Origin of the sequence: Brachybacterium sp. AOP24-D1-21 (genome assembly GCF_052378665.1) — a bacterium.
Classification (GTDB): Bacteria; Actinomycetota; Actinomycetes; order Actinomycetales; family Dermabacteraceae; genus Brachybacterium.
In genome coordinates this window covers 2,204,624-2,319,966 of record NZ_JBQSXX010000001.1, presented here as the reverse complement: position 1 = coordinate 2,319,966, position 115,343 = coordinate 2,204,624, and the positions used below count along the sequence as shown (strand labels likewise).

Here is a 115,343-nt window from a genome sequence, read left to right as displayed (position 1 = left end):
GACTCCTCCTGGAAGTCACCGTGCTGGATGACGGTGTCGATCCCAGTGGCCTTCGCAGCGGCGATGAACTCGGCCAGGCGCTCCACACCGGTGGTGGTCTGGGAAGGGCCGGAGAGGAAGCCGAGGCGCTGCGCTCCCCCGACGGCGAGCTGGGCGACGGCATCACTGATGGCGGGGCCGGTATCGGACACGACGGCAGGCACGCCCATGCCGGGGATGGTGCGGTCCACGAACACCAGGGGCATCCCGGCGTCCTGCACGGCAAGCAGAGTGTCGCGGGCGGTGGAGAAGGGGGCGACGATGATGCCGTCCACCTGTTGGCGGCGCAGCACGAGCGTGTAGTCCCGCATCAGGGCGGGGTCTTCGTTGGCGCTGCACAGCACCACGCTGAGGCCCAGGGAGCGGGCTTCGCGCTCGACCACATGGGCGAGCTCGGCGAAGAAGGGGTTGCGCACATCGGGGATCAGCAGACCGATGGTCTCGCTGCGCTCCGAGCGCAGCGACCGGGCCAAGGCGTTGGGAATGTAGTTCAGGCGCTCCGCGGCGGCGAGCACACGCTCACGGGTCTCAGGGGCGACGGAGCCGTTGCCGGAGAGGGCGCGGGAGGCGGTGCCGAGCGCGACGCCTGCTTCGGCGGCGATGTCCTTGATGGTGGGTTTCGACATCCGCAGCTCCTCTCATCAACACTGATGGAAACGATTCCAATCGGGAGCGTAGCACTGTGGGGCGGGAGGGTAAAGGGAGCCGGGTCACGCCGGGCGTTTATCAGCGCGGCGCGCTGTCCTCTGTCCACGATCCCTAGGCGGCGTCCACAACGTCATGACCGACTACAGCTGGTCAGTCGCGCCAGCGCTCGGACGCCTGCAGTGAACTGATCAAACCTCAAGCGGACGTGCCCATTCTGAAGAGCTCTACCCTGGACGCCCAATTCATCCAACTTGAGTTCCCGGAGGTCATCGGGAACTAGCCGCGGTGCGGTCCTGTTTACCCAGGGCCACCGGTCGAGGTCGCCCGGGCGATCCACGGCGACGGCGACGGCGTAGTCCTCGGGCTGGAACTCGGGTTCCGATGTCACCTCGACGACTGCATAGCAGTCACGCGATTCCTTTGCGCAGATGAACACCAGGTCACCCGGTCGAAAGCCAGGTCGTCCCTTCTTCGGACTGGCGAAGAACGACGGTTCCCTCCAACCATCACGCTTGGGCGCGCCGTATTCGAGCTTCAGCCACAGGGTTCGACCGTCATCCCGCGCATCCGCCAGAAGTGTCTCCGCCAGCTGGAGAGCAGAACGGGCGTCGGGAGATGCTGCCTGCGACTGAGAGGACGTTTTGGTCAGGCCTTGTGCGTCCTTCTCGAGCTGGGCCAGGTCTTCCGAGCTGACTATTCGTGAGGGCCACGCAGTGATCGATTCCAGCGCCTCCTGGACCTGCTCCAAGTCAAGCTCCACCCCGAGCTCACGGTTCGGGCTGGCACTGCTGCCCAGTCCAGCGCCGGTGAGGTTGGCGGACCCGAGCATCGCCCGGGTTCCGACGACGAAGCACTTGGCATGGAGCCGGTCGACGTGAAGGATCTCGACCTCTGCCTGGAGGAGTGCCCGCATGCCCTGGACGCTGAGATATCCATTCGCGACAGCGCTGGGGTCCAGTGATGTCATCAGCCGCCAGGACCGGGGCGAACCTTCAGCGGCGGACGCCACCTGACGGCACACGTCGTATGACAGAAATGGACTCGTGAGAACGACGTCGCCGTCGACCTGTAAGAGCGCGTCCCGCAGCCAGTGGGCGGCCGACGTGAGGAGGGGCCTCTGAGGAAACATAGGTCAACGCTAGCGGCACACGCGGAGGCCTGATGAAACGACAGGGGGCCGAATCGGGGGACTGAACCGTGCGAAGCAGTCAGCTTCTGCCTCCGCCGGATCGTCATCGCCTCGAGACCAGATTTCTCCGTCATCTGTCTGAAGCAAATGGCAGGATCAAGCTGGCCAGGAGGAACATAGTAGAGGGAGGCGCCGTGCCCGGTTATGCCGTCATCGATCTCGAGACCACCGGATTCTCACCGGCAAAGCAGCATCGAATCCTCGAGATCGGGGTCGTGGAGGTCTCGGAAGCCGGGGAGATCGAGCGCGAGTGGGCCTCACTCGTGAATCCCGGGCGAGACATCGGGAATTCGCACGTCCACGGAATCACTGCGACCGACGTGGCCGGCGCTCCCCGCTTCTCTGACCTTGCTCCAGCGCTGATCGATAGCGTACAGGGCCGCACGATCGTGGCCCACAATGCTCCGTTCGACCTGCGCTTCCTCGAGGCGGAACTACTGCGGGCGCAGGTGGCGCCGGCACTGCTGCCGCTGACCGGGCTGTGCACGATGCAGTGGTCGAGCGTGTTCCTCGAGGCGCCGTCCCGCAAGCTCGAGGACTGCTGCTCAGCATGTGGCATCGACCTCGTGGACGCCCACTCCGCGATGGCAGACGCTCGTGCCACGGCCCTTCTGCTCAGGCACTACATCTCGTTGGTCGAGGGCTGCGGCGCGCTCCCTTGGCAGGAGGAGCACAAGCTCGGCTCAGCGCAGATCTGGCCCTCCCCCATCGCGTCAGCCTCAGCCCGTGTGCTCCCCCGCGACGCAGCCCGCTCCGCGCGGCCTGACGGCTGGTTGGACAGGATCCTCTCGCGGATGCCGCGCACGGCGGACTCTCGCGTCGACTCCTACCTCGAGACCCTTGAGCGCGCGCTGCTGGACGGCGTGCTCGCCGAACACGAGAAGGATGAGCTGGTGGACGTCGCCTTCGAACTGGGCCTGACGCGTGGCGGCGTGCTGGACCTCCATGCGCGCTATCTCGACGCGATGGCGGAGGTCGCGCTCGAGGACAACGTGGTCACCAACCAGGAGCGCGGCGACCTTGACCGGGTCGCCGCGATGCTTGGCTTGCGGGAGGTGGACGTGGACCGCGCACTCGAGGCCGCGACCAGCAGGCGGTCGCTCGACGCGTCCGGCAGGAGTGGACACGGCGGCGCTCCCGATGGGCACGCAGCGACCCTGCGGCTGGGCACTGCAGGGATCGACCTCTCTCCTGGCGACCGGATCGTCTTCACCGGTGCCATGGTCCGTGACCGCACCTCGTGGGAGGCTCTCGCGCGGGGGCTCGGCTACGTCCCCGGCACCATCGCCAAGAAGACCGCGCTGGTGGTGGCTGCGGATCCGAACTCACAGTCCGGCAAGGCAGCAAAAGCCCGAACCTACGGGATCCCGATCATCACCGAAGAGGCCTTCGCACGCATGGTCGGAGCCTGACGCGATGGTGGAACTGACGCGCGCAGCTCGAGCACAACTGGTTGCGGACGCCACTGTGCTGCAGGACCAGGCCAGCGCACTCCTGGCAGCCCAGCAGGCCGCTCGGCACGCTGGTCGTGAGGCGAGGCGCATCATCGAGAAGCGCACCGTGCCGCTGCTCATCCCAGAGGCCCATGACCTCGTCCCAGCCGACGAGGGCAACCCCACTTCCGACATCAACGGTGCCCGCGGGCGGATCCTCCCGCTCCTCTCGCGGGACGCGGACCTCCTCCATGCCGAACTCGCGTCGCAGCAGCTGGAGAAGGTGTCGCCATCGTTCGATCCCTGGCTCGAGCAGGTCGTCGGCGCCTTCCCTCAGGCGATCCCGCTCGCCACCCCTCAGGGCTTCTTCCGTCGGCTCTTCGGTCAAGGATCGGACGCCGCGGCGAGGGACCGTGCCACCTCGGATCTGCGGGAACACCTCGCCTTCGCTAACACCCCGCAGATCCAGAGCGACGTTGAGCACGCGTGGCCCAGCGGCGACGCCGGCTCCGTGCTCCACCCCGATCACCTTCGTCAGGCGACCGCCGCCGCGCTCGGCACAACGGCCGACGGGATCACGGTGCTGCGCACGCACGAGCTGGCCGATATCGCCCGGTCCCTGATCGCAGGAGCCGACGCTGCGCGCGCGGGCGCCGCCCTCGAGGGAGACGTGCGCACCGCAGCAGAGTCCGTGGTGGACGATTCCACCACGTCACTGCTGGCCAACATCGACATGGACCACTTCCGCACGAGGGTCTCCGTGGGCAGGTTCCCTTCGAAGGCGCTGGAGCGAGCGGGGATCCGCTCCGTCGCCGACCTCGCGAGCTGGAGCGCGGGCAGGCTCACCGCCATCGACGGCATCGGCCCCGACACCGCGCACACGGTGGTCATCGCAGCCAGGCAGATGCGCAGTCAGGCCCGCGGGCAGGCGAAGATCGACCTCACCGGGGAGTCGTCGAATGCCGTTCGCCTGCGGATCGCGCTCAAAGCGCTGATCGACCACCGGCTCCGTGAACGCGGCGCGACGGCCGATCACCAGCTGAGCGTGCGTATGGAGGCCTTCGCTCAGCGCGTCGCCGAAGTGACCCAGCAGATCACGCCGACCACTCCCTACACGTCGGGAGTCGGGCACGCCCCTGCTCTCCTCATCGGGGGGAACGGATCGCAGGGCCACGACCTTCTGGATTCCCTGCGCTCGTTCGTACATCGACAGGAGGGGCGGAGTGCCGGACGGCATCTGCACGCGAAGGAGCGCGCCCGACTTGCCGCCGGCGTGCGCGAGGACTTCACCGGGCACGGGAGCGACTACTTCGCCCTGCTGACAGAGCTCGGTTACGAGGATCGCCTCGCCCAGAACACCCACGGTGATCTTCCCGAGCAGCTAATCCGCCTGGTGGAGAGCACCGAGCTGGACACCGAACTGCTCACGCTGGAGAGCCTGCGCCAATACCAGCACTTCGCCGCCCGATTCATCGTCCGCCAGCGGAAGGTGATCATCGGCGACGAGATGGGGCTCGGGAAGACGATCGAGGCGTTGGCCGCGATCGCCCACCTCACACGAGCGGGACAGGGCCACACGCTGGTGGTCTGTCCGGCAGCAGTGGTCGCGAACTGGATCCGGGAGATCGAGTCGAAGTCCTCTATCGCCGCGCACCGTCTGCACGGCGCAGAGCGTGACTCGGCCGCCGCACAATGGCAGCGCAATGGCGGGATCGCCGTCACGACCTTCGAGACGCTGGGCCGTCTGCTGCACTCCGGTGAGTTCGAGCGGCTCGACACCGTCGTCGTCGATGAGGCGCACAAGATCAAGAACCCTGACGCGAGGCGAACCCGGAATAGCGTTGCACAGCTGAAGCGCGCCTCCCACGCCATCCTCATGACCGGCACTCCCATCGAGAACAGACTCGAGGAGTTCCGCACGCTGCTCAGCTACCTCGACCCCTCCCTCGCTCGCTCCTCCGAAGGGCTGCTGCCGATGGCATTCCGACAGCGCATCGCCCCGGCATACCTGCGGCGCAACCAGGAGGACGTGCTGAAGGAGCTTCCCGAGCTCAACGAGATCGAGGACTGGATCGAGTTCTCCAGCGAGGACGAGCGTGCTTACACGGCCCAGGTCGCCGCCGGGAACTTCATGGGCATGCGCCGGGCGGCGATGGAAGCGGGCGCTCGTTCCAACAAGGTCGAGCGCCTCCAGGAGATCGTCGAGGATGCGGAGGCGAACGGCCGCAAGGTCATCGTCTTCTCGTTCTTCCGCACCGTCATCGACTCGCTCCGCGAGCTTCTGCCGGGCATCGTGCACGGCCCCATCAGCGGGGCAGTGAGCGCGGGGCGGCGCCAGGAGATCATCGACGAATTCTCCAGCGCAGCGGGAGGAGGCGTGCTCATCTCCCAGATCCAGGCCGGCGGCGAGGGGCTCAACATTCAGGCGGCCTCCGTAGTGGTGATCTGCGAACCGCAGCTCAAGCCATCCCTGGAGGTCCAGGCCATCGCTCGCGCCTACCGCATGGGCCAGCAGCGATCCGTGCAGGTGCACCGGCTCCTCTCCGACGAGGGAGTCGATCCGCGAGTGGTCGAACTGCTCAGCGAGAAGACCAAGGTGTTCGACGAGTATGCCCGCGAATCCGCCACCAAGGACTCCGATCTGGACGCCGTGGAGACCGGGGACGTAGCGATCGCGAAGCGGCTGGTGGCGGAGGAGAAGGCGCGGGTGTTGGGTGCGGAAGGTTCGGAGGCTGGAGCGGCTGCCTCGTGAGTGAGGATTCCGTCCGCAGCGACGGCAGCGGACCGCTTCAGATCATTGATCAGCGCACCCGTCGCCGGCCCATCAGTTCTTTCCGAGCGACGGCAGCCCACCGCTCATCGGGCGTCCACTCAATCGGGCTCATCCCAATCGGGGGTGTAGAAGTTGGGGTCTGAAGCCGCCGGTCTCGAGCAGGCTTCGGGCGATGTAGTTGGTCAGGTTGCGGAACCCGAGTGCGGAGCCGCGCAGGTGTTCGAGCCGTCCGTTGAGCGCCTCGGTCGGCCCGTTGCTGGTGCCGGGTCGTTCGAAGTAGGCGAGCACGTCAGCGGCTCGCTTCTTCAGGGTCCGGCCCAGGGTGGTGAGCTCGGTGAGCACCTTGGGGACGCCGGCGCTGAGGTCGGTGATCAGCTTCTCCATGAGCTCGCGGCCACGTTGCCGGTCCTCGTGGCGATAGGCGGCGATCATGCGCTGGTAGACACCCCAGGTCACCTCGACCGGCAGGTGCCTCTCGTCGGCGAAGAGATCCTCCAGGCGCTGGGTCTGTCGCTCGGTCAGCAGACTTGCTCCGGTGTGCAGCGTGCGCCGGGACCGGTAGAGCGGGTCGCCCTTACGGCCTCGACGTGCCTTGGTGGCCCGCTGGACCCGCCGCCGGCACGAGTCGAGGGCCTCACCGCCCAGACGCACCACGTGGAAGGGATCCATGACCGCGGTCGCCTCCGGCAGTTCCTCCGTGGCAGCGGACTTGTAGCCGGTGAAGCCGTCCATCGCCACGACGTCGACCCGATCGCGCCAGTCCTTCGGCCGGTCGGCCAGCCACGTCTTGAAGGTCTTCTTCGAGCGGCCCTCGATCATGTCCAGCAGCCGTGCCGGGCCCCGAGCGTCGCGGCTCGGGGTCAGGTCGATGATGACGGTGACGTACTTGTCCCCGCGCCGGGTGTGCCGCCAGACGTGCTCATCGACACCGATCACTTCCACGCCGTCGAACCGATGCGGGTCGTCGATCAGGACGCGCTTGCCCTCAGCGAGGACGGCGTCGTTGGCGGTGTTCCACGCGACCCCCAGGCCTGCGGCGACGCGGGCGATGGACAGGGTGCTGGCACACGATCCCGGCCAGGGCCCACCGCAGCCCCCGCCGGGAGAGCTTCGCCCTCGGCTGCGCCGCAGCAGTGGTGTCTTGACGCCACACGTGGCCGCATCCGATGCACTGGTAGCGGCGGACCGTGACCGCCAGCGTCGTCGGTCGCCAGCCCAGCGGTTCGTGCGCCAGCTCACGAACGACGGTGTCGCGCGGGATGCCTTCGCAACCGCATCGGCGGCACCAGTCGTCGGGTTCGAGCACGCGGCAAGCCAGCACCGCCCGGTCGGGTTCCAGGCGCTGCCCAGTCACCTCCAACCCGAGCTCGTCCAGGCGGGCGAAGGTCGTCAGGTCAGGGGCAGTGAAGGTAGCGTCAGGCACGTCGAGGTCTTCCCGATGGCCAGTGTCAGAACTTCCATCTTCGGAAGGCCTCGACGCCTACCCGGGGAGCGACGCGCCGCCGACCGCTACACCCTCATCTGTGAAGAGCCTCTTTGCCCAGTCTCCGGCGGGGCCGGGTTGTTCGTGCAGGACGAAGTCGAGAGCGAACGTGCCCTCGTCTGGCCGGATGTCGACGAAGGTGTATCCGCGCTGGCTGAGGTGCCCCTCGCCTTTCGCAGGGTGCGGCACCCACAGGCGTAGCCAGAGCGTGGGGAACACCTCCAGCTGGTTGACGAGGTCTGGCGCAGTGAAGGTGATGCGCCGGTAGCACGGGGTGTAGTCGTGGATCGCGGTGACGGTGACCGCGTGGTTGGGAATGCGCATCAGGCGCATCACGCCGCGCTGCCAGTTGGCCATCAGTGTGATTCCTGTCCGTGTGGTGTGGCGGTGGGTTCGAGGCGCCATCCGGCAGCGCGGCTGTGTTCGGCCCAGAAGCCGGTATAGCGGGCCGCCGGCAGCCAGGTTGGTTCCGCGTTGAACGATGCGGCCGTGCTCGTGTGCGCCGGAGACTGCTCAACGGTCGTCATGGCGTTTCCTCCTGTCGGGGTGCGAGTTCCTGTGCGATGCCCGCGAGGACGACGCCCAGTTTCCGTTCGAACCACTCGACCGGTTCCACCCGGATCGCCCGCACCATCTCCGCCCGCACCTCGTGCTGCCCTTCCGGTCCCGGTGACACAGGGGCTGTGCGCCATCCGTGTTCCACTCCGCCTCGAGCGGCCGTCTCACCTGGCTCGCGAATGGTGTCGAGCGCCTCGACACCGCGACGGTTGTCCGCCGCGAGGTCGAAGACGAGGTCGACGGCGAGCACGGCATCCGCGGCGATGAACCCCCGCTCCACGAGCGCTCCGCCTATCCGGTCGGCGAGTCCCACTATCGATGGCGGGATCACTCCACGCGAGATCGCGAACACCGCACCGGGATGCTTTTCCCACGCCCGCCAGGACGCCACCGCCCATCGCCGCAACAATGAGTCCCACCGGCCTGTAAGATCCGGCCAGGCGAAACCAGACACCGCCTCTTCCAACCCGAGACGCACCAGCTCGTCACGATTGGCCGCGTGCCGATACACCGTCGCCTGCCCGACACCCAGCCGGTCCGCCACCGCAGCGAACGTCACCTCCCGGAAACCGACCGTCACGACCGCGCCGCCGATGGCCGCCGCATCGATCGTGGGTGGACGCCCCGGCCGACGCGCGCGACCTGCCGCACGGCCACCACTTTCTGAGGTAAGGCTCACCTCAACAGATTATGAGAGTAGACTACCGAAATCAAGGGACGGCGTCATCGACACCGAAGGACGGGGTCGACAGCTGGGCTACCCGGGTGCTTGCGGCACATGGCGCAGCGCCTGGTTCATTCGAGCAGGTGCTCGATGGTGGCGATTCGCATGGCGATGGTCTCGGCGAACATCTCATCGCTGGTGCGGGGGTCAAGGTCGGACGCTTCTCGTGACCGTGGTGCAACGACGTCGGGGAGGGAGTCCAGCCAGGCTTCGGGCACTGGTTGGCTCATCATCCGGCGCAGTTCGTCGTCGCCGCGGTCGTAGCGGTAGTCGATCAGCAGCGTGAAGGCGAACACGTCGAAGAGGAACCCGCTGCGTATCACGAGCGCCTGGGGCAGTGTCAACCCGAGGTCGACCAAGAACTGTAGGAGGCGTTCGGCAAGGATCACCCGGTGCGGGTCGACCGACGTGGCACTGACGGTCTCGTCCAGTGAGATCAGGGTGGCGCGCGGGTAGGCCCGGTAGGCCTGGCGGGCTTTGTCGTAGGCATCGCGGAGCGCGTCGCGCCAATCCGGGTGGTCGAAGGCCGGCATGGGCGTGTGCTGCAGCATGCGCGCGGCGGCGAGATCGATCACTTCCTGCCGGTCTGCGACATGGTTGTAGAGCGCTCTCGGGGTCACGTCGAGCTGGCGAGCGAGTCTGTGCATGGAGAGCGCGGCGAAGCCTTCTGCACCTGCGATCGCGAGCGCGGTCTCGACGATGAGGTCGCGACTCAGGACGATGTCACCCTGACGGGGGCGCCCTCTCCCCCGGTCGCTACGGCGCTCAGTGGACACACCACGATCCTAGCTTGGCGAGAACAGTAAATACATGGCTATTGATTTTCGCGCTTGCTGCTTCTAGCCTCACTTAGGTGACCCTTACTCGAGCTAATGCCCTGATGTCTGGAGCTGGCGAGGCAGGTGCCCGGCCCGGTGCGGAACCCACCACCCTCGGTGCGATCGTGGCCGGGCACCGGCTCGGGCTTGTGGCCTCTGCCGTGCTCGCCGTCGTCGGTACCGGGTGCTCGCTGGCGCCGTATCTCGCGGTGTATGCGGTGACGGTGACTTTGTTCGCCGGACCGTCGGCCGATATCGCAGCGGTCGGCTGGATCGCGTGGTGGACGGCGGTCGCGCTCGTCGTGCGCGCGATCGCGAACGGCCTGTCCACCCACGTCGGGCATGTCGCCGCGTACCGGATCCTCGGCGACCTGCGGCGTGCCATCGCTGCGAAGCTGCAGGTGCTGCCGCTCGGGCGGGTGCAGGCGAGGTCGACGGGTGAGCTGAAGAAGGTGCTGCACGACGACGTCGAGCAGCTCGAGGAGGCGCTCGCGCATGGCGTTCCCGACGGCGCCGCCGCTGCGGCGGTGCCTGTGGCGACGACAATCGCATTGTTCGTCGTCGACTGGAGGCTCGCGCTCGTGGCACTCGCCTCGCTCGTGCTGCTCGTCGTCGTCTCCGCGGTCGGTATGAGGCTCGCGCAGCGCAACAACGCCGCTCTCGCCGAGCACTCGACCACGCTCAGCCGGGCCGTCATGGGGTATCTGCAGGGCATCAAGGTCATCCGCGGGTACCTGCGGCCGGACACCGGCTACGACCAGGCACGCGCAGCCGTCATCGAGGCCGCGCGTCTGCAGACGGCGGCGACAGCCGGGCCGGTGAAGTGGCTGGTGGCGGCGATGACCGTGGCCACGGGGCTCACGGTCGCGCTGCTCATCCCCGTCGCGGGTCTGCGCTTCACCTCCGGTGAGCTGGATCTGGCGACGCTCGTGCTGTTCCTGCTGCTGGCGCTCGGGTATCTCACGCCCGTCATGGGCCTCGTCGGCACGCTGGCGACGATCCTCGTCAGGATCCAGCTGGCGGCGGGGACGATCACCGAGATCCTCGCCGAGGACCCGCTGCCCGCACCGGCCGAGCCCGTCGTCCCCGAGCGTTTCGACGTGGAGTTCGACGATGTGCGGTTCGCCTACCGCGAGGACGCGCCGGTGCTCGACGGCATCAGCCTGACCGCACGGGAAGGGGAGACACTCGCGCTCGTCGGCCGGACCGGCAGCGGTAAATCGACGCTCGCCAGGCTCGTGGCGCGATTCTCCGACGTCGATTCCGGTGCGGTACGCATCGGCGGGGTCGACGTGCGGCAGATCCCCTCAGAGTCGCTCGCGGGGCTCGTGGCGTTCATCCAGCAGGACGAGTATGTCTTCGCCGCGTCGCTGCTGGAGAACATCCGCATCGCCAGACCGGACGCGACCGATGCCGAGTCGATCGCCGCCGCGGAACGCGCCCAGCTCGGCGACGTCGCTGCCGCACTGTTCCAGGGGTGGGCGACCGAGCTGCCCGCCGGCGGCGGGGTGCTGTCCGGCGGTGAACGGCAGCGCATCGCCATCGCCCGGGCGATCCTCAAGGACGCGCGCATCCTCGTGCTCGACGAGATCACCGCATCGCTGGACGCCACCACCGAACGCAACACACTCGAGGCTCTCGATGAAGTCATAGCGGGACGTACCGTGATCGCGATCGCCCACCGGCTCTCCACCATCCAGCACAGCGCCCAGATCGCCTATCTCGACCAGGGTGTAGTCGCCGCGACCGGCGACCACGAGGGGTTGCTCGAGACGTGTACCCCGTATCGGGAGCTCTGGCACTCCTACCGGGACGCCGCGGGCTGGCGGCTCGAGGCATCGACCGCACCGGTACCCGCGCCGGCACCCGCTACGAATGTCGCCGAGAACCTCCCGGACAGCGCCGCGGACGAGTGGGGGCAGGCTGCGCGTTCCGTCGTGCGAGCGCACATCGGCGGGCTCGGCTTCGCCAGGCAGTGGCGGGCCCTGTACGGGCGGAGCTGGCAGACGCTGTGGCGCCGCGGGTTCGTGCGACTCATCGCGGAATCGCTCGTGCGCGGGGCGCCGCTCATCGCGGTCTTCGTGATCGTCATGGCCGCCATCGGCGAGGGATGGGCCGGCGGCCTCGACGCGTCACTGGTCTGGACCGTCACGGCGCTGCTCGCCGGCATGCTGGTATTGCGCCTGCTCGCCTCCGTCTGGTCCAACGCGCTGGTGTGGCGGTTGTCGGCCCGCTCCAAGGCCGATCTGCAGCTGTCGGTGCTCGAACGTCTCCGGCGGGTTCCGCTGGGGTTCTTCGGTCGCGTCGACAACGGCAGGATCGCCACGCTCGTCGGCAACGACACGGCGATGATCGACTTCCAGAACGTCCCGCAGCAGATCGTCGGCGGGCTCGTGCAACCCGTCTACGCGATGATCATCCTGCTCGTCATCGACTGGCGGCTCGCCCTCGCGGCGCTCATCGGCCTGCCGTTGTTCTGGCTGCTGACAGTGTGGAGCGATCGCATCCACCACCGGGCCTTCGCCGACCTCTACGCCGCGAGACAGGAGGCCACCGTCGCACTGCTCGACCAGGCCCGCGGCGCCGCTGTGCTGCGTGGGAACCCTGGGTCGGCGATGGCAGCCCGCTATGACACCGCGATCTCACGGCTCTCCGCCGCCAGCACGGCCATGTCGGTACGGGCCACGCCCGCGACGGCGCTCGGCTCGATCGCGGTGGAGTCCGGGCAAGTGGTGCTCATCGTCGTCGGGGCAGGTCTGTACGCCACTGGGGCGGTGCCTGCCGTCACCCTGCTGGCCTTCCTGTTCCTGTCGCTGACGATCTACCAGCCCATCCAAGAGCTCATGATGCTCGCCGGCTACCGGCGCAACCAGCAGCAGATCGCCGCCAAGATCGGCGAGATCTGGGACGCTCCCGTGCTCAGTGAGCCCGAACTTTCCGCGGAGCCCGCCGACGGGTCGGTCGAGTTCCGCGACGTCTCCTTCACATACGACGGCGCATCGCAACCGGCCCTCACGGGTGTATCGTTCCGAGCCGAGCCTGGGCAGATCACCGCACTCGTCGGACCGTCGGGCTCGGGCAAGTCGACCATCGCCCACCTGGCCGCACGACTGTGGGACGTCCCATCGGGGCACGTGCTGCTCGGCGGCGTACCGGTCACCGAACTCGGCAGCGACCGCGTCATGGCACAGGTGGCGGTCGTGCACCAGGACGTCTACCTCTTCGACGACACCGTGCGCCACAACCTCGCACTCGGACACCCGTACGCCACCGATGACGAGCTGTGGGCCGCGCTCGAGGCCGCGCAGTGCGACGACGTCGTCCGGGCGCTGCCCCACGGCCTCGACACCGTGCTGCACGACGGCGGCACCGACCTGTCCGGCGGACAACGCCAACGGCTCGCGATCGCCCGAGCCCTGCTGAAGGACGCGCCGGTGCTCATCCTCGATGAGGCCGTCGCCGCAGTCGACCCCGGCACCGAAGACCGCATCCAGCGAGCACTGTCCTCGCTCGTGGCCGGCCGCACCGTGCTCGTCATCGCGCACCGCCTGACCACCATCGCCGCCGCTGACCGCATCGTCGTGGTCGAACACGGCCGCATCGCCGGCATCGGCGCCCACACCAAACTGCTGGGCGACTGCCCGGCCTACGCGGATCTCGCCGCCCAGCAAGGAGCATCATGACCACCAGCCGCCCCCCGATTCCCGGTGGCCAGTCCCGTCGCGGGAGGCTCGCACTCGTCGCCGCGCTCTACTGCACCCAGAACCTGAGCCTGGGCTTCTTCACCTACGCGTTCCTGACCATCGCGCAGGCCCGTGGCGTGCCACTCGCGCTCATCGGGGCCGCAGCGGGCATCGCAACACTACTCACGCTCAAGTTCCTGTGGGCGCCGGTCGTCGACCGGTTCGGGTCACGACGGCTCGGACACTATCGCGGCTGGCTCCTCCTCACGCAGTCGCTGCTCGCCATAGGATGCGCCTCGCTCGCCCTGTTCGACCCGGCCACCCAGTTCACGACCCTGCTCGCGCTGTTCGCGGTGATCTTCGTCGTCGCCGCCACCCAAGACGTCGCCGCCGACGCCGCCGCGACAAGACTCCTTCGGCCAGACGAGCGCGGCCTGGGCAACGGCTTCCAATCGGCGGGATCGTCAGTGGCACAGGTCGTCGGCGGTGGCGTCGTACTCGTCGTCTACCAGGCGGCGGGATGGCAGATCGCCGCGCTCTGCCTCGCCGCATGCACGCTCGTCGCGTTGCCCTTCGTCCTCCGCTGGCGCGAGGAGGCCGATGAACGCGACGTGCCGGCACCCCGCGTCACGCTACGCACGATCGGCCAGTTCTTCGGCGATCGGCGCGTGCGATGGTGGAGTCTCGCACTCATCCCCGCGTACAGTGCGGGCTTCACCATCGCCTATAACCTCGTACGCCCCATGCTCGTCACCGACGGCTGGGACGAGGCCACGATCGGCCTGTACGTCGTGATCGGCGGCAGTCTCACCGGCGTCGCAGCCGGCATCCTCGCCGGCGTATACATCGCCCGGATCGGCAGACGACCCGCACTACTGTGGCTGGGCGGACTACAGGTGCTCGCCACCTTCGGCACCCTGCCGATCGCACTCGGTGCGACCTGGCCATGGCTCGTGCTGCTGGTCGTGGCACTGTCGAACGCCGCATTCGCAGCCGCCTTCGCGATCATCTACACGATCTCGATGGACCTCACCCGCCCCGAAAGCGCAGGCACCGACTTCACCCTCTTCACCACCATCACGTCACTCCTCATGGTCATCTCCGGCGGCTCCGGCCTCGCACTCGCGGGCACCTTCGGATTCGTCCCAGTCATACTCGGCGCCGGAGTGCTGTCCGCACTCGGACTCACGGTGGTCGTATGGAACATCGGCCGCGTACTCGACGACGACATCCAGAACACTCATCACGCCACACCGTCGACTGGCAGCCGAGAACCTCGTGGCACCCGTCAACGCTGACGCCGGTGGCGACGAGTACGACAGTTTCAGGACATCGGTACCAGTCACCGATCCTGTGGCGCTGACCTGCCGACGCTGCGCGGTGCGGAGTCCCAAAGGAAGCGGCATCAGACCGAGGGCGCTTCGGTCGATGCCATCGCCAAACAACACCACGGAACACTCACACTCTCAGCAAGGGGCCGGCGGACTCGACGTTATGCCTCCGTGGCGGACAGCTATGCCCCAAACCGCTGCTGGCGGTCCCCGGTAGGCACTCAACGGTCACGCTCGAGAAGACCTGTCCAGACGGGAGCGGACCAGAGGCACGTACGCTGCTTCCTTCTCTACCGCGACCACACAAAACCCCGCTCCAGCTGCGGCCTCCACCGTGGTGCCGGATCCGGCAAATGGCTCCAGCACCATGCCACGCGGTGGGGTGACGAGCGTGACCAGCCAGCGCATCAGCGCCAGTGGTTTTACCGTTGAGTGCGACACCCCGAATGCCCGAGGACGCTCAGCGGCGGAGGGCTTTCGGTCGAAGCGGAAGATCGGGAACTTCCTCGATAGCGACTCGCCTTGCCATGTCCCCGTCAACACATCCAACGCATCCGCTTGACTGGCATCGAATGCGACGTTCGTCGGCCACCCCCTGCGTGTCAGGGTGAGTTGAGGCCAGAGGTTCATAGCAAGTCCGCCTCCGCAGGGCGAGTTCAGGATCGATCACCATGAGCAGTTCCCCCGTTTCCGTTTTGTCGTCGAGCGTCGATGATGGAGCGATGAGTTCCCCGCAGCATCCTCGAGCCGATGGGCCCCGGCGCCGCTCGTTCACCCCCGAGCAGAAGCTTGCCCACCTCGCCGCATACGAGGAGGCCAGCGCGCAACGTCAAGGCGGTGCCTACCTGCGCCGGGAGGGTCTGTATTCCTCGTTGATCACCGAGTGGCGCCGGCAGCGCGATGCCGGCGTGCTTGAGGGCAAACAGCCTGGCCAGACGGTGGGTCGGCCCTCGAAGGAACAGGCCGAGATCGCTCGGCTGCGCCGCGAGCTGGACCAGACTCAGGAGCGCCTGGATCGCACCGAGACCGCGCTGGAGATCATGGGAAAAGCACGCGCGCTCTTGGAGGACGTCTCCAAGAGCGCGGATACCGAGACCAGGCGCAACAAGCGCTGATGGGCGCCCACGACGAGCTGATCGTCGCAGGGACTACCACCCGGGCCGCGTCGGCCTTGACTGGTATCGCCCGCTCCACAGCAGCTCGCCGCACGGCCCGCCCGCTCCCGCCTGCGCCGCGGGACGCCCCGCCGGCCAACCGGCTGGACTGTGCCGAACGAGCCAGCGTGCTGGCCGTGCTCAACAGTTCCGAGTTCGTCGACTCCACCCCGATACAGGTGTTCGCGACGTTGCTGGATCGTGGGATCTACCTGTGCTCGGTCTCCACGATGTATCGCATCCTGCGGGACAACGCCCAGGTCACAGAGCGCCGCCGGCAGGCTCGTCACCCGGCCCGGGTGGTGCCCGAGCTGGTGGCCACCGGCCCCGGGCAGGTCTACACCTGGGACATCACCAAGCTGCCCGGCCCGGCCAAGGGCGTCTACTACGACGCCTACGTGATGATCGATATCTACTCCCGCTACCTCGTCGGCGTCCACGTCCACGCCCGCGAGTCCGGGCCGCTGGCGAAGGAGATGATGCGTGAAGTGTTCGGCATCCACGGCATCCCGAAGGTCGTCCACGCCGACCGCGGCACCTCGATGACCTCAAAGTCCGTGGCCACACTGCTCTCCGACCTGGAAGTCACCCGGTCCCATTCACGGCCGAAGGTCTCCAACGACAACCCCTACTCCGAGGCGTGGTTCAAGACGTTGAAGTACGCGCCGGTCTTCCCAGACCGGTTCGGATCCCTGGCCGACGCGCGGGCGTTCATGGACGAGTTCAAGGACCGCTACAACCACGAGCACCACCACCAGGGCCTGGGCCTGCACACCCCTGCCGACGTCCACTACGGCCTGGCGACAGCGAAAGCCACCGGCCGCACCGACGTTCTCTCAGCGGCCCGCGCTGCCCACCCCGAGCGCTTCGGCACCAACAACACCCCGAAGATCCTCGCCCTGCCCGACGCGGCCTGGATCAACAAACCCACCGAGAACAAACAGACCGAAGACCAGGCGACCTACGAACCCGCCGCCTGACTCCCACTGGCCCCATTCACCTTGACAACTTCCGACCGGCCGTCAGCGAACCCGGCGCCGTCGATGTTGAGCCCGCCGACACCGTGACTGAGGACGTTTCGGACGACGCTTCCTTCGGGTGGTTTGCGGGCGATGATGATCGGCTCGAACGCAGGCCGCAATGCCGTGCCCCACCCTTCCCACCGTGTCGCGTCCTCGGTGACCGGTGTGCCTTTCGACAGTACAGTGCGCGTTGCGCCGAGCACCCCGTCGTGATCCGTGGCCTGCACGACCCGGTCGGCGCGCTGCATGCCGTGGTGCTTGTCGATCGTGTGCGAGAGGTCCAAGCTCTTGGGCATCCCGGTTGTGTGCAACCATGCGATCTGGTCGCGGATCTCGAACCCTGCATTCTCGATCCCGCGCACCATGCGATGCCAGGTGCGTGCACCACCGAATGCTGCAACATACGCGCCCGGCTTGAGTGCGTGCAATGCTCCTGCAGCCCAGGCCGTGCACCAGGTCTCGAATACCTCCGGCGCACTCATCCCAGTCATGTCGATGTGCGGGAGGGACTCGCGGAACCCGGAAGCGTCGTCCCAGGCTTGCCCGTTGAAGCTCAGCCCATACGGCGGGTCGGTCACCAGGGCGTCGATGCTGGCCTCGGGCAGGAGCGGGAGAAGCTCAACGGTGTCACCGAGGTAGAGCGTCGCCCGCTCATCGGCGAAGACGGGCGCGGGAATTTCGGCCAGGCGCGGGGCGGGCGACGGTATGGGGTCAGGCATGGCGGGGGCTCCTTGCTGTTCGGGGCCTGTCCGCCTTCGTGTGCGACGAACAGGGTCACCCAGCAGGTACGGGCCATACCGACGAAACCGAGCCCACACAGCCCCAGCGTCGACGCCAGGCGAGAGTCAGTCCCAGCGGGCCGAGTCCGAGCTCCCCCGAGGTGCCTGCGCTTCGCTGATTTCCAGTGCCAGCTTTCTCCCACACACGATCGGCTATCAACGCTAAAGGACCCCCTATAGACGGAAACGTGACAGCCCGCGCTGTGGCCGAGGGGCCCTTTCGCGGATAGCCGTCGCCGTCTTCCGTGTCGTTATTGACGGCGCGCCTTATCGGGCTCTTCGCGGTTCGTGGTGAATGACCCTGCTGTGGCGGGTATTCACGCTACGGTTCTCGCGGCGCTGGTCAGCAGGATACGGGTCCGGTAGTTCTCCGGGTTGCGGAATCCGCGGCCGGTGCGTTTGATGTTCTTGATGCCGGTGTTGCCCGCTTCGACCTTCGCGGTGGTTGCGCCGGTGACGATGAGGACCTCGATCGCGTCCCACCAGGCCACGACGGTGTCGTAGAGCTTCGTCGTCTCGGGCATGTTCGCGATCTGGGCGAAGTAGCCCATCCGCATCCGTTCGTCCCAGGCCTGGGCGAGAGTGTCGGTGGCCAGCAGGCGGCGGAGCTGCTCCTTGATGCCCCAGGCGGCCGAGAGCTCGTCAGTGGGGTCATCGGTGCGGAACACCGTCTCCAACCGCTCCCACGCCCTCGGGGTCAGGGTGTCGCCGCCGCGCAGCAGCAGCATCCGGTGGGCCCAGGCCGGGTCGTCCTTGCGACCCCGCCGCCCGCGATGGGTGCGGGCCAGGCGCTGCCGGACGGTGGTGACCATGTCGTTTCCGAGCTTGACCAGGTGGAACTTGTCGACCGAGACCGCGGCCCGAGGCAGGTAGGTCCGCAGCGCCTTGCGGAACGCGGCCGACGGATCGATCGCGACGATCTCGATCCGCTCCCGCCACAGCTCGGAACGCTGGGCCAGCCAGTCCCCGACGGCCCTGGAGTCCCTGCCGTCGACGATGCCGAGGACCTGCCCGGTGGCCAGGTCGACCAGTGTCGTCATCCACGGCTCGAACCGTCTCCAAGCGCCCTCGTCGGTGCGGAACCAGCGCACTGACCGGTAGCGGTGCTCATCGACCCCCAGACGCCTTACCCGCACGTCGTCGACGTCAGGCAGGACCACAGCGGCGGCGCTGAGGGCGGACTGGACCAGCCACCACGAGACGCCGTGGGCCCGGGCCACCTCGGAGGCTGCTCGGCCCGAGGTGATCACGGCCGAGACGACCTCTTCCCGCAGTCGGGTCGTCGAGCGTGCGTAACGAGGGATCTGCTCGGTGGCCTCAGCGAACGTGCCCCGAGCACAGGCCGGCTCCAGACAGAACCAGCGCCGCTTGGCCCACACCACCACCGCTGCGCCAGCGACGGGAACGTCCCGGACCTGCTGTGACCGGCGGGAATGGACCTTCGTCGCCAGCACGCCGCAGGACGGACAGCCCGGCGGGACGGTCGAGGCGATCACCACCCGCCGGCCACCATCGGGCAGGTCGACGGCATCGATGACGCGGTAATTGGGCAAGTTGAAGATCGTGCTCGCAGCATCCCGCTGCGAACCAGTATTCTCGTGCACAGGCTCGTGGTCCTCTGGAATGTGGATGTCTTGACAACACCCATCACAGCAGGACCACGAGCCGTTCTACGCCAACGACGCGACGCTCCCCATCACCACGAACCGGGAAGAGCCTCCAAATAGATCACCGGATAGAGCGCGTCCAACGGCCGCTGCTGCCAGGCAAGGACCTCATCAGCGACCTGATCGGTGATCTTCGAGATCGTCTCGTGAGAGAGATCCGTGCCGATCGTGGAGGCGAGATGGTGCTGGATATCGCGCAGCGTCATCCCTCCGGCATAGAGCGAGATGATCATGCCATCGAGCCCATCCAGCCGGCGTTGCCCCTTAGGGACCAGCATCGGCGTGAACGAGCCATTGCGATCGCGAGGGATCGCTAGCTCGAGATCCCCGACCTCGGTCCCGACCGTCTTCGCCGACGTGCCATTACGGGAATTGTCATGCAGCGACGCCTCCGCGTCGCCGCGGTCATAGCCGACATGCTCGGTCAGCTCCGCGTCCAGGCCGCGCTCGAGCGCGGCCTTCAACATCCCACCGATCAGCCCCTGCTCGCCCGTGAGCGCCTCACCGGCATCGATCTTCGCAAAGATCTCATCCAACGCGCCCGACGACTTCAACCGATCAGCGATCTCCTTCTGCTTCCGGCGACGCTCCTCACGCTCCGGATTCGCTTTTGTCATAGTCACAGTCTGTTCTCCTTCGAAACGGGACCACCCCGCTTACACAGACCATCTGACATGCTCGGGGGCAGTCTGGTGACCCGCATGTGACCGCCGCAATCCAACTGTTCGTCTGGTCGGTTGCCGATCCTGTCCACTACAACCAGCACGGCATGTCCGGGGACGACCACTACATCACCCGCGCCCCCGCAGCGAACCGGCTCCAGATCCTCGCGAACCTCGCTCAGATGCGAGCAGAAGCCAACGCGAACCATGCGGTGAACCCACAGGTTGCGCTGTCGATCACGATGACCGATCAGTACGCGGGAACTCTCACGGTGTCTGCTTCCCCGGCGAGCCTGTCGGGAACGGTCACGCTGACGAACGCCGTGTTTGCCGACGGGCAGAGCAGCCGGACGCTTGGTCCGGGCAGTTTCCCGATCACCGGCACCCCCGCCGACGGAGTCCCCGCCTACCGGATCGAGGCAGCAGCGAGCGTTCCCAGCAGTGGCCTGGGCGCACGTGTGAACCTGTACGACACGCCAGGTTCTCAGCGGCTGCTGGGCGGTGCGTCACCGATGGGACTCGACGCGCACGCGCAGTCCCCTGTGATAGAGCTCGACTTCCAGCCCACCATCACCACCCAGGTGTCCTCCCGGTTCGTCGCAGAAGGTGACACATTCCGCGACCAGGTCACGGTGGGCGTCTCCAAGGGAACCTGGATCCACCTGGACGGGAAGCGGATCGCAGTCGTAACGACTGGAACCTTGTATGGTCCGTTCGATGAGCAGCCCACTGAAGCCGACACCGCGCCGACCGGAGCACCCATCGCCGGCGTCGTGGAACTGGAGTTGACCGGCACCGGAAGCTATGCGGCGCCGGAGACGATCACCGCGACCGAGTCCGGGTTCTACACGTGGGTATGGCAGATCGACAAGCGCGCACAAGGGGACGTCGCGAAGTACCTCACGGACTCGTTCACCGACCGGTTCGGGCAAGTCGCCGAGACCAGCATCGTTCCCTTCCAGCCCATCGCGGTCTCCAAAGCGAACCAACGTCTCGTCGTACCCGGCGACGCGGTCACCGACACGATCACCGTATCCTCCAGCAACGGGGTCTGGTTGAAGATAGACGGCGAGTACGTGCCGGTCATGTTCGAAGGCACCGCCTATCAGGTGCCCGGCACGCTGCCGCCGATGCAGGCGCCCGCCATCGACCCTGCAGCCGTACCAGTGGGGACAGTGACGGTCACCGCAACCGGCCCCGGCACGTATACCTCTCCCGAGGTCGTGTTACCGAACGCCGGGTTCGTGACCTGGGTGTGGCAGATGCGTCTCGCCTCCCAGCCTGACGGTGTGCGCGACTACATCGCCTCCGACTGGGCCGACGAGTACGGCATCCCGGTCGAGTCGACCAGTGTCCGCCATCCGGTCGAGATCACCAGTCAGCTGCGCGAGTACAACGTCCACGACGGCGGCCGCGCGTTCGACACGATCGTCACCTCGGGGTTCCCCGCCAACCACCCCGACTTCACCGGCGACGGATACTGGGGCCCCGATGCGAAAGAGGTCACCCACACCGTATACGGGCCGTTCGCCACAGACACCGTCCTGACCGACGACCTCGACCTCACAGACCAGCCTGAGTTGACCAGCATCATCACCCCAGCCCGCAACGGCGTCTACCAGATCGGGTACACCGATGAGGACCGGATCACGCCGACGAAGCCGGGTTACTACGTGATCGTCAGCACGTTCGAAGGCGACGACCGCGTCCAGCCGTTCCAGTCCTCCCCCGCTGACGTTCGCGAACGCTTCTACGTCCCCGAGACCCCCGCAGCCGAACTTCCGGTGACGGTAATCACGCAGGCCACGCCTGCTGCGCTCGTCGGCGAACCCTTCCAAGACACCGCCCTCGTCCAAGGCACCGTCCCAGAAGGAGCGTCTCTCGTGTTCCGCGCCTACGGTCCCCAGCCCGAAGGCGAGACCCCGGTATGTGATGTGGAACCGTTCTTCACCAGCCAGCAGATTCCAGTTCCCCACGCCGGCGTCTACTACTCGGGCAACACTGCAGCGCAGTCGGCAGGAAACGTGTATTGGGTGGAGACTCTCTACGACGTCGACGGTGAGGTGCTGTCAGAAGGGAAATGTGGCGCGCCAGGTGAGGCTACTGTCGTGACCAATGGCGAGGAGCTGAAGGTGACTACCAAGGCAGTCCCGAACGTTGTACTCGGAAACCCGGCACACGACGTCGCTATCGTCACCGGCCCTATCCCCGAGGGCACCAGCCTGGTGTTCGAGGCATACCAGCAGGACGGTGACGAACCGGTCTGCGATGCCGAGAATCGCGTCTTCGACACCCTCGAGAACCCGATCGCCGTGACAAGGCCAGGCGAATACCGTTCAGCGGAGGTGGTGTTCGAAAAGATCGGCACCTACTACTGGATCGAGACACTCCTGAACGCGGAGGGTGAGAGCATCCACCGAGGCATCTGCGGTGCCCCCGGGGAGACCACCACGGTTTCCGAAGTCCAGATAACGCCGAACTATCCAGACACGGAAGCTCCGCCCAGCGAACTTACCCAGACCGGCGCGAACGGATGGCTGATCGGCCTTGGCGCGTACGGAGCGCTCGCCCTTCTGGCCAGTGGCGGAACGCTCCTGTTCGGCCGCCGCCTTGCCAAGCGAAGCGAGGCCGCCGGATTCGTGAGAGAGGAGGACGGTGAAGATGAGATCGTGACGCTCGAGGAACTGCTCGACCAGTAGCAGCTCGACCGAAGTTGGCGGGTGGGTGGCGAAAGCCGTCCGCCCGCCTTCGCATGTCCCCTGCGGAGAAGGTTGACAGGGCGCCAGCGATTAGCAGGGTCGGCGATCGCATGTGCTTGCATCCCCCGTACATCTTGTGTGAGTGATTGCACTCTTGACTGGATATTTTCGTGCCTGTCAGACGCGCACGACTGGCCTACTGCGGTCGCGGGAGGTAGGTGCCCGGGGTTTGACCGGTGGTCCGGTGGAACGCGGCAATGAACGCGCTGGGTTTGCGGTAGCCGACTGCTCGGGCGGCGGCGGCCACTGGTGTGCCGTCTGCGAGCATCGGGATGGCGGCGCGGATGCGGACCTGGGTACGCCATTGGGCGAAGCCGAGTCCGGTCTCGGCGCGGAACAGCCGGGACAGGGTTCGGACGCTGGCATGGACGTGGTCGGCCCAGGCGGTGAGCTCGCGCTGATCGTCTGGGTGGGCGATGAGCAGCTCGGCGATCGCGCGAGCTCGCGGGTCGGCGGGCATGGTGACGTGGATATGTTGCGCTGGCAGCGGGGTGAGCAGCTGGAACATGAGTGCCTCCGCGGGCGAACGGCTGGGATCGTCGGGAGCGATGCGATGCAGATGGGTGATGATCTCGCCCAGCAGCGAACCGACGGCGAAGCTGGTGGGCTCGGTCCAGGCGAGAGGGCTGCCGTCGGCAGCGAGGGTGATCGTCGTCATCTCGCCGGCGTGCAGCACCGCACCGGAGTGTTCGATGCCGCCGGGAACCCAGAGCCCATAGCCGGGCGGGATCAGCCAGTCACGCCCGGCGACACTGCCGATCAGCGTCGCGGTCGAGCTCCACGTCAGCATCGGCTCCGGGTGTGCGTGCAGATGCAGGAGCTCATGGTCCTGCGCGGTATCGCGGTCGATGCTCAGGACGGGCGAGAGCACCGGCTCCACCAGGTTGGCCGTTTCGGGGTACTGGTTGGCCTGTGCGCGCATGACGGCCATTCTAGTTTGGAAATGCCGAACTTGAACCGACGTGAGGAGCGCGCTGATGACCGATGGGATGACGGAGACCGCGAACGAGCGGTTCTCGCCGGCGCTGCGCCGCGCGATCGGCGTGGTGATGATCGGCTCCTCGCTGTCGTTCCTGGACACGACGATCGTCAACGTCGCCGTGCACAGCCTCGCAGGCGGCCTGCACGCGGGGCTGGACTCGGTGCAGTGGGTGATCACCGCCTACCTGCTCGCGCTCGCGGCCGTCATCCCGGTGACGGGCTGGGCGGCACGCCGGTTCGGGGCCGCGCGGTTGTATGTCACCGCGCTGGTCGTGTTCACCATCGGGTCGGTGTGGTGCGCGTTGTCGCAGAGCCTGGAGATGCTGATCGCCGCCCGGGCGCTGCAGGGCATCGGGGGCGGGATGATCATGCCCGTCGGGACGATAATCTGGACCGCGCACGCCGCCAAGAGCCAGATGGGCAAGGTGATCGCGTTGCTGGCGATCCCGATCATCTTCGCCCCCGCGCTCGGGCCTGTCGTCGGGGGTCTGCTCATCTCCGGGCTCGGGTGGCAGGCGATCTTCTGGCTCAACGTCCCCATCGGCATCGCGGGCATCGTGCTCGCCCTTCGACTCCTGCCGATGGACAAGGGCGCAGACGCGGGACGGTTCGATCTGCTCGGTCTGATCCTGGCGTCCCTCGGGATCGTGGGCATCACCTACGGCCTGGCAGAGATCGGCGTGGCGGGAGGCCTGGACACGAATGCTGTCGCCGGGCTCCTGGTCGGGGTGCTCGCCCTGACCGGCTTCGTCCTGCACGCCCTCCGGTCGAAGCATCCGCTGCTGGATGTCCGGCTGTACGCCAATCGGGAGTTCACCGCGGCAATGATCGCCACGTTCGCTCTCGGTGCGGCGAACTACGGGGGCATGATCCTGATGCCGTTGTATCTCCAGACCGTCCGGGGTGAGGATGTGATCATCGCCGGGCTGCTGGTCGCACCGACCGCGATCGGCGCGCTGATCTCCGCACCGTTCACCGACCGCTTCGGTCCCGGGATCACCTCGTTCACGGGCGCCGCGATCCTGACGGTCGCGACCATCCCGTTCCTGTTCCTGACCACCAGCACGTCGTACTGGCTGCTCTGCGTCGTCATGGTCGTCCGCGGCGTCGGATTCGGCCTGTCGATCCTCCCGACGATGACCGCGGCGTACCAGGCCCTGCGGCCGGAGCAGATCCCCGACGCGACACCGCAGCTCAACATCCTCCAGCGCGTCGGCGGCGCGATCGGCACCGCCGTGCTCGCCGTCGTCCTCACCGGTCAACTCCACCACGGCACCACGCCGGCCGAGGAGGCTGACGGATTCTCCACCACATTCTGGTGGGTCCTCGCGATCACCATCATCGCAACCATTCCGACTCTCCTGCTCGCCTACACCGAACGCAGCGCCCGCCAACGTGGCAACCGTGGCCGGGCTCGAGGAGGCCGCCGATAATCGGTGAGGGCGCCGGTCAAGGTGGCGCACACTCGTCGTTCGGCGCCTCGGTCGTCGTCCGTGTCGGGCGGGTGGGCAGGAACCAGGACAGCGTGTCAGCGAGGACGCAGATACCGGCGGCAGCACACAGCGTTGTTGCCTGGCCGCTGACCGTCGGCTGGTCGTCGCCGCTCGCGTAGCGGATAGCGTCCATTTCTTCACCCGTGTTCACGGGATTTGAGTGCGCCGGGGCCATTGGTGGTCGCCGCCCGATGTTCGCGTTGTTGAGCACGCGGGTCAGGTTCCGAGCCGCCAGGCGCTTGCGGCGTCTTGCTGCTGCCAGAACTCGGCGAAGCGGCCGCCGGCGGCGAGCAGTTCGGGGATGGTGCCGTCTTCGACGACGCGGCCGTCTTCCAGGAACACGACGCGGTCGGCGGAGCGAATGCTGCTGAGCCGGTGCGCGACGATCACGCGGGTGCGCGGGATGGGGTCATTGCTCAACGCGGCGGCGACCGCGGTCTCGTTCTCGGTGTCGAGGGCGCTCGTGGCCTCGTCCACGAGCAGGACCGGTGCTGGCTTGAGGAGCGCGCGGGCGATGGAGACGCGCTGGCGTTCGCCGCCCGAGAGGCTGCCGCCGGCTTCGCCGACCCGGCTGTCCCATCCGTCCGGCATCCGGCTCACGAGACGATCAACCCGGGCCAGGGCGGCGGCCTCGCCCAGTCGCTGCTCGTCGGCGTCCGCGTCTCCGACGAGCACGTTGTCGCGGATGCTGCCGTCGAAAAGGTAGGGGTGCTGGAACACCACGCTGACCAGGTCACGGCGCGCGTCGACGTCGAGGCTCCGCAGTTCCTGCCCGTTCACGAGCACGGCCCCGGCGTCGGGGTGATGCAGTCCGGCGATGAGGGCGAGAACGGTGCTCTTGCCCGACCCGGATGGACCGACGATCGCGGTCGTCGTGCCGGGCTCGAAAACGAGATCGAGATCGTCGAGCACGCGTGGTCCGTCGGCCGCGTCGCCGCCATACCGGAAGTCGACGTTGCGCAGTTCGATCCGCGGTGCACCGGCGATCTCCACCTGGGCCTCGCCCGCGGGCTCCCGCGGGGCGTCGAGAACTTCGCGGATGCGGCGCAGCGTGCCGGTGACCGTCTCGAGCCCGGGTGAGAGCTCTGCGAACACGGTGAAGGATTCCAGGTAGCGCACGATCACGACGATGAGAGCGATCGCCTGGGGGATGCTGAGGGCACCCTGGATGGTCAGTATCACGGCTGTGCCGGCGAGTGCGAGGAGGGCGAGCTGGCTGGCGAGCCCGAAGAGCAGCTGACCGGGGATCTGCAGGAGCAGCGTCTTCATCGTGGCGTTGTGCGCGGTGGCCAGAGCCGCACCGGCGTGGCTGCGGGCCGGTTCGACCCGCCGCGCGGCACGGAGCGCCTGCTGGGTGCGGGCGAACTCCAGCACCCGCTCGGTCAGGCTGGTGTTGGCGCGCTCGGCCGCCCGGTCGGCGGCGCGCCCGAGCCGTCCCGAGACCCAGAACGCCGCGAACAGCACGACGATCCCGACCAGGGCCGCCACGCCGAGCTGCCAGGCGATGGGCACCAGCACGAGGGCGATGACCAGCGGGAGCAGGATCGCGCTGAGCAGCGGGGTGACGAAGTAGACGATGACGCCGACGAGATCGGGGCCGGTGGTGGCCACGGCCTGCCGAGTCGTGGCGGTGTGCTCGGCCGTGAACCAGTTCAGGCGGATCCCGATGATCCGGGCCGCGAGGGTGCGCTGGCCATTGTCGAGGATCCCGAAGCCCAGACGATAGGCGAGCTGCGCCGCGGCCCAGTCGACGAACCAGCCGGCGACGGTCACCACCGCCAGCAGCCCTGCCCACGGCCAGGCGACGGCGGGATCCTCGCTGAACAGTGCGGCGATCAGCGGGATGAGCAGCACCACCCCGGCCGCTCTCAGGATGACGCCGAGTGTGGTCAGCACAAGGTGCCGGGCGACCCGACCGGCGCTGCCTGCGGGCAATAGTGCGAGCATCGAGCGGATCATCGGAGTTCTTCCTTCCCGCTGACGGCGGACGCAGGTCGGCCAGCGTCCCAGAGCCGCCGGTAACGGCCGTCGCGTGCCAGCAGCTCCTCGTGCGTGCCGACCTCGGCGATCCGGCCGTGGTCCAGCACGACGACCCGGTCCACGCCGGTGATCGTGTGCAGCCGGTGCGCGATCACAAGCACAGTGCGCTCGGCGGTCAGCCGGTTCAGCGCCCGCTGCACCAGGTACTCGGACTCGGGGTCGGCGAACGCGGTCGCCTCATCGAGCACGAGCACAGGGGCGTCTGCGAGGAGAGCGCGTGCAATCGTGAGCCGCTGACGCTCCCCGCCCGACAACGCCGCATCCGTACCGAGAACCGTGTCGTATCCGTCCGGCATCCGCATGATCCGCTCATGGAGCTGTGCCGCGCGTGCTGCTTCCTCCACCTGCTCCCGGCTCGCGCCGGGGTCGGCGAGGGCGATGTTCTCATGCACGGTCCCCTGCACCAGCTGCGTCTGCTGGAATACGAACCCGACCCTGGCGTAGAGTTCGTCGGCGGTCAGCTCGCGAAGATCCCGCCCGCCGACACGGATCGCTCCGGTCTGGACGTCGTGGAAGCGAGCCAGCAGCGCGGCGAGGGTGGACTTGCCCGAGCCGGATGGTCCGACCAGCGCTGTGACGGTGCCCGGCTCCAGGATGAGGTCGACATCCTGCAGCACCGGAACCCCGGGCCGGTAGGAAAAGCCGACCCGGTCGAACTCGACACGGCCGGCCGGCTCCTGCGCACCGCCCGTCGCTCCCGGGCCGCTGTCCAGTTCGGGCTCGTCGAGCGCGAGCTGGATATCGCGGGCCGCGATCAGCCCCGTACGCAGCCCGCCCAGGCCGTAGCCGATCCCCAGCAGCCGCGCCCCGAACGTGGTGCCCAGCAGCAGGAACGGAAGAAGAGCGACCGGATCCATGCCCCCGGTCGTGACAAGCAGCGTGCCGAGCGCGCCGATGAGCAGCAGGAACGTCCCGGGACGGGTGACGAGGTCGATGAAGGTGCGCTGCCCGATCATCGGCTGCTGCCAGTCGCGCAGGAAATCGATGTACTCCCCGAGGCGTGCACGGAAAGTGGAGGCGGCAGCGCCGCCGAAGACTCGGATCACGGGCTGCCCCTCCAGGTACGCCCCGGCTTCGACGTTCGTCCGCTCCGCCCATTTCATCGCCAGCGACGTCTTCGGCCCCGACTGGGCCAACATCACCGCCATCCCGAGTACGTACGCCAGCACCGGCAGCAGCAGAGCCAGCGCGATCCGCCAGTCCACGACGAACAGGTACACCAGCACCGAGACCGGCGCGACCACCGCCGCGACCGCGTCCGGCACGGCATGGGTGACGAGGTAGTGCAACGCCAGCGTGTCATCCTGCACCAGCTGCTTGACTTGCCCCGAACCGCGCGCGTCGAACCAGCCCAACGGCACCCGTGCGAGCTTCGCGAGCAGCCGTGCGCGCAAGTCGCGGGCGAAGCGCGCGTCGACCGCATGCATCCAGAGCATCAGCGCAGACGACAGCAGCACCCCCGCGCCCATGAGCACGGCCGCCCAGATCCCGAGGGACCACAGGGCCCCGCTGTCGGCTCCCGTCAGCAGCACGCGGGCCAATTCGACCAACAGCACGAAGGGAGCGAGCTGGGTGAGAGTGACGATCGTCTGCAGGACGCCGCCGACAACGAGGGTCGCGCGAAGCGGGGAGATCAGCCGGCCGCCTGCCTGCGCCCGCCAGGAGCCTCGACGCGCCCCCGGCGCCATCATGCTCGAGACGGTGGACTCTTCCGCGGCGGCCGGCTCGCCGGCGGCCTGCCCGAGGGGAAGTTCCACGGGCGCCGGCTCCGGGGCGGCTTTGGAGCGATTCGATCCGAATGGGCGACCGTAATACCAGTACGCCTGGGCATGGGTCTCGCTGCGCGGGAACCCGAACTCCTCGCGCAGCCGAGCGCGCAGCTGCTTGAGCGACCCCGACTCCGGAGCTGCCCACGCATACCAGTCCGACCAATCGCGGGCCTCGATCGCCGCCGCGAGCGAGGCCTCCCCGCGACGCGGCACCCAGTACACGGCGGCCCGCGGGTGCGGGGCAAGCGGGATGAGGCGGTCGGTGTCCTGGTGTTCCTCCAAGTAGACCTCAACCGGCACCTCTGCCGGCACCACCCCCAGGATCCCGTTGATCGCCGGGATCGACGCGGCATCCCCGATCAGCAGGTACCCGGCAGGCAGGTCTGCAGGAAGATCGAAACGGGTGCTACCGAAAGGCGTCACCTGCACCGTCATCCCGGGCTGGGCGCGCTTCGCCCACGCCGACGCGGGACCAGCCGGCTCGTGCAGCACGAAGTCGACCGCGAAGTCCCCGGTAGCCTCATCACCCTCGGAGAGGGTGTACCCGCGCTGATGCTCGAAGTCCTTCCCCTCATGATCGGGGAACCAGAACCGCACGGCCGCGGTCGGGGCCAGCACATCGCCTCGCAGCAACGTCGCCGAGTGCATGCGCACCCGCAGAAGCCCCGGTGAGATCAGCTCGGTGGCTGTGACCGTCGCCTCGTGATCACGCGCCCCATAGGCGCGCATCACCACGCCGCCGAATCCTCGCTTGGCCATCACAGCCCCTTTCCTGCGGCATCCAGTGCCGCCCTGATCTGCTCGGGAGAGCGCCCGGGAGGCGCCGCAGCCACGAACGCCCGCACCGCCGCACCCAGCCACAGCCGCACATACTCGTCGGCACCCACGTCCGGGAGCCCCCAATAGGCCTTTCCCAGCCGAGGATCGTCCCCCATCGCAGCCAAGGCGTTCTCCTCCTGCCGCGCACGCCCCTCGGCTCGTTGCCGTTGGAGGTCCTCCGCGGCTGCATAGCCGATCGCGACCGACGCAACCGCCGACGACAGCACGACCGCCGCATCCGCCGCGTAGCCACGCCGACCCAGCGCCTCGACCTCGGCAGCGAGCAGCCGCCGGCCGCTCTCACCGCGCGGGAACAGCGTCTGCACATAAGCCGCCAACCCCGGATGCTTCAGGATGAACGATCGCAGCCGAAGCCCCAACGACAGAAGATGCTGCGCCGTCTCCTGGGAGGGCTCATCCGGCAACTGCAGATCCGCGAGGATGTTCTCACCTACCAGGCTCTCCAAGCCCCACCGTCCGTCCACATGCCGATACAGGGCAGTCGAGGACACGCCCAGCCGAGCGGCGACGGCGTTCAGGCTGAGCTGATGCAGTCCGATCTCCCGGCCGACACGGACGATGTCCCCCATCTCGATCTGACGGGGACGCCCCCCGATTCGTCTCATATCGGCCTCTCCGGAAAGTTACCACCAATAACTAAGGCTAGCCTAACGAGGCTCTTCGCGGTTCGTGGTGAATGACCCTGCTGTGGCGGGTATTCACGCTACGGTTCTCGCGGCGCTGGTGAGCAGGATACGCGTCCGGTAGTTCTCCGCGTTGCGGAATCCGCGGCCGGTGCGTTTGATGTTCTTGATGCCGGTGTTGCCCGCTTCGACCTTCGCGGTGGTTGCGCCGGTGACGATGAGGACCTCGATGGCGTCCCACCAGGTCACGACGGTGTCGTAGAGCTTCGTGGCCTCGGGCATGTTCGCGATCTGGACGAAGTAGCCCATCCGCATCCGCTCCTGCCAGGCCTGGGCGAGAGTGTCGGTGGCCAGCAGGCGTCGGAGCTGCTCCTTGATGCCCCAGGAGGCCGAGAGCTCGTCGGTGGGGTCGTCGGTGCGGAACACCCTCTCCAACCGCTCCCACGCCCTCGGGGTCAGGGTGTCGCCGCCGCGCAGCAGCAGCATCCGGTGGGCCCAGGCCGGGTCGTCCTTGCGGCCCCGACGACCGCGATGGGTGCGGGCCAGGCGCTGCCTGACGGTGGTGACCATGTCGTTCCCGAGCTTGACCAGGTGGAACTTGTCGACCGAGACCGCGGCGCGAGGCAGCCAGGTCCGCAGCGCCTTGCGGAACGCGGCCGAGGGATCGATCGCGACGATCTCGATCCGCTCCCGCCACTGCTCAGAGCGCTGCGCGAGCCAATCCCCGACGGCCCTGGAGTCCCGGCCGTCGACGATGCCGAGGACCTGCCCGGTGGCCAGGTCGACCAGCGTCGTCATCCACGGCTCGAACCGTCTCCAAGCGCCCTCGTCGGTGCGGAACCAGCGCACTGACCGGTAGCGGTGCTCATCGACCCCCAGACGCCTGACCCGCACGTCGTCGACGTCAGGCAGGACCACTGCGGCGGCGCTGAGGGCGGCCTGGACCAGCCACCACGAGACGCCGTGGGCCCGGGCCACCTCGGAGGCTGCACGGCCGGAACGGATCACGGCAGAGACGACCTGGTCCCGCAGTCGGGTCGTCGAGCGTGCGTATCGCGGGATCTGCTCGGTGGCCTCGGCGAACGTGCCCCGGGCACAAGCCGGCTCCAGGCAGAACCAGCGCCGCTTGGCCCACACCACCACCGCCGCGCCAGCGACGGGAACGTCCCGGACCTGCTGTGACCGTCGGGAGTGGACCTTCGTCGCGAGCACCCCGCAGGACGGACAGCCCGGCGGGACGGTCGAGGCGATCACCACCCGCCGGCCACCATCGGGCAGGTCGACGGCATCGATGACGCGGTAATTGGGCAAGTTGAAGATCGTGCTCGCAGCATCACGCTGCGAACCAGTACTCTCGTGCACAGGCTCGTGGTCCTCTGAGATTCGGATGTCTTGACAACACCCATCACAGCAGGACCACGAGCCGTTCTACGTCAACGACGCGACGCTCCCCATCACCACGAACCGGGAAGAGCCGGTTAAGAGGCTCTTCGCAGATGAGGGTGTAGCTGCGGAGTGTGGGGTGGGCGCGTCGGTGCCGGGATAGACGTCGAGGTCTCCCGATGATGGAAGTTCTCACGCTCGCCATCAGGAAGACCTCGACGTGCCCAACGCTACCTTCGACAGCCCCGATTTGACGACCTTCGCGCGCCTGGACGAACTCGGTCTGGTCGCCGTCGGTCAACGCCTCTCGGCCGAGCGGGCGGTGCTCGAGTGTCGACTCGCGGAGGAAGATCCGTGGTGCCGCGCCTGCGGGGCGAGGTCGACCTCGCGCGGCACGATCACTCGTCGCCTCGCTCACCAGCCGTTCGGCCACCGCCCCACGACCCTGCTGGTGCGGATCCGGCGCTACCGGTGTGATCACTGCGGCAACCGCTGGCGAGAGGACACCACCGCCGCCGCGCCCGAGCGGGCGAAACTCTCCCGCGGCGGGATGCGGTGGGCACTGGAAGCCCTGGTCATCGATCACCTCACGATCGCAAGGATCGCCGCCGGGCTCGGGGTTGCCTGGCACACCGCCAACGACGCCGTCCTGGCCGAGGGCCAGCAGCTGCTGATCGATGACCCAGCCCGCTTCGACGCCGTCCGCGTGATCGGTGTTGACGAGCACGTCTGGCGCCACACCCGGCGCGGCGACAAGTACGTCACCGTGATCATCGACCTCACCCCAGCCAGGGACAAGACCGGCCCGGCGAGGCTGCTGGACATGATCCCCGGCCGCTCCAAAGCAGCGTTCAAGGCCTGGCTCGAGGCCCGCCCCAAGGCATGGAAGGACCGCATCGAGGTAGTGGCGATGGACGGGTTCACCGGATACAAGACCGCCGCCGGCGAGGCCCTCCCAGGCGCGGTCGCGGTCATGGATCCCTTCCACGTCGTCCGCCTCGCCGGAGACGCACTGGACGACTGCCGACGACGCGTCCAGCAGCAGCTCCACAAGCGCAGGGGCCGCAAGGACGACCCCCTCTACAAGACTCGCCGCACCCTCCACACCGGCACCAAGCTGCTGACCGACCGCCAATGCCAGCGCCTCAGCAGCCTGTTCGAGCGAGAGAAGCACGTTGCGGTCGAGGTGACCTGGGAGATCTACCAGGCGATGGTCGCCGCCTACCGAGAACCCGACCGGGCGAAAGCCAAAGCGAAGATGGAGAAGCTCATCACCGCGCTGAGCAAGCGCGTCCCGGACGCCTTGCCCGAGCTGGCCAAGCTCGGCCGAACACTGACGAAACGCGCAACCGACGTGCTGGCCTTCTTCGACCGACCGGGCACCAGCAACGGTCCGACAGAGGCGATCAACGGCCGGCTCGAACACCTCCGCGGCTCCGCCCTCGGATTCCGCAACCTCACCCAATACATCGCCCGCAGCCTCCTCGAAGCAGGAGGCTTCAGACCCCACCTACACCCTCAAATGCGATGAGCCTGTTTGCGTCGCGCCGTACTGAGGATCGCATCGCCAGTGTCGGGCGACTGTCCCTGGGGGGGCCGTGATCCGGCCCGGTGCGAGCGCCGATTACCCTCCCGCAAGAGCGCTGATGGCCGTCGCCGTATGGCCAGTCGGCCCCCGGCTGGCGAATACGCCGAGCAGCGCTGTACGGATCGCGGCGGGCCCCTCCGACAGGTCGATCTGACGGATGGCGAACGGGATGCCATCCAGCACCAGATCCACGTCGCGTCCCGAAGGCCCCTCGACAAGGGCACCCAGCAGAACGGCCCGGGTCTGCCCCTCGAACCCGCGGCTGAAGACCGTTGCGTAGGAGTACAGCTGTCGCACGTACCCCGGCTTGAGCATCGCCTTGCCCTGATACCAGTCGAAGATCGGCCCGAACTTGCACTCGATCACCGTCTGCTGTCCGTGCCCACGCACGAGCACATCCGAATTCAAGCGGGGCATGAGGGCTCGGGCGTCCGCGTCTCCTTCTGTGGGCCACTCCCGGCGTTCACCCTTCACCGAGTAGCCCTCCGGCCCGACGTGATGACGGTAGAAGCCGCGGACGGCCTCTTCGAACAGCCGGCGGAGTGCATGCTCGTTCCGGAGGATCACGGGCAGTTCACTCATGCCCGGGGAATGCTCCGGGGCGCACATGTCTCTGACCAGCTTGCTCATGAGCACGAGCTTTTTGTCCGTTGCATCGAAGTGACCGTACTGTTCCGTGGACATCTGCGCCGCTGTGGGGTCCATGGGCAAGACCCCGCTTCGCTCGAGCATCTGGGCAGTGGTGAGGCAACGGCGGCGGACATCAGAGGAAACGGCTCTGCGTGCTGCACGCCGCAGGGTGACGAGCATGTACCTATAGCGCGGGAGGTCGACGGTCTGTTCTTGGTAGCGGCAGAGGATTCGGCCCGATTCCATGAGCCGGCCCCGGGCGGTCCCGAGATGGTCGATCCGGCCGCGTACGCGAGTCAGCGGGTCGGCACGAGTTCGGTAGCCTCGCGCAAGCATCGCTCGCACCCGCGCGTCCACCTGCACTGCCAAGACCTCCGCCAGAGCGTCCAGGAGGTCGTTGTCCCGCTCGCCGCTGAGGAGCTTCTCCTTCTCCTCGGCCGTGAGCTTGCTGAGCAGATCGGAGGCGTACAAGAGCAGGAACCACACGCTGCGTACCGTGATGCGAGTGCTTCCGGCGCCGGCGATGAACATGTCAGAAATCCGCGCGCAGCTGGCCGACGATCTCGTTGACCGTCTCTGGATCGTCGTGCCAGTACTCTGCCAGCTGCGGGCCGACCGAGGACTCCACGACAGCGGAGAACCAGGACTCGAACTCGCTGGCCTCCGGCTCCGCAGTGAAGTACGAGTGCCCAATCCGGAACGACGGCCCCAGACCGGGGTCCTCGGCGATCGCATCGTTCATCGCGTTCACCCGCCTGGCCGCCTCTTCGATGTGCGCACTCGACGCAGTGCGGAATCGCGAAGTCAGATGCTTCTTCCACGCCTCGTTCAGCTGGGGCTCGAGCTCGAAGAAGGCGAAGCGCCGGCGCAGGGCGAAGTCCACCAGAGCCAGCGACCTATCCGCCGTGTTCATCGTGCCGATGACATGGAGATTCGGGGGCAGCGAGAAGCGCGCCTCCCCCGCGCGCATATAGGTGAGCTCGAGCGCGTCATCGTCATTCCGTTTCGTGGCTTCGAGCAGGGTGAGCATCTCGCCGAGCGCCTGGGCCGGATTCCCACGGTTGAACTCTTCGATGATCATGACGTGCGGGATGTCCGGGTATTCCCTCGCTCGCTGGGCGTGCTGGAGAAGTGGACCGTCGACCAGCGTGAGAAGGCCATCCCCTCCGGGTCGCCAGCCACGTACGAAATCCTCGTACGACGTCCCAGGGTGGAACTGCACCGACCGCACGGCCGCATCGAGTTTCCCGCCGATGAGGGCGTATGCGAGTCTACGTGCGAGCCATGTCTTCCCGGTTCCGGGCGGACCCTGGAGAACCACGTTACGTGTCGCCTTCCAGCGCTCGATGATCGCGCGCAGCTCGGCGACCGAGTGGAATGCTCCGTCCTCGATGATCGACTCGACGGAGTACTCCACGTCGAACGCCTCCCCCGGATGAAACTCCTCAGGTTCTTCGACGACGTCGCCGTCATCCAGCCAGTAGGAAGTCAGCGGTCCGTTGTAGAAGTCCGGGGTCGTTCCTGGTTCGGTCCCCATCCATTCCCGCAGCGCAGCCAGATCGGCATCGAGATCACCCGATGCCGGTCGCTGGGTCTCTGCGGGGAAGAACGCATTGACGATGTCCTTCTTGTGCCGCTCCGAGACGATCGGAAAGAAATACTGGGGGTGTCCGAGGTAGATGAGCGATGCGCGAAGAGAAGGCTCGGCCGTGCCCGGCGCACTCAGCACAACATCTCGCCAGGCCAGGGGATCCTCGAATGCTGCATCGAGTTCCTCCTGGGACAGCGTTCGCAGGTAACGTACGACCTCGATGACCACGACCAGCTGGTAGTAGCGCCGGGTCCCGGACGCAGTACCTCCGTGGAAGATCGGAGAGTCGAAGGCGTCCAGGACCTCCGCAGGGATCTGGTACTCCACCTCTGCCTCGCTGAGGACCCGTTCAAGGTTGGCGATCTTCTTGGCTTTGCGGAACTGCACAAGCGGCAGCATCTGCAGCAGGAAGATCTCCGCGAAAAGCACGCGGACGTCGTCATCGACCCCGGCGAGCTGCTTGTCGAGCTTCGGAAAGAACGAGGCTCCGGAGACGTCCGGCTGCTTCACGAAGCGCTCGACGAGCGTCTCGATGTTCTCGTTCGTCCAGACGTCGTGGTCGGTGAGGACCGATCCGCCGTTCCTCGCAATCGAAAGGATCCGCGCGCCGGCCTCTGCCACTGGGCCTTCGTGCTCGATGATTGAGAAGTTCGGTGGATCGGCCTCGATCGGTCCCCGGCCCGCGAGGGCCTCACTCTCCTGCTCAGCGTCGAAAGCCGCCAATGCTTCCGCGAGCTTCGCTTCGGAGACATTGCCCCGCTCGACGTTCCATTGGCCGACGAAGGCGATGTCATCGCGATCCAATCGATGGCGTGCGTACTTGGTGCGATCCGGGTACCGCTCCCGAAGGAGTGGACGGATGTGCCCACTCGCGACGATTCCTAGGGATTCTGCAAGCTTCTGGGGCACCCATGTGGTCATGGCATGACGGTACCGGTCTGCTACGACAGAACGGCAGAACGAGCTCGCCCACGTACGGAGCACAGCACGGGGAGCTAAGGGCCGGGGCCTTCTGCTCACAACAGCACCCGCCGCAGTACGAGTCCCCCAATCTGCACCGCTCTGGACCCCGACAGCCTGGCAACCCAACCCCTGTTGCCAGCTGATCGCGCGTCGGTAGCTCGATGCCGGACGACATCACCGCTTGGTCCAGTGGACCTGCTCAGGCCAAAAGTGGCACTCGAATGTTAGGTTGCACGGGTGACCAGCGAATCCCTCCTCGAGACCCTGCGTGTGTTCATGGCCGAGCGAGACTGGCAGCAGTTCCACAGCCCCGAGAACCTCGCCAAGTCGATCTCCATAGAGGCGGCCGAGCTGCTCGAGTGCTTCCAATGGAACAGCGACGGCGATCGCGAAGAAGTGGCCGGCGAGCTGGCGGACGTCCTGACCTATGCGCTGCTCCTCGCGGACAAGCTCGACCTGGACCCCGAGCGGATCATCCGCGCAAAGCTTGAGCGCACGGCACAGAAGTACCCCGTCGAGAAGGCGAAGGGGCGGAGCACGAAGTATGACCGGCTTTGAGATCAAGCGGTTCGATTTCAATGCCCACGAGGTGCTGGATGAGACTGAGCAGGACGAGAGACTGTCCGATTGGCCCGTCGTGTACACCATCGACAACGAGCGCTTCATCTACGTCGGTGAGAGCCAGCACGTCGACAAGCGCATGGCGCAGCACCTGAAGGACCCGAAGAAGAGCAAGCTCCGCCGGATTCGCGTCGTCGTGGACGAAAGGTTCAACCGCTCTGTCTGCCACGACCTGGAGTCCACGCTCATCCGGTGGCTCTCCGGAGACGAGAAGAAGAAGTACAAGCTGTTGAACGGCAATGTCGGCATCACCAACGCCAACTACTACCGACGCGACGAGTACCGCTCGACGTTCCGTGACATCTTCGACCAGTTGCAGGCCGAGGGCATGTTCAAGAGCTCCATCGCGGAGATCGAGAACAGCGACCTCTTCAAGCTCTCCCCTTACAAGGCTCTGAACCCGGAGCAGGAAGCCGTGGTCGAAGCGGTGATGGAGGGCCTGGCAACGGATCTCGAGACCGGCGCCTCGAGCTTCTCCGTCATCCAAGGGGACCCTGGGACTGGCAAGACGATCGTCGCGATCTACATCCTCAAACTCATCCAGGACCTCGCCGAGTTCACGCGGGACGACGAGGAACCGGAGTCCAGGCTGGGCGAACTCTTCGCAGACGGCACCCATCAACTCTTCCGCGACCTGCGCATCGGTCTCGTGATCCCCCAGGGATCGCTGCGCTCTTCAATCGAGAAGGTCTTCAAGAAGGTCCCCGCACTCGCCGGAGTTCGCGTCCTGAATGCCTTCGCCGTGGGTGACAGCGACCAGGTGTGGGACATCCTGCTCGTCGACGAGGCACACCGGCTCACTCAGTACGCCGCCCAGTCCGCGGGTCCGCTCAACGGCAGGTACAAGAAGATCTCCACGAAGCTGTTCGGTGAGCCTCTGGACCCCTCGAAGAACCAGCTCGATTGGATCCGCGCGAAGGCGAAGCACACCATCCTGTTGCTCGACACCGAGCAGGCGGTGCGCCCCTCGGATATCGAGCCAGAGGTGTTCGAAAGGGCCACCACGGAGGCCAGCCGTTCCGGCCGCCGTTACCACCTCATGTCCCAGATGCGCGTCGCCGGTGGCAACGACTACATCGAATTCGTCCGCAAGCTGTTCTCGGACCTGCCGCCAAGCTCGGTTCCCGACTTCGGAAACTACGACTTCCGGATCTACACGGACTTCGCGAAGATGCGGGCGGATCTACGTGCCCGTGAGGAAGAGTCGGGACTGGCCCGGCTCGTCGCCGGGTATGCCTGGGAGTGGGAGTCCCGAAATGACTGGAAGGTCTACGACATCACCATCGGTGGTGAGTCGATGCGATGGAACGGCACGAACAAGGATTGGATCAACTCCCCCGACGCCGCAGAGGAAGTCGGCTCGATCCACACGGTGCAGGGCTACGACCTCAACTATGCCGGAGTCATCATCGGCGGAGACCTTCGACGTGACCCAGCCACGGGTTCCCTCCACGCCGACCGCCAGGCGTATCGCGACTCGGCCGGCAAGGTGAACAACGATCTCCGCCAGAGAAAGACGACCGACGATGACCTTCTGCGGTACATCCGGAACATCTATCGAGTCCTGATGACTCGAGGGATGCGGGGCACCTACGTCTACGCCACGGATCCGCATGTCCTAGCGGGCCTGGAGCAGTTCACCACTGGCTCGGAGTAGTTCACCGTCCCGCCACTTCCGCCCGCAGCATCCGCTCTGGCACCATGTCTCCGAACTTCACTTCCCGCAGCACCTTCTCGTCGATGAGCGGCGCGAACACGTCGTCGCCCTCGGTGACCCGCTCGAGCGCTTCCGCGAGCGCGACACGGAGTGCCGGCATTGTCGCCTCTTCGGACAGCGTGATCGCGTAGTTGTCCCAAGTCGGCGCTTCGCCGAGCAGCTCAGGGGCAACACGTGTGAGGGCCGCGAGGGTGCGCGCGTTCTCGCGCCCTCCGGCCCAGGTCCACCAGCGGGCGCGCCCGCGGTCATGGGGCGCGAGCACATCGGACTCGTTTACGCCCACGAAGGGCGTGAACTCGGCACGCAGTTCCGCGAGCTTCTCCTGAGCGCGGCGGGTGAGCTCGACACCCTCGGGGTCGACGCCCTGGAGTGACCGTCGGATCGCGCTCGTGAGCGCCGCGGAGATCGGCTGCGGCACGCCGGACCAGCGGACCTTCCCGCCCACGGTCGACGGCTCCACTTGGGCACGCTGGCGGTTCCAGTCAATGCTGGTGACGCGCCAGCCCTTGCCTGCGAGGGTGATAGTCAGCGAACCATCGTGTGGGCTGCGTAGCACCATCGGGTCGATCTGTCCGATCTCGGTGCGTCCATGCAGCACCGTGAACTGCGGCGCAGCCGTGAACACGGCCATCACGTCGCGGAAGTGCATGCCGCCGTAACGACTTTCGGCCGCCGGACCGGCGAACAACAACTCCCCGTCGCTGACCAGGAACTGCTGCTCGAGCATGTGGTCGATGATCGCCTCGCCCTCGGTGCCAGTTAGCGGAGCGAAGGCTGCGAGGTCGTGGTGGATATCCTCACGAGTGAGTGCGCGGCGCTGGAGAGTGAGGCCAAGGATTTGCTGAGAGATCACGTGGTACGGCATCGGTGGCGGTTGGATCGGCTCCACGTACCCTTCGGACCACAGCAGCAGCAGTCCGCAGGCTCGGAGGAACTCCTCCTCTGTGGTGCCGAGGAACAGCATGTTCCGGGCGGTGTCGGCGCGACGCCCGGTACGGCCGAGCCGCTGCAGCATCGACGCGACGGTGCGGGGCGCCCCGACCTGGAGACAGCGGTCCAGGTCGCCGACGTCGATCCCCAGCTCCAGGGTGGAGGTCGCGACGATGACGGTGTCCTGCGCTTCGGCGAAGGCCTGCTCGGAACGGCGGCGCTCGTCCACGGACAGCGAGGAATGCGACGCGAACGTCTCCACCTTCCGTTCCCGCAACGACAGCGTCAGGGACTCGACGCTCCGGCGGGAGTCAGCGAACACCAGACGCTTCTCTCCGCGATGTAGGCGCGAGATGACTTCGGCCGCGTTGTCGACAGTGCCCACCCAGTCCAGGCGCACCACGGAGTCCTTACCGATGCCGCCGGGGTCGATCACGCTGCCGTGTCCGTCGCGTCCGGGACCGCGCAACCATCGCAGCAGCTCGTGCGGGTTGCCGACGGTGGCGGAGAGCCCGATCCGCTGCAGCGGCCGTCCGGCGATCGCTTCGAGCCGGGAGAGGACTCCCTGTAGGTGCCAGCCACGATCGTCCCCCGCGAAGGCATGGACCTCGTCAACCACGATCGCCCGCAGGTTCGCAAACATCACCTGCGGTGACGTCACCGTGGAGACGAGCATCGCCTCGAGGGATTCGGGAGTCGTGAGGAGGATGTCCGGCGGCTCGGCCTGGAGGCGCTTGCGCTGTCCGGCGGTGGTGTCGCCGTGACGCACCTCGGCGGTGCGGCCCAGCCACTGGGCGTAGGAGGACAGTCGGGGCTGGAGGTTGTTCAGCAGAGCTCGCAGCGGGCACACGTAGAGCACGGACGTGCCGCGCCAGTCCTCGTTGCTCATGCGGGTGAGCAGGGGGAAGGTGGCGGCTTCGGTCTTGCCGCCGGCGGTGGGGGCGAGCAGGATCGCGTCCTGTCCCGCCACCAGCGGGGCGGCAGCCTCCTCCTGGAGCGGGCGCAGTGCGGACCAGCCGAGGGTGTTGACGATGTGGTGCTGGACCGAGGGTGCGAGCGCGTCGAAGCCGGTGGCCTGTTCAGTCATCGCCGAGGTCGAGGTCGATGGCGTCGGGGTCGGTGCGGGGGTCGGCGACGGCACGTTCGGCCTCGCTGACGGTGACGGTGTAGTCGCGGCGGGGGTCGAAGTCCTCGAACTGGTCCACGCGGTCCATCACGTCCACGAGCTTGCGCAGGAAGATCCGCGGGGCGAGGCCCACTTTGGCGCCGAGCTCTCCGGAGACGGCGCGGGAGAAGTCGGCGATGAAAGCGTCGTCGACCGTTTCGTGCAGGCGTTCCTGGTTCTCGCGTCCGCGCACGTAGAGGTCGCGCACCCGGATTCCGACCGCGGTGAGGGAGTCCGGGGTGAACCCGGGCAGGCGGATCTGCACGGCCCGCGGGTTGTCGAATCGCGGATCGGGCAGGAACGGGGTGTCCAGCCGCTGGGCGAGAGGGGGCAGGCGATGCACGCCGTTGGGTCCGTCGTAGAAGGCGGGGGTGCCGGTGAGCACAAGGTACAAACCGGGGTAGCGGCCGGCATCGATCTCGTCCATGAGCTGACGCAGGGCGTTCAGCGCCTTGTCCCGCACGTCGGAGCGCATCCGCTGCAGGGTCTCGACCTCGTCAAGGACCAGCAGCAGGCCGGGATGCCCGGCGTCGCGCAGCACGGTGAGCAGGCCCTGGAGGAAGCTCATCGCCCCGAAATGGTCGAGGTCGCCCTTGATGCCGGCGGCGCGCTTGGCTGCGGCGGCGACATGGGGCTGCCCGGCGAGCCAGGCTGCGAGTCCGTCGGCGGTCGCGGTGTCGGTGGCGGAGGCGCGATGGTAGGCGCGCAGGGCGAGAGCGAACGCAGGGGTGGAGGAGCTGACGCCGGACAGTCGTGCATCCAGCAGCTCACCGGTGGCCGCGGTCAGGCGCTGCTCGGACTGCTCGATGGAGGCATCTGCCGCGATCGCGTCCTCCTCGATGGTGTACAGCCAGGTGTCCAGCACGGAGCGGAAGGCCGAGGGGGCGACGCTCGCGGTGCGCAGGGACTCGGTGATCCGCCGGTAGACGGTCTCCAGGCGGTGCAGCGGGGTCTCGGTCTCGGAGATCTGCACCTCGGTGGCGGCGAAGCCGCGGCGCAGGGCGGTCTCGGCGAGGTGGCGGGTGAAGAAGGTCTTGCCGCTGCCGTACTCGCCGCGCACGGCTTTGACGACCGCTCCCCCACCGCTCACCTGATCGAGCTCTTCCGACAGGGCGCCCGCGAAGCGGTCCAGTCCCACGGCGAGCTGGTCCAGACCCTCGGCGGGGACGGTGCCGCGGCGCAGCGCGCCGATGATGTCGTCGCGACGGCGCGGGGAGACCCCGGGCACCTGGGTGCTCTCTGCGTTCATCAGGCCACCTCGAACTGCTGGCGAGCCAGGGTGACGTCGAGGATCGCAGTCTCCTCCTCGAGACGGAGCACCTCGAAGCCTTCGACGTTCAGCAGCTGCGCGACCACTCCCGCCGCACGGGCGGTGCGGGCCGCCGGGGTGACCAGCAGCTGGGAGACACGGCTGAACGGCAGCCGGGTGCCGGGAGCGGCGGCGAGTTCGTCGACCAGCGCTGCCACGGTCTCGTCCGACGGGGTGCGGCGCAGCACCCGTTTCTGGTCGGCGTAGCGGGGCGAGGTGATGATCGCGGCGCCCAACCCAGCGGCGACGTTCGGTTCCGCCTCGGCCTCCCCGGTGCTGAACAGGTCGAGCATCCCGGCCGCGGGGGCGTTGGCCGGGGCTGCGGGCTCCTCGACCGACGCCGAGGCAGCGGCGCGGGTCGACCACCACAGCGGGTGCTGGTCGCTGGTGAACAGCCAGCCCTCGGGCAGCCCCGCCTCCCATCCCTGTTCGGTGCCATCGAGAGGCGCCGGGCGCAGCGCGATGACGGGGACCACGAGTTCGGACAGGCTCGCTCCGCCGTGGTAACCGGCTCGTCGGGGCGCATAGCGCAGGTCCTCGTCGACGGCGAGGATCGCGCTGCCGCCGCCCAGCACGCGGCGTCCCTCGACGAGGATCTCGTCAGGTCCGGCGGGAGCGCCGGTCGCCGGGCGAGATCGGGCGCTGGTCTCGTCCGCGTGCCGTTCCATCCGTCCATTGCGTTCGATGACATGGCCGTGATCGGCGGTGAGCATCACGGTGCGGCCGGCGCGGGCGGCCTCCTGGAGCAGGGGGCGCAGGTACTGCACATCGGCGGTGCTCCAGCGGGTGCCGCCGGGATCGGCCTTGTCGAGGGCGTCGTCGATGGTGTTGAGCACGCAGGCGACCAGCGGGATTCCGTCGACGTCCGCGATCGCCGAGGTGATGGAGGCGCTGAGTGCGGTGCCCGCCTCGTGCCGGACGAGGTCGTCCTTGTGGAACAGGCGCGCCCCGCGGAGCCCGGCGGTGCGGGCGAGGCCGGCCACTCCCTGGCGCTCCTGCGCCTGAGCGCCCGTCACGGGCCTGCCGGCGAAGAACGAGGTGCGCGAGTGGGTGGTGAGGCTGGGCAGGAGGGCGAGGGCGGTGGCGCGACGGGGAGCGGCTACGGGCACGATCTCGCGCCAGGTGTCGGTGACGTCGAGGATGCTGCGGGTGAGGTCGGTGGCCGCGGCGGCGCTCATCCCGTCCACCAGCAGTACCAGCACGCCGCCGTGCTGTGCTGCGGAGGGGCTCGCAGCGGTGCGGGCCAGCGGAGCACCGATCCGGCGCAGCACATCCTCGAGGTAGTGGATGTCTCCCGCGGGGAGGTCCTCCCCGTGGGCGAGCGGCGCGAGATCCCGGGCGAAGGCGCGGTCCAGGTCGCGACGGCGCGCGAGGACCTGCTGGGCGAGGCTCTCCAGGGCGGCGGCGATCTCCGGATCGTCGGAGCCGCGAAGCAGGTCGCCGAGGGCGCTCTCCGCCCAGGCGCCGTCGTGCGCGTGGGTGCGCACCGCGGCGAGCGCGCGCTCCCTGCGGCCGACGCCGGGTTCCTCTGCGGGTGCCTCGGAGACGGCGAGCCAGCGATCCAGGCGCACCGCGGCACGCAGGGCGATGTGCAGGGGGTCGCTGCCCTCACGGACGGTGGTGAGGGGGTGTTCCACGATCTCGCGCCACGTCTGCTCGACGGTGGCGGGGTGGGTGCCGAGCGCTGCGGCGAGCCGGCGGCGACGGGCCGTGAGGCCGCCGGGCAGAAGATCGGAGGCGGCGATCAGCGAGGGCGCCTGCTCGGCCCGGAGGATCGACTCGGTGCGGCGCAGCACGGTCAGCGCGCGGTCACGGGCGGAGGGCCGGGTGAGCATGTCGCGCACGGTGCGGGCGGAGTCTGCGGCCAGGGAGCGGAGCTGGTCGGCGGCGTGCCCGGCGGCCCCGGTGTGGGTGGCGCCGCGGAAGGGGTCGGGCAGGCGGGCTTCGAGGCGGGCTCCGGCGAGCGTCGCCTCCTCGGCGACGGTGCGCGGCGTGGTGACGACGTGGGACAGGGCCAGGCCCAGGGGAAGGAGCTCGCCGGTGGCCCCGGCGGCGAGCACGTGCCGGGCGGGGACGGCTCCGGAGCCGAGGCGGCCGGCGAGCCAGTCGAGCACGGCGTCGGTGATCTCGTCGCCGCCGTCACGGCGCAGGTCTGCGAGGCGCGCGGGCAGGTCGGGGTCGAGGGTCGCCTCGAGCACCGCGGGGCCGTCGAGCGTCTCCACGTCGATGCCGAGCAGCTGCCGGACCACGGCACCATAGACGACCTCGCGGTTCAGCACGCCGGCGCGGGCGGCGGGCCAGCCGGTGCGGGGCTCGATCCGCAGCAGAGCCTCGGGAAGTGCCGAGCGGATCCCCGCGGCATCTTGGAGCAGGGCGCGGTCGAGGCCCGTGGCGCGGAAGCGGAGCTTGACGCTCTCCCAGGCATCGGGGCGCTGGAGGCGATGCTGGGCGAGGCGGGCGAGCAGCCCGGAGCCCAGCTCGTCCTCGGTGCGGTCCGTCAGCAGGACCAGCCAGCCGCTGCCGTCCCAGGTGGCCAGGGCGTCCCAGCAGGAGAGTGCGGAGGGGCACCAGGCGACGGTCACGGGCTCGCCGTGCTGGTCGGTCAGTCCCTGGGTGGTCTCGAGCCCGCGGGAGGCGCGGATTCCGAGGACTCTGCTCGCTCCCCCGCGACGGCGGACCTTCTCGAGGGTCGCCAGGAGGGTGGCTCGCTGGAGGGGCGCGGCGGCGACGGAGGTGGTCACGGCAGCTCCCGCCAGGTGATCTCGAGATGCGTCCCCTCGGGGACCTGCGCGGTGATCTCCCGGCTCAGCTCCTCGAGTCCGGCTCCGCCGCGCCAAGTGAGCGTGCGCCGTCCGGTGCGGTGCGAGGGTGCCTCGGGCTCGGGCTCGGGCTGCGGCGCCGGAGCCGGGGTGGCGCTCGCGCGGCGGCTCATCCAGGTCCAGGCGGCGGTGGTGAAGGATCCGAGCGCCTTCTCGAGGGGCCGCTGCAGCTCGTGCCCGGCCAGCGCGTCGTCGAGGTCCTGGAGGATGCCGCGGGCGGCATGCCCTGCCTCGCCTCCCGCCTCGGCCCCGGAGGCCAGCGGGGTGATGCGGGTGGGGTCGAGGTCCTGGACGGCGCGGGTGACGCTCGCCGCGCTCGCCAGCGAGCGGCCGAGCTCCTGGTCGGTCGCCTCGAACCTCGCCTCGGCGAGCCGCTGCAGGAGGGGCAGGCCCTTGAGCACGGCGAGGTCGTCGACCAGCGCGGTGGCCTGGGCGGTGGCGGTGAGGCGGTCACTGACGGTGATGCCGCGCTGCGCGGAGGCGGCGGTGAGCGCGGTGTCGAGGGCGCGGGCATCCTCGCGCAGGGCGGTGGCCCTCTCACGCACCTGCTGGGCGAGGTTGGTGACGTTCGCGGCGGTGAGGTACTGCCGCGCCTCGAGCCCGAAGAGAGCTCCGGCCCGGTGGCGGGCGGTGGTCCACTGCTCTTCGCTCGGCATCTCCTGCGGCGCCAGCTGCATGTCCCGGGCGAGCTTGCCGAGCTGGGGCTGGGGGATGGAGGCGGTGTACTGGGTCCAGGCGCGCTGGTGGCGGATGGCCCAGGCGATGGTGACAAGATCCAGCACAGCGCGGTCCAGGCCCGCGCCGATCGGGTTGCGGCGCAGGGCGTCCTGCAGATCGCCGACGCCGATGGGGCCTGCGGGGTCGAGGCCGGCGGCACCCAGCCCGGTGATGACGTCACGGTCCCAGGTGCCGAAGTACTCGGTGCCGAACAGGAAGTGGGTCTCGGTGGTCCGGCCGATCCGCAATGGGTCGGTCACGCGGCGCACCGCGGCGATGTTCCCCTGCAGCGGGACCCGATGGTCCGGGTCTCCGGCGGCGCGGGAGATGTGCTCCACCACGGCGTCGAGTTCGCGGACGGTGACCACCTGGTCCTCGGGCACGAAGGCAGGGTGCTCGGGGTAGGTGGAGTCCCATGCCTCGGTGATGGTCTGGGCGAGCGCCCGGTCCAGGGTGGGGCCTCCCGGGGTGCGGGGCTGGTGTCCCTGGTCCAAGCTCCACAGCACCTGGTCGCCGGAGCCCTCGGTGAGGATGCCGGGCTGCGGGGTGGCGGCGCCGTAGGCCTGGAGCAGGGCGGCGAGGATCCCGGCGCGGAGGGTCTCGTGCTGGCCCTGCAGGATCACCTTGGCCTGGGTGCGGTCCGCCTCGGAGAGGTGGTCGGAGTAGTTGCGCCAGCGGTCTCCGTGCCCGGTGAGGAGGTAGTCGAGGATGACGAGGGTGCTGAGGTCCTTGCGGGTGCGCACGGAGAAGAAGCGCGGCAGCCACACGAGGGTGCGGGCCTGGACGTTGCGGGCCACCAGGTCTTCGATGCGTCGCACGTCATCGGTGAAGGAGTGCCCGCTGCTCTCGTCGAACGGCAGATCGAGGATGATCCGCCAGGTCGACGGGGCGTTGCGGAAGCGGTCCTCCGGCAGCTGCTGGGGGTCACGGACGTTGCCGAAGACGAGGTCGACGGTCCGGGAGGACCCGCGCCAGGTGACCTTGTGCGGGAGCGCACCGTCGGTGGTGTTCTCCTGGGGCGGGACGCCGGCGGCTTCGAGCACGAGCCGCTGCAGCAGTTCGCGCTGGCGGCCGGGGTTGTCCTCCCCCTTGGCGTTCTCGATGATCGATTCGTAATCGACGTCGGAGAGGTGCACTGTGTAGACGGGGGTGCGGTCGCTGCCGCCCACCTTGATGTCGCCGACGCGCTGGGCCCAGGAGTTCACCTTGGAGGCGACGACGCCGGCTTCGCCGCCGCGCAGCGGGGAGGTGATCGAGCCGTGGTTGAGGGAGGAGAGCCGCTGCGGGGTGAGTGAGGTCAGCGCCGGCACGCCGGGGGCGACGGCGCTGAGCAGCAGGGTGTGGGCGAGGCGTTCGTCGGTGCGGTAGGTGCGCAGCGTCGTCTCGTCGCCGGTCTCGAGATCGTGCGTAGAGACTCCGTTGTTCGCGAGCAGCAGCGGCTGCAGCTTGTCCTCGAAGATCTCGTCGGCCCGGCGGAACAGCGCGGCGCGGCGGGGGTCGAGGACGGAGCGGTCGTTGCCGGAGACGATGTGCGCATAGGCGTCCCCGACGGGGATGACCTCATCGATAGTCATGGTGTCGCGGCGCTCGACGAGCATCTGCTGCATGACCTTGAGCGCGGTGCGGTCGCGCTGCATGACCCCGGAGAGATTGCGCAGCGTGGAGACCAGCGCCGGGGAGAAGGGGTAGGTGAGACGGAACTGCTGTTCGCTGGCTCCGCGGTGGGTCTCGTCGGTGTTGATGCCGTCCAGCAGCACGTCCCACACGCCTTCGGCCCGGTCGATCCCGGAGAAGGCTTCCTCGATGGCACGCGCCGCGGTCTCGTCCTTGGGAGTGAGCAGCCGCTTGGCGGCGACATAAGCGAGGTTGTCGTCTCCCAGCTCGATGACGTTGAAGCGTCCGGACTGGTGGAGGAACGCGTCGTCGAGCGCCTTCTGCTGGGTGCCGGAGGCGCCGGAGTCCGCGAACCACTGCTGCAGCTCCATCTGGCGGGCGATGATCGAGACCAGCGGGACGGGCAGGCGACCGTAGTTGCCCTCGACGAGCTTGGTGAGCTTCTGCGCTTCCCGCCCGAGGCTGTCCTGGTTCTGCATCTTGAAGGCGAGCCAGAGCACGAGCTCGTCGAGGAACATCACCACCGCGTCGTAGCCGAGGCCCTTGGCGTGGTCGCTGATGGCCTGGAGCCCCTCGTCGAGGCTGACATGCTCGCCGAGCCGCGCGTAATTGCTGAACAGGCCATCGCGTCGGGTCAGCGCGGTGACCAGCCGCTGACGGTTGTCGGCGCCAGGGGCGGCGGCACGGGCTGCCTGGTAGTCCTCGAGGCTCCAGCCGCTCGAGCCGAGCAGGGCACTGAAGGGGTCGCCGCTCGCTGTGTCGTCGCCGAGCGCGCCGAGGAAGCTCGAATCTCCCATTCGGGTGCGGAGATTCTCGGCGTCGCGCAGCAGTGCGTCCGCCTGGTACACCGCAGGCAACCGCGCGTCGGGGTGGAGGGTGCGGATCTGCTGCACATAGCCGTCGAAGAGCACCTCCTCCATCGAGTTTCCGGCGAGGAAGTGGAAGGACAGCGGCAGGAAGCTCTTACCCTCGAGCTGGGCGTCGTGGGTGGTGATGATGCGCTGCAGGTCGTGGTGGGCGCGTGCGCGGGGGTCGTGGCGCAGCAGGGCGTGGAGCACGGCCATGAAGTGGGACTTGCCGGCGCCGAAGGAGCCGGCGAGGAACGCGCCGCGGTTCAGCCCGGTGCCGAGCGCGTCGGTGACGAGCGCCAGCGCGTCGTCGAAGGCGCCAGCGATCGCGGGCGTGACCACGTAATCGTCGATCGCCTCGGCGGCACCACTGCCGGTGGTCGCGTCGGTCAGGCGCAGCACGTAGTCCTCGGCGCCGGTGGCCTCGGGGATGGAGAAGACGTCTCGCAGCAGGGGTGCGGTCATGATCTCGCCTTTCGTCCTCGGGTGGCGGCCGGGGGCCGCCAGGAGAGCAGGTCGTCCTCGCTCGCGCCCACCTGGGCGCGGCGCTGGTCGTAGTCGGTGCGGGCGAACTGGGCGGCGTTCAGACCGAAGGTGGGGTCGATCTCGTCGTGCCACTGCTCGACCCAGAACAGCAGCTCGCCGAGTCCGGCCACGAGCGGCCGCAGTGTCTCGTCGCTCGCGCCGTCGCTCACCATGTCGTCCATCAGCCCGGCGAGGGCCAGGTACTGCTGGAAGTGGTTCCATCCCGCCCAGCCGAGCTGCAGGGTGCCGTCGGCGGCCAGTCCCGCGTTCGGGTAGTGGATGAACCGTTCTTTGGGCACATCGAGTTTGCCGCGGTGCCCCATATAGGTGCTCTTGCGGAAGTCGGCGGAGGTGTACTTGGGCGGGACGGGGATGTCGAGCCCTGACTCCCCGGCGTCTTCCCGGCGCTGCAGCTGCCAGGTCTCCTGCCAGGCGCGGAACTTGTCCATCGCCTTGGGCTTCAGCCGCCACGCGGCGAGGTAGGGCACCACCTCCGGCGCGAGCAGGTCGGTGAGCACCTTGATGAGGTCGACGGTGGCGCTGCCGCGCCAGAGTTCGACGACGCCGCGCAGCTCGGGGTCGCGGCCGACGACGTCCGCCAGCTGCGCGACCGAGCGTGTCACCGGGCGGCCCTGACGGTCGAACCAGATCTGCTTCGCTTCGAGCCGGTCGAGCAGCCAGTTGCGCAGGGCACGGTCGACTTTGGTCTCCCAGGGGTCCTCCGCCCAGCGGCGCTTGTACTCGGGCCGCTCGAGGAGATTGATCATGCGGCTGGAGTCGATGAGGTCCAGGCGCTTCTGCACGAGCTCGCGGTAATCCGCGGGCCAGTGGGCAGGGATCTCGGTGACCGACGTGGAGCGGTGGCGTGAGAACCAGGCGGTGGTCTCCGTTCCGGCCTCGACTCGGCGGGCAAGTGCGATCTCGAAGGCCCGCTGCCCCAACTGCACTTCGGGAGGGATGCCGGGGTAGGTGAGGTCCTGCTCGGTGAGGCCGTAGGCGCGGTAAGCGAACCAGTCCAGCTCCTCCTGAGCGGCGATCATCTGCGCGCGAAGGGAGGCCGACGAGTCGGCGGCGTCGGCGAGTAGCTCGGCGATCGGTAGGTTCTCGCGGAGCACCTCGGAGGGCTGCACTGCTGCATGCCGCGTGGCGAGCTGGTCCATGTTGCGCCCAAAAGCGGTGAAGTCGACTTCAACCAGCGGGTAGTCCTGGAGAGTGGTGCCGGTGAACTCGTAGAACCTCTCCCACTCCTGATCCGCAATACCGCCGCCAATGCCACCATTGCCTTTGTCATGGCTGTTCTGCTTGAGCCAGAACAGGGCGGTGGAGGAGTTGAGCACGCCGAGCAGGTTCAGGTGCTCCTCCTCGCTCGCCCCCGCCGGCAGCTTGATCACCGGCGCGGAACGGTTGAACACCTTCCCGCCGCGGTCGAGCACGAAATGGTTGTGCGTCGCGACGAATGCGAAGGTGATGGTCAGCGGAGTCGCGTACTTTTCTGGGACCCATCTCGTCCACGACCACCAACCGATACCGGCCTGGTCGAGCGTCTTCCCTCCAAAAAGGACTGCGTTTCGCTGAACCGTTCTGGTCGTCCAGAGCCGCCGCCCCCAGCCGGATTCTTCCTCCAACGGCACCAGTCGACGGTCTTCGAGAGAGAATGGCACCAAGGCGAACTCATCGGAACTGATTGTGTAGTCACGTACTGCATCCCCAAGGACCAGTCGACGCACAAGGTGGCCGCCGGTAGTCCTGGTGAGCTCCCTTTCGTTGCTAAAGAATGCATCGTCGAAGCCAGCGAAGCTCGCTGGTCCAATGCCGCCGCGAATGACCTCGCCTAGAGTATTTACGGAGAACTCGTCAATACGTTTCCGAGCGCCGGGGCTCGCGCCTCCTTGAAGACTCCACGGATGGGCGGAGAGGTCAGAGGGCTCCAGGTAAACCGGCTCTTCCCGGTTCGTGGTGATGGGGAGCGTCGCGTCGTTGGCGTAGAACGGCTCGTGGTCCTGCTGTGATGGGTGTTGTCAAGACATCCACATTCCAGAGGACCACGAGCCTGTGCACGAGAATACTGGTTCGCAGCGGGATGCTGCGAGCACGATCTTCAACTTGCCCAATTACCGCGTCATCGATGCCGTCGACCTGCCCGATGGTGGCCGGCGGGTGGTGATCGCCTCGACCGTCCCGCCGGGCTGTCCGTCCTGCGGGGTGCTCGCAACGAAGGTCCACTCCCGACGGTCACAGCAAGTCAGGGACGTTCCCGTCGCCGGCGCGGCGGTGGTGGTGTGGGCCAAGCGGCGCTGGTTCTGCCTGGAGCCGGCCTGTGCTCGGGGCACGTTCGCTGAGGCCACCGAGCAGATCCCCCGTTACGCCCGCTCGACGACCAGGCTGCGGGACCAGGTCGTCTCGGCCGTGATCACCTCGGGCCGTGCAGCTTCCGAGGTGGCCCGGGCCCACGGGGTCTCGTGGTGGCTGGTCCAGGCCGCCCTCAGCGCCGCTGCGGTGGTCCTGCCTGACGTCGACGACGTGCGGGTGAGGCGTCTGGGGGTCGATGAGCACCGGTACCGGTCGGTGCGCTGGTTCCGCACGGATCAGGGGGCCTGGAGACGGTTCGAGCCGTGGATGACGACGCTGGTGGACCTGGGCACCGGGCAGGTCCTCGGCATCGTCGACGGCCGCGACTCCAGGGCCGTCGGGGACTGGCTTGCCCAGCGCTCCGAGGCCTGGCGGGAGCGGATCGAGATCGTCGCGATCGATCCCTCGGCCGCGTTCCGCAAGGCGCTGCGGACCTACCTGCCCCGGGCTGCGGTCTCGGTCGACAAGTTCCACCTCGTCAAGCTCGGAAACGACATGGTCACCACCGTCAGGCAGCGCCTGGCCCGCGCCCATCGCGGCCGTCGAGGTCGCAAGGAGGATCCGGCCTGGGCGCACCGAATGCTGCTACTACGCGGCGGCGACACCCTGACCCCGAGGGCCTGGGAGCGGCTCGAGGACGTGTTCCGCACCGATGACCCCACCGACGAGCTCTCCGCTGCCTGGGGCATCAAAGAGCAGCTCCGCCGCCTCCTGTCCACCGACACCCTCGCCCAGGCCTGGCAGGAGCGAATGCGGATGGGCTACTTCGCCCAGATCGCGAACATGCCCGAGACGACGAAGCTCTATGACACCGTCGTGACCTGGTGGGACGCGATCGAGGTCCTCATCGTCACCGGCGCGACCACCGCGAAGGTCGAAGCGGGCAACACCGGCATCAAGAACATCAAACGCACCGGCCGCGGATTCCGAAACCCGGAGAACTACCGGATGCGTATCCTGCTGACCAGCGCCGCGAGAACCGTAGCGTGAACACCCGTCCCAGCAGGGTCATTCACCACGAACCGCGAAGAGCCGGTAAACCACGGACACAAACTCGTTCTCGAAGCCGATCGAGTTGATGTTCTCAGCAATGGATCTCCACACGAGCCCCTGCGCCGGTTCTTCCGGCTGTCCCGGTTCGCCACGCATACCCAGGACGGCTTTGACGGTTTCGTCCTGCTGCGGCTGGTTTTTCCCCACCAGAATCAGCGTCGGCGTGCCGTGGCCGGGAATGTAGGCACCCGAGGTGTCGACGATGAGGCGCAGGTTCTTCGTTGGCAGATATTCCTCGATGAGTTTGATGCCGAACTCGCGCTTCATGAAGGCGTTCGAGGTGATCTGTCCTGTCCAACCGGCGGGCTGATCGCCCATACGCGGCTTGGCGAGTGCGTAGAACCGCTCCATGAACGGGACCGTGAGCTGGTACTTGCCGTGAGGCGAAGTGTATAGCTTGCGATACTGGTCCCTCAATGCCTTGTCCCGAATCGCAATGTACGGCGGGTTACCGACCACCGCGTCGTACTGCCCGGTCTTGAGCGCTCCGTGCAGCTTTTCGCGGTCCTCGCCGAGGTCGGCAGCGAAGTCGCCCTCCACTCCCGCTGCATCCCCGAGGATCGTCTGCTGGCCCCGGCCCCAGGGGAGCAGCGAGTCACCGGCATGGATGCGCACCTCGAGCGCGGGCGCCTGCTCGAGGCTCGTCTCGCTGGTGACCTTCAGCGCTTCGAGGATCAGGCGGAAGCGGGCGATCGCGACGGCGAAGCGGTTGATGTCCACGCCCACCACGGACTCCAGTGCCTTCGCGACGATCTCGCGGGCGTTGTAGGCGGGGGCTTCCTTCTGCCAGCGCTTCACGAGGCGGGCGAAGGCTCCGAGCAGGAAGTGGCCGGAGCCGCAGGTGGGGTCGATGATCCGGAAGCCGTCCAGCGGACGCTCGGCGAGCGCGGGCTCCATCGTCTGGTCGAGGATGAACTCTTCGACGAATTCCGGCGTCTGCAGCAGCGCGTAGGTGCTCTTCGCGAACTCGGAGAGGTCCTGGTAGAGGTCGCCGAGGAAGCGGGTGCCGAGATCCGGATCGGAGAAGTCGCGCACCAGTGCACCCTCGTCGTCGGTCGCCCGCCAGAAGGCGATGATCTGCTCGGCCATGCGGCCGCTGAGCGGGATCTGGTGGAGCATCGCCTCGGCGTCGACGAGCTGCGCGGTCGCGGGCAGGCCGGCGAGGTGCTCGACGGACTGCAGGATCCACTCGCGGGCGGTGTGCTCGGGGTGGGCGCGGAAGTAGGCCTGCTCGGCGTCGGTCGCCTCGGAGCGGCGGGCGCCGTGGCCAGCGAACCAACGCAGGGTGATCAGGTCGTTGTCCTCGAGGAAGCGGACGAACACGGTGGTGAGCACCCAGGAGACGGCGACCTGGGTGATGTGCTCGTCGCGCCAGGAGGCGAAATCGGCGCTGGTGCGATTGCCGCGCAGGGCGGCGGTGTGCTTGTCCCGCCACTGCTGATCCCTCTCGCCGTCTGCGGCGAGCGCGGCGCGCAGGTCGTCCTCGACCTCGAGCACGAGGCGACGGGCATCGGTGGTCAGCGCGGTCGCATCGATCACGGGGCTTCCTCCAGGAGGGGTGCGGGGTGGTCGGAGAGGGGGCGTGCAAGGGTGTCGCTCCAGGCGTAGTCCACGTCCAGGAACTGCTGGGGACTGGTGGTCAGGCGGGTGCCGTCGATCTCCGGGCCGGTGTGGATCTCGTACTGCGGGGCGATCACCCATACGGCCCTGTCACGGGAGACGGTGAGGTCGGACAGGCGGCGCAGCTCCCCCACCTGCCCGTAGCGCACGAGCATGTCCACATCGGCAAGGACCAGCGGAGCGCGGTCGTCGGCAGGTTCCCCGTCGGTTGCCAGGAGCTCGTCGATGCGAGCGGTGACCGCGGGCATCGCGAGCTCGACCACCTTCGCAACCGCCAGCCGTTCACGGCTGCCGGCGGCGCCGGCGTCGGCCTGCAGGATCACGTCCCAGCCCGGGTAGCCGGGGTTCTCCGCGAGCACGCGGCGCATCTCGTCCAGCAGCAGGGTTGCGACCCCTAGGTGGCGGGCGGCGAAGCGGTTCTCGAGCGCCTGCTCCAGCACTCCCAGGCGCGAGGGGATCGTGCCCAGCACCAGGTAGGAGCGGCGGCGGCGGGAGTCCTCCAGGCGGCGGGTGATCGCGGTGTCCTCCACCTCGCTGCGATCGGCCTGGGTGACCGTCGCCGGGCGGCGGGTGAGCATCGTGGTGTCCCCGGTGATGGTGGGACCCACGTACTGCTCCACCGTCTCGTCGAAACGCAGTGCGACCTGGGAGTCCGCCACCACGGAGTCGAGCTGGGGACGCTTGGGGAGCCGGGCGAGCTGCGGGAAGCGTGCGGCGACACGCTCCTGCACGGCCTCCGGCCGCATCCGGGCATCGGTGGGGAGGTCGCCGAGCGCGATGCGCAGAGCATCGGCCGCCGGGAGGTCCCGGCGGTGCAGCTCGCCGGAGGACGTGGCCCCGGCGGTGTTCTGTGACATCGCCGCGGCGAGGCGGAGGGCGCGGTGTCCGGCGCGCAGCGGGGACTCCTCGCCGAGGTCCTCGATCCCTTCCACCAGTGGAGTGACCAGCGCCCGGGATCGGTTCGCGGGGAGCACGCCGGAGAGGTCAGCGGCCGCTTCCTTCGCGGTGGCACCGAGCTTCACCGCGAGGTCCAACAGGTCGCTGTCCCGGCCCAGGGCGACGACCACGTCGCCGCGGCGACGCTCCTCCAGTCGGGGAAGGGAGTCGTCCTCCGCGCGGCGGCGATGTCGCCTGCCGTCCACCACGATCCGCAGGATCCCCTCGGCGCGGCGCCGGGCGGCCTCACTGGTCGTCGCGGCGGCGTCGCTCTCGCCGGAGCGGCGCATCAGTTCGGTGAGGATCTCTCCGATCGCCGCCACTCCTCCGAGCTCGTCGAGGATCGCATCGACGGCGTCCGCGACACGGTCCAGGGCCGGGCCGGCCTTCTCGTCGGCCGACCATTCCTGGTGCATGTCGATGAGCGCCTGGTTGACCGGTGGGGTGCCGGCGCCGAGCATCGCGCTGAGTGCGACCTGCGGAGCGAACGCGTCGACCTTCTTCGTGCCGCGGGCCAGGAGGAGGTCGAGCACCTGGCGGTGAAGGTCGGTCCTGCGCTCCCGCAGCTGTGCGACGAGAAGATCGGCCAGATCGTCGAGCGGTGGGAGGTCGCCCATAGTGCGGCGCGCGGCCTTCGCCGTCTCCGCGAAACGGGTGCGCCATTCCTTGGCCCGGGCCTGCACCTCGTCGCGAGTGTTCTTGGTGAGGCCCGGGGTGCGGCTGAGCTGCATGGAGTCCAGCACCACCACGTCGCGAACCGTCCGATGGCCCTGCCCGGCGAACCAGCTCAGGGCGCGCGGGGAGAGGCCGGCCTCGGCCAGCGGGGTCTCGAGCGTGACCGTGGCCGCGATGTCGTCGGCGCCGGTGGGGGCCGTCGCGGTGGCGGAGCCGAACATGGCCTTCCACGCGCTGCGCATCTCCCCCACGGTGCCGAACCGCTGGGAGGCCCGGCGGGACAGCGCGGGGGCGAAGAAGGCGGTGAGATCCTCCCGCAGGCCCTCCGGGAAGTCGTGGGGGTCCAGGGTGACGTCGTCGCTAATCGCTGCCGGGTTCACCCGGGGATCCTCGCCGTAGCGGGGGTGGCGGCCGGTGGCCATCTCGAAGAGCACCACCGCGGCCGAGTAGCGTTCGGCGGCGCTGTCGTAGAGACCGCGGTCCATCTCCCCCAGGAACGGGTCGAGGTACGGCGCGGTGCCGGCGTCGATCTCCGAGGCCGGGGCCTTGCTGAGCGAGAAGTCGAACAGCTTCAGGTGCCAGATCTTGCCGCTGTCTCGCACCGCCCCCAGGTTGGCGGGCTTGATGTCGCGATGGTCGATGCCTGCCTTGTCCAGCGCCTCGAGCGCCTCGAGCAGATCGTCGCCGTAGCGCTCGAGGAGATCGACCGGGAGACCGTGATCGTACTGGCGCAGCACGTCACGCAGCGTGTCCTCGCCGGCGCTCTCCAGCAGCAGAACCGAGGTGGGACCGAGCGCGAACGGCCCTTCGTGCAGGGTGACCACGCGCCGGCTCCGGATGCGCGAGAGGACATCTGCCTCTTCGACCAGTCGCGCCTCGGCCTTCTCGTCGAGCGCGACCTTGAGCACACGGTCCTTGTTCTGGGTGGTGACCTCGGCGTCCTCCACCAGCAGACCGAGGGCGGTGGAGCCCTTGCCGAGCCTGCTCTTGACGGTGAAGCGGCCTTTGGCGAGCGTGTCCTGCGCACTGGCGTCCCGGGGATCGAGGGTCTCGTCGGTCGGAATCTGTTCCGCGGTGTCCAGCGCGGCGAGGAACTCCCGGAGGGAGGTGAAGCGGTGCGCGGGGGCGGCGCTGGTGGCGGTGCGCACGGCCTCGCGGATCGGCTCCGGGATCTCGGGGATGTCTACACCGAGGTCGAGACCGGACTGCTCTCTTAGCCGCACCAGCAGCTCCTGGGGCGTCGCCGCCGGAGACTGCCCGGTGAAGAGGAAGTACGCGACTGCGCCGAGGGAGAACTGGTCCAGGCTCGGCCTGTCGGCGGCGCTCGCGCTCCAGGCACCCTCGGGCGCCTGGAAGGGGCGCAGCGACGCCTCCTCCGTGGAGGCTGCACGCTCCACGTGCTGGGTGACGCCGGGCTGGGAGGTCCCCTCCCGCGACGAGCCGACCGCGCTCCAGTCCGAGACCTTCACGGTGAGCGAGCTGCCGGCGGCGGGCGCATCACCGATCCAGATCGACTGCGGGGTCAGGTGGCGGTGCGCAAGGCCCTTGCCATGGGCGTACTCGAGCACCTCTCCGACCTCTCGGAGGATCTGGAGGCGCTGGTGGAGATCGACTTCCCCCGCATGATCCTCGAGCCAACGGTCCAGTCGCACCAGGCTCGAGTCCCATTCGTAGACCAGTCCACGGCCGAGCTGCTCGTCGTTGACCACATCGATCGGTCGGATCAGCCCGTCGTGGTGGAGACGTCGCATCGCGTTGAACTCGTGGTCGGCGAGCGCTCGTGCGACCCGTCGTTCGGTCTCGTTGGTATGGGTCTGGAAACGGATGCGTGCGGGGGCGCCCGTCTCCTTGCCGGAAGCCTCCCAGTCCTGCCAGTCCTCGCCCTCGGCGATCGCCCCGCCGTCCAGGAGCACCCAGGAGCCGACCTCGCGCTCGCGGCGCTGGACCAGGCCGATCCGCTTCAGCAGCAGGGAGAGGAACTCCTCCTGCTGCGGGTGAATGGGCGGCCGGTGGGTGGTCGTCCCCTCGATGAGGCTGCTGATTCCTGGCAGCCCCGCAGCGGTGTCCTCCAGCTCGTCCAGCCCGAAGAGGTTGATGCGCGAGGAGTCGGGCATCAGCACCCTGGTCTCGCGGTGGTGGAGGAACACCGCTTCCTGCACAAAGGGCACGATCCGCTTCACCGGAACTTCCGGGGTGGGCCCGGCGAGCTCGGCGTAGACCTCCTTGAGCTTGGAGGCGAGCCGCTGGGCCTTGCGACGCGCGAGCATCAGCGGGGAGTTTTCGGTGCGGCCGTTGCGGTGCCAGGTGCGGTCGTTGCCGGTGATGGTGCCGTAGTAGTGCTTGAGCTCGATCAGGTACAGGGCGTCCTGGCCGAGCATGAGCGCATCGACCTCGTGCCAGCCGCCATGGGTGTCGCGGAACTCGAAGTTCGTCCAGACGCGGTATGGGGAGTGCGCGGGGACGCGTTCGCGGAGGTATTCAAGGCCCTCGCGCTCGTGATCGAACTGCGAGGCGGTCACCTCGACCCAGCGATCGTCGGTCACCGATTCCTCCCTCGCATCTCTCGAGCCGCATGCATCTGGTCATCGTACTGATCTGGACAGACACCCGTGGACGGGTTGAGCAAACGTTTCGGTCTCGGAACGCGCTGTCATCCTCGGAGCACACGTGCCTTCGCGGCACCGAACTCCTCGTCCGTCAACGCTCCTGACCGGTGCAGCTCGGCGAGCTGTGCGAGCGCCGATACGAAGTCGAGGCCGGCCCCCTGTTCAGCCTTCTCGGGCTGCTCCGACTGTGGCAGCACCACTTCCGGTGCATCCGGCACGTTCACAGATGAGGCTGGCACCACGTCCGCGGAGGACGGTACAGCTTCGACCGGGACGAGACTCGTCGGAGCGTCATCCTCCCCCGCTTCTGCGCCATTCACCTCAGGATGGTCCCGGCTCGGCACCTCGGTGGAGACTGCATGCACGGTCTTCCATCTGCTCCCGCGGGCGATCTTCACGGATTGTCCATCCGGTGCGAACAGCCAGGTGCGGTCACCCACCTCGAGTACGAAGCTGTCATCGCCGATCCGAAGGTCCGTCGGTTCTGCACGGGACAGATCTGAGTCGATGAGGTAGCGGACGTACCTGTCTGCATCCCAGCTGTTCAAGAACTCGAACCGGACGGACTCCGTGAGGCGCTCGAACGTGCGGTTCGAGTAGAAGATCGTCGAAGGGTCCACCACCTCCCGGAACTCGGCCAGGTCTCTGACATCGAGCACGGTATCCGGCGCATTCCAGGCCATCGAGATCTTCTTCAGGGGATCGTCAGCACGCCCGAATTCGAGGTAGTCGCCGTAACGGCGGTACTGGCCCGAGCTCTTGTACCCGACAACCTGCCGGCCGGCGATGTCGATCTCGACGCTGTATCCGCTGCGCGCGATGACCAGCCGGCCCTTCTCACACCGATTCCGGTCGCGGTCCTGGCCGAGATGATCGACCAGGAGCCGCAGGTGCTGCTCCGATTCCGTCCTACCGCCGCCGTGCATTGCGATGTGCTCCTCCACGGCACGGTCCGCGATGGCAAGATCGTTCGCGCTGCCCAGCCCAGCCAGCGCAGCGTCCGCGTTCCGACGAGTCGGCGAGTCAGGCCATGGCCGATGCCGCCAGTTCCCCGGGAGCCGTTGTACCTTGGTCAGCTGCCACTGCCTACTCACCTCCGCCCAACTCCTCTTGTCCTGTCTCGCGCAGAAGTACGATTGGAACCGGTCTTTGGCATAGAGGACCGTGAGCCCCGCCGCTCTCACGGAGGCGCTCCCTGCAGGTCCCGGATTCGATGTGGGGCGCGCAATTCGAAGTAGGCCTGCAAGCGTCTCGCGCAGTGCCGACTCTGCCATCGCGTCATCTCCCCCGTGCACCCGCTGGTAGCTGACCAATGCTGCCCGCGTCATCGGAAGGGTGCGGGGGTCGACGTTTTCGGAAGTTGCCTGCGCCTCACCGAAGACAGACTTCGGGGTTGCCTCCACGCGGGACGACGCTGGTACCGACGTCGCCGGAGCCGATGTCTGCCTCGGTTTCGGCATCAGTGTGGGTGTCGGTGCTTCTTTCGCCCGCCTCCCTGCGGTGCCACCTGTCGAGTCTTCAGGTGAAATCTGGTGGTCTGCACTCGCCGCTTGTGGACTCGACGTCGGAGACGGTGTGGAGCTCTTCCGGCGTGACGCGAACTGCGCGTCCGCCTCAATGTGCGTCACGCTGTCGGCGCTCTGCACGATGAGATCCAAGCATCCTTCCTGCCCATCGTTCTGAGTGATGTCCTCGACGGTCCCCTCCGCATAGACCACGACGAAAGTCGCGCGGCGCCCGTCGGACTTGAGCCGAAGGACCCGGCCCATTCGCTGGATCATCTGCCGTCGGGACTTGGATCCGCCCATGACGATGCCCAGGTCTATCTGCGGCACATCGATACCCTCGTCGAGCACCGTCGGCGCCACGAGCGCCCGGGTCCTGCCAATCTTGAGCCGATGGAGACGCTCGCGCCTCTCGAAGGTCGTCAGGTTGGAGTGGATCGGCTCGCTCGCCACGGCCTCTTCGCGCAGCGCTTCCGCGATGTTCTCCGCGGCGAGTATCGATCTCGTGAAGACGAGCGCGCCTTGAGAACGGTGCACGGAGGGTGCGAGGGCTCGCGCTGCCCGAAGTTTCGCCCGGGACTCCGACAGAATCCGAGTCCGCTCATGGAAGTTCTTCAGGTAGCGGCGCGACAAGTCGACCAGCATCGCTGGCACCGACGAGTCGTCACCGCGGGAGTACTCGGAGACAACTTTCATGAACAGGCCGAACGGCTCCTCGGGAACGCCTTGGTCGATCAACCGGAGCCTGCAGTCGATGACGGTCTCGTGGGCGGCGTCATACTTCGTGCGCTCGGACGGCGAGAGCCGAACCTTGAGCAGCTTCACGTCATAGTGCGCCACGACGCCATCCGCGATCGCGCGATCGAACCCGATCTGGAAGCACGGCGTGCCTCCGAAGTAGCGGAGCAGGACGCCCAGTCCATCGTCATTCCGCTCGAACGTCGCGGTCAGCCCCAGACGCCGGCGATAAGTGCTGTGCAGGATCCGCTTCCACTGTTCCGATCCGTACCGATGACACTCATCCGCCACGATCAGCACCTTGCCGTCTGCACGCCACGGCGGAGCGGGGTAGAGGGATTGGACAGTCCCGACGAGCACCCGCCTCTTCGGGCCGAATCGTGGCGGCACGCCATCGCCCACCGAGGCCACGCCATCGATCCGGTGAGCACGAAGAGTCGCGCACCACTGCTGGACGAGCTCACGCGTCGGCACCACTATGACGACTGAGTAGTCGTCTGCGAGAGCCTCCCGGACGGCTTCGACACCCACGCGCGACTTCCCGGTTCCCGTCACGGCCTCGACAACGCCAATCCGGCCGTGCCCGGCCCACGAGTCCAGCGCCTCGCTCTGCCATGTTCGGAGCGGAGGCTGTCCGGCTGGAGCCTGTGAGGTCCACTCCGTCGCAGGTCGCCCTGCTTCGACGAGCCAGTTCTTCCCCTTCGCCGTCGCGCGGACCTCTCCGCTGCTCTCTTCGAAGAAGGGAGTGCTGAGCGCCGCTGCCCGCGCGGGGTGTCCCGCCTGGCAGGTGGTCTCCTCCACGAGCGAGAGCAGGCTCTCGGTGTCGATCGACTGGCCGCCGTCCAGAGCTTCCAGCAGCTGCCGCATGCGGTCACGACAGATGGCACCTGCCGGGTCGAGTACGTCGATCACCTTCGGCGACGGACTCAACACTCCTGCCACGGCCCCTATACCTCCTGCGCACGAGTTCACTTCCAGGCTCTGAACTTCCAGTGAATCCCACGGGACTGACATTTGAGCCCACACCGGGTCATTTTTCAGACAACGATTCGGCAACGCCGTATCGGAAAGACCGGGACCCAATGCGCTTCGACTTGTAGGCACCGATGCGCTGGCGTGACTGAGGGACTTGCAGGTCGAGCGGTGGAACGTCGTCCTCGACAATGTGGCGTCGCCTCGCCGCACATGGGCGTGGTTTGCCGCCCGTGGCCCGGCAACGGGCCGGTGTTTCGTACCCTCCGAGGATGTCCTAGGCCTCACTGTCGGTGCGAGAATCGCGCTCGACCGATCGCCGCGCGAACACCGAACCAACGCGTCCCGTCACCGAGCCTGCGGCCCCCTTCGCTGCCGAGCCGACTCCCTTGACCCTGCCCATCGCACGGCCCTGAGTCTCCCCGCCTTCTCCCTCGTTCTCGACCGCGGGGCGGCGGCTGCTGAGGGAGTTCGCCGCCGACGAGACGCGTCCTCGCAGGGAAGTGCTCGTCTGTTCCGCCTCGGCCTCATCGACGTCGTGGAGATTCCGGAGGTACTCCTCGCCGTCGACGTTCGGCGGCGGAAGCTGTCTCAGGTGCTTGATCAGCCGACCGGCCTGCACGCGCAACGTGGCATACGTGAGCCCTCCGGAGATCACGCCGCCGACCACGGGCACGGTCTTCGAGACCGCTTTGGCGAAGCTGTCCTTCGTGAGCTTCACTCCGACGACCCGGAGCACCTGCTTCATCGGGGTGTACCAGGCGGTCTTCGTCAGCGCGACGCCAGCGATCTGACGCTGGATCGCCGGACGCGCGATGTTCGCCGCGAAGTTCGTGACGGTGGCGGAGGCCCCGCCGATTCCCATCATCACACCCAGGAACGCGGTGAGCTCCCCGAGGGTCTCGTCATCGATGTCATCGGTGTCGGTGAGGAACTCTCTCCACCCGTAGACGTAGGCGACCTTCTGCATGATGCGGAAGGCGTGGACATAGAACTGCGTGATGTCACCGGGGATGGTCCCCAGCATCGCGAATCCACCGGGGATGCCCGCTGCGAACGACATAGCGGTGGACTTCCGTGTCTCGAACTCGACGACCTCGGAGGCGATGCGGTCGAGCATGTCGAGGTCGACGCCGGCCGCCGCCGGATTCTCCGCGACAGCCCGGTCGATCATGAGGGTTCCGACGCCACGGCGGTGCAGCTCGGCACGCAGGAAGTGCTCGCGATCGATCCGCACACCCCTCAGGCGGATCACCCGCGTGAGGAACTCGATCGCGAATCTCTCCGCGTCCGCTTGTTGGGACTCGGAGAGGTCGCTGAGAGGTGCATTCGGGTCCTCGGCAGTGTGCAGCATTTCGGGCTGCGCGGCGTCGACCTCGGTCTGTGGCGCTTCGTCTTCCTGCACGTTCCCTGCTTCCTCCTCACATGGCCCGTAGCGAGTCTCCAGGCACTCTGCGCAGAGTAAAGGGTGCTCGATGCTCATGGACGGCGGCTGTGGTCTCAGATCTGCATCGTTTGCGAAACCTGTTCGGCCCACAATCACATCCCACTCACCCCACCGCCAGCACCCCCGCCACCCCCACCATCGTCACGGCGACCACCCCGTCGAGCACCCGCCACGCCCGGGCACTCGACAGCACCCGCCCCAGCTTTCGCGCGCCGAACCCCAGCGCCGTGAACCACAGCGTGCTGCCCGCCACCGCGCCGGCGGCGAACTGCCCGGCCTGCGCGCCGTGGGTCGCGGCGAGGGAGCCGAGCAGCAGCACGGTGTCCAGGTAGACGTGCGGGTTCAGCCAGGTGAGCGCGAGCGCGGTGGCGACCACGGCGCCGAGCCCGCTCCCCCGCCCGCTCCCGTCGGCCTGCAGTGACTCGCCGCCGCGCAGAGCCCGCCGGGCGGCGAGCGCGGCGTAGCCGAGCAGGAAGGCGACGCCGGCCCAGCGCGCGATGGTGACCAGCTCGGGCACGGCCCGCTCGAGGGCACCGAGTCCGCCGGCGCCGGCGGTGATGAGCACGGCGTCCGAGGTGATGCACACGGCCACGACCGGCAGCACGTGCTCGCGGCGGATGCCCTGGCGGAGCACGAAGACGTTCTGGGAGCCGATGGCAATGATGAGCGAGAGGCCGGCGAGGAGGCCGTGCAGAGCGGAAATCACGGGGTCGACGCTAGAGCCACCTGACCTGAAGCACCAGCGAACATCTCTACAGCATCTGAAGCAACGCTTCATCTAGGCTCCGGGCATGCGCATCGATCCCACCCTCGCCGAGACGTTGCGCCTCGTGGCCGAGGAGGGCACGCTCGAGGCCGCGGCCCGCCGGCAGCACATGACCCCGTCGGCTGTGAGCCAGCGGCTGAAGCTGCTCGAGCAGCAGCTGGGCCAGCGCCTGCTGGTGCGGGCCAGGCCGGTGCGGCTCACTCCTCCCGGCGAGGTGGTGGTGCGCTTCGCCCGCGGCCATGCCCTCCTCGAGCAGGAGACGCGGGTAGCGCTCGGGCTCGAGGCGCAGGGTGAGCAGCCCCGGATCGGGATCGCTGTGAACTCCGATTCGCTCGCCACCTGGTTCGTGCCGGCTCTGGCGGCGTTCGCGAGCGAGCACGATGCGCAGCTGGAGCTGCAGCGCGAGGACCAGGACGCGACCGCGCGCCTGCTCACCGCCGGGGCCGCCCTCGCGGCAGTGACCTCGGCGCCGTCGGCTCCGCCGGGGTTCCGCTCGATGCCGTTGGGCAGCCTGGTCTACGTCGCGGTCGCCTCCCCCGCCTGGCAGGAGCGCTGGGCGGGGAGCACGAGCGGCTCCGTCGGCGCGGACGTGCTCTCCCGCGCCCCGCGGATCGACTACGACGCGAGCGATGACCTGCAGGCCACCTGGCTGCGTCGCCACGGCGTGGATCCCGCGCGCGCCCCGCGCCACCTGGTCCCCTCCACTCACGAGCTCGCGGGCGCCGTCCTCGCCGGGCTCGGCTGGGGCATGCTGCTCACCATGCAGGCCGAGCCGCTGCTGGCCCGCGGGGAGCTGATCGCGCTCGGTGGCGAACCGGTCACCTCGGCCCTGTTCTGGCAGGTGGCGACGACCCCGTCGGCCGTGCTCGAAGCGCTCACCGGCGCCGTGCTCGAGACCGCTCGGGAGGCGCTGCAGCAGGGGTGAGGCAAGGAGTCGGCTGCCGAGCCCTCAGCCCCTCACTGATTCGCGCACGAAGAGCATGTTCATGAACGGGATCTCATCCCGGATGAACCCCCTCGGAGTCATCCTGCGCATCGGTGGAGGCGCGGAGGTTTCGAGCGCCGTGATGCCCTGGTCAGTGCTCGGTACGGCCGCTCGACCGCGTCGGCCATGGGCGCGGTGCCGACGTCCTGGAACGAAGCCGCTGCCGCCCCGGATCAGGGCCGGCGGCTCCCGCGCCGAGTCCCGGACTGTTCCATGGAGTCGTGGGTCCCACCGGGGCGAAATGAGCCCGTGCGGTGCGCTGCGTATCAGTCCTCGTGAGGGCGGCCGTCCGGATCGGGCTCGGACCGCAGCTGATCCGCGATCTCCTCCTCCGGGCGGGGCGCTGTCGTCTCGTCGTCCTCGAGCTGTGGGACGGGCGGTTCCCCCGGCCCGGGGAACGGTTCGTGCGTGGGATCTCCGGAGCGAGCGGTCATGATGAGGCCTCCCCTGTCGTGGTGCTCCCAGCGTACGCGCGGCGGGAATCGTTGGGTTTCGCGTCGACGTCGAGAAGATGTGCGATGTGGCCGGCGTGCTCGGTCGAGTTCGTCGGCACCGCTGCTGGTCCGATCCTCGGGCGGCTGCGCGTTGCCGGTCCCACGGGTGACACCGCGGGCCTCACCGACGTGGCGGAGCTGCCGGGTGCGGACTGGCTTCCGTCGGCGAGCCTGACCGAGGGCAGTGTCTGAGAGGTGTGGAGAGCCGGTCTCCTCCGCGACGCTCCGTCGTGCTCTGCGGGCCGTGCGTTCTCAGATCAGGAGTCGCAGCAGCAGAGCCGGTATGCGCACCGCGAACTTCAGCACGGCCCAGATCCCCTCGGACAGCTCCAGAAGAGCGACCAGCACATCTCCGGCGCTGGAGCGATCCATTCTGCGGCGCCGTCGTCGCATGGATGATCCCTTCCCCCGTGGTGCAGTGGCACTGCCAGCCGCAGCGCCTCGTCGCGAAGAACTGTACGTCGAAGTTTCTGTGTCGTGCAGGTCATCGGGCGCTCTCGAGCGGGATGGACCCCAGCCGGTCGCCTCGTTCATCGCGGCGCCGAGGTGCCGCGCCCGGCGTCCGTGGTGCCCCGTTCGTCTCGCCGGGGCTGAGGGTCTGCGTGGTGCTGTCTACGTGGAAAGGACTCCGGCCGGCTCATGCGCCCCAGGTGCAGGGTGATCGTCCCCAGCTCCGAGATGGCCCGGCCGACGATCACCAGGGCCCCTGCCAGTTCACAGCCCAGGAACTCCCCACACCGGAAAGACGGACACCCTGACACAGATGGGGACCGTCACGAAGGACCGGGCGCTCAAGGCAGAGCACCGGCACGACAGGATCCGCGCACCTCGAGAACGCTGCCGGGGCCTCCGGTCTCCGCTATGCCGCGCTCAGCGCGAGCACGGCGTCGCGCAGTCTCACGTCATCGCTGGCCAGACCATTGATGACGTCGTCGAGTCGCACGTCCGTCTGAATAATGTGCCCCGCATGCCGTACGTCGACGGCCGGATAGGTCACGAAGATCCGTGAATAGTCGGGATCGACGTCGTCTTCAGAGAGGTGCGCCAGCACGTGAGCGGCCGTCGGCCCGAACACGAGGTGAAGGGTGCGATCCGGGGCGGGTCGTTGTAGAGAGAGTCCCCACGACCAGAGTCCCCTGGTGTTGCTGCCCACTGTCTCGATCCTCGCGCCGTCGGGCGCGTTCTCGAGCTGCTTCACCAGGGTCGTGCTCGCGAATCGCTTTAGTGAAGACTTCACCTGGGCGAGAGTCCGTCGGCCGTCCTCGAACTGCCGATGGGCATGGGCGGCGACGATGTCGGCGAACTTCTGGGCAGCTTCCTCCTTCGAGGAGTCGCCGTAACGCGCCGACTCCCCTGCGTCGCACAGGCCCTTGATGAAGTCGATCTGATCGTCGAGATTCACTGCGGCTGGACCTTCCACGAACTGATGAACCATCTGCTGGATGAAGAAGTGCTGCTCCGGGTGGGCATGGACCCATCGCTCGTCCCGGACTACGTGCTCCTTGAGCCTCTCGAGGAGCTCGGCATAGGTCACGACGACGGCGCCCTCCCAGCCGTCCCGCTGGAGGGCGGCCTCGCGCCGCTGGCAGAGCAGGACCACGACGCCGGCCCCTCCGGTGGAGATGGCATGCTCGCGGTACCGGGCGTAGCCATGGCCATGGCCGTCGGAGATCTCGTAGTTCTCGATGACGACTGCCGCGTCATCCCGTGTGAGGAGGATGTCGGCGATGTCCATGCCGACCTCGCCGCCGTCGACCTCCTCATCACCGCGAGTGTCGACCTCCTGGGTCACCCGGTATCCGGTCACGGGCAGCTGGTCGCCGGGAGGAAGTGATTCGTTGACGAGGTCGAGGAAGATGCGCTGGGCCGCATCTCCGAGTTCATGGGTCGCGTCGATCGTGAACAGCCACGCGAACACATTGGAGAGCTGCTTCTCGTGCGTCCCGTGATGCATCACCCGGAACACGTTGAACTGCTCTGCGAGGCTCCGCGACAGGGATGGCAGGAGCGCGGTGACGAAGCTGTTCACGTCATCGGGGCGGCGGGACATGCTTCGATGCTAGTTGTAGTGGGTCACGACGTTGTTGACACGCTCGCGGACGCGTGAGACCCGTACTCCTCACCGTTCGCCGAAGGCCTCATACGGGGACCGGTACCGCGCCGACCGCAGCAACCGTCGACGTGACAAGCCGCTTCGTCGCCCGGGTCTGCGCCACGTAGAGGTCGCGGAGCCCGGCCGAGCTGTCGCCGCTGATCTGGTCCGTGTCCACTAGTATCACCGTGTCACACTCGAGCCCTCGCGCCTCCGGAGCGGGGACCGCGGTGACCTTCTCGTTCACCATCCCACCAGCAAACCCCTGCACGCGCTGCGAGACGACGAAGTTTCCGATCACCACCTCAGGGTGCTCGTCCACCAGGAGCGCCACGAGACCGGCGAGAGTCGTCTCGACGCCCGTGCCAGCAAAGCTCAGCGCCGTCAGCGACTCCCCATGCTGGATCGAGCGCGAGAGGCGCTGCGTCGGGGCGATCTGGGCGAGCACGGGGCCGCTCGCCTCGAGAATCTCGGCCGTAGTGCGGTAGTTGATGGTGAGCGTGTGACGCTCGAACCTCGCGCCGACGAACGGCTCGAGCGCCTCGTCCCAGGTGGTGAGCGTGGTGGTGGTAGGCCCTGCTTGAGCGAGGTCGCCGACGATGGTCATCGAGCGGTTCCAGCAGCGGCGCAACAGCATCCGCCATTCCATCTCGGTGAGCTGCTGGCCCTCGTCCACCACGACGTGGCCTTAGACCTTCTCAGGTGGTCCGTTCACGAGCGCCCGTGCTTCGTCGAGCAACGGCAGGTCAGTGCTGCTCCACCCCTCCCCCACTCGGGAACCGGCGGATGCGATCACCCCGGCGGGGAGACCCGCCCCGGCCAGGGCGTCCGGTTCGCTGAGCAGCCCGCGCAGCACGTCCTCCGCACGGAGCACTGGCCAGGCCTTCTCGATAGCCCGCTCGAGGCCCGGGTCCTCCAGGAGCTCGTCCCGGAGGAGCTCCCAGTCGATGTCGAGCTCGTCTGCAAACGCATCAGCCCCAGCGGACGCCGGGCCGCCGGCGAACATCCGGTCGAGATCGATCCCGATCCCCTTGAGGTCCTCCTCGTAGCCAGTAATCTCTTGAGAGGTCTGCCGCTCCAGCTCGCTCACCAGATCGTCCACGACCTGTTCGAGGAACAGCGCCCGTGCGCGGTGGTGGCCGGCGCGGCTCTCGCGGACGCGCACCACGCCGAGACCCTCCCCGCGATCGAGCGCTACCAGCAGCGCACCGTCGCCCTCGGTCACGCGGCCGTGCACGCGGCGACCGCGGCGGCGTCATCGGCCAACGACGTCCAGGTCCCTGCCCTGCTCGCCGAGGCGAATCCGACGATCGCCGAGCAGATCCGCACCGCGACGGACGCGCTGCTGGGCGACGTCCTCGCCACGGCGAGCAACCACATGACGAACCGGTTCTCGAGGTCGGACGGGTGAGAACGGTGGGCCCTCGGCTCTTCGCCGGCATCGATCTCGCGGCGGACCCGCGCAGGACAGGTCTCGCGGTGCTTCGCGAGGAGGACCACGCGGTCCGCCTCGACGACGTCCACGTGGGGGCGAGCGACGACGACGTCCTCGCGGCGATCCTTCCCGCCTCGAAAGCCGGCGTGGACGTGCCCTTCGGATGGCCGCGCCGTTTCGTCGATCTGGTCGCCGGGCACCAGGCCGGCGACCTCGAGTCCCCGGCGGACACCGGACCGGACTGGCGCCGGGCCGTACTCTTCCGACAGACGGATCTCGAGGTGCGCAGGCGGGTGGGCAAGACGCCTCTCAGCGTCGCAGCGGACAAGATCGCCTACCCTGCCATCCGCTGGGCAGCGATCGCCGCGCGCCTGCGGGAGCAGGACATCCCCACCCCGCTCGACGGAAGCGGTGTGGCCTGCGAGGTCTACCCGGGCGCCGCGCTGGCCGCCTGGGGATTCGGCGCCCAGCGCTACAAGAAGGCCGCCGGAGCTCTGGTGCGCGGCGAGCTCGTCGAAGCGCTCAGCGCCCGCTGGTCGTGGCTGGACTGGGCAGGACACGAGGACGTGTGCGCGTCCTCGGACGATGCACTCGATGCTGTGATCGCCGCGGTGGTAGCCCGAGAGGTGCTCCTCGGCAGGGCGATCTCTCCGCGAGCGGAACTCGCCGCCGCCGCGGCCGACGAAGGATGGATCTGGCTGCCCACGCCGGAGTGAGGGTCCTCGCCGGTCAGGCGGTCGCTCCCCTCCCCCCCCCATGAGGAACCGGACGAGAGGCCTTTCACCCTGCTGCAGGGACCAGCTCAACGCTGACGATCAGGCCCGGCTCCTGGCCGTAGAAGGTGCCGGGCAGTGCCCAGGCGATGTGCTCGGCCCCGGTCTCCTCATGCGTGGCGGTGCATCGGACCGGGGCGAGCTGCTCGAAGTCCAGGGCGCTCGGGCAGTCCTGGACGGTGAAGGTCCACTGCGAAGTGTCGACCGGGGCATGCCTGAAGTCGAAATCGATGACGGTCTGCATGTCCGCGACCAGCTGGCCGGCGGGGATCGGGTTCATGCCGTAGACGCCGCCCATTCCGATGGCCGTGGCCTCGTTGTCCCCGTTGAAAGTCGCCCACCGAGCGTCCTCGGCGAGCGGCTCGTCGACCGTGTACAGGACTCCGTGCGCTCCACCCGGGGCCGCGATGGGATGGGCGTAGACGGTCTCGTCCCGTTCCGTGCCGTCGAAGTCCGCCGTCACCGTGCAGCGCACGTCGGCGCTCGCGACATAGCGCAGGTCGCTCTCGCAGGATGCCGGATCAGATCCCGGCGAGGGACCCTCGGCCACCCCTCCCAGGTACTGGACGATCTCGGCGAGGTCCGCGGATGGCAACCGCGTCTCGCCGTCCTCGTCGACCAGTCGCTCGGGCTCGACGACATGGACGAACACCAGTGCACGGCGTTCTACAGAGCCAGGGACCTCGTCCCCACTGGCTCGCTCCTCCTCGTTCCCGCCGGCGGCCGGATCCTCGTCGCCGGTCGGGCCGTCCTGCTCGACGGCCTCCGTCTCCGAAGCGGGCGGGTCCTCAGCGGGACCGCAGCCCGCCAGGGCGATCAGCGTCGCCACGGCCATGGCGGTCGCTGCCTGGATTCCGCGACGGAAGGATCTGGCATTCACGAGGTCACTCCAAGGATCGGGGTTCCCATCCTTCCAGATCATCGGCGGGTTTCGAAGAGAGCTGGGGTCGCCGACAGATGGAGTTGGTCTGACGTTGTCGACACCCTCCGTCGAGTCGGAGGCCGGGCGCTGATCAGCGCAGGCGGTGTGCGGCCGGTGCACCGGGCGTCGCCGATCTGGGCGTCATGAACAGTGCTCTCCCGGTGTCTCCGCTGTGCCCTACGCTTCGCTTGACACCAGCGTTCCCGCGGCACCCAGAGCCGTCGACACCGAGCCGTGCACTTCGAGGAGCAGAGAGACCGCATGACAGAGAACCCTTGGTCTTGGTCCGGGCGCCTCACCCTGGGCACCGTCCTGGAGGCCGCCGGGGTGCGGATCGACGACATCCTGGCCATCCGGCACACGTACACGCCCGACGGCCTCACCGGGACCGCCGATCTGACTCCCGAGAAGGTGCTCGCCTACACCCGCCGCCAGACGCACAGGAACAAGGTGCCGGCGACCGCTCCCCCGCTCTGGCTCACCTTCATGGCCGACGGCAAGCGCCGTTCGAGGTTCCTCACCGCCTACGAGAACCACGGGCCGGTGCTCTCCAAGGAGACCGCAGAGCATCGCTACTTCAACCTGCGCCCCTCCGACCTGCTCAGCTCGCTGCGAGAGCGCCTGGTCGTGGAATGGTCCGGGGACACCATCAACTGGGCGAAGAAGGGCGGGCCCGCCGCGGGCTTCCCCCTCGTCGAGATCGCCGACCCGGCTGCCGTCCCCTTCCCGGGTTTCGACCGGGTGATCATCCCCTTCACCGAGCTCCAGGACATGGTCGAGAGCTCCCGGTATCGGGCATGGCAGCACGCGCTGAGCTCCGTGCAGGGGATCTACCTGATCACCGATCAGAGCACCGGGAAGCACTACGTCGGCAAGGCGGATGGCACCGAACGCCTTCTCGGCAGATGGCGCCGCTACGCCCAGACCGGGCACGGCGACAACGTCGGTCTACGACGCCTCCTGGCCGGCGACATCGAGCATGCGGCATGGTTCCGCTTCAGCATCCTGCGCGTGTTCGGCCCCGACACCCCGAAGGCGGACGTCGACGCGTCGGAGGCGCACTACAAGGACGCGCTCATGTCACGGACCTTCGGCCTGAATCGGAACTGAGGGCCACTGATCGCGGACCCCGCCGTCTCGCCCCGTCGGCGGGCACCTGATGGAATACCCCCATGAACCGACGCCGCCACGACCGCAACCCGCTCGGGCAGGGCGCCGCCCGCCACCGCGCGAGCCGCCGCGCGCCGCATAGCCCGCACCGAGCCCCCGCCCCCGTCGAACCGGCGGCCGAGAACCCGCTGATCCGGGTGCTCCGCCCGGCGCTGCGCTCCGAGGACCCGACAGCGTTCTGGGTCGCCGCCGCGCCTCTGATCATGGAGATGGCGGACCCGCAGCACCATCTCGAGGAGCTGCCCGAGGGCGTGGACCTGCTGGACACCTTCCTCGAGATCGACGTCGCAGAGACCACCGCCCTGCTGCACATGGTCGCGGCGATGAGCCCCGACGAGGGCCTCCGCTCTCGGGCACAGGCAGGGCTGACCACTCGCCGTCAGCCGATGCCGCCACAGGTGTCCGGTCTCGCGCAGGCCTCCGTCACCGAGGCTCTCGCGTTCTCCGATGGCGCCGGGGAGAACCTGATGGTGGAGCTGCTGCTCCCTCGCGGCGTGCGGGCCGTGCTCATCACCTACATCGAGTGGAGCCCGGTGCCGTACATGAAGGACGCCTTCGCGATCGGCGAGCCGATGGACGAGGTCACCCGCACGTACCGGGAGATCATGGCGCGGGACGGGGACTCCCTGGACGAGATGCTGGAGACCGTCACCCTGGCCGATGCGGGCGCCCGCTTCCGTCAGGCACTCACCAGCACTCCGAGAGACGTCGAGCAGGCCGGGTTCGGGGAGCAGTGGCCGATGCTGCGGTCCTTCGTGGAATTCGCAGTCGGCCTGCTGCCGGACGGCGGAGAGGGCTATGAGGATGACCTCGTCAGCGGGTTCTCCGCCGGCGACCCGATCCCGGAGCACCCGCCGTGGATCCTGGAGGACGGCACCGACCTGGTCGAGGAGTTCCTCGCCTCCGCACCTGCCGCCGATCTCGAACTCGGCAAAGACGCACAGGACCTGGCCGCTTTCCTGATGGTCGTGCTCGATGCGACCTTCGGCGATCCGCTGGGCTGGGACCCGGAGCTCGCCGAGTGGATGCTCTCTGATGTCCTGCCCACGACCCCGATCCTCTCCGAGGAGCAGATCGCGCAGATCCCTCTCGCCCTGCCGGCGCTGATCGCCTGGTCCCTCGAGCGGACCGGCGAGGAGCCGTCCGTGATCGCGCAAACGCTCAGCGCGGTCGCCCCGCTGCTGGAGCAGTTCCCGGCACGTCGCGCCGACCCACGAATGCGCGCGCGGCGGCTTGAGGAGCAGGTCGATTTCGCGCTCGAGCACGAGGATCCCACCGCCCTGCGCATGGCGGATCTCGCCCTGCGCGCCGGCGGATTCGACGCGCTCGCGGAGCTGGAGACGACTCCGCTGCCCGCCGAGGAGCTCGCGCTCCCGCAGATCCCCGCAGATCTGCGGGACCTCGCCGCCGAGGTCGACGCGCACCTGGTCGACGGGGTGACGGCGTTGCTGAGCGAGCAACCCGCCGTGGCTGACGTCGACGAGCTGCTCACCGCGTGCCGGCGCCTGCTGGTGCGCATCACGCAGCTGGACCCTGCCGTGCTGCGACGGAAGGCGAGCACCCGCAACACCGCCGCGGCCGTCGTCTCGCTCATCGCCCGCGGCAACGCCCTCATGGGGTACTCACCGGCGCCCCTTCACGAGAAGGACCTGCGCCGCGCCTTCGAGCTGCGCAGCTCTCCTAGCCAGCGCGCCCGCACCCTGAAGGAGGCCGCGGCGCTCCCCCACCGCTTCGACGGCATCGCCCTCGCCGACCCCGGGCTGCTGCTCGGCACGGCGCGGACGGAGCTGCTGCGCGTGCGGGACGTGCTGCGGGCGGAGTGAGAGGCGCTTCTCGGACGCCCGGCCTGTCGACCGGACGTTCCCGCCCCCGAGTGCAGACGCAGCTCGAAGAGATGCGCACCGGCGGAGTGGTCCACTGGGACGGAAAGTCGTCTCGCGACCCTCGTGCCACCTGGTCCCTGCCGTGAAGCATGGCTTCACTCATCAGCCCTGAAGTGCTCACAACTACTCTAAAAATCTTCGAGTAGCTTCGAGCTCGACGTATCGGAGGCCCCTTGCACGCCGACCACCCCACCGATCCCCTGCTCCGGCCCGTCCTGGACTCGCTCGACCCAGGGATCGCGAGCCCCCACCTCGCTCGCGCGCTGGTCGCGCGACTGCGCGCGCTCGAGGCGTCCGACGGGGCCACCTGGGCGCAGGACGTCCTCGCGGCCGACCGCGCCGAGGATCCCTCGACCCTGCACCGGCTCCGCACGATCGTCGGCCACCTGCTCTACGAGCGGGGACTGACCGAGGACCGCGTCGGCCCGACGCTCGCGCCGCACCTCACGGCCTGGTCCCCGGCGCCGGAATCGGCCCAGCTGCCGCTGGACCTCACCGCTGCGGACCTCGCCTCCCCCGAGACGATCGAGGACTCCTACGACGTGATCGTGATCGGCTCCGGAGCGGGCGGCGGCATGGCGGCGCAGACCCTCGCCGAGGCCGGATGGCGCACGCTGATCGTCGAGCGCGGGAGACTGCCGGAGAGATCCTCGCTGCTCACCGAGCCGCTGCGCACCCCGCGCGCCGGCGTCGGACTGTTCACGAACGTCGGCCCCGGCCCCGACTCGGAGATCCGGCGGGTGGAGGTCGGCGAGCGCCGCGAGGAGGTGACCGCCGCGCAGGGGCTGTGGAGCAAGAACGCGATGACGATCGGCGGCGGCACCCGGGTCTACGGCGCCCAAGCGTGGCGGCTCGCTCCCGAGGACTTCGCGATGGCCAGCACCTACGGGGTGCCGGGAGGCAGCGCGCTCGCGGACTGGCCGATCGGCTACGACGCTCTGGAGCCGTTCTATGCGCGCGTGGAGACGATGCTCGGCGTCTCCGGGACCACCGGGCACGATCCGTGGGAGGGCCCGCGCAGCGCGCCGCTGCCGATGGGTCCGCTGGCGCCGTCACCGCTGACCGGGCTGCTGGCCGGCGCCGCGGAACGGCTCGGGTTCGGGACCCAGCCGGTGCCGCTGCTGGTCAACAGCCGCCCCCACGGGGGCCGAGCCGCCTGCAGTCGCTGCGCGCAGTGCGTCGGCTTCGACTGCCCGGTCCGGGCACGGGCCGGCAGCCACAACACCACGCTCCCCCGCGCTCTGGCCAGCGGCAACGCGACGCTGCTCCCCGGCGCCCAGGCGGCGCGGATCCTCGTGGACGCCGCCGGCCGCGCCCGGTCCGTGGACCTCGTGGGAGAGAAGGGCGGGAGGATCTGGCGCCGTACCGTGGGCGCCGGGACGGTGGTGCTCGCCGCGGGCGCGATCGAGAGCGCACGGCTGCTGCTGGACAGCGCCTGCGACGCCTTCCCGGGCGGGCTCGGGAACGCGCACGACCAGGTGGGCCGTCACCTGCAGGGCCATGCCTACGGCGGCGCCTCCGCGCTGTTCGCTGAGGAGGTGGTGGACCTGCGCGGTCCCGGCCCCAGCATCTCCACCGCAGACTTCCGGCACGGCAACGACGGCGTGATCGGCGGCGGGATCCTCGCCGACGAGTTCGTCCCCACCCCCGCCAGCACGCATCAGTCCCTGCGCGACACGGGGCTGGTCCCGCCGACGGCGCGGCTCGGCTCCCCCGAGGTGGAGGGCGCGATGCTGCGATTCGCGCGGATCGTGGGCCCGATCCAGGAGGTCACCTCGTCGAGCTCGCGGGTGCGGATCGACGCCGGATTCCGCGACCGCCTGGGGAGGTCGACCGTGCGGCTCAGCGGGAGCCTGCATCCGGAGGACCTCCGCGGCCGCGAGATGCTCACCCAGCGTGCGGCCGCCTGGCTGCGGGAGGCCGGCGCGGTGGAGGTACAGCCGATGGGCCCGATCGGGCCGGACTCACCGCCGAGCGCCGGTCAGCACCAGGCCGGCACCTGCCGGATGGGCACCGACCCGCGCAGCTCGGTGGTGGGAGCGGACGGACGGGTGTGGGGTCACGAGAACATCGTGGTCGCCGACGGGTCCACGCACGTGACCAACGGCGGGGTGAACCCGGTGCTGACGATCCTCGCGAACGCGCTGCGGATCAGCGACGGGGTGGTGCGGGCGGGGTGAGCGTTCTCAGATCAAGAGCCGCAGCAGCAGCGCCGGGATGCGCACCGCGAACCTCAGCACGGCCCACAGCCACTCGGCCAGCTCCAGAAAGGCGAGCAGCAGGTGCCCGGAGCTGTTTCCGTCCATACTGCGGCGGCGTCGTCGTCCCATGGATGCTCCCTTCCCCTGTGGTGCAGTGGCGCTGCCCGCAGCGCCTGCCGTGACCGTGCGGTGCGCGGCGTGTCAGCCGTCGTGAGGGCGACCGTCCGGATCGGGCTCGGAGCGCAGCTCGTCGGCGATCTCCTCCTCCGGGCGGGGCGCCGTCGTCTCGTCGTCCTCGAGCTGTGGGAGGGGCGTCTCCCCCGACCCGGGGAACGGTTCGTGAAGGGGATCTCCGGACCGAGCGCTCATGATGAAGCCTCCCTCGTCGTCGTGCTGCCAGAGTACGCGCGGCGGGCCTCGTCGCGAGGAGAAACCCCAAAGCGCCCCTCGACCCCCGCCTGCCGTGGGACCACGGGCCGACCGCCTCTGAGAGACCAGCGAGGAGCCATGACAGCTTTCCGGGGAGCTCCGGCGGAGCGGCTGCGGGAGCTCAGCTCTTCGCTGTCCTCGCGATCCTCCGGGATCACGGGCGCTGTGGGCTGATCCCCCTCACTTGATCCCGGTGCTCGAGATCCCCTGCACGAACTGCCGCTGGAAGGCCAGGAACACCACCAGGATCGGCAGCACGGTCACGGTCGCCACCGCCATCACGGCACCCCACGGGGAGGCGAAGGCCGGATTGTTCGTCAGAGTGGACAGCGCCACCGGCACCGTGAGGCTCTCGGTGCCCTGCAGCACCACCATCGGCCACAGGAAGTCGTTCCACCGGGCCATGAACGCGAGGATCACGAGCACTCCGATGAGCGGCCCGCAGGTGGGCAGCACCACGGAGAAGAAGGCGCGGAACTCCCCGGCGCCGTCCCTGCGTGTCAGGGTGAGTTGAGACCAGTGGTTCATAGCAAGTCCGCCTCCGCAGGGCGAGATCAGGATCAACAACCATGAGTAGTTCCATGCTTTCCGCAGTGCCGTCCGCGGTCGATGATGGAGTCATGAGCACTTCGCATCCCCGTGCCGGCGGGCCTCATCGTCGCACCTTCACCCCGCAGCAGAAGCTGGCCCATCTTGAGGCCTACGAGCAGGCCCGGGACCAGAACGAGGGCGGTGCTTACCTGCGCCGCGAGGGCTTGTATTCCTCGCTGATCACCGAGTGGCGTCGCCTGCGTGACGCCGGGGTGCTCGAGGGCAAGTCGGCCGGTCAGAGTGTTGGTCGGCCCAGCAAGGACCAGGCTGAGATCGCCCGGCTGCGTCGAGAGCTGGAGACGACCCAGCAGCGGCTGGGCCGGACCGAGGCGGCGCTGGAGATCATGGGAAAAGCACGCGCGCTCTTGGAAGACATCTCCGAGAGCGCGGACACCGAGACGAAGCGCAAGCGGCGCTGATGGACGCCTATGACCAGCTGACGATCTCGGGGACCAATACCCGGGCCGCGGCTGGCCTGACCGGGGTGCCCCGCGCGACGGCCCTGCGCCGCCGGTCCCGGACAGTGCCCACCCCGCTGGAAGCGAGGGAGCCGGCGAACCGTCTGACCTGCGCCGAGAGGGCCACGGTGCTGGCCGTGCTGACCAGTACCGAGTTCGTCGATTCCACTCCGATGCAGGTCTTCGCCACCCTGCTGGACCGCGGTGTCTACCTCTGTTCGGTCTCGAGCATGTATCGGATCCTGGCGGAGCACACGATGGTCAAAGAGCGCCGTCGCCAGGCCCGTCATCCTGCCCGGAAGATACCGGAACTGGTGGCCACGGGGCCGGGCCAGGTCTATACCTGGGACATCACGAAGCTGGCGGGGTCGGTCAAGGGCGTCTACTACGACGCCTACGTGATGATCGATATCTACTCCCGCTACATCGTCGGAGTCCACGTCCACGCCCGCGAAACAGGCCTGCTGGCCGAGGAGATGATGCGTGAAGTGTTCACTATCCACGGCATCCCGGACGTTGTCCACGCCGACCGCGGCACCTCGATGACCTCGAAGTCCGTCGCTACCCTGCTCAGCGATCTGGGAGTCGTGCGGTCGCACTCGCGGCCGAAGGTCTCCAATGACAATCCCTTCTCCGAGGCCTGGTTCAAGACGTTGAAGTACGCGCCGGTCTTCCCCGAACGGTTCACCTGCCTGGCCGCTGCGCGCGGGTTCCTCGACGAGTTTGTGACCTGGTACAACCACGAGCACCGCCACCAAGGACTCGGCCTGCACACCCCGGCAGACGTCCACTACGGCCTCGCCACCGCGAAGGCCACCGAGCGCGTCCGGGTCCTCGCTACGGCGCGTGCTGCGCACCCCGAGCGGTTCGGCACCGACCACACCCCCAAGGCCCTCGCCCTGCCCGAGGCCGCCTGGATCAACAAACCCCACCAACAAGAGCAGCACCAGCCCAACTACGAGATCGCCGCCTAACTCCCACTGGTCTCATCCACCTTGACAATTTCCGGACCCCCGAAGGAACGCAGTACTTCGTCGCACTCCGCAGCGCGCACCCAGTCGAGTTCCCTGGCGACAAGCCCGGCACGGATATTGTCTGGCTCACCCCACCACCCGAGAGCATCTTCGATTGAGTAGCGCTCGCATCGGGGAGTATTCCGGCGCCTCCTGGTGCTGAACGCCAGTACGCTCCAAGCATCAGCCCATTTCGCGCGAGAGGTTTGCCATGTGGCCCTTTCGTAGGGAGCGCCCGAATCGGCCGAACAGCCCCCGCCGAGTCCTGCTCATGTTCCGTGAGGTGTCGACCTGTGACCCCACCATCTTCGGGCCGAACAGACCACTGATCGGAGCGCACCTGCGCGAGCAAGACGCCATCGCGACCGAATCGCTTCACCCCGGCTTCGGCGTGCACTGGATCGATTTCGACATCACCGAAGACCCCGGCACGCCCGCACAGCCGTTCGTGTGGGTCGCCGTGAAGGCCGACAAGCTCCAAGAGAGGCCCGAGGACGACACGGACCCGGTAAAAGTCTTCGGCACGCTGGAGTCTGGACGTGCCTGGATCGCTACCCGCGCCCACCACGGACACCTGCACCGCCTCTGGCGAGTCCCACTCGGCCAGGCAGACCCCGAATACCCTGTCTGGACCGACGAGACGAACAGATCTCTGGCTCACGAGCCCTGAACGCAGAAAAGCGCCCCTACCCGGACCGTGGGAACCAGGCGCGGCCGGCAGGCCATGGGGCGCAGCCAGCCTTTCCGATACGTGGTGCCCAGAGCATCGAACCTCCCCTGTGCGTAGATCTCAAGGCGGGTAAGCAACGGAGCGAAACCTGCTACTCATCAGCCGGAGGCTCGGGACTGACGCGCCGCGAGGCATCACGCACGGCGTCACGAGGTGCGTCCCGAACTGGGCACGCCAGCAGGAAAAGCACTAGATGGTTTTTACGGTTTTCAATAGGGCCCGAAGCGGGCTTTTGCGACAGATCTGTCGCACTGGGTCTACCCAGGGATGCATAGGCCCGCTGCGAGATTCAGGGCATACTGACCGTCATGGCCAGCCGAGTCCCAATATCGTTGCTTCCGGAGCCCTCGTGCTCATTGTGATGTCTGGTTGCGCGAGTGAGCGCGATCGTGGAGTTGAGGCCGAAACATGCGTCTCGTGGGCAGACCTGTCAGATCCCCAGGTAGCTTTCGACGAGGCAGATGCCGTGATCATCGGTCGATCAAGTGCCTCTACAGAGGTGACGAACATGTTCGGGCTCGATGCCGCTGTGCACGACGTGGACGTGTTGCAAGTTCTCAAGGGAGACCTGGCAGACACGGAAGCGGTCGCCTCCATCCCGGAGACATGCACTGACGGCGCGCCTTACCCGAACGGTGACCCTCTGGATGCTGAAGAAGATCTGATTCTCTTCCTGACCAAGCAAGATGGCGACACCCCGTGGTCAACGGTGACTCCACTTGACGGTGCGCAACCCGCGCCAAAAGACGGGTCTCTCCCGTTCGAAGCCCCCGCCACCGGTAGCAGCTAATCCCGACTGACAGCTCGCCGCCCAGTAGTTTCAGTAGTCAGACTGCTTGGAGGCTGGGTACCGCTTACTATCCGGTGGTGACGTCACTTCTTCCCCCCGCAAGCGCTCCGGCCGCGTCCCTTACGGTCGGCCCTCGCGAGCGGCTTGCGCGCCTGGTGAACCCTCCTCGCCTGAATGGTCTGGACATCGCCCGGGGTCTCGCGATACTCGGTATGGGGCTCTTCCCGGTTCGTGGTGATGGGGAGCGTCGCGTCGTTGACGTAGAACGGCTCGTGGTCCTGCTGTGATGGGTGTTGTCAAGACATCCGAATCTCAGAGGACCACGAGCCTGTGCACGAGAGTACTGGTTCGCAGCGTGATGCTGCGAGCACGATCTTCAACTTGCCCAATTACCGCGTCATCGATGCCGTCGACCTGCCCGACGGGGGCCGGCGGGTGGTGATCGCCTCGACCGTCCCGCCGGGCTGTCCGTCCTGCGGCGTGCTGGCGACGAAGGTCCATTCCCGCCGGTCACAGCAGGTCCGGGACGTTCCCGTCGCTGGCGCAGCGGTGGTGGTGTGGGCCAAGCGGCGCTGGTTCTGTCTGGAGCCGGCCTGTGCCCGGGGCACGTTCGCCGAGGCCACCGAGCAGATCCCGCGATACGCACGCTCGACGACCCGACTGCGGGACCAGGTCGTCTCTGCCGTGATCCGTTCCGGCCGTGCAGCCTCCGAGGTGGCCCGGGCCCACGGCGTCTCGTGGTGGCTGGTCCAGGCCGCCCTCAGCGCCGCCGCAGTGGTCCTGCCTGACGTCGACGACGTGCGGGTCAGGCGTCTGGGGGTCGATGAGCACCGCTACCGGTCAGTGCGCTGGTTCCGCACCGACGAGGGCGCTTGGAGACGGTTCGAGCCGTGGATGACGACGCTGGTCGACCTGGCCACCGGGCAGGTCCTCGGCATCGTCGACGGCCGGGACTCCAGGGCCGTCGGGGATTGGCTCGCGCAGCGCTCTGAGCAGTGGCGGGAGCGGATCGAGATCGTCGCGATCGATCCCTCGGCCGCGTTCCGCAAGGCGCTGCGGACCTGGCTGCCTCGCGCCGCGGTCTCGGTCGACAAGTTCCACCTGGTCAAGCTCGGGAACGACATGGTCACCACCGTCAGGCAGCGCCTGGCCCGCACCCATCGCGGTCGTCGGGGCCGCAAGGACGACCCGGCCTGGGCCCACCGGATGCTGCTGCTGCGCGGCGGCGACACCCTGACCCCGAGGGCGTGGGAGCGGTTGGAGAGGGTGTTCCGCACCGACGACCCCACCGACGAGCTCTCGGCCTCCTGGGGCATCAAGGAGCAGCTCCGACGCCTGCTGGCCACCGACACTCTCGCCCAGGCCTGGCAGGAGCGGATGCGGATGGGCTACTTCGTCCAGATCGCGAACATGCCCGAGGCCACGAAGCTCTACGACACCGTCGTGACCTGGTGGGACGCCATCGAGGTCCTCATCGTCACCGGCGCAACCACCGCGAAGGTCGAAGCGGGCAACACCGGCATCAAGAACATCAAACGCACCGGCCGCGGATTCCGCAACGCGGAGAACTACCGGACGCGTATCCTGCTCACCAGCGCCGCGAGAACCGTAGCGTGAATACCCGCCACAGCAGGGTCATTCACCACGAACCGCGAAGAGCCCGGTATGGTCGCCGCCCACCTCGGCGACTTCCCTCCTTTTGCCTGGAGCGACCCGTTCAGCTACCTGAACATCGTGAACGGCAACTCCTCGATCCTGTTCGCCGTCCTCGCCGGCATCTCAATCGCCTTGCTCACCGGCCGCGAACGCATCCCCCAGCCCGAGGACCTGCCCCGCCTGCGGCTGGCTCTCGTCGGCCGGGGGGCCGCGATCTTCGCGATCGGGCTCGCGCTCGAACTCCTCGGCGTGGGCATCGCCGTGATCCTCACCTTCTACGGACTCCTGTATGTCGCAGCGATCCCCGTTCTTCGCCTGCGACCCTCACGCCTCATCCAGTGCGCAATCCCCCTCGCGCTGTTCGATCCGATCCTGATCACGCTCCTGGAGACGCTGTCCCTGGGTGCTTACGGCGCCGGCAGCAACCTCCTCATCGTCGGGATCTACCCCCTCACGACCTGGGCACCCCTGACGCTGGTCGGCATGGCCCTGGGACGTCTCCCCCTGACCCGCCCCCGCACCGCAGGCCTGATCACCGCGATCGGCGCGACCCTCGCGATCACCGGCACCCTCCTCGGCCTCGCCCTCAGCGCAGCCCTAGGAGTCCTGCTCCCGGAGTACCAGGAATACTCCTCGTGGAGCTCCACCGGCTACTCCAGCTCGTGGGAATCCAGCTCGAAAGGCTCCACGGGGTACGAGGACGAAGTACCGATGGTGCCCTTCGACGAAATCGACGGAACCGGACTGCTCTGCTACCCCGCGCCCCCATATGACCCCGTCGTGTACTGCGAACCCCAGGACTACAGCGAAACCCGGATCGACGAAAGCAGCTCATCCTCGAGCTACTGGGACGACTACGGCGGTGACTGGAGCACCTACCCCGAGCGCCTCTCCGACATGGCACCCCTTCCAATGCTGATCGGCTCCGTGGTATCTACCGCCCCGCACTCAGGGTCCGTGCTGGAGATCTTCACCTCGGGCGGACTCGCCCTGTTCATCATCGGTGCCTCGACACTTCTCTCACGCCCCCTGCGATGGGTACTCCTGCCCCTGTCCGCCATCGGCGCGATGCCCCTGACCGCCTACACCCTCCACGCCCTCGTCATCCTCGCGCTCACCGGACCCGCCGGCTACCTCACCAGCAACCCCGCTTGCCTACTCCTCATCCTCGGCCTCGCCATCGCCTGCACCACATGGGCCGCGTTCCTCGGACGGGGCCCACTCGAACGCTTCACCGCCCGAACCGCCCGCTGGCTCTCACCCCAACCCACCCCACACCACCGAACAGAAACAGCCACCACCGCCACCGACCCGCACCAACGAGATTGACATGAAGAGACGTGTCACGCGCGGCATCGCGAGAGACGTCCCGAACTGGGGCACCCCAGCAGGACAGTTACCAGCGGGTTCTTTACGGTTCTGTTATGTCGCAGGACATCGGTGACAGTTCTGTATCAGGACATCGGTGACACTTCCGTGGCTCTTGGTGGTGACACTTCGCCGGTAAAAATGGGCGGTGAGCAGAAACGAGCCCGTCGATCCCACTGTCCGCCTGGCCATCTCGCGGTGGCCTGATGACGCGCCGCGTGGGTCGGTGAGCACGTTCTGCGTCGAGCACGGCATCTCGCGCAAGACGTTCTACGTCCTCCGTGCTCGCGCCCGCGTCGATGGGCCCGCGGCCGTGCTCGAGCCCCGCACCAAACGACCACATACCTCCCCGGGCCAGCTCGATGAAGAGGTCAAGGACCAGGCTGTTCAGGTCCGCGCCGCACTCGAAGCGTCTGGGCTGGATCACGGTCCGATCAGCGTCCACGACCGGATGAAAGCGATGGGACTTGAAGCGCCATCGATCGCGGCCCTGGCACGGATCTTCCGCGAACGAGGCGTGGCTCGACTGGAGCCGAGGAAGCGGCCTCGCGCGTCCTGGCGGCGGTTCGTCTATCCGGCACCGAACGCGTGCTGGCAGCTGGATGCGACCCAGTACGTCCTCACCAACGGCCGGACCTGCGTGATCTTCCAGCTCCAGGACGATCATTCGCGCCTCGCGGTCGCCTCTCACGTGGCGGGCAGCGAGACCGCTGAAGCAGCGATCGCGGTGTTCAACAAGGGCACCGCGCGTTGCGGAACTCCACAGCGTCTGCTCACCGACAACGGAGCCGCGCTGAACCCCACGCGCCGTGGGATGAAGGGCCAGCTCGTCATCCACGTGACCGCGCTGGGAGTCGAGGCGATCACCGGGAAGCCCTACAAGCCGACCACGCAGGGCAAGAACGAACGATTCCACCAGACCTTGTTCCGCTGGCTGGACAAGCAGCCCATCGCGGGAAGCATCGAAGAGCTCCAAGCACAGGTCGACGAGTTCGACGTCATCTATAACGAGCAACGCCCTCACCAGGGACTTCCCGGACGGATCACACCACGCCAAGCCTGGGACGCGACTGAGCCGGCACCGTCTCCCCGGCCTGTCGTGGAGCCCAGCCTGATCATCGAGTCCGTCGGGGACAGCAAGAAGCGTTCCCGGAAGCTCCCCCGGGAGCGGGTCATCCAGACCGGTGAACGAACACGGGTGGTGAACAACAACGGCACGATCACCCTCCACGGCGTCGCGTTCCAGGTCTCCTACCCTCATGCCCAGCAGGAAGTGCACGTCCTCGTCGAACAGGCCAGCGTCACGTTCGTCGACCTTCACGGCGAGATCCTGGCCGAGCACGCTTGGCCCCCGCTCGGCATCCGATACGCCTCCAAGCACACGGGTCAACGGAGCGGCAAACGCCGAGGCCGGCCACCGAAGAACCCCGAACCGTCACCGATGTCCTGAGACATCAACTGTCACCGATGTCCTGATACAGAACTGTCACCGAAGTCCTGAGACATCACAGGTTCTTTACGGTTCCCAATAGGGTCCAAAAATGCACTTTTGCGACAGATCTGTCGCACTGGGTATACCCGAATGGGGCACGATGGCTTTAGTCGAGTGAGTGCATCTGCCGACCTTGGGGCCCACCTCGACCTCTCTCCCAGGACAAGGCTCGCCGGGCCCTCGCGCAGGCTCACAGTTGACCTCCACAACCGTCCGATACGCCTACCCAGGGAGTGTTGCGTCCAACGGTTCTAGCGCCGCTGTCAGCGTGTTAGAGGTCCTGCTCAGACACCCGGTGTCCCGGGTAGATTCGCACTATGAGAACAGTGAGCAAGTTGACCGTCGTCGGCGCTGGAGCTGTCGGATCGAGCGTGGCCTACGCCGCGATGATTCGTGGGGCCGCCCGCCATATCGCTTTGTACGACATCGCTCCAGAGAAGACTCGCGCGGAGGTCCTGGACCTCGCCCACGGTGCGAAGTTCGTCGGCGCCACCGAGATCAGCGGTGGCAGCGACATCGCCGTCACGGCCGACTCCGACGTCGTGGTAATTACCGCCGGCGCCAAGCAGAAGCCCGGTCAGACCCGTATCGAGCTCGCTGCCACAAATGCCCGCATCATGGGCTCGCTGATGGAGCAGCTGTTGAAGGTCTCGCCCGACGCGGTCTACGTCATTGTCTCCAATCCTTGCGACGTCCTCACCATGCTCGCTAAGGAAGCCAGCGGGCTACCCGCCGAGCGCATCTTCGCCTCCGGCACCACGCTGGACTCCTCCCGCCTGCGCTGGGAGATCGCGCGCCGCGCTGGAGTTTCCGCATCCAGCGTGCACGCCATGATCGTCGGCGAGCACGGTGACACCGAGTTCCCGCTGTGGTCCAGCGCGAGCATCGGCACCGTTCCCCTCCTGGACTGGACGGTCAATGGGGAACGGGTCTTCGAGCAGTCAACTCTCGACCAGATTGCAGTGGATGTCCGCGATGCCGCGTATGCGGTCATCCAGGGGAAGGGCGCGACGAACTACGCGATCGGCTTGTCGAGCACGAGGATCGTCGAGGCGATCCTGAATGACGAGAACGCGATCATCCCTGTCGCGCCGGTGCTCTCGGGCATCCAGGGCCTGGAGGGCATCGCCCTGTCCGTGCCCTGCGTGGTCAACCGCACCGGCGCCCACCCCATCGCAGAGACCCCATTCTCCGACCACGAGCGCGAGCTCCTCCACCGCTCTGCGGCATCGCTGAGCGAGGTCGCGGCCGGCCTGCGCGCCTGACCCCTTCGCCGGGCACGCCACAGTGCACCGGCTCATCCCGGTCTCGTCATGACGGCACGCTCCGCACCGTGCGGGGCAAACCGTCCGGCCCGGCCAGCCGTACCCCTTCCCACCGCCGACCGGGCACCCCGCGTCGGCTCGTCCTGAGGATTCCCTGTGTGGACCCAGCAGATCGATCCGCTCGATAACCTCCTTCTCTCCGGCCTCGTCGCCGCAATCCCGATCTTCGTGTTCCTGCTGTGCCTGGTGCTGCTGAAGCTCACCGGGCTGAAGGCCGGACTGATCGCGTTGGCAGTCGAGGTGACCGTCGCCCTCGCAGTGTTCGGCATGCCCGTCCGCGCCGCCGCGGGCGCCGCTCTCGGCGGAGCGCTCACGGCGCTGTGGCCCATCGCCTACATCATCGTGATGGCCGTCTGGCTCTACCGGATCAGCGTCGTCTCCGGACGTTTCGACGTGATCCGAGCTTCGATCAGCGCCGTCTCGGCGGACCAGCGGATCCAGGTGCTGCTGATCGCGTTCGCCTTCGGGGCCTTCCTGGAGGGAGCCGCCGGGTTCGGGGTCCCCATCGCTATTTGCGCGGCCCTTCTGGTACAACTCGGCTTCGGCCCGGTGAGAGCCGCGATGATCGCCCTGGTCGGGAACGTGGCTGCCGGCGCCTACGGCGCTATCGGGGTACCAGTCCTCGTCGGAGCACAGATCACCGGGATGGAGGTCCTGGATCTATCCCGAGCACTGGTGCTTGTGCTGCAACCGCTCACCCTGCTGGTTCCGTTCCTGCTGGTGATGATCATCGATGGAGTGCGGGGGCTACGCGAGACGCTTCCCGCTGCCCTCACGGTGACCCTGGTGTTCAGCGCGGTGCAAGCGGGGACCCTGTGGTTCCTCGGCCCTGAGCTCGCTGACCTCGGCGCCGGTCTCAGCGCCATGCTCGCATTGATGGCACTGTGCCGCGTCTGGTCCCCTCGCAGGACCTACCGCGAAGGAGACAGCGCGCCAGCTGCGATGGGACCGCCGACGGCCAAGCAGGTCCTGGTGGCGTGGAGCCCCTTCTACATCCTCACCGGCTTCATCCTGGTGTGGTCCATCCCCCCCGTGAAGGAACTGTTCAGCAGCGGAGCCCTCGCTGTCACCACGCTCGCCCTGCCGATCCCCGGGGTGACCGGTCAGATCACCACCGCAGCCGGGACCGCGGTGGAGACGACCTGGAACCTCTCCATCCTGGGCGCTACCGGAACCGCGATCCTCCTCGCCGTGCTCACGTCGTTCTTCACCACTCCCCAGGTGGACGCGAGAGCGCTGTTCGGTGAGCTGCGCGCCACCTTCACGATGCTCAGCGGCGCCATCGTGCTGATCACGGTGATCCTGGTGCTCGCCAACATCGCCAACTACTCCGGCGGATCAAATGCGATGGGTACCGCTCTGGCCGGCACCGGTCCGGTCTTCCCTCTGATCGCTCCCATTATCGGCTGGATCGGGGTGTTCCTGACGGGCTCGGTGGTCAACAACAACACCCTCTTCGCCCCTCTGCAGGTCGCCACCGCTCAGGGCATCCAGGCTGATCCGGCGCTGCTGGTCGGTGCGAACACCGCCGGTGGAACCACCGCCAAGGTAATCTCCCCGCAGTCGATCGCCATCGCGGCCGGAGCCGTGGGCCTCAATGGCAGGGAGAGCGAGATCATGCGCGCATCGATCGGCTACAGCCTCGCTATGCTCGCAGTGATCTGCAGCTGGAACTTCATCCTGGCCCTGTTGTGAGGGGACAGACGCACAGCGAGGCGCCACGCGCGGCGTCGCGAGGTGCGTCCCGAACTGGGGCACCCCAGCAGGACAGTTACTGAAAGGTCTTTTACGGTTCCCAATAGGGCTCGAAAGTGCACTTTTGCGACACATCTGTCGCACTGGGCATACCCAATCAGGACACGCCGTTCGGCCCGCTCGGGTCTGCGCCGCCTCGACTCTCGGTCACCGGGAGTCATTGATGCCGGGATCGCCGGCATCTGCGCCTTCAGTTCCGTCATCGACCCACTCGAACAGGTCGCCCGGCTGGCATTGGAGGACGCGACACATCGCATCCAACGTCGACAGGCGGACGGCCTTGGCGCGACCGTTCTTGAGTACTGCGATGTTGGCCGGCGTGATGCCCACCCGATCGGCGAACTCCCCGACGCTCATCTTCTGTCGAGCGAGTTCCACATCGATGCGACTGACGATGGCCATCGCTCAGACAACCGCATCCATCTCGACCTTGAGCGCGGTCGCTCGGACAAGCAGGCCTCTGAGGACGACGATCAGCAGGACGACAGCGAGACCGACCATCAGACCGAGCAACTCCGTCAGGACGATCCACGGAGCAGAAACGCCCTGGATCGTCTGCCATGCGCCGGTGACCAGAGCGATGCACCATCCGGCACCGAGGGCGCCGAGGATGACATCGACCCACCGCCGCGCCTCAGCGTCGAAGATCTCGTCCCGGGCAACGCGGCCCAGCAGCTCCCACGTGGCCAGCAGTGTGGCTTGGATGCAGGCCAGGAAGGCGATCAGCGAGATGGCCAGCTGCCATCGCGCCCACGCGAACTCCGGGTACGCGTCCGCCATCCACCCGGAGACCACCGGCACGACCACGACTTGGGCGAAGAGGAGGCCGAAGCCCGAGAGGACAGCAACGACTTGAAGGGTTCGAGCGAGGCCACGAGTCATACGTTGAGTATCAATCGCTATCTATCGAAAGTCAATCGGTAGCCGCGTCCGCCCCCGCTAGCCGTCTCAGCCACCGCAGATGGGGTGTGGGGCGGCAGGGAGCAGGAAGCGTCCGACGCCTCGGCCGTGAGTGACAGCTGCGCCAGTGAGACACCCGTACGGGACGGGTGCCCCGTCGACGGGATGCTGGAAGCGCCCGTTGATGAAGATCCTGTCGATACGGCTTCGGACAACAGTCGCCGGCGTGCTGTGCGTCCTACGGTGAGGTCATGGAACTCCACGCCGCGTCGAGCCGACCTGCATCTCTGGCCGTCCCGCGGCCGCGTCACATTGGGGTCATCATGGACGGCAATCGACGCTGGGCGAAGACTCAACGGCATGTTGACGTGGGCTTCGGCCACAAGGCCGGTGCGGAGCACCTCTCCAATTTCATGGCCTGGCTCAGCGCACGGAGCATCGACCATGCCAGCGCCTACGTCTTGTCCGCCGACAACATCCGCAAGCGTGACTCCCAAGAGGTCCGCTACCTCTTCACGCTGATCGAGGAGATCATCCCGGACCGGGTGAAGGCGGCTCAGAGCTGGCAGCTCCACGTCAGTGGCGATCTGGATGTGCTTCCTGCCCCGGCCCGAGCAGCGCTCGAGCGCGCGATCCAGGAAACGGCCGATCGGCCCCGGCATCTCACGCTCGCTATCGGCTACGACGCCCACGCAGACATCGTCTCCGCCGTTCAGCGCGCCGTTCTCCACCTCAAAGCCGGGGAGCTCGACGGTCTCACCGTGGATGCGGTCTCGGAACAGCTCGCCGGTGGCCCAGTGAAGGACATCGACCTGATCATCCGCACCGGCGGCGACAGTCGCACCTCGGGCTTCTTCCCCTGGCAGACCACGAGCGCCGAGCTCTACGTCGTGCAGCACCCGTGGCCGGCGTTCAGCGAGTCTGACCTCGACGATGCGCTCAGCTACTACGCCACCAAGCGCGGCCGGACGGCAACGTAGCGCACCCGACAGGGTCCGAAACGGCAGCTCTGTGACAGACCTGCGCCGTGGGGTATACCCCAGGCGAACAGCACGACCCCACTTGTCGATGCGGCGATCCCGTGCTTGCGCCCGAATCCGGTGGTGCCACCGTGGGCTACACCTCGACCGTGTACCCCAGTGCGAGATCCTCCGCGTTGTGACCACGTATGCCCCAGTTCACCTTGGGAGTCTCGGTGATGGTGATCTCCACGCTGTGTGGAGCGATGCCTACTTCGCCCTCGATCCGATCGAACAACTCTTGAATGAGTTGCCGCTTAGCCCCATCAGACCTGCCCGCGAACATCGAAATCTCGATGATCGTGTAGTCGTCGCCCCGATCGCTGGGATGGACGAAGTCCTCGGGCTCGAGCGCGATGAAGCGATGAAACCTCTTCTCGGGCGGGTACGCGAGAGCTGTCATGACCGCGCCGTGGATGGCGTCGGACAACCTCGCGCGGTTCCTGTGGAGCGAGGCGGCTGCGCCGTACACGATGATCTGGGCCATCAACGGACGTTATCCCAGAGAACAGCCGCGCTGCGTGGGCTATGCCCAGTCGAGACGGCATCGCGACACCTGACTGGCGTCGCCGGTGTCGGGCTGCCGATAGCGAGTGAGAGCCGCGCGGCGTGCGTCGAAGCGTCCGGCGCCTCTTGTACGGTCGGCAAATGGATTATCGCAGCGCTGCTGACCTCGCCATCTCCCTCGCCCGTCAGGCGGGGGACTTCGCCGTATCCGAGCAGCAGAGGGTCCGCATCGAGTCGAAAGGAGACGGCGTAGACCTTGTCACGCACGTCGACCGGGAGGCGGAAAGGATGATCGCTGCTGGCATCGCGGAACGCTACCCCGATCATGGGATCCTCGGCGAGGAAGACGGCGAACAGGGCGCCGGCGCCGGCGCCACGCTCCGATGGTTGATCGATCCACTCGACGGCACCCACAACTATGTCCTCGGGCTGGACGTGTATGGAGTGTGCATCACGCTCTGTCGCGGGGATGCCCCCTTGGTAGCGGCTGTGCATGACTCCCCACGGCGCCGCACGTACTGGGCGATTCGGGGCGAAGGCGCGCACGTCACGCCGGGAGAATCGGGCGAGACGCGCCAGCTGATGCTTGGTAGCGCAGACACTCTGGCCCGCAGCACCATCTCCTACACCCAGGGGTATGACGTTGGTGCCGACGACTCTCGCCGCAACGTCATGTTCGAAGCACTGGAGCGCTCAAGCAAACGAGTCCTGCGGTCTTGGGCCCCATCGGCCGACTGGGGATTGCTGGCCCTCGGTCGGTTGGGGGCGCTGCTGGCGTACCAGAACTCGGTTTGGGATGTCATCGGAGGCTCCCTGATCGCACAGGAGGCCGGAGCCCGTGTCCTCCAGGACAGCACAGGAGAACTCACCATCGTTGGCCACCCAAAGACTGTCGAAGAGCTGCGCAGTGTCCTGGCGCCCGCGATCGATCTTCCAAAGGACGAGGTGATGGTGGCAGCCAGCTGAGCGGGACGACCTAGCGGGGGCTCCGTCCCAAGGGACTGTTGCACGAGTTGGCAGCACCTCAACCTCACACTTCTGCTGCATTGAACACCACCCTGCGTGACAGCTACGGCACCGTAGGCTCCCCCGTCCTACAGGGTCCAAAACGGCTGTTCCGTGACACATCTGCGCCTTGGGGTATACCCCAGAGTGACAGGCTCACTGTGACATAGACGGCCACTCATGACACCCCAACGGCATCTCGGCGTACCCCTGGCTTGGGCCGCCGCTCACGGTGGCGCGTGGAGTACTCCCCCTGCATGCCGACCTCCTGACCCCGCGACCACATCGTCGCGAGGCTCACATCAACAGAGTTGGTGCTGATGATGATTATCGTTACAGTGGTCTTTTGTGCCCCCTCCCACCCCCGCGGCTCCCGCCCCCTCCGATACGAGAGCCGCTACCGCCGGACGAACCCGTCGTCGTTTGCGTCTCCGGGCGTGGTTGATCTGCGCTTTCCTTGTGTTGGCGATCTGCGCGCTTGTTGTGGTCTCCGGTGCGGTTGGATCGGTGCAGGTGAGCCTGCGCGAGGCCGCGCACATCGTCCTCGGGCATCTGCTTCCGGGCATGCCGTGGATGTCGGACGGTTCTCTGTCGCGGTTGCAGGATCAGGCGGTGTGGCAGTTTCGCCTCCCACGCGCGTTGCTGGCGGGCCTCGCTGGGGCCGGGCTGGCGCTTGCGGGAGCGCTGATGCAGGTGACAGTCCGCAACCCGCTCGCTGAGCCGTACATCCTCGGTGTTTCTTCCGGCGCGAGCGTGGGCGCGGTGCTGGTGATCGTCTTCGGCTCCGCTGCGCTCGGTGGTCTGTCGTTGAATGTCGCGGCGTTCGTTGGGGCGCTGGCGGCGTGCGTGGCGGTGGCGATGCTCGCGCGCAAGAACGGCACGCTGTCACCGACTCGTATGATCCTCGCCGGCGTGGCTCTGGGAACCCTGCTGAGCGCGGTCACGAGCTATCTGACGATCTCCACGGATGCGCAGAACGTCGTCAGCGTGCTGTTCTTCCTGCTAGGGAGCGTGTCGGCGGCCACGATGAGCAGCCTCATCGGACCCGCTGTCGCTTTGTTGGTCTCGTGCCTGATCGCGGCGTTCTTGTCTCGGTCGCTGAACGCGTTGATGACTGGGGATGAGTCCGCGATTTCGCTCGGCGTGAACGCGAACCGGCTTCGCGGGCTGCTTTTGGTGGTCGCCTCGCTGCTGACTGGCGCGGTGGTGTCTGTGGCGGGCGGGATCGGGTTCGTCGGCCTCGTCGTGCCCCACATAGCCCGGATCATGGTCGGCGCCGATCACCGGAGGATGCTCCCGATCACCGTGCTCGGCGGTGCCGTGTTCCTGATGACGGCGGATCTGCTCGCCCGCACCGTGGCGCAGCCGACCGAGATCCCGCTAGGCATCCTCACCGCGTTCGTCGGCGCCCCGTTCTTCATGTGGCTGATGCGTCAGGGCGGGGCCGAGAAGGCGGGATTCGGACGATGAGAGTCGACTTCGAGAACATCACCGTCACCCTCGGCGGCCGCGATGTGGTGACAGACGCTTCGGTGACCGTGCAGTCGGGGCGGGTAGTCGGCCTGGTCGGCCCGAACGGGTCCGGGAAATCGACCCTGCTGCGAACCCTGTACCGCGCTCTCGCCCCGAAAACGGGAACCGTACGCGTCGACGGTAGCGATATTCGCTCCCTCAGCGGACGGCAGGCTGCTCGCACGGTATCGGTGATGCTGCAAGACCCGCCGACCGACTTCGATCTCAGCGTCGAGGAGACGGTGATGCTCGGCCGCGCTCCGCACCATGCGACTTTCGGCCGCGACACCACCGACGATTTGCGCATCGTGGATGAAGCGATGGCCCGCACGGCGATCTCCGAGCTCGCCGATCGCATGGTTGCAACCCTTTCCGGAGGGCAGCGTCAGCGGGTGATGCTCGCTCGGGCGCTTGCGCAGCAAACACCGGTGATGGTGCTGGACGAGCCGAGCAACCATCTCGACATCAGCCATCAGCATGAACTCATGAGCACAGTGCGCGGCATCGACTGCACCGTGATCGCCGCGCTGCACGATCTGAACCTCGCAGCCCAGTACTGCGACAGCGTCGTCGTACTGGCCGCAGGCCGCGTCGTCGCCGCAGGTCCTCCCGCCGACGTGTTCACCCCCGAGCTGATCCGCACCACGTTCGGCGTGGATGCCCGCATCCTCGGCGACACCACGGAGCCCGTGTTCGCCTTCCGCCGCCTCGAAACGACCAGTACCCCTGCTGACCGCGCCTCTGCACAACCCCCTGAAATAGAAAGCAGACCCTCACCATGACTGTTAATTCTCGAGCGAACCCTCGTGCCCGCCCCATGACCGTCGTTGCTCTCTCCGCTGCCGCGCTTCTGCTCGCCGGCTGCGGCACCGGCGTCTCCCCCGACACAGACCCGGATGACACTACGGATGCGGTGACGATTGAGAACTGCGGACGCGAGGTGACGGTCGACGGCGCCCCTGAAGCGGCGGTAGGCATGCACCCGGCGCAGACCGAATTGATGCTCCGCCTGGGGCTGGCTGACCGGCTCGCCGGGCAGGCCCAAACCACCGCGCAGGCCCTTCCGGACGATGTCGCAGAACTGGCAGAAGGTGTTCCGGTGCTCGGGGACATGGCCCCGCCCAGCCGTGAAGATCTCCTGGCTGTGGAGCCGGACTTCGTGTATTCGCCGACGACCTACGAGTTCTCGGCCGATCAGGGCTTTGCCAGCATCGAGCAGCTCGACGATGCCGGTGCCGGCGTCTACGTTGCCACTGGCGGCTGCGAGGACCGCCGCATGACCGGGAAGGTCACCGACCTGTTCACTGATCTGGAGAACCTCGGCGAGATCTTCGGCGTGCAGGACGAAGCCACAGGATTGATGGAGGAGAGCCAGACCACCCTCGATGAGGTCGCGGAAGTGACGAAGGATGTCGAGCCGCTCCGTGTCGCGCAGGTGTACTACGAGGGCGGTACCTTACAGGCCATCGGCGCAGGCATCGAATACGACATTCTGAACCTGGCCGGTGCGGACAACGTCTACACGCCCGACCAGGATGCGTTCTCTGACTTCTTCGCCGCGACCATCAGTCCCGAGTCCCTGGCCGCCGAGGAGCCTGACGCAATCGTGTTCGCCGCATATGACGAGGAGCACGAGGCCTCCACTCGCGAATACCTGAAAAGCACGTTCCCCGATATGCCCGCCGTGCAGGAGGATCGCCTGATCGTGGTCTCGACCTCGGACATGTTCCCCGGCACGCTCGGCAACATCTCTGCCGTGCAGCAGATTGCCGAGCAGCTCTACCCGGACGCCTTCTGACCGGTGATCCACCACAGGCTGCTCCAGCTCGCAGGCGCGATTCCCGGCGCGATCATCGTTCTCGCCGCCTGTGGGGTAGCCATCAGCGCGTTGCATGTCGGATTCGCGTTCACCCTCGCCACGGTCATCACTGCGCTGATTCGTGGCGAGGGCGTCCCCGTGCCGGCACTCGTGCTGCTGGCGGTCATCACCGTGGCGCGCGGGGCGGCTCTCTGGGGACGGGACCTGCTTGCCAACCGTATCGGGGCGACGGTGCGCATCAGGTTGCGCCGGCGCCTGCTGGATCGTCTCGCATCCGTTCCAGCGGCAGAACGGGACTCGGGCGCGACGGCGACGACGGTGATCGACGGTGTGGAAGGACTTGACCCTTACTACACCCGATATCTACCGCAGTTGCTAGTTGTGCTCGTCGTGCCCGCGCTGGTGGTCGCATTGGTGTGGCAGCACGCGCCCATGGCCGGGATCGTGCTCGCTGTGACCGCCGCCGTCGCAGTGCTCGCGCCACGTGCGTGGGATGCCCGGCTGCTGCAGAACGGCCGCACGCGGTGGGAGAGGTTCGCCCGGCTCTCGTCCGACTACGTCGAGGCTCTGCAGAACGTTCCCTTGCTGCGAGCATTCGGGGCGACCGACCGTACAGCCGCTCGGTTCGTTCGGGAAGCAGACGGGCTCAGAGATTCGACGATGCAGCAGCTGCGGCTCTCGCTGGTCGAGACGGGACTCAGCGCGATCGCCATGCACCTGGGCACCGTGCTCGCAGTCATCGCCACTCTCGTCGCCGTCACGAACGGCAGTGCGGGAGCGGCATCGGCGGTCGTGGTGCTCGTGCTCGCCCGCGAGTGTTTCCGTCCCGTGCAGGAGCTCGGCACGAACTGGCACGCCGGATATCTCGGCCTTACTGCCGTCGATGGCCTCGACCGCCTCCTCTCCATCCCGCTCGTCCCCAACGGGGACCATGACCGGCCGGCCCTCACAGGAACGATCGAGGTCACGGACGTTTCCTACAAGTATCCCGGCTCGGAGATGGGTGTTGCCGGGCTCTCACTGCGGATCGATCCGGGTGAGACGGTCGCGATAATCGGGCCATCGGGTTCGGGGAAGAGCACCCTGGCAAGGCTTCTCGAACGCGATATCGACCCCGACACCGGCACTCTCACCGTTGACCACATCGATCTTGGTGACTACACGAGCACAGCGAGGACACAAAGTGTGGTCGTGGTGCCGCAGGACCCCGTGCTGTTCGCATGGACGGTGACGGAGAACCTGCGGCTGTACCGTCCCGACGCGACCGACGCCGATATCGAGGAAGCCGCGAGAGCAGCGCGCATCCACGACACCATCATCAGCCTGCCCGAGGGGTACAGCACGGTGCTGGCGGAGAACGGAGAACAGCTCTCCGGCGGGCAGCGACAGCGCCTCGCCATTGCCCGCGCGCTGCTCTCACCGGCGCCCGTGCTGATCTTCGACGAGGTCACCTCCGCGCTCGATACCGGCACCGAACGTTGCATAGTCGACGCCCTCGCCAGAGCCACTGCCGATCGAACGGTCGCGATCATCGCGCACCGCGACACCGCCTTGGTCCACGCGACTCGTTGGATCGGTATGCGAGGCGGGCGGATCGTCGCCACCGGCACCGGCGCTCCCACCGGTTCGCAGTTCGCCTCGGGAGTGGCGCGATGAAGACGATTCTGCGGCTGCTGCCGCTCATCGCCACCCGACGCGGACTTTTCATCGAGACGGCCATCTGGAGCGCGTTCACCCAGGCCAGCGTGTTGGGTATCAGTCTCGGCATAGCCTGGACCGTTGGGCACGTCGTCGCAGGTCGGCCCGTCTCCATCCTGGTCGCTGGAGGTGCGTTGTCCAGTCTGGCGGTATTTGCGTCGCTGGCGGCATGGCGCGAGTCGTGGGTATCGCACGATCTGGCCTACCGGCTCATCGCCACTCTCCGTGGCCGCGTCTTTGATTCTCTGCGACGCTCGCTGCCGTTCCGTACCCGGCACCGGCGCACCGGCGATCTCACGACGACCGTGATCGCCGGTATCGAGACCCTGGAGTGGCTCTACGCCCACACCGTCGCACAGGCGCTCAGCGCGCTTCTCGTGCTCGGTATCAGCACGGTCGTGTCGATCACGATCCACCCGATCCTGTTGCTCATCTGGGTACCCCTGCTCACCATCGGTGTCACTGTGCCCCTGATTACGGCACGTCGCGCCCGACGCGACGGCGACGACCTCACAGCAGGAGCAGCCGCGCTGCGCTCGGAAGTGCTCGACACCATCCGCGGTATGCGCGAACTCGCGGGCGCAGGAGCGCTCGAGAAGCAGCTCGACCGGCTCACCGAGGACACCAGAGCACTCGCACGCGCCCAGACTCGGGAAGCTTCCCGGCTCGGAGCCGAACGCGGGATTGCCGACATCACTCTCGCCCTCGCCGCGCTCGGCGCGATCCTCATCATCCTCGTCGACCGCGCCTCGATCGCCCCCGCAGACATCCCACTCGCCGTCACTGTCGCGGTCGCCGGTCTCGGCCCCGCCGCACAGATCGCCGACCTGCTTCGCAATGCCGGCACTCTCCGGGCCGCAGCCGAGCGCATCACCGGAATCCTTGAACACCCACCAGCCGTTCATGCCACCACGCATCCTCATCGGCCGGATCCTGCGCCGGAGCTGGGGCTGGTGTTTGACCGCGTCGGGTTCGCGTATGACGGCGGCGAACGCGTACTTGACGACTTCTCCATGCAGATTCGGCCGGGAGAGACCGTGGCCCTCGTCGGACCATCGGGAGCCGGGAAGACGACAGCGGCGCGGCTCGCGCTGCGGATGTGGGATGTCGACGCTGGAAGTATCCGAATCGACGGCACCGATCTCCGCGATATTCCCGATGACGAGCTTCGTCAGGTCATCTCCACGGTTCCGCAGTCCTCGCCGCTTCAGCGCGGCACGATCCGCTCCAACATCATCCTCGGCAACCCCGACGCCCCTGATGATGCGATCCAGAAAGCAGCCAGTGCTGCCGGCTTATTCGACCCGAACACCAACCTCCCCAGCGGGCTCGATACCCCGATCGGTGAGCACGGGACGGGAATCTCTGGGGGGCAGCGCGCGCGCGTCGGCATCGCACGCGCGCTACTCAATAATCCCCGGGTGCTCGTGCTTGACGAACCGACAGCCTCGCTCGACCCTGAAGCCGATGCCGCGATCATGGACTTTCTGAACCGGTCAGAGGATCGTGCCGTGCTACTGATCGCACACCGACCCGACACAATCGCCACGACGAACCGCATCATCCGGCTTGGGGCCTGATACACGCTGCCCAGAAATGCCGTGGACGAGGGCTGCTCCACAAGTTGGGGACACTTGAATCAGACACATCTGCCACATTGAGCACCACCCTGCGTGACAGCTACGGCACCGTAATTTCTCCCGTCTACAGGGTCCAAGAACGGCCGATCTGACACAGATCTGCTCACTCGGGTATACCGAAATGGCGCGTCAAGTCGTTCCGTTGCCAAAGCGGAAGGTTGGTTCGGTGTACCTCGGCGACCGGCGGCGGGCTCACCCTCGTCGTGCTCGATCCAGTCGGGGCCCTCCTCGACTTTTCGCCGAACACTGCCTGCCGCACACGGAGAGCGTGAATGTGATGTCTCAGGACTTCGGTGACAGTTCTGTATCAGGACATCGGTGACAGTTGATGTCTCAGGACATCGGTGACGGTTCGGGGTTCTTCGGTGGCCGGCCTCGGCGTTTGCCGCTCCGTTGACCCGTGTGCTTGGAGGCGTATCGGATGCCGAGCGGGGGCCAAGCGTGCTCGGCCAGGATCTCGCCGTGAAGGTCGACGAACGTGACGCTGGCCTGTTCGACGAGGACGTGCACTTCCTGCTGGGCATGAGGGTAGGAGACCTGGAACGCGACGCCGTGGAGGGTGATCGTGCCGTTGTTGTTCACCACCCGTGTTCGTTCACCGGTCTGGATGACCCGCTCCCGGGGGAGCTTCCGGGAACGCTTCTTGCTGTCCCCGACGGACTCGATGATCAGGCTGGGCTCCACGACAGGCCGGGGAGACGGTGCCGGCTCAGTCGCGTCCCAGGCTTGGCGTGGTGTGATCCGTCCGGGAAGTCCCTGGTGAGGGCGTTGCTCGTTATAGATGACGTCGAACTCGTCGACCTGTGCTTGGAGCTCTTCGATGCTTCCCGCGATGGGCTGCTTGTCCAGCCAGCGGAACAAGGTCTGGTGGAATCGTTCGTTCTTGCCCTGCGTGGTCGGCTTGTAGGGCTTCCCGGTGATCGCCTCGACTCCCAGCGCGGTCACGTGGATGACGAGCTGGCCCTTCATCCCACGGCGCGTGGGGTTCAGCGCGGCTCCGTTGTCGGTGAGCAGACGCTGTGGAGTTCCGCAACGCGCGGTGCCCTTGTTGAACACCGCGATCGCTGCTTCAGCGGTCTCGCTGCCCGCCACGTGAGAGGCGACCGCGAGGCGCGAATGATCGTCCTGGAGCTGGAAGATCACGCAGGTCCGGCCGTTGGTGAGGACGTACTGGGTCGCATCCAGCTGCCAGCACGCGTTCGGTGCCGGATAGACGAACCGCCGCCAGGACGCGCGAGGCCGCTTCCTCGGCTCCAGTCGAGCCACGCCTCGTTCGCGGAAGATCCGTGCCAGGGCCGCGATCGATGGCGCTTCAAGTCCCATCGCTTTCATCCGGTCGTGGACGCTGATCGGACCGTGATCCAGCCCAGACGCTTCGAGTGCGGCGCGGACCTGAACAGCCTGGTCCTTGACCTCTTCATCGAGCTGGCCCGGGGAGGTATGTGGTCGTTTGGTGCGGGGCTCGAGCACGGCCGCGGGCCCATCGACGCGGGCGCGAGCACGGAGGACGTAGAACGTCTTGCGCGAGATGCCGTGCTCGACGCAGAACGTGCTCACCGACCCACGCGGCGCGTCATCAGGCCACCGCGAGATGGCCAGGCGGACAGTGGGATCGACGGGCTCGTTTCTGCTCACCGCCCATTTTTACCGGCGAAGTGTCACCACCAAGAGCCACGGAAGTGTCACCGATGTCCTGATACAGAACTGTCACCGATGTCCTGCGACATAACACACGGAGAGCGTGAACTAGGGCGCGTTGAACAAGTCCGACAGGTTCCGATGGACAGTTGCTCGGGGTTGGCGCCGGATCTTACTGAGTGAGCTGGAGCACCTTGACCGCGCTCCGCGAAAGCCCGGTGAACATTTACTTCGACCTCTTTGAGCTGCGCAGATAGGCTTGGCGTCATGAGCTGGATAGTGCGCACGAAGAGCGAGGCTTACCGCTTCCGGAACGCTGGGCGCATCGAGGTGGAGCAGACCGGGTCGTTGCACCAGGGGGATCCGATGCTTGAGTGGGGATCTGTCACAAAGACTGTCACTGCCCGGATTGCAGAGCTTCTTGACCGTGAGGGCTCGATCAGTTTGTCATCGCCCGTGAGCGAGTTTCTGCCGGAGACAGGACTCCCGAGGGAAGTGGATGTTCGCAGTCTTGCGGAACACACCTCGGGGCTACCGAGGCTGCCCAAGGGAATGATCAAGACTACGGCCGATGCTCGCGATCCTTACGCGAAGTACACCACTGAGCGTTTCGACTCCGACGTTTTGCCTGACATATCAGAGCAACTGCGCGGCCCTGTGGGCTCGTTCGAGTACTCGAATCTTGGATACGCGGTCCTCACGCGTCTGCTTGAGGTGGCCACCGGGAACGACTGGTGGACGCTCGCGGAGCGACACGTCTTCACCCCGCTCGGAGTCACGGACGTCTCGATAGACCCAGATCCAAATAGTGTTCCCGTCCTCCATACCTGGACTGGCCGCGCGTGCAGGCAGTGGAAGCTTTCTGGTCCATTCGTCGGCGCGGGAGGCCTCCACGGCACCTTCGATGCGCTCGAACGGTACGCCATTACCCGCGCACAGCAAACGCCTGGGGAAAAACCATTCGGGTGGGGGGATGACGGAGAACAATACTGGCATGACGGGGGAACCTTGGATCATGCCGCGTTCGTCGGGATTTCCTATGACGGGTTGAAGGCGGTTACTGTGCATACTCTGGGGTACAACGCAGGGCGGGTCAACAAGACCGTTGCACGCCTCAAGCGAAATTCTCACAGGGCATCGGCTACCACCCGCTTGGCAGGCTAATGACCTCGGTCTTGATCCAGATCAGCGTGGTAGCGAGGCTGATGCCGGCGCGGTAGTTGCGGGCCAGCTTGTCTGAGCGCATCGCGATCCCGCGCCACTGCTTGAGGCGATTGAAGCACCGCTCGACGACGTTGCGACCCTTGTAGCGTTCTTGCTGCTGGTGGCCGAAGTCGATGGGGCGGCCAGGCTTCCTGCGGCGGTGAGCGATCTGGTCGTCGCGTTCGGGGATCGTGGCGGCGATGCCCCGGGCGCGCAGCCATGCTCGGTTCGCCTTCGACGGATAGCCCTTGTCCGCGAGGACACGCTCCGGCCGGGTTCGAGGCCTGCCCTTGCCGGCGCGAGGGACGCAGATGTCCTCGAGCACGGCGGTCATCATCGTGGTGTCGTTGACGTTCCCTCCCGTGATCACCATCCCCAGCGGCCTGCCGCGCCCATCGGCGACGAGATGCAGCTTGGTGGTCAACCCGCCACGAGAGCGCCCAATAGCGTGGTCAGGCGGTTCGATCCACGGATCCTTGTGATTCGAGAGAGCCCCCTCGTCCCGCTTCAGTGTCGCGCCGTGCTGATGCACGCGCGCGATCGTGGAATCGATCGACACAACCCAGTCGACCTTCCCGGCCGCGTCTGCCTGCTTCTGCACCTCAGCCAGCAGCTTCTCCCAGGTGCCATCCTCAGACCACCGGGCAAACCGCTTGTAGATCGAGTTCCACTTCCCGAACCGCTCCGGCACATCCCGCCAAGGCGCACCCGTGCGGTATTTCCACGCCATCCCCTCGACCGCGAGCCGGTGATCCGACCACGGCCGAGAACGCCCCGACGCCGTCGGCATCAACGGCTCCATCACAGCCCACACCTCGTCCGAGATCTCGCGTCGCGCCACCACCCAAGACTCGCCCGCACGAACACGACACCACTTGATCAACGCGCCCTAGGCCAATGTGGTGCAGGGAGGGTCGACGAGCCGGACGCCGTCGGCCCGCGCCGCGCGAGCGACGAGGAATTCCCATGAGCACTCCCGACACCACCGGCAGCACCACCGGCACCGGCACCGTCAAGCGCGGCCTGGCGGACATGATGAAGGGCGGCGTCATCATGGACGTCGTCACCGCCGAGCAGGCGAAGATCGCCGAGGACGCCGGCGCTGTCGCGGTCATGGCCCTCGAGCGGGTCCCCGCGGACATCCGTGCCCAGGGCGGCGTCTCCCGGATGAGCGATCCGGACATGATCGACGGAATCATCAGCACTGTCTCGATCCCGGTGATGGCCAAGGCTCGCATCGGCCACTTCGTCGAGGCGCAGGTGCTGCAGCAGCTGGGCGTGGACTACATCGACGAGTCCGAGGTCCTCTCCCCCGCCGACTACGCCCACCACATCGACAAGCACCGCTTCACCGTGCCCTTCGTGTGCGGCGCGACGAACCTCGGCGAGGCCCTGCGCCGCATCACCGAGGGCGCGGCGATGATCCGCTCCAAGGGCGAGGCCGGCACCGGGGACGTCTCCGAGGCCACCAAGCACATCCGCACCATCTCCGCCGAGATCCGCGCGCTCGCTGCGAAGAACGAGGACGAGCTCTACCTCGCCGCGAAGGAGCTGCAGGCGCCCTACGCGCTGGTCAAGGAGGTCGCCGAGACCGGTCAGCTCCCGGTGGTCATGTTCGTCGCGGGCGGCGTGGCCACCCCGGCGGATGCCGCGATGATGATGCAGCTGGGGGCCGACGGGGTCTTCGTCGGCTCCGGGATCTTCAAGTCCGGCAATCCCGCCGAGCGCGCCGCCGCCATCGTCAGGGCGACCACCTTCCACGACGACCCCGCCGTGATCGCCGAGGTCTCCCGCGGGCTCGGCGAAGCGATGGTGGGCCTCAACGTGGCCGATCTGCCTGCACCGCACCGCCTGGCCGAGCGCGGCTGGTGAGCACCGGCGGCCGCGGGCCGCGGATCGGTGTGCTCGCGCTGCAGGGCGACGTGCGCGAGCACGCCCGGATGCTGGAGGCGCTCGGCGCCTCGGTGTCGCTGGTGCGCCGGCCGACGGAGCTGGCCGCGGTCGACGGGCTCGTGCTGCCCGGCGGCGAGTCCGGGGTGATTGACCGGCTCGCGCGGATCACCGGCCTGCGCGAGCCGCTGCGAGAGGCGATCGCGGGCGGCCTGCCGGTGCTCGGCACCTGCGCGGGGATGATCCTGCTCGCGGACCGGCTCCTCGACGGCACCCCTGGGCAGGAGACCTTCGGGGGTCTCGATGCGACCGCTCGCCGCAATGCCTTCGGCAGCCAGAGCGACTCCTTCGAGACGGACCTGGAGATCCCCGCCCTGGGTCCGCCCGCGGTGCGGACCGCCTTCATCCGCGCTCCGCTGATCGAGGAGCTCGGTCCGCGGGCGCGCGCCGTCGCAACGCTGCCCGACGGGCGGCTCGTCGGAGCGGAGCAGGGCTCGGTGCTCGGCATCGCCTTCCATCCGGAGGCGACCGGCGAGCAGCGCTTCCACCGCCGCCTGCTGGAGCGGGTCCGGGCCCGCTGAGCCCGGAGCCGGTGCTGGCTGCCCAAGGTCACGATCCGGCTGTCATGACTGGCCGGTCACTGGAAAGGTCTCGCGCGACGTCGGACAATCCCGGTATACGGCCCTGGCCGCCATGGCCTTCGCCGTCTCCCTAGGAGGCAGCCGTGAAGAAGCGAATCCTCTCTCTCCTCGCCACCTGCGCGATGATGTTCGGCCTGGCCGTGCTCACCCCGGCCACAGCCGTCGCCGCTCCCTACTGCGGCATCTACTGGGGCTCGTTGCCCGAATCGGCCTCGGGGATGTCCTCGGCCCAGATCGAGAACCTCCGCACCGGCCGGCACGCCTGTTTCGACCGGCTCGTCGTCGATCTCGAGGGGGATGTCTCCGGTTACTCGGTGGAGTACGTCCATCGCGTGACCGAGCTCGGCTCCGGATTCTCCGTCCCGCTCAGCGGCGGCGCCGACCTGGCGATCCTGGTCCAGGCCCCGGCTCACGACAGCGATTTCCGCGCCACCTACGCCCCTCGGAACCGCACGCAGGCGGTGGACGTGGACGGCTACCGCACCTTCCGTCAGGTCGCCTTCACCGGCAGCTTCGAAGGTCAGACCCTGATCGGGCTCGGCGTGCGTGCTCGGCTGCCGATGCGGGTGTTCACCCTGGACGGCCCCGGCGACGGCTCCCGTCTGGTCATCGACGTCGCCCACCGCTGGTGAGTCCGCACTCCCGCGCACCGTCCCCGGCGCAGCTCAGCGAATCAGTCGCCGGTCGCGGGCCTCGCGGATCGCGGCGGTGCGGCTGTCCACCCCGAGCTTGTCGTAGATGTGCACCAGGTGGGTCTTGACCGTCGACTCGGAGATGAACATCAGCTTCGCGACCTCGCGGTTGGTCGCGCCGGTGGCGAGCGCCTCGAGGATCTCGGTCTCCCGCGGGGACAGGGCGCTGTGCGGGTTGCTCATCCGCCGCACCAGGCGCTGCTGGACCTCGGGCGAGAGGATGCTCCGTCCGGCGGCGGCCTCCCCGACGGCGTCGATCAGCGCCGCGGTGGGTGAATCCTTGAGCACGTAGCCGGTCGCGCCGGCCTCGAGCGCGCCGACGATGTCCGCCTCTGCGTCGAAGGTGGTCACGGCCAGCACCTGCACCTCGGGGTGCGCGGCGCGGAGGCGCCGGGTGGTCTCGATGCCGCCGATGCCGTCGCCGAGGTTCAGGTCCATCAGCACCAGGTCCGGGGCCCCGGCGGGGGACGCGGCGAGCTCGTCGATCGTGCCCAGCGCCGCCGTACCGGAGCCGACCTCGGCGACCACCTCGATGCCCTCGTCGGCCTCTAGCAGGGCGCGCAGCCCGGCTCTGACCACGGGGTGGTCGTCGACCATCATGATCCGGATGCTCGCTGCTGCGGCAGCTCCGTCTGCTTCGCTGCTCATGCGTCGGACTCCTGTGTATGGGTCGGCAGGGTGAGGCCGACGGTGGTGCCCTCCCCAGGGGCCGAATCGATCGCCACGGTGCCGCCGGCGCGGGAGAGGCGGGTGCGCAGCAGGCGCAGTCCGTCGCCGCCCTCGTGGCTGCTGGTCGGGGCAGAGGGATCGAAGCCGCGGCCGTCGTCCACCACGTCCAGGCTCACCCGTCCCGGCCACCAGGCGAGGGTCAGCACGCACCGCTCGGCCTCAGCGTGCCGCTGCACGTTGGCGACCAGGGACTGGGCGGCGCGGTGGAGGGTCTCGACCTGGGCGGGGGCGAGCTCTCGTGGGGTGCCATCGACCCGCAGCTCCCAGCGGGGGCTCTCCCCCAGCAGCTCGGCGCGGGAGATCACTGCCCGCAGGGCCTGTTCGAGGGTAGTGCGGGGGGCGCGGTCGGCGAGGTCGCGCACCAGGCGGCGGGCGTCGGCAAGGTTCTCGCGGGCGGTGTCCTCGATGCGGGAGAAGGGCTCGGTGGCCTCGGGGTGGGCGCTGCGAGCCCCCCGGCTGAACAGGACGATGGAGTTCAGGCCCTGGGCGAGGGTGTCGTGGATGTCCTGGGCGAGGCGCTGGCGCTCCTCGGCGATGCCCTTGCGGCGCTCGGAGTCGGCGAGCTCGCTCTGGGCGGCGCGCAGCTGGGCGACCAGCTGCCGGTTGCGGTCGGTCTCGATCAGCAGCCGACGGTAGACCGCGTGGGCGATCAGCGAGAAGACGGCTCCGACCAGCGGGCCGAGTATCTCGCCGATCCCCAGGGACCATTGCTCACGGGCCAGCAGCGGGGCCAGCACCGCCCACAGCGCCACCGCCCCCAGCACCAAGGGTCCCGCCACCCGGCCGAGGGCGAACAGCACCAGGAAGAACAGCGGGAAGGCGATCCACACGAAGGCCGCGGAGACGAAGGTGCTGGCCATCCACACGAGGGCGAGGGCGAGGACCCAGCCGCGCGAGGGCAGCAGCAGATCGGTCCGGGCGGAGCGGCCGGCCTCTCCGCGGCGCAGCGCGAACCAGGAGCCGATCAGATAGATCCCGACAACCGCCGCGGCGGTGGCCAGGGCGAGCGGCAGCGGGACGGCGTCGGCGTCATGAGCACGGACGGCGCCGACGGCCGGCAGCACCGCGAAGGCCACGTGCATCGCACCGCGCAGGGTCCTGGCCAGGGCGGCGGCAGTCTCCTGGGGCGCCTCGGGGCCAGGGTCGGGGTCGGCGGAGCTGAAACCGTCAGGGTCGCCGAGGCCGTCGGCGTCGCGGAGCCCGGCGGGGTCGGAGGCGGGGGTGGAGGTCACCTCGCCACTCTAGAGGCGGGGCCGAGCGTGCGACATCGTCCGAAAGGTCGATCGGATCCCGTCGCGCGCACCGGTGAAGGCGGGTCCGGGACTCGCACCGGTGATCGCGGCCGCGGCTCACCCCTCGGCGGAGGCGTGCGCGAGCGCGGCGGCGGCGAGCGGACGCACAGCGCCCTCTCCCCACTGCGCCGCGGCGGCCTCACGGTCCTCGGCCACCTGCCCGCTCACCGTGAGGACCAGGCGCGTGCCGTGCCCGGTGCCCGGGCCGAGCTCGAGTCGCACGTGGTCGCCGGGCTCGCCATCGGCCGAGTCGAAGGCGAGCAGGGTCGGCGCCTCGACCTCGGTGACGTGGCCCAGCACCACCGAGGGAGCCAGCGGGGCGCGCAGCGTCTCCCTGACCACCAGCACCGGTGGCTCCTCGGACGGCTTCTCGCCACCGCTGACGAAGAGGTTCCAGGCGGTCTCCGCCGGGCACACGAGCTGCCGTGCGAAGCGCACGGTCCAGCCCTCGGCCCCCTCCTCGAGCTCCGGCTCGTCGAGCCCGAACTGGTCGGCGAGCTGCTCGTGCCGGACGCGCCGCGGCCCCGGGTTCGCGACCTCCCGGCCGTCGAGAACCGCGTCGAGACCCTCGAGGCAGGCCTCCCAGCCGGTCGCGAAGCTGGCGGCCCCGGGCAGGTCGGTGAAGCCGTGGACGAGGGTGAGCCGGGTGCTCTCACCCACCGGGTCCAGAACGATCCGCATCTCGTCGGTGTCCCAGGAGAAGCTCAGCAGTCGCGGGGCCTCGCACTCGAGGACCTCACCGAACTCCGCAGGTGTGCCGGCGGAATCGGGGGACCTCCACTCTCCTCCCGTCGGGGGTGCGCCGCAACCCTTCCGACGCAGCGGAAAGGCCGATGGTGAGGCGAGGAGGCTGAACAGCCGGCTCGCCTCACCATCGGCCCGTCCCTCACACCCGCGGAGCTCAGACCTTCGGGACGACCAGACCGGAGGCGCTCGAGCGCGCCGCCTCGAACCGTGCCTGGACATCCGCCCAGTTCACGATGTTCCAGATCGCCTTGACGTAGTCAGCCTTCACGTTCTGGTAATCCAGGTAGAAGGCGTGCTCCCACATGTCCAGCTGGAACAGCGGGATCGTCGCCACCGGCACCCCGTTCTGCTGATCGTAGAACTGCTCGATCACCAGGTTCCCACCGATCGGCTCATAGGCCAGCACCGCCCAGCCCGAACCCTGGATGCCCAGCGCCGCCGCCGTGAAGTGCGCCCGGAAGGCATCGAACGAGCCGAAGAACTCATCGATCGCCGCCGCCAGCTCACCGGTGGGCTTGTCGCCGCCCTCGGGCGAAAGGTTCTTCCAGAAGATCGAGTGGTTCGTGTGACCACCGAGGTTGAACGCCAGATCCTTCGAGAACTGGTTCACCGTCGAGAAATCGTTCGCCTCACGCGCCGCGGCCAGCTTCTCCAGCGCCGTGTTCGCGCCCTTGACATAGGTCGCGTGGTGCTTGGAGTGGTGCAGCTCCATGATCCTGCCGGAGATCGAAGGATCCAGCGCCCCGTAGTCGTAATCGAGATCAGGAAGTGTGTACTCAGCCATCATCGGTCCTTTCGTGGGGTAGATGTTCAGCGTATGACGTGACCATAGAACATCAAGCGTCCTTGAAGTCAACGCGGATCGTCACGGTTCGTCACCGGCGGATTCCTCGTCCTCGACGACGTCTTCGAGCCGGCGCGGGCCGGCGCCGGTCGCGGCGAGGGCGTCATCGGGATTCAGCAGCGCGCAGGCCTTCAGGGAGAGGCAGCCGCAGCCGATGCAGCCGGTGAGCTCGTGCTCGAGCCGCTCGATCGCGCGCCGCCGCTCCTCGAGCTTCTTCTTCCATCGTCGGGAGGCGCGCTGCCAGTCGGTGTGCGAGGGGGTGCTCTCCATCGGGACCTCGCCGAACGCTTCCCTCACGTCCGCCAGCGGCATGCCCAGCCGCTTGGCGACGGAGATCAGCGAGACCCGGCGCAGCATGTGGCGCGGATAGCGGCGCTGGTTGCCGCCGGTGCGCACCGAGCCCACCAGGCCGAGGTCCTCGTAGTAGCGCAGGGCGGAGGCCGCCACGCCCGTGCGGCGGCTCATCTCGCCGATGGTCAGCAGCTCGTCGGGCTCGAGTCCGGGGTTCACTCCGCTCCCTCCTCCTGGTCGCGCCTTGACCTCAAGTGCGCTTGAGATCCTACGCTCCTGGACGACGCCACAGGAAGGACCTCCCCATGACCTACGTGATCGCCCTGCCGTGCGTGGACGTGAAGGATCGCGCCTGCGTGGACGAGTGCCCCGTGGACTGCATCTACGAGGGCAACCGGATGCTCTATATCCAGCCCGACGAGTGCGTGGACTGCGGTGCCTGCGAGCCCGTGTGCCCGGTCGAGGCGATCTTCTACGAGGACGACACCCCGGACCAGTGGGCCGAGTACTACGACGCCAACGTCGACTTCTTCGACGACCTGGGCGCCCCCGGCGGCGCGGCGAAGATTGGCGTGATCGACAAGGACCACCCGATCATCGAGGCGCTGCCCACGCAGCCCAATCCGCTGGCCTGAGCGCCCTCGGCGGGCCTCGACCGCCTCACATCAGTGTCAGCTTCACCGACACGCCGCTGAACTGTGCTGATAAGCGCCCCGCGGACCGTACAGTGCGGTCATGACCGCTGTTGACATCCGTGTGACATCCGGGGATGAGGGCGTGCTGAGCATCGGCGAGCTGCCCTCTCGCACCCGTGTGAGCCCGCGCTCCCTGCGCTACTACGAGGAGCAGGGCCTACTCACCCCGCGGCGCACCGCGGCCGGGCACCGGCGCTTCGATGCCGAGGCCGTGGAGCGGGTGCTGCTGGTGCAGCGGCTCTTCGCGGCGGGCCTGTCCAGCACCGAGATCGCGCCGGTGCTGCCCGTCCTGTTCGGCGTCCATGACACCGCCGGCTCACTCGCCGCGCTGCGCCTCCACCGGGAGCGGCTCGCCCGGGAGATCGCCCGGCTCCGCGACACCACGGAGATCCTCGACGAGGTCCTCGAGGAGCACGAGCGCTCCTGATCCCTGCGGTGCCGGCTGGATGATCATCGACGTGGACACTCACGAGCGGGCGGTCGAGCTCGCTGGTGAGCTCTCGGCCGCGCCCGGCAAGGACGGCGCGCCGTTCCACGAGTGGCTCGAGCTGCGCCCCTTCTACGGCGTGACGCCCCCGACCACGGGATGAACGAGTCCCGGCTGTGGGAGCTGGTGCCCGCGGTGATCGGCGTCCTCCGCCGCCACGGCGCGGACGGCCGCCAGCACGGCGGAGCGGGATCATCTGGTGCGTCAGGCCGCGCGACTGCACTCCGGGTGATCAGGGACCGGCTCGGCCCCCGCGAATGTGCTCAGGAGACCTATGCGGAGCTGCCACACAGGTCCCCTGAGCACATTCTCCGACACCGCGCGTTCGATGCCCGATCAAGGACTCCGAGCAGGCGTGCCGCGTGGTGGACCCGCACCCCGCTTCAGCGGAGGTGGCGCTCGTAGGCCGCGGTGGTGAGGAAGGCGGGGAACTCCTCCCCCAGCACCGCCTCCTTCAGCAGCTCGGTCGCCTCGGGGAGCCGGCTCCTCCCGCCGCCGCCTCGCCCCGGCGCGCCTGCGAGCTCCTCGGCGCAGCGGTCGATGAAGTACTCGATCCGCTCCTTGACGATCGGCATGCCCTCCTCGGTGAGCATCCCCTGATTGATCCACTGCCACAGCTGGGATCGGGAGATCTCCGCGGTCGCGGCGTCCTCCATCAGGTGGTCGATCGCCACCGCTCCCTGGCCCTGCAGCCAGGAGTCGAGGTAGCGCAGCGCCACCTGGATGTTCTGCCGGATGCCGGCGGTGGTGATGGCCCCGCCCTCGACCCGCAGGTCCAGCAGGTCGGCGGCGGTGACGTGCACGTCCTGGCGCAGTCGCTCCAGCTGGTGGGGCCGTCCCTGGAGCACCGTGTCGAACTCGGCGCGGGCCGCGGGGATCAGGTCGGGATGGGCGACCCAGGTGCCGTCGAAGCCGTCGGCCGCCTCCCGGGACTTGTCCTCGCGCACCTTCGCGACGGCGTTCTCGGTGACCTCGGGATCGCGACGGTCGGGGATGAAGGCGCTCATCCCGCCGATCGCATGCGCGCCGCGACGATGGCAGGTGCTCACCAGCAGCTCGGTGTAGGCCCGCATGAACGGGACCGTCATGGTGAGCTGGCCGCGGTCGGGCAGGACCCGGATCCGCCCCCGGTCGCGGAACTGCTTGATCACCGAGAACAGGTAGTCCCAGCGACCGGCGTTCAGCCCCGCGCAGTGATCGCGCAGCTCATAGAGGATCTCGTCCATCTCGAAGGCCGCCGGCAGGGTCTCGATGAGCACGGTGGCGCGGATCCTCCCGTGCTCCAGGCCCAGGTGCTGCTCGGCGAAGGTGAACACCTCATCCCACAGCCGCGCCTCATGATGCGACTCGAGCTTGGGCAGGTAGAGGTAGGGGCCGGCACCGCGGGCGATCAGCTCGCGGGCGTTGTGGAACAGGTACAGGCCGGCATCCACCAGCGAGGCGGAGGCTCGGCAGGAGCGGCCATCGGCCCGCTGATACCGCAGCTGCTGCTCGGGCAGGTGCCAGCCGCGGGGCCGGAACACGATGGTGGGCGTGCGCTCCCCGAGCCGGTACTCCTTGCCCTCATCGGTGACGAAGTCGATCCGCCGACGGATCGCATCGTGCAGGTTCAGCTGCCCGGTGATGACGTTGTGCCAGGTGGGGCTCAACGCGTCCTCGCCGTCCGCGAGCCACACGTTCGCCCCGGAGTTCATCGCGTTGACGGTCATCCTCCGGTCGGTGGGGCCCGTGATCTCCACCCGACGGTCCTCCAGGCCCGGACCGGCCCCGGCGACGCGCCAGGTCGGATCGTCCCGGATCGCGGCCGTCTCGGGGCGGAAGTCGAACATCGCACCACCCGAGATCGCCTCGCGCCGCATCGCTCGGGCGGTCAGCAGCTGGGAGCGGCGCGAGGCGAAGCGGTCGTGCAGCGCGGCGAGGAAGTCCAGAGCCTCGGGGGTGAGGATCTCCTCGAAGCGGTGCTCGTTCGGCCCGAGTTGCTCGATCCAGCTCGGTGAGGGGGTGGTCGGCGTCGGTTGCGAGGGCCCGCTGCCGGTCGGGGTGGGGCGCTGGTGCTGGGTGAGAGTCATGGTCCTGCTCCTTCGGGGAGGTGGTGCGTGGGGGCCGACGGCGGGGCGCGGGCCGGTACGTGGGGGTGGGAGGCGCCGTTCAGAACTGCGCCGTCTCGGTGGAGCCGACGAGTGCGAGGGTGCTCGAGCTCGGATTCAAGGCGGTGGCGACCCGGTCGAAGTACCCGGTGCCCACCTCGGCCTGGTGCTTGTGCGCCGTGAAGCCGTGCTCGGCGGCGGCGAACTCCGCTTCCTGCAGCTCGACATAGGCGCTCATCTGCCGCTCCTGGTAGCCGGAGGCCAGCTCGAACATCGAGTGGTTCAGCGAGTGGAAGCCGGCCAGGGTGATGAACTGGAAGGCGTAGCCCATCGCGGCCAGCTCGCGCTGGAACGAGGCGATCTGCGCATCGTCCAGGTGCCGCTTCCAGTTGAAGCTCGGCGAGCAGTTGTAGGCGAGCTTCTGTTCGGGGAAGTCGCGGTGGATCCGCTCGGCGAAGGTGCGGGCCAGCTCGAGGTCCGGCTCGGCGGATTCGACCCACAGCAGGTCCGCGTACTCCGCATAGGCCAGACCGCGGGCGATCACCGGTTCGATCCCGGACTGCACCTCGTAGAAGCCCTCGGCGGTGCGCTCCCCGGTCAGGAAGGGCTGGTCACGCTCGTCGATGTCGCTGGTCAGCAGGTTCGCGGCCAGCGCATCGGTGCGGGCGATGATCACCGTCGGCGCCCCCGCCACATCCGCGGCGAGACGGGCGGCGCTGAGGGTGCGCACGTGCTGGGAGGTGGGCACCAGCACCTTGCCTCCCATATGGCCGCACTTCTTCTCGCTGGCCAGCTGGTCCTCCCAGTGCACGCCCGCGGCGCCGGCCTCGATCATCGAGAGCATCAGCTCGTAGGCGTTCAGCGGTCCGCCGAAGCCGGCCTCGGCGTCGGCGACGATCGGGGCCATCCAGTCACGGCTGGTGGAGCCGGTCTCGGCATGCTCGATCTGCGCGGCGCGCTGCAGGGCGTTGTTGATCCGACGCACCACGGCGGGCACCGAGTTGACCGGGTACAGCGACTGGTCGGGGTAGGTCTTGCCCGAGAGGTTGGCGTCGGCCGCGACCTGCCATCCGGAGAGATAGATGGCCTGCAGCCCGGCGCGGACCTGCTGGACGGCCTGGTTGCCGGTCAGCGCACCCAGCGCCCGCACCCAGTGCTCCGGGTCGGCGGTGTTCTCCTCGATGAGGTCCCACAGGGTCTCCGCGCCGCGGCGGGCCAGGGTGCGCTCCTCGCGGACAGGACCGGCCAGCGCGATGACGTCGCCTGCGGTGTGGTCCCGGCGCACATTCCGCCAGCGGGGATCGATCTCCCAGTCGCGGGCGAGCTCCTGGGCGGTCAGGGTCTGGTCGCCGTGGCGGGGAGTGCCGGGCCGGGCGGAGGGAGTGGTCGGGGTGGTCATCGTCGGCTCCTCGGATCGTGCGGTGTGCGGTGATGTCCTCGACGAACTTCATCGAGTAGTCACACTCTGCGGGCCTCGCAAGCCCCCTGGAACCCCCGATTCCGAAGAACTTCTGCGCTATTTCTGTTCGGCAGAACTTTTCTGTGGCACCGTGTCCGCATGGCTCACGACGACGTGGCACCCCACGGGGCGACAGCTCCCGACGACGACTCCTTCGACCCGCTGCTCATCGGCCGGCGCATCCGTGCCCGCCGCCAGGAGCGCGGCCTCTCCCTGGCCGAGCTCGCCGCCGCCGTGGAAAGAGCACCCTCCCAGCTGTCGGCGATCGAGAACGGCAGACGCGAGCTGAAGCTCGGCGAGCTGCGCCGGATCGCGCGCGCCCTCCAGGTGGGTGTCGACGACCTGCTGGAGACGGCGCCACCGAACCGTCGGGCCGCGCTCGAGATCGCCTTGGAGAAGGCGCAGGCCGGCACGCTGTACCAGAGTCTTCCGCTGCCCGAGCTGCCGGTGCGCAAGTCGCTCTCCGATGGGGCGATCGAGACCATCCTGGCGTTGCACGAGGAGCTGCGCCGACTCCACGAGGAGCGCGCGGCCACCCCGGAGGAGGCGCGGCGGGTCAACGGGCAGCTGCGCGAGGAGCAGTCCCGGGCCGGGAACTACGACGCCGCGCTCGAGGAGGTGGCCCGGGATCTGCTGGAGCAGATCGGGCACCGGGGTGGGCCGCTGTCCCAGTCCAAGGTGTCGCTGCTGGCCGCGCGGCTGGGCTTCACCCTGCACTCGGTGCCGGACCTGCCCCATTCGACCCGGTCGATCACCGATTCGGAGCACATGCGGATCTACCTGCCGCTGGGCCGGTCCCTCTCGGATCCGCGCTCCACGGTGCTGCAGGCGATCGCCGCCCATGTGCTGGGCAAGGGCGAGCCCGCGGACTACGGCGAGCTGCTGCGCCAGCGGGTGGACACGAACTACCTGGCCTGCGCGCTGCTGCTGCCCGAGGGCGGGGCACTGGACTTCCTGCAGAGCGCGAAGTCTCAGCGGGAGCTGAGCGTCGAGGACCTGCGCGACGAGTTCGCGGTGAGCTACGAGATGGCCGCTCACCGCTTCACGAACCTGGCCACCCACCACCTGGGCATCCCCGTGCACTTCCTGAAGGTCCACGCCTCCGGCACGATCCTCAAGGCCTACCAGAACGACGAGGTGCGCTTCCCCACCGATGCGCTCGGTGCGGTGGAGGGGCAGCGGGTGTGTCGCTGGTGGAGCGCACGGCGGGTGTTCCGCAGCGAGGACCGGATGCGGCAGTACTGCCAGTACACCGACAAGCCCGGCGGCACCTACTGGTGCACCTCGCACATCGAATCCGGGCCGGGCGGGGAGTTCTCGATCTCCGTGGGCACCGCGTACCAGCACACGAAGTGGTTCCGGGGCCGGGAGACCACGGTGCGCCACTCCTCCTCGTGCCCCGACCCCACCTGCTGCCGGGAGCCGGATCCCGCGCTGGTGGATCGCTGGGAGGGGTCGGTGTGGCCGGTCGCCCGGCTGCACGCCTCGCTGCTGGCGGCGATGCCGACGGGCACCTTCACCGGGGTGGATCGGGTGACGATGCTCGAGTTCCTCGAGCGGCACGCGCCGACGGGGGCTGCCGACGGGATGTGAGCGTCCCGGGCCGCCTAGCGCGCGACACCGAGCAGCAGGAGCGCGGCGAGTCCCCCGTAGACCGTGCCGGCGATCGCGTCCAGCGCCAGGCGCACGCGACGCCGCTCGAGCACGGCGTCGCGGAAGAGGCCGGCCGTGCTGCCGATGGTGATGTCGACGATCAGCCCGATCAGCTGCAGCAGGAGGCCGAGCATGAGGATCTGGGCGAAGGGCCGTTCCTGGACCGAGCCGAGGAACTGGGGCAGGAAGGCGACGAAGAACAGTGCCACCTTGGGGTTGGTGAGGTTCACCAGGAAGCCGCGGCGGAACACGTCCGGGACGGTGTGCGCCTCCGCGGGCGCCGCCCCCGCGCTGCGCCAGGTGGTGATGGCGAGGAAGAGCAGGTAGCCGGCGCCGGCGAGCCGGATCGCGTCGAGGGCGGCAGGCACCTGGGTCAGCGCGACCCCGAGCCCGGTCGCGGCGACGAGGACCCAGATGGTCATCGCGGAGGTGACGCCGAACGCTCCGCGGACCGCCGCCCTGCGACCCTGGTTGATCCCAGTCGCGACCAGGAAGGCCATGTCCGGTCCCGGGGTCGCCAGGATCACCAGGACCGCCAGCAGGAATGCCGGCAGGACGGACACATCGAGCACTTCGCCACCTCAGACTCTCCGCGGGAGAATCTCCCGAAATTCTTGCCCTCACCTGGGCCACAAGAGAAGGTAGAGGGTGGCGATGTGGCGCCGCAATCCCCGAGTTGTGGCCAGAATGCGGGATGCTCCACCACTCTGCCGGGTGGGGTTACGCTGACTGCGTGCTCGACGACCTGGACTACCGCCTCATCGCCCTCCTGCGCTCGGACAGCCGCACCCCGATCGCGGCCCTGGCGCGAGAACTCGGGATCAACCGCTCCACCGTCACCTCCCGGATCGACCGCCTCGTGGACACCGGGGTGATCGAGGGTTTCACGATCCGGGTCAGCAGCGACCTCGAACAGGACTCGGTCCAGGGCGTCATGCTGGTGGCCACCGATACCCGCCGCAACCACGACATCGTCCACGAGATCCGCGGCTATCCGGAGATCGAACAGTTCCACTCGACCACGGGGACCTGGGACCTGGTGATCCAGCTGCGCTGCCGCAATCTTGCCGACTTCGATCTGGCGCTGGAGCGCATCCGGGCGATCCCGGGCGTGAACTCCACGCAGACGAGCCTGCTGTTCAGCTCGCTGCGGACCGGGTAGTCACCCCTTCGCCCGCAGAGGGCCTGCGCACCCACCCCACCACGGTGTCGACCAGCACGAACGCGGCGAGTGTCACTCCCATCAGCGGGAGCATCATTCCGAGACCGAGCGCGACGAGCAGCACCAGGGCCACGCCCCACCAGGGGGCACGGCGCAACGGCCCGCGGCGCGGGGCCCTGCCCGGCCCGCGGCCACCGCGGGTGGGCCGCCGCTGCCACCACATCGCGTAACCCCACAGGATCATCGCGACCAGGGTCGCGGCGATCAGGAAGAGCACGATCTGGTTGACCAGGCCGAACATCGTCCCCATGTGCAGATCGATGCCCCAGCGGGTGAGCTTCGCGGCGAGGTCCTGCTCGGCGAAGTCGCTCCGGTCCACGATCTCGAGAGTGGCGCCGTCGACGGCGACGACGTCGACCTGCGTCGGATAGCTGCGCTGGATCTCCTGCACCACCCAGGCGGAGTCCGCGTCGGCCGGCGGGAGGATCTCGACCAGGCCGGTGTCGATGCTGACCGCCTGACCTGCGGCGAGCACATCGTCGATCGCCGCCGGATCGGTGCGGTCCGCCGCGTCGCCGCCGGCCGGGGCCGCGCCGGATGCCCGTGGGAAGCGTGC

The 115,343-nt window shown here is 67.9% G+C and carries 89 protein-coding genes and 3 pseudogenes (2 of these 92 running past the window's edge); 42 read left to right on the top strand and 50 right to left on the bottom strand.

The features are described from left to right. Together ACT3UF_RS10325 and ACT3UF_RS10320 are read right to left on the bottom strand one after the other, a co-directional pair. On the bottom strand, positions 1 to 665 hold the 5' portion of the coding sequence (locus tag ACT3UF_RS10325; protein ID WP_444502667.1) for a LacI family DNA-binding transcriptional regulator. Its footprint begins 373 nt before the window's first position; 665 of the gene's 1,038 nt are visible here — the first part of the coding sequence; it begins with the start codon at positions 663 to 665; its stop codon lies off the left edge, out of view. 152 nt (positions 666 to 817) lie between these two features. Continuing rightward, positions 818 to 1,816, bottom strand: a complete 999-nt coding sequence (locus ACT3UF_RS10320) for a hypothetical protein (protein ID WP_444502668.1) — start codon at positions 1,814 to 1,816, stop codon at positions 818 to 820. Between the two features lie 194 nt (positions 1,817 to 2,010). Here ACT3UF_RS10320 and ACT3UF_RS10315 point away from each other — a divergent pair, with 194 nt between their 5' ends. Both ACT3UF_RS10315 and ACT3UF_RS10310 read left to right on the top strand, forming a co-directional pair. Further along, the gene (locus ACT3UF_RS10315) at positions 2,011 to 3,288 is read left to right on the top strand and encodes an exonuclease domain-containing protein (protein WP_444502669.1); all 1,278 of its coding nucleotides are present in this window, start codon (positions 2,011 to 2,013) and stop codon (positions 3,286 to 3,288) included. Positions 3,289 to 3,292: 4 nt separating this feature from the next. Continuing rightward, entirely contained in the window at positions 3,293 to 6,061 is a 2,769-nt protein-coding gene (locus tag ACT3UF_RS10310) for a DEAD/DEAH box helicase (RefSeq protein ID WP_444502670.1), read from the top strand. 129 nt (positions 6,062 to 6,190) lie between these two features. Here the strand turns inward: ACT3UF_RS10310 and ACT3UF_RS10305 are convergent. The 5 genes and pseudogenes from ACT3UF_RS10305 to ACT3UF_RS10285 form a co-directional block, all read right to left on the bottom strand. Then, a pseudogene (locus ACT3UF_RS10305) lies at positions 6,191 to 7,505 on the bottom strand (ISL3 family transposase). Positions 7,506 to 7,562: 57 nt separating this feature from the next. Continuing rightward, the gene (locus tag ACT3UF_RS10300; protein WP_180959793.1) at positions 7,563 to 7,922 is read right to left on the bottom strand and encodes a siderophore-interacting protein; all 360 of its coding nucleotides are present in this window, start codon (positions 7,920 to 7,922) and stop codon (positions 7,563 to 7,565) included. Further along, positions 7,922 to 8,092 carry a hypothetical protein gene (locus ACT3UF_RS10295; protein WP_159456922.1) on the bottom strand — a complete coding sequence of 57 codons (171 nt, stop codon included), beginning with the start codon at positions 8,090 to 8,092 and terminating at the stop codon, positions 7,922 to 7,924. The genes ACT3UF_RS10300 and ACT3UF_RS10295 overlap by 1 nt, the downstream gene beginning before the upstream one ends. Beyond that, positions 8,089 to 8,802 (bottom strand): TetR family transcriptional regulator, encoded by a 714-nt coding sequence (locus ACT3UF_RS10290; RefSeq protein ID WP_429180593.1) that lies wholly within the window; start codon positions 8,800 to 8,802, stop codon positions 8,089 to 8,091. Before ACT3UF_RS10290 ends, ACT3UF_RS10295 begins: the two co-directional genes overlap by 4 nt. 116 nt (positions 8,803 to 8,918) lie before the next feature. After that, complete coding sequence (locus ACT3UF_RS10285; RefSeq protein ID WP_087053547.1) at positions 8,919 to 9,623, bottom strand: TetR/AcrR family transcriptional regulator; 705 nt, start codon at positions 9,621 to 9,623, stop codon at positions 8,919 to 8,921. A gap of 104 nt (positions 9,624 to 9,727) precedes the next feature. Between ACT3UF_RS10285 and ACT3UF_RS10280 the strand changes: the two genes are divergently transcribed. Together ACT3UF_RS10280 and ACT3UF_RS10275 are read left to right on the top strand one after the other, a co-directional pair. Beyond that, positions 9,728 to 13,348, top strand: coding sequence for an ABC transporter ATP-binding protein (locus ACT3UF_RS10280; RefSeq protein WP_087133161.1), 3,621 nt, complete (start codon positions 9,728 to 9,730; stop codon positions 13,346 to 13,348). Continuing rightward, entirely contained in the window at positions 13,345 to 14,646 is a 1,302-nt protein-coding gene (locus ACT3UF_RS10275) for an MFS transporter (protein ID WP_087133160.1), read from the top strand. Before ACT3UF_RS10280 ends, ACT3UF_RS10275 begins: the two co-directional genes overlap by 4 nt. 261 nt (positions 14,647 to 14,907) lie before the next feature. Here the strand turns inward: ACT3UF_RS10275 and ACT3UF_RS10270 are convergent, their stop codons facing one another. Beyond that, the gene (locus tag ACT3UF_RS10270) at positions 14,908 to 15,309 is read right to left on the bottom strand and encodes a DNA methyltransferase (protein WP_444608308.1); all 402 of its coding nucleotides are present in this window, start codon (positions 15,307 to 15,309) and stop codon (positions 14,908 to 14,910) included. Between the two features lie 92 nt (positions 15,310 to 15,401). On the opposite strand from ACT3UF_RS10270, the gene ACT3UF_RS10265 reads away from it, so the two are divergent. Continuing rightward, a protein-coding gene (locus tag ACT3UF_RS10265) for an IS3 family transposase (protein WP_444502890.1) occupies positions 15,402 to 16,813 on the top strand; the annotation gives its coding sequence in 2 pieces (ribosomal slippage) (positions 15,402 to 15,747 and positions 15,747 to 16,813; 1,413 coding nt in all). Here ACT3UF_RS10265 and ACT3UF_RS10260 read toward each other — a convergent pair. The 3 genes and pseudogenes from ACT3UF_RS10260 to ACT3UF_RS10250 all read right to left on the bottom strand — a co-directional run. After that, a complete protein-coding gene (locus ACT3UF_RS10260; RefSeq protein ID WP_444608307.1) occupies positions 16,795 to 17,574 on the bottom strand; it encodes a DNA methyltransferase in 780 nt (259 codons plus the stop codon). The genes ACT3UF_RS10265 and ACT3UF_RS10260 overlap by 19 nt on opposite strands. A 377-nt stretch (positions 17,575 to 17,951) precedes the next feature. After that, positions 17,952 to 19,238, bottom strand: coding sequence for an ISL3 family transposase (locus ACT3UF_RS10255; protein WP_444607966.1), 1,287 nt, complete (start codon positions 19,236 to 19,238; stop codon positions 17,952 to 17,954). A gap of 107 nt (positions 19,239 to 19,345) precedes the next feature. Further along, a pseudogene (locus ACT3UF_RS10250) lies at positions 19,346 to 19,918 on the bottom strand (transposase); the annotation flags it as partial. Between the two features lie 86 nt (positions 19,919 to 20,004). Here ACT3UF_RS10250 and ACT3UF_RS10245 point away from each other — a divergent pair. Beyond that, positions 20,005 to 22,662 carry a hypothetical protein gene (locus ACT3UF_RS10245; RefSeq protein ID WP_444502792.1) on the top strand — a complete coding sequence of 886 codons (2,658 nt, stop codon included), beginning with the start codon at positions 20,005 to 20,007 and terminating at the stop codon, positions 22,660 to 22,662. Positions 22,663 to 22,858: 196 nt separating this feature from the next. Here ACT3UF_RS10245 and ACT3UF_RS10240 read toward each other — a convergent pair whose 3' ends face one another. Continuing rightward, positions 22,859 to 23,644 (bottom strand): AraC family transcriptional regulator, encoded by a 786-nt coding sequence (locus tag ACT3UF_RS10240; RefSeq protein WP_444502791.1) that lies wholly within the window; start codon positions 23,642 to 23,644, stop codon positions 22,859 to 22,861. A 55-nt stretch (positions 23,645 to 23,699) separates the two neighbouring features. On the opposite strand from ACT3UF_RS10240, the gene ACT3UF_RS10235 reads away from it, so the two are divergent. After that, a complete protein-coding gene (locus ACT3UF_RS10235) occupies positions 23,700 to 25,136 on the top strand; it encodes a DHA2 family efflux MFS transporter permease subunit (RefSeq protein WP_444502790.1) in 1,437 nt (478 codons plus the stop codon). A 16-nt stretch (positions 25,137 to 25,152) separates the two neighbouring features. Here the strand turns inward: ACT3UF_RS10235 and ACT3UF_RS10230 are convergent, their stop codons facing one another. The 5 genes from ACT3UF_RS10230 to ACT3UF_RS10210 all read right to left on the bottom strand — a co-directional run bounded on the left by ACT3UF_RS10230 (position 25,153) and on the right by ACT3UF_RS10210 (position 31,830). Then, on the bottom strand, positions 25,153 to 25,407 hold the full coding sequence (locus tag ACT3UF_RS10230) for a hypothetical protein (RefSeq protein WP_143738472.1): 255 nt from the start codon (positions 25,405 to 25,407) through the stop codon (positions 25,153 to 25,155). A gap of 5 nt (positions 25,408 to 25,412) precedes the next feature. After that, on the bottom strand, positions 25,413 to 27,155 hold the full coding sequence (locus tag ACT3UF_RS10225) for an ABC transporter ATP-binding protein (protein WP_087133136.1): 1,743 nt from the start codon (positions 27,153 to 27,155) through the stop codon (positions 25,413 to 25,415). Then, positions 27,152 to 29,764 carry an ABC transporter ATP-binding protein/permease gene (locus tag ACT3UF_RS10220; RefSeq protein WP_444502789.1) on the bottom strand — a complete coding sequence of 871 codons (2,613 nt, stop codon included), beginning with the start codon at positions 29,762 to 29,764 and terminating at the stop codon, positions 27,152 to 27,154. The genes ACT3UF_RS10225 and ACT3UF_RS10220 overlap by 4 nt, the downstream gene beginning before the upstream one ends. Continuing rightward, the gene (locus ACT3UF_RS10215; protein ID WP_444502788.1) at positions 29,764 to 30,414 is read right to left on the bottom strand and encodes a TetR/AcrR family transcriptional regulator C-terminal domain-containing protein; all 651 of its coding nucleotides are present in this window, start codon (positions 30,412 to 30,414) and stop codon (positions 29,764 to 29,766) included. The genes ACT3UF_RS10220 and ACT3UF_RS10215 overlap by 1 nt, the downstream gene beginning before the upstream one ends. Positions 30,415 to 30,543: 129 nt before the next feature. Continuing rightward, positions 30,544 to 31,830, bottom strand: coding sequence for an ISL3 family transposase (locus ACT3UF_RS10210; protein WP_073884858.1), 1,287 nt, complete (start codon positions 31,828 to 31,830; stop codon positions 30,544 to 30,546). A 241-nt stretch (positions 31,831 to 32,071) separates the two neighbouring features. Between ACT3UF_RS10210 and ACT3UF_RS10205 the strand changes: the two genes are divergently transcribed. Continuing rightward, entirely contained in the window at positions 32,072 to 33,382 is a 1,311-nt protein-coding gene (locus ACT3UF_RS10205; RefSeq protein ID WP_444608306.1) for an ISL3 family transposase, read from the top strand. A 93-nt stretch (positions 33,383 to 33,475) separates the two neighbouring features. On the opposite strand, the gene ACT3UF_RS10200 is transcribed toward ACT3UF_RS10205, so the two are convergent. Further along, entirely contained in the window at positions 33,476 to 34,600 is a 1,125-nt protein-coding gene (locus ACT3UF_RS10200) for a 5-methylcytosine restriction system specificity protein McrC (protein ID WP_444608305.1), read from the bottom strand. 1 nt (position 34,601) lies between these two features. After that, positions 34,602 to 36,581, bottom strand: coding sequence for an McrB family protein (locus ACT3UF_RS10195; protein WP_444608304.1), 1,980 nt, complete (start codon positions 36,579 to 36,581; stop codon positions 34,602 to 34,604). Between the two features lie 279 nt (positions 36,582 to 36,860). Between ACT3UF_RS10195 and ACT3UF_RS10190 the strand changes: the two genes are divergently transcribed. Next, positions 36,861 to 37,181, top strand: coding sequence for a nucleotide pyrophosphohydrolase (locus ACT3UF_RS10190; RefSeq protein ID WP_444608303.1), 321 nt, complete (start codon positions 36,861 to 36,863; stop codon positions 37,179 to 37,181). Continuing rightward, a complete protein-coding gene (locus ACT3UF_RS10185; RefSeq protein WP_444608302.1) occupies positions 37,168 to 38,901 on the top strand; it encodes a DNA/RNA helicase domain-containing protein in 1,734 nt (577 codons plus the stop codon). Before ACT3UF_RS10190 ends, ACT3UF_RS10185 begins: the two co-directional genes overlap by 14 nt. Before the next feature lies 1 nt (position 38,902). On the opposite strand, the gene ACT3UF_RS10180 is transcribed toward ACT3UF_RS10185, so the two are convergent. From ACT3UF_RS10180 to pglX (ACT3UF_RS10160), 5 genes are read right to left on the bottom strand one after another with little or no spacing between them, the layout of a single operon-like run. Further along, positions 38,903 to 40,978, bottom strand: coding sequence for a DEAD/DEAH box helicase (locus ACT3UF_RS10180; RefSeq protein ID WP_444608301.1), 2,076 nt, complete (start codon positions 40,976 to 40,978; stop codon positions 38,903 to 38,905). Then, on the bottom strand, positions 40,971 to 42,305 hold the full coding sequence (gene brxD / locus ACT3UF_RS10175) for a BREX system ATP-binding protein BrxD (RefSeq protein ID WP_444608300.1): 1,335 nt from the start codon (positions 42,303 to 42,305) through the stop codon (positions 40,971 to 40,973). The genes ACT3UF_RS10180 and brxD overlap by 8 nt, the downstream gene beginning before the upstream one ends. Continuing rightward, positions 42,305 to 45,106 carry a BREX-2 system phosphatase PglZ gene (pglZ, locus tag ACT3UF_RS10170; protein WP_444599687.1) on the bottom strand — a complete coding sequence of 934 codons (2,802 nt, stop codon included), beginning with the start codon at positions 45,104 to 45,106 and terminating at the stop codon, positions 42,305 to 42,307. Before pglZ ends, brxD begins: the two co-directional genes overlap by 1 nt. Then, positions 45,103 to 48,828 carry a DUF6079 family protein gene (locus tag ACT3UF_RS10165; RefSeq protein ID WP_444599686.1) on the bottom strand — a complete coding sequence of 1,242 codons (3,726 nt, stop codon included), beginning with the start codon at positions 48,826 to 48,828 and terminating at the stop codon, positions 45,103 to 45,105. The genes pglZ and ACT3UF_RS10165 overlap by 4 nt, the downstream gene beginning before the upstream one ends. Beyond that, positions 48,825 to 50,819: a BREX-2 system adenine-specific DNA-methyltransferase PglX gene (gene pglX, locus ACT3UF_RS10160; protein ID WP_444608413.1), complete on the bottom strand. Its 1,995-nt coding sequence runs from the start codon at positions 50,817 to 50,819 to the stop codon at positions 48,825 to 48,827. The genes ACT3UF_RS10165 and pglX (ACT3UF_RS10160) overlap by 4 nt, the downstream gene beginning before the upstream one ends. A gap of 121 nt (positions 50,820 to 50,940) precedes the next feature. Here pglX (ACT3UF_RS10160) and ACT3UF_RS10155 point away from each other — a divergent pair, with 121 nt between their 5' ends. Next, the gene (locus ACT3UF_RS10155; RefSeq protein WP_006822416.1) at positions 50,941 to 52,227 is read left to right on the top strand and encodes an ISL3 family transposase; all 1,287 of its coding nucleotides are present in this window, start codon (positions 50,941 to 50,943) and stop codon (positions 52,225 to 52,227) included. An 18-nt stretch (positions 52,228 to 52,245) separates the two neighbouring features. Here the strand turns inward: ACT3UF_RS10155 and pglX (ACT3UF_RS10150) are convergent, their stop codons facing one another. The 5 genes from pglX (ACT3UF_RS10150) to ACT3UF_RS10130 all read right to left on the bottom strand — a co-directional run bounded on the left by pglX (ACT3UF_RS10150) (position 52,246) and on the right by ACT3UF_RS10130 (position 63,495). Next, positions 52,246 to 53,829 carry a BREX-2 system adenine-specific DNA-methyltransferase PglX gene (gene pglX / locus ACT3UF_RS10150; RefSeq protein ID WP_444608299.1) on the bottom strand — a complete coding sequence of 528 codons (1,584 nt, stop codon included), beginning with the start codon at positions 53,827 to 53,829 and terminating at the stop codon, positions 52,246 to 52,248. Next, complete coding sequence (pglW, locus tag ACT3UF_RS10145) at positions 53,826 to 58,064, bottom strand: BREX system serine/threonine kinase PglW (protein WP_444599684.1); 4,239 nt, start codon at positions 58,062 to 58,064, stop codon at positions 53,826 to 53,828. The genes pglX (ACT3UF_RS10150) and pglW overlap by 4 nt, the downstream gene beginning before the upstream one ends. A 107-nt stretch (positions 58,065 to 58,171) precedes the next feature. Then, positions 58,172 to 61,312, bottom strand: a complete 3,141-nt coding sequence (locus ACT3UF_RS10140) for a DEAD/DEAH box helicase (RefSeq protein ID WP_444608298.1) — start codon at positions 61,310 to 61,312, stop codon at positions 58,172 to 58,174. Between the two features lie 307 nt (positions 61,313 to 61,619). Next, positions 61,620 to 62,747, bottom strand: coding sequence for a hypothetical protein (locus tag ACT3UF_RS10135; RefSeq protein WP_444599682.1), 1,128 nt, complete (start codon positions 62,745 to 62,747; stop codon positions 61,620 to 61,622). 145 nt (positions 62,748 to 62,892) lie between these two features. Next, positions 62,893 to 63,495: a LysE/ArgO family amino acid transporter gene (locus tag ACT3UF_RS10130; RefSeq protein ID WP_444599681.1), complete on the bottom strand. Its 603-nt coding sequence runs from the start codon at positions 63,493 to 63,495 to the stop codon at positions 62,893 to 62,895. An 85-nt stretch (positions 63,496 to 63,580) separates the two neighbouring features. On the opposite strand from ACT3UF_RS10130, the gene ACT3UF_RS10125 reads away from it, so the two are divergent. Continuing rightward, positions 63,581 to 64,480, top strand: coding sequence for an ArgP/LysG family DNA-binding transcriptional regulator (locus ACT3UF_RS10125; RefSeq protein ID WP_444599680.1), 900 nt, complete (start codon positions 63,581 to 63,583; stop codon positions 64,478 to 64,480). A 326-nt stretch (positions 64,481 to 64,806) separates the two neighbouring features. On the opposite strand, the gene ACT3UF_RS10120 is transcribed toward ACT3UF_RS10125, so the two are convergent. Continuing rightward, the gene (locus ACT3UF_RS10120) at positions 64,807 to 64,974 is read right to left on the bottom strand and encodes a hypothetical protein (RefSeq protein ID WP_444599679.1); all 168 of its coding nucleotides are present in this window, start codon (positions 64,972 to 64,974) and stop codon (positions 64,807 to 64,809) included. Between the two features lie 84 nt (positions 64,975 to 65,058). Here ACT3UF_RS10120 and ACT3UF_RS10115 point away from each other — a divergent pair, with 84 nt between their 5' ends. Continuing rightward, on the top strand, positions 65,059 to 65,226 hold the full coding sequence (locus ACT3UF_RS10115; RefSeq protein WP_444599678.1) for a hypothetical protein: 168 nt from the start codon (positions 65,059 to 65,061) through the stop codon (positions 65,224 to 65,226). A 667-nt stretch (positions 65,227 to 65,893) separates the two neighbouring features. On the opposite strand, the gene ACT3UF_RS10110 is transcribed toward ACT3UF_RS10115, so the two are convergent. The 3 genes from ACT3UF_RS10110 to ACT3UF_RS10100 form a co-directional block, all read right to left on the bottom strand. Then, entirely contained in the window at positions 65,894 to 67,084 is a 1,191-nt protein-coding gene (locus ACT3UF_RS10110; protein ID WP_444599677.1) for a PD-(D/E)XK nuclease family protein, read from the bottom strand. 88 nt (positions 67,085 to 67,172) lie between these two features. Beyond that, positions 67,173 to 67,805, bottom strand: coding sequence for a hypothetical protein (locus ACT3UF_RS10105; RefSeq protein ID WP_444599676.1), 633 nt, complete (start codon positions 67,803 to 67,805; stop codon positions 67,173 to 67,175). A gap of 9 nt (positions 67,806 to 67,814) precedes the next feature. After that, a complete protein-coding gene (locus ACT3UF_RS10100; RefSeq protein WP_444608297.1) occupies positions 67,815 to 68,351 on the bottom strand; it encodes a hypothetical protein in 537 nt (178 codons plus the stop codon). Between the two features lie 6 nt (positions 68,352 to 68,357). On the opposite strand from ACT3UF_RS10100, the gene ACT3UF_RS10095 reads away from it, so the two are divergent. Beyond that, positions 68,358 to 68,537 carry a hypothetical protein gene (locus ACT3UF_RS10095; protein WP_444608296.1) on the top strand — a complete coding sequence of 60 codons (180 nt, stop codon included), beginning with the start codon at positions 68,358 to 68,360 and terminating at the stop codon, positions 68,535 to 68,537. Further along, positions 68,534 to 69,277, top strand: coding sequence for a DUF429 domain-containing protein (locus ACT3UF_RS10090; RefSeq protein WP_444599803.1), 744 nt, complete (start codon positions 68,534 to 68,536; stop codon positions 69,275 to 69,277). Before ACT3UF_RS10095 ends, ACT3UF_RS10090 begins: the two co-directional genes overlap by 4 nt. Positions 69,278 to 69,341: 64 nt before the next feature. On the opposite strand, the gene ACT3UF_RS10085 is transcribed toward ACT3UF_RS10090, so the two are convergent. Beyond that, on the bottom strand, positions 69,342 to 70,214 hold the full coding sequence (locus tag ACT3UF_RS10085) for a hypothetical protein (protein ID WP_441446295.1): 873 nt from the start codon (positions 70,212 to 70,214) through the stop codon (positions 69,342 to 69,344). Positions 70,215 to 70,517: 303 nt separating this feature from the next. On the opposite strand from ACT3UF_RS10085, the gene ACT3UF_RS10080 reads away from it, so the two are divergent. From ACT3UF_RS10080 to ACT3UF_RS10070, 3 genes are all read left to right on the top strand, one after another. After that, a complete protein-coding gene (locus tag ACT3UF_RS10080; protein ID WP_444608295.1) occupies positions 70,518 to 71,366 on the top strand; it encodes a GIY-YIG nuclease family protein in 849 nt (282 codons plus the stop codon). Between the two features lie 62 nt (positions 71,367 to 71,428). Then, positions 71,429 to 73,249 carry a hypothetical protein gene (locus ACT3UF_RS10075; RefSeq protein WP_444608294.1) on the top strand — a complete coding sequence of 607 codons (1,821 nt, stop codon included), beginning with the start codon at positions 71,429 to 71,431 and terminating at the stop codon, positions 73,247 to 73,249. 233 nt (positions 73,250 to 73,482) lie between these two features. Then, entirely contained in the window at positions 73,483 to 75,489 is a 2,007-nt protein-coding gene (locus tag ACT3UF_RS10070; RefSeq protein ID WP_444608293.1) for a GMC oxidoreductase, read from the top strand. A gap of 222 nt (positions 75,490 to 75,711) precedes the next feature. Here ACT3UF_RS10070 and ACT3UF_RS10065 read toward each other — a convergent pair whose 3' ends face one another. Both ACT3UF_RS10065 and ACT3UF_RS10060 read right to left on the bottom strand, forming a co-directional pair. Beyond that, a complete protein-coding gene (locus ACT3UF_RS10065; protein WP_444608292.1) occupies positions 75,712 to 75,879 on the bottom strand; it encodes a hypothetical protein in 168 nt (55 codons plus the stop codon). 240 nt (positions 75,880 to 76,119) lie between these two features. After that, positions 76,120 to 76,467, bottom strand: a complete 348-nt coding sequence (locus ACT3UF_RS10060; protein WP_444608291.1) for a carbohydrate ABC transporter permease — start codon at positions 76,465 to 76,467, stop codon at positions 76,120 to 76,122. 92 nt (positions 76,468 to 76,559) lie between these two features. Here ACT3UF_RS10060 and ACT3UF_RS10055 point away from each other — a divergent pair. From ACT3UF_RS10055 to ACT3UF_RS10020, 8 genes are all read left to right on the top strand, one after another. Further along, positions 76,560 to 77,962 (top strand): IS3 family transposase gene (locus ACT3UF_RS10055; RefSeq protein ID WP_444502892.1). Its coding sequence is split into 2 segments (ribosomal slippage): positions 76,560 to 76,917 and positions 76,917 to 77,962, totalling 1,404 coding nucleotides; the frame shifts between segments, so codons are not numbered across the junction. Between the two features lie 310 nt (positions 77,963 to 78,272). Then, positions 78,273 to 78,671, top strand: coding sequence for a hypothetical protein (locus ACT3UF_RS10050; RefSeq protein ID WP_444502873.1), 399 nt, complete (start codon positions 78,273 to 78,275; stop codon positions 78,669 to 78,671). A 568-nt stretch (positions 78,672 to 79,239) separates the two neighbouring features. After that, on the top strand, positions 79,240 to 79,521 hold the full coding sequence (locus tag ACT3UF_RS10045; RefSeq protein ID WP_444502874.1) for a hypothetical protein: 282 nt from the start codon (positions 79,240 to 79,242) through the stop codon (positions 79,519 to 79,521). Positions 79,522 to 79,851: 330 nt separating this feature from the next. Further along, positions 79,852 to 81,138 (top strand): ISL3 family transposase, encoded by a 1,287-nt coding sequence (locus tag ACT3UF_RS10040; RefSeq protein WP_073884858.1) that lies wholly within the window; start codon positions 79,852 to 79,854, stop codon positions 81,136 to 81,138. Between the two features lie 48 nt (positions 81,139 to 81,186). Then, the gene (locus ACT3UF_RS10035; RefSeq protein WP_444608290.1) at positions 81,187 to 82,506 is read left to right on the top strand and encodes a heparan-alpha-glucosaminide N-acetyltransferase domain-containing protein; all 1,320 of its coding nucleotides are present in this window, start codon (positions 81,187 to 81,189) and stop codon (positions 82,504 to 82,506) included. Between the two features lie 187 nt (positions 82,507 to 82,693). Continuing rightward, complete coding sequence (locus tag ACT3UF_RS10030; RefSeq protein ID WP_158541900.1) at positions 82,694 to 83,995, top strand: integrase core domain-containing protein; 1,302 nt, start codon at positions 82,694 to 82,696, stop codon at positions 83,993 to 83,995. 359 nt (positions 83,996 to 84,354) lie between these two features. Further along, positions 84,355 to 85,302: an L-lactate dehydrogenase gene (locus ACT3UF_RS10025; RefSeq protein ID WP_343926441.1), complete on the top strand. Its 948-nt coding sequence runs from the start codon at positions 84,355 to 84,357 to the stop codon at positions 85,300 to 85,302. Between the two features lie 156 nt (positions 85,303 to 85,458). Next, a complete protein-coding gene (locus ACT3UF_RS10020; protein WP_444608289.1) occupies positions 85,459 to 87,057 on the top strand; it encodes an L-lactate permease in 1,599 nt (532 codons plus the stop codon). Between the two features lie 207 nt (positions 87,058 to 87,264). Here ACT3UF_RS10020 and ACT3UF_RS10015 read toward each other — a convergent pair whose 3' ends face one another. Continuing rightward, a complete protein-coding gene (locus tag ACT3UF_RS10015; RefSeq protein WP_444502815.1) occupies positions 87,265 to 87,519 on the bottom strand; it encodes a helix-turn-helix domain-containing protein in 255 nt (84 codons plus the stop codon). A 3-nt stretch (positions 87,520 to 87,522) separates the two neighbouring features. After that, positions 87,523 to 87,999, bottom strand: coding sequence for a DUF2975 domain-containing protein (locus tag ACT3UF_RS10010; RefSeq protein WP_444502814.1), 477 nt, complete (start codon positions 87,997 to 87,999; stop codon positions 87,523 to 87,525). 269 nt (positions 88,000 to 88,268) lie between these two features. Here ACT3UF_RS10010 and uppS point away from each other — a divergent pair, with 269 nt between their 5' ends. Further along, positions 88,269 to 88,997, top strand: coding sequence for a polyprenyl diphosphate synthase (uppS, locus tag ACT3UF_RS10005; RefSeq protein ID WP_444502813.1), 729 nt, complete (start codon positions 88,269 to 88,271; stop codon positions 88,995 to 88,997). 136 nt (positions 88,998 to 89,133) lie between these two features. Here the strand turns inward: uppS and ACT3UF_RS10000 are convergent, their stop codons facing one another. Continuing rightward, on the bottom strand, positions 89,134 to 89,523 hold the full coding sequence (locus tag ACT3UF_RS10000; protein WP_094450967.1) for a tautomerase family protein: 390 nt from the start codon (positions 89,521 to 89,523) through the stop codon (positions 89,134 to 89,136). 161 nt (positions 89,524 to 89,684) lie between these two features. Here ACT3UF_RS10000 and ACT3UF_RS09995 point away from each other — a divergent pair, with 161 nt between their 5' ends. From ACT3UF_RS09995 to ACT3UF_RS09970, 6 genes are all read left to right on the top strand, one after another. Continuing rightward, positions 89,685 to 90,509 carry an inositol monophosphatase family protein gene (locus ACT3UF_RS09995; RefSeq protein ID WP_444502812.1) on the top strand — a complete coding sequence of 275 codons (825 nt, stop codon included), beginning with the start codon at positions 89,685 to 89,687 and terminating at the stop codon, positions 90,507 to 90,509. Between the two features lie 498 nt (positions 90,510 to 91,007). Next, complete coding sequence (locus tag ACT3UF_RS09990; RefSeq protein ID WP_377802436.1) at positions 91,008 to 92,018, top strand: FecCD family ABC transporter permease; 1,011 nt, start codon at positions 91,008 to 91,010, stop codon at positions 92,016 to 92,018. Beyond that, positions 92,015 to 92,842: an ABC transporter ATP-binding protein gene (locus ACT3UF_RS09985; RefSeq protein ID WP_343926435.1), complete on the top strand. Its 828-nt coding sequence runs from the start codon at positions 92,015 to 92,017 to the stop codon at positions 92,840 to 92,842. Before ACT3UF_RS09990 ends, ACT3UF_RS09985 begins: the two co-directional genes overlap by 4 nt. A gap of 35 nt (positions 92,843 to 92,877) precedes the next feature. Then, positions 92,878 to 93,858 (top strand): ABC transporter substrate-binding protein, encoded by a 981-nt coding sequence (locus ACT3UF_RS09980; protein ID WP_343926433.1) that lies wholly within the window; start codon positions 92,878 to 92,880, stop codon positions 93,856 to 93,858. Positions 93,859 to 93,861: 3 nt separating this feature from the next. Beyond that, positions 93,862 to 95,535, top strand: coding sequence for an ABC transporter ATP-binding protein/permease (locus ACT3UF_RS09975; protein WP_343926431.1), 1,674 nt, complete (start codon positions 93,862 to 93,864; stop codon positions 95,533 to 95,535). Continuing rightward, the gene (locus tag ACT3UF_RS09970) at positions 95,532 to 97,157 is read left to right on the top strand and encodes an ABC transporter ATP-binding protein (protein WP_343926429.1); all 1,626 of its coding nucleotides are present in this window, start codon (positions 95,532 to 95,534) and stop codon (positions 97,155 to 97,157) included. Before ACT3UF_RS09975 ends, ACT3UF_RS09970 begins: the two co-directional genes overlap by 4 nt. Positions 97,158 to 97,550: 393 nt before the next feature. Here ACT3UF_RS09970 and ACT3UF_RS09965 read toward each other — a convergent pair whose 3' ends face one another. Beyond that, on the bottom strand, positions 97,551 to 98,852 hold the full coding sequence (locus ACT3UF_RS09965) for an integrase core domain-containing protein (protein WP_158541900.1): 1,302 nt from the start codon (positions 98,850 to 98,852) through the stop codon (positions 97,551 to 97,553). A 270-nt stretch (positions 98,853 to 99,122) separates the two neighbouring features. Between ACT3UF_RS09965 and ACT3UF_RS09960 the strand changes: the two genes are divergently transcribed. Continuing rightward, positions 99,123 to 100,019 carry a serine hydrolase domain-containing protein gene (locus ACT3UF_RS09960; protein WP_343926288.1) on the top strand — a complete coding sequence of 299 codons (897 nt, stop codon included), beginning with the start codon at positions 99,123 to 99,125 and terminating at the stop codon, positions 100,017 to 100,019. Here ACT3UF_RS09960 and ACT3UF_RS09955 read toward each other — a convergent pair. Next, positions 99,997 to 100,902 carry an IS5 family transposase gene (locus tag ACT3UF_RS09955; RefSeq protein WP_101602041.1) on the bottom strand — a complete coding sequence of 302 codons (906 nt, stop codon included), beginning with the start codon at positions 100,900 to 100,902 and terminating at the stop codon, positions 99,997 to 99,999. The two genes, ACT3UF_RS09960 and ACT3UF_RS09955, sit on opposite strands and share 23 nt — an antisense overlap. Positions 100,903 to 101,024: 122 nt before the next feature. Here ACT3UF_RS09955 and pdxS point away from each other — a divergent pair, with 122 nt between their 5' ends. The 3 genes from pdxS (at position 101,025) to ACT3UF_RS09940 (ending at position 103,221) form a co-directional block, all read left to right on the top strand. Continuing rightward, positions 101,025 to 101,930 (top strand): pyridoxal 5'-phosphate synthase lyase subunit PdxS, encoded by a 906-nt coding sequence (gene pdxS / locus ACT3UF_RS09950; protein ID WP_444502696.1) that lies wholly within the window; start codon positions 101,025 to 101,027, stop codon positions 101,928 to 101,930. Then, positions 101,924 to 102,529 carry a pyridoxal 5'-phosphate synthase glutaminase subunit PdxT gene (pdxT, locus tag ACT3UF_RS09945; protein WP_441459052.1) on the top strand — a complete coding sequence of 202 codons (606 nt, stop codon included), beginning with the start codon at positions 101,924 to 101,926 and terminating at the stop codon, positions 102,527 to 102,529. The genes pdxS and pdxT overlap by 7 nt, the downstream gene beginning before the upstream one ends. A 143-nt stretch (positions 102,530 to 102,672) precedes the next feature. Further along, on the top strand, positions 102,673 to 103,221 hold the full coding sequence (locus ACT3UF_RS09940) for an AMIN-like domain-containing (lipo)protein (protein ID WP_441459026.1): 549 nt from the start codon (positions 102,673 to 102,675) through the stop codon (positions 103,219 to 103,221). 33 nt (positions 103,222 to 103,254) lie between these two features. Here ACT3UF_RS09940 and ACT3UF_RS09935 read toward each other — a convergent pair whose 3' ends face one another. The 5 genes from ACT3UF_RS09935 to soxR form a co-directional block, all read right to left on the bottom strand. Then, positions 103,255 to 103,929: a response regulator gene (locus tag ACT3UF_RS09935; protein ID WP_441459024.1), complete on the bottom strand. Its 675-nt coding sequence runs from the start codon at positions 103,927 to 103,929 to the stop codon at positions 103,255 to 103,257. Continuing rightward, complete coding sequence (locus ACT3UF_RS09930; protein ID WP_444502695.1) at positions 103,926 to 105,242, bottom strand: histidine kinase; 1,317 nt, start codon at positions 105,240 to 105,242, stop codon at positions 103,926 to 103,928. The genes ACT3UF_RS09935 and ACT3UF_RS09930 overlap by 4 nt, the downstream gene beginning before the upstream one ends. 117 nt (positions 105,243 to 105,359) lie before the next feature. Beyond that, positions 105,360 to 106,268, bottom strand: coding sequence for an SRPBCC domain-containing protein (locus tag ACT3UF_RS09925; RefSeq protein ID WP_441459021.1), 909 nt, complete (start codon positions 106,266 to 106,268; stop codon positions 105,360 to 105,362). Further along, positions 106,204 to 106,833 (bottom strand): superoxide dismutase, encoded by a 630-nt coding sequence (locus ACT3UF_RS09920; protein WP_441459019.1) that lies wholly within the window; start codon positions 106,831 to 106,833, stop codon positions 106,204 to 106,206. Before ACT3UF_RS09920 ends, ACT3UF_RS09925 begins: the two co-directional genes overlap by 65 nt. Positions 106,834 to 106,914: 81 nt before the next feature. Next, on the bottom strand, positions 106,915 to 107,403 hold the full coding sequence (soxR, locus tag ACT3UF_RS09915) for a redox-sensitive transcriptional activator SoxR (RefSeq protein ID WP_444502694.1): 489 nt from the start codon (positions 107,401 to 107,403) through the stop codon (positions 106,915 to 106,917). An 86-nt stretch (positions 107,404 to 107,489) separates the two neighbouring features. Between soxR and fdxA the strand changes: the two genes are divergently transcribed. The 3 genes from fdxA to ACT3UF_RS09900 all read left to right on the top strand — a co-directional run bounded on the left by fdxA (position 107,490) and on the right by ACT3UF_RS09900 (position 108,469). Beyond that, positions 107,490 to 107,819 (top strand): ferredoxin, encoded by a 330-nt coding sequence (fdxA, locus tag ACT3UF_RS09910; RefSeq protein WP_441459016.1) that lies wholly within the window; start codon positions 107,490 to 107,492, stop codon positions 107,817 to 107,819. Between the two features lie 100 nt (positions 107,820 to 107,919). Continuing rightward, positions 107,920 to 108,306 carry a MerR family transcriptional regulator gene (locus tag ACT3UF_RS09905; RefSeq protein ID WP_444608288.1) on the top strand — a complete coding sequence of 129 codons (387 nt, stop codon included), beginning with the start codon at positions 107,920 to 107,922 and terminating at the stop codon, positions 108,304 to 108,306. Between the two features lie 19 nt (positions 108,307 to 108,325). Next, positions 108,326 to 108,469 (top strand): hypothetical protein, encoded by a 144-nt coding sequence (locus ACT3UF_RS09900; protein ID WP_444502693.1) that lies wholly within the window; start codon positions 108,326 to 108,328, stop codon positions 108,467 to 108,469. A gap of 280 nt (positions 108,470 to 108,749) precedes the next feature. Here ACT3UF_RS09900 and aceB read toward each other — a convergent pair whose 3' ends face one another. Further along, positions 108,750 to 110,435: a malate synthase A gene (aceB, locus tag ACT3UF_RS09895; RefSeq protein ID WP_444608287.1), complete on the bottom strand. Its 1,686-nt coding sequence runs from the start codon at positions 110,433 to 110,435 to the stop codon at positions 108,750 to 108,752. A gap of 79 nt (positions 110,436 to 110,514) precedes the next feature. Next, entirely contained in the window at positions 110,515 to 111,852 is a 1,338-nt protein-coding gene (aceA, locus tag ACT3UF_RS09890) for an isocitrate lyase (protein WP_441459011.1), read from the bottom strand. A gap of 159 nt (positions 111,853 to 112,011) precedes the next feature. Here aceA and ACT3UF_RS09885 point away from each other — a divergent pair, with 159 nt between their 5' ends. Then, positions 112,012 to 113,505 (top strand): helix-turn-helix domain-containing protein, encoded by a 1,494-nt coding sequence (locus ACT3UF_RS09885; protein WP_444502692.1) that lies wholly within the window; start codon positions 112,012 to 112,014, stop codon positions 113,503 to 113,505. A 14-nt stretch (positions 113,506 to 113,519) separates the two neighbouring features. On the opposite strand, the gene ACT3UF_RS09880 is transcribed toward ACT3UF_RS09885, so the two are convergent. Continuing rightward, on the bottom strand, positions 113,520 to 114,137 hold the full coding sequence (locus ACT3UF_RS09880) for a LysE family translocator (protein ID WP_441459009.1): 618 nt from the start codon (positions 114,135 to 114,137) through the stop codon (positions 113,520 to 113,522). 161 nt (positions 114,138 to 114,298) lie between these two features. Here ACT3UF_RS09880 and ACT3UF_RS09875 point away from each other — a divergent pair, with 161 nt between their 5' ends. Continuing rightward, positions 114,299 to 114,727, top strand: coding sequence for an Lrp/AsnC family transcriptional regulator (locus ACT3UF_RS09875; RefSeq protein ID WP_441459007.1), 429 nt, complete (start codon positions 114,299 to 114,301; stop codon positions 114,725 to 114,727). On the opposite strand, the pseudogene ACT3UF_RS09870 reads toward ACT3UF_RS09875, so the two are convergent. Beyond that, positions 114,705 to 115,343, bottom strand: a pseudogene (locus ACT3UF_RS09870) (PepSY-associated TM helix domain-containing protein); it runs 773 nt beyond the window's last position. The gene ACT3UF_RS09875 and the pseudogene ACT3UF_RS09870 overlap by 23 nt on opposite strands.

What these genes read in the sequence shown, in the direction of transcription:
- ACT3UF_RS10045 (WP_444502874.1), top strand. Translation starts at nt 79,240, where the DNA reads ATGTTCGGGCTCGATGCCGCTGTGCACGACGTGGACGTGTTGCAAGTT.
- ACT3UF_RS10010 (WP_444502814.1), bottom strand. Translation starts at nt 87,999, where the DNA reads ATGACTCGTGGCCTCGCTCGAACCCTTCAAGTCGTTGCTGTCCTCTCG.
- ACT3UF_RS10065 (WP_444608292.1), bottom strand. Translation starts at nt 75,879, where the DNA reads ATGAGCGCTCGGTCCGGAGATCCCCTTCACGAACCGTTCCCCGGGTCG.
- ACT3UF_RS10225 (WP_087133136.1), bottom strand. Translation starts at nt 27,155, where the DNA reads ATGATCCGCTCGATGCTCGCACTATTGCCCGCAGGCAGCGCCGGTCGG.
- ACT3UF_RS10050 (WP_444502873.1), top strand. Translation starts at nt 78,273, where the DNA reads ATGTTCCGTGAGGTGTCGACCTGTGACCCCACCATCTTCGGGCCGAAC.
- aceA (WP_441459011.1), bottom strand. Translation starts at nt 111,852, where the DNA reads ATGACCACCCCGACCACTCCCTCCGCCCGGCCCGGCACTCCCCGCCAC.
- ACT3UF_RS10295 (WP_159456922.1), bottom strand. Translation starts at nt 8,092, where the DNA reads ATGACGACCGTTGAGCAGTCTCCGGCGCACACGAGCACGGCCGCATCG.
- ACT3UF_RS10125 (WP_444599680.1), top strand. Translation starts at nt 63,581, where the DNA reads ATGCGCATCGATCCCACCCTCGCCGAGACGTTGCGCCTCGTGGCCGAG.
- fdxA (WP_441459016.1), top strand. Translation starts at nt 107,490, where the DNA reads ATGACCTACGTGATCGCCCTGCCGTGCGTGGACGTGAAGGATCGCGCC.
- ACT3UF_RS10060 (WP_444608291.1), bottom strand. Translation starts at nt 76,467, where the DNA reads ATGAACCACTGGTCTCAACTCACCCTGACACGCAGGGACGGCGCCGGG.
- ACT3UF_RS09925 (WP_441459021.1), bottom strand. Translation starts at nt 106,268, where the DNA reads ATGTCCAGGCACGGTTCGAGGCGGCGCGCTCGAGCGCCTCCGGTCTGG.
- ACT3UF_RS10215 (WP_444502788.1), bottom strand. Translation starts at nt 30,414, where the DNA reads ATGGGGGACATCGTCCGTGTCGGCCGGGAGATCGGACTGCATCAGCTC.
- ACT3UF_RS10165 (WP_444599686.1), bottom strand. Translation starts at nt 48,828, where the DNA reads ATGACCGCACCCCTGCTGCGAGACGTCTTCTCCATCCCCGAGGCCACC.
- ACT3UF_RS10310 (WP_444502670.1), top strand. Translation starts at nt 3,293, where the DNA reads ATGGTGGAACTGACGCGCGCAGCTCGAGCACAACTGGTTGCGGACGCC.
- ACT3UF_RS10320 (WP_444502668.1), bottom strand. Translation starts at nt 1,816, where the DNA reads ATGTTTCCTCAGAGGCCCCTCCTCACGTCGGCCGCCCACTGGCTGCGG.
- ACT3UF_RS10025 (WP_343926441.1), top strand. Translation starts at nt 84,355, where the DNA reads ATGAGAACAGTGAGCAAGTTGACCGTCGTCGGCGCTGGAGCTGTCGGA.
- ACT3UF_RS10240 (WP_444502791.1), bottom strand. Translation starts at nt 23,644, where the DNA reads ATGCGCGCACAGGCCAACCAGTACCCCGAAACGGCCAACCTGGTGGAG.
- ACT3UF_RS09900 (WP_444502693.1), top strand. Translation starts at nt 108,326, where the DNA reads ATGATCATCGACGTGGACACTCACGAGCGGGCGGTCGAGCTCGCTGGT.
- ACT3UF_RS10075 (WP_444608294.1), top strand. Translation starts at nt 71,429, where the DNA reads ATGAACCGACGCCGCCACGACCGCAACCCGCTCGGGCAGGGCGCCGCC.
- ACT3UF_RS10015 (WP_444502815.1), bottom strand. Translation starts at nt 87,519, where the DNA reads ATGGCCATCGTCAGTCGCATCGATGTGGAACTCGCTCGACAGAAGATG.
- ACT3UF_RS10200 (WP_444608305.1), bottom strand. Translation starts at nt 34,600, where the DNA reads ATGTTCATCGCCGGCGCCGGAAGCACTCGCATCACGGTACGCAGCGTG.
- ACT3UF_RS10300 (WP_180959793.1), bottom strand. Translation starts at nt 7,922, where the DNA reads ATGGCCAACTGGCAGCGCGGCGTGATGCGCCTGATGCGCATTCCCAAC.
- ACT3UF_RS10120 (WP_444599679.1), bottom strand. Translation starts at nt 64,974, where the DNA reads ATGACCGCTCGCTCCGGAGATCCCACGCACGAACCGTTCCCCGGGCCG.
- ACT3UF_RS10275 (WP_087133160.1), top strand. Translation starts at nt 13,345, where the DNA reads ATGACCACCAGCCGCCCCCCGATTCCCGGTGGCCAGTCCCGTCGCGGG.
- ACT3UF_RS09970 (WP_343926429.1), top strand. Translation starts at nt 95,532, where the DNA reads ATGAAGACGATTCTGCGGCTGCTGCCGCTCATCGCCACCCGACGCGGA.
- ACT3UF_RS09885 (WP_444502692.1), top strand. Translation starts at nt 112,012, where the DNA reads ATGGCTCACGACGACGTGGCACCCCACGGGGCGACAGCTCCCGACGAC.
- ACT3UF_RS10260 (WP_444608307.1), bottom strand. Translation starts at nt 17,574, where the DNA reads ATGCCTGACCCCATACCGTCGCCCGCCCCGCGCCTGGCCGAAATTCCC.
- ACT3UF_RS10195 (WP_444608304.1), bottom strand. Translation starts at nt 36,581, where the DNA reads ATGACCACATGGGTGCCCCAGAAGCTTGCAGAATCCCTAGGAATCGTC.
- ACT3UF_RS09920 (WP_441459019.1), bottom strand. Translation starts at nt 106,833, where the DNA reads ATGGCTGAGTACACACTTCCTGATCTCGATTACGACTACGGGGCGCTG.
- brxD (WP_444608300.1), bottom strand. Translation starts at nt 42,305, where the DNA reads ATGAACGCAGAGAGCACCCAGGTGCCCGGGGTCTCCCCGCGCCGTCGC.
- ACT3UF_RS09985 (WP_343926435.1), top strand. Translation starts at nt 92,015, where the DNA reads ATGAGAGTCGACTTCGAGAACATCACCGTCACCCTCGGCGGCCGCGAT.
- pdxS (WP_444502696.1), top strand. Translation starts at nt 101,025, where the DNA reads ATGAGCACTCCCGACACCACCGGCAGCACCACCGGCACCGGCACCGTC.
- ACT3UF_RS09960 (WP_343926288.1), top strand. Translation starts at nt 99,123, where the DNA reads ATGAGCTGGATAGTGCGCACGAAGAGCGAGGCTTACCGCTTCCGGAAC.
- ACT3UF_RS09905 (WP_444608288.1), top strand. Translation starts at nt 107,920, where the DNA reads ATGACCGCTGTTGACATCCGTGTGACATCCGGGGATGAGGGCGTGCTG.
- ACT3UF_RS10180 (WP_444608301.1), bottom strand. Translation starts at nt 40,978, where the DNA reads ATGACTGAACAGGCCACCGGCTTCGACGCGCTCGCACCCTCGGTCCAG.
- ACT3UF_RS10000 (WP_094450967.1), bottom strand. Translation starts at nt 89,523, where the DNA reads ATGGCCCAGATCATCGTGTACGGCGCAGCCGCCTCGCTCCACAGGAAC.
- ACT3UF_RS10115 (WP_444599678.1), top strand. Translation starts at nt 65,059, where the DNA reads ATGTGGCCGGCGTGCTCGGTCGAGTTCGTCGGCACCGCTGCTGGTCCG.
- ACT3UF_RS10235 (WP_444502790.1), top strand. Translation starts at nt 23,700, where the DNA reads ATGACCGATGGGATGACGGAGACCGCGAACGAGCGGTTCTCGCCGGCG.
- ACT3UF_RS10035 (WP_444608290.1), top strand. Translation starts at nt 81,187, where the DNA reads ATGGTCGCCGCCCACCTCGGCGACTTCCCTCCTTTTGCCTGGAGCGAC.
- uppS (WP_444502813.1), top strand. Translation starts at nt 88,269, where the DNA reads ATGGAACTCCACGCCGCGTCGAGCCGACCTGCATCTCTGGCCGTCCCG.
- ACT3UF_RS10220 (WP_444502789.1), bottom strand. Translation starts at nt 29,764, where the DNA reads ATGGCCAAGCGAGGATTCGGCGGCGTGGTGATGCGCGCCTATGGGGCG.
- ACT3UF_RS10280 (WP_087133161.1), top strand. Translation starts at nt 9,728, where the DNA reads ATGTCTGGAGCTGGCGAGGCAGGTGCCCGGCCCGGTGCGGAACCCACC.
- ACT3UF_RS09980 (WP_343926433.1), top strand. Translation starts at nt 92,878, where the DNA reads ATGACCGTCGTTGCTCTCTCCGCTGCCGCGCTTCTGCTCGCCGGCTGC.
- ACT3UF_RS10110 (WP_444599677.1), bottom strand. Translation starts at nt 67,084, where the DNA reads ATGTCCCGCCGCCCCGATGACGTGAACAGCTTCGTCACCGCGCTCCTG.
- ACT3UF_RS10080 (WP_444608295.1), top strand. Translation starts at nt 70,518, where the DNA reads ATGACAGAGAACCCTTGGTCTTGGTCCGGGCGCCTCACCCTGGGCACC.
- aceB (WP_444608287.1), bottom strand. Translation starts at nt 110,435, where the DNA reads ATGACTCTCACCCAGCACCAGCGCCCCACCCCGACCGGCAGCGGGCCC.
- ACT3UF_RS10270 (WP_444608308.1), bottom strand. Translation starts at nt 15,309, where the DNA reads ATGAACCTCTGGCCTCAACTCACCCTGACACGCAGGGGGTGGCCGACG.
- ACT3UF_RS09995 (WP_444502812.1), top strand. Translation starts at nt 89,685, where the DNA reads ATGGATTATCGCAGCGCTGCTGACCTCGCCATCTCCCTCGCCCGTCAG.
- ACT3UF_RS09935 (WP_441459024.1), bottom strand. Translation starts at nt 103,929, where the DNA reads ATGAGCAGCGAAGCAGACGGAGCTGCCGCAGCAGCGAGCATCCGGATC.
- ACT3UF_RS10185 (WP_444608302.1), top strand. Translation starts at nt 37,168, where the DNA reads ATGACCGGCTTTGAGATCAAGCGGTTCGATTTCAATGCCCACGAGGTG.